Annotated in this window: 69 protein-coding genes; 30 read left to right on the forward strand and 39 right to left on the reverse strand. The window is 48.5% G+C overall.

The window, feature by feature from the left end:
* Positions 1-129: 129 nt before the first annotated feature.
* The 11 genes from EV202_RS15410 to EV202_RS09290 all read right to left on the reverse strand — a co-directional run bounded on the left by EV202_RS15410 (position 130) and on the right by EV202_RS09290 (position 13,083).
* Positions 130-255 (reverse strand): hypothetical protein, encoded by a 126-nt coding sequence (locus tag EV202_RS15410; protein ID WP_262709393.1) that lies wholly within the window; start codon positions 253-255, stop codon positions 130-132.
* A 311-nt stretch (positions 256-566) separates the two neighbouring features.
* A complete protein-coding gene (locus tag EV202_RS09245) occupies positions 567-1,664 on the reverse strand; it encodes a tyrosine-type recombinase/integrase (RefSeq protein ID WP_131926856.1) in 1,098 nt (365 codons plus the stop codon).
* Between the two features lie 392 nt (positions 1,665-2,056).
* The gene (locus EV202_RS09250) at positions 2,057-2,962 is read right to left on the reverse strand and encodes an Abi family protein (RefSeq protein ID WP_131926858.1); all 906 of its coding nucleotides are present in this window, start codon (positions 2,960-2,962) and stop codon (positions 2,057-2,059) included.
* Positions 2,963-3,474: 512 nt separating this feature from the next.
* Positions 3,475-4,509, reverse strand: a complete 1,035-nt coding sequence (locus tag EV202_RS09255; protein WP_131926860.1) for a DUF4857 domain-containing protein — start codon at positions 4,507-4,509, stop codon at positions 3,475-3,477.
* A gap of 36 nt (positions 4,510-4,545) precedes the next feature.
* A complete protein-coding gene (locus EV202_RS09260; protein WP_131926862.1) occupies positions 4,546-5,214 on the reverse strand; it encodes a hypothetical protein in 669 nt (222 codons plus the stop codon).
* A 7-nt stretch (positions 5,215-5,221) separates the two neighbouring features.
* Positions 5,222-6,109, reverse strand: coding sequence for an ABC transporter ATP-binding protein (locus tag EV202_RS09265; RefSeq protein WP_106069312.1), 888 nt, complete (start codon positions 6,107-6,109; stop codon positions 5,222-5,224).
* A gap of 59 nt (positions 6,110-6,168) precedes the next feature.
* Entirely contained in the window at positions 6,169-6,804 is a 636-nt protein-coding gene (locus EV202_RS09270) for a PepSY-associated TM helix domain-containing protein (RefSeq protein WP_131926864.1), read from the reverse strand.
* Positions 6,791-7,378: a hypothetical protein gene (locus EV202_RS09275; protein WP_106069313.1), complete on the reverse strand. Its 588-nt coding sequence runs from the start codon at positions 7,376-7,378 to the stop codon at positions 6,791-6,793. The genes EV202_RS09270 and EV202_RS09275 overlap by 14 nt, the downstream gene beginning before the upstream one ends.
* 55 nt (positions 7,379-7,433) lie before the next feature.
* Positions 7,434-8,864 (reverse strand): DUF6850 family outer membrane beta-barrel protein, encoded by a 1,431-nt coding sequence (locus EV202_RS09280; protein WP_234878271.1) that lies wholly within the window; start codon positions 8,862-8,864, stop codon positions 7,434-7,436.
* Between the two features lie 121 nt (positions 8,865-8,985).
* Positions 8,986-10,275, reverse strand: a complete 1,290-nt coding sequence (locus tag EV202_RS09285; RefSeq protein ID WP_234878272.1) for a DUF4876 domain-containing protein — start codon at positions 10,273-10,275, stop codon at positions 8,986-8,988.
* Between the two features lie 36 nt (positions 10,276-10,311).
* Complete coding sequence (locus tag EV202_RS09290; protein ID WP_131926868.1) at positions 10,312-13,083, reverse strand: TonB-dependent receptor; 2,772 nt, start codon at positions 13,081-13,083, stop codon at positions 10,312-10,314.
* A 120-nt stretch (positions 13,084-13,203) separates the two neighbouring features.
* On the opposite strand from EV202_RS09290, the gene EV202_RS15065 reads away from it, so the two are divergent.
* Positions 13,204-13,374: a hypothetical protein gene (locus tag EV202_RS15065; protein ID WP_164996227.1), complete on the forward strand. Its 171-nt coding sequence runs from the start codon at positions 13,204-13,206 to the stop codon at positions 13,372-13,374.
* A 631-nt stretch (positions 13,375-14,005) separates the two neighbouring features.
* On the opposite strand, the gene EV202_RS09295 is transcribed toward EV202_RS15065, so the two are convergent.
* The gene (locus EV202_RS09295) at positions 14,006-15,334 is read right to left on the reverse strand and encodes a sigma-54-dependent transcriptional regulator (protein ID WP_131926870.1); all 1,329 of its coding nucleotides are present in this window, start codon (positions 15,332-15,334) and stop codon (positions 14,006-14,008) included.
* Positions 15,335-15,428: 94 nt separating this feature from the next.
* On the opposite strand from EV202_RS09295, the gene EV202_RS09300 reads away from it, so the two are divergent.
* From EV202_RS09300 to EV202_RS09320, 5 genes are read left to right on the forward strand one after another with little or no spacing between them, the layout of a single operon-like run.
* Entirely contained in the window at positions 15,429-16,271 is an 843-nt protein-coding gene (locus EV202_RS09300; RefSeq protein ID WP_131926872.1) for a peptidylprolyl isomerase, read from the forward strand.
* Positions 16,261-17,520: a M16 family metallopeptidase gene (locus EV202_RS09305; RefSeq protein ID WP_131926874.1), complete on the forward strand. Its 1,260-nt coding sequence runs from the start codon at positions 16,261-16,263 to the stop codon at positions 17,518-17,520. Before EV202_RS09300 ends, EV202_RS09305 begins: the two co-directional genes overlap by 11 nt.
* A complete protein-coding gene (locus EV202_RS09310) occupies positions 17,517-17,738 on the forward strand; it encodes a hypothetical protein (protein WP_131926876.1) in 222 nt (73 codons plus the stop codon). The genes EV202_RS09305 and EV202_RS09310 overlap by 4 nt, the downstream gene beginning before the upstream one ends.
* 12 nt (positions 17,739-17,750) lie before the next feature.
* Positions 17,751-19,091, forward strand: a complete 1,341-nt coding sequence (locus EV202_RS09315) for an MATE family efflux transporter (RefSeq protein WP_106069320.1) — start codon at positions 17,751-17,753, stop codon at positions 19,089-19,091.
* Positions 19,088-21,400, forward strand: a complete 2,313-nt coding sequence (locus EV202_RS09320) for a hybrid sensor histidine kinase/response regulator (RefSeq protein WP_131926878.1) — start codon at positions 19,088-19,090, stop codon at positions 21,398-21,400. The genes EV202_RS09315 and EV202_RS09320 overlap by 4 nt, the downstream gene beginning before the upstream one ends.
* 207 nt (positions 21,401-21,607) lie before the next feature.
* On the opposite strand, the gene EV202_RS09325 is transcribed toward EV202_RS09320, so the two are convergent.
* The 7 genes from EV202_RS09325 to EV202_RS09355 all read right to left on the reverse strand — a co-directional run bounded on the left by EV202_RS09325 (position 21,608) and on the right by EV202_RS09355 (position 31,516).
* Complete coding sequence (locus tag EV202_RS09325; RefSeq protein WP_106069322.1) at positions 21,608-22,597, reverse strand: BT_3987 domain-containing protein; 990 nt, start codon at positions 22,595-22,597, stop codon at positions 21,608-21,610.
* Positions 22,598-22,623: 26 nt separating this feature from the next.
* The gene (locus tag EV202_RS09330) at positions 22,624-23,757 is read right to left on the reverse strand and encodes a DUF1735 and LamG domain-containing protein (RefSeq protein WP_106070510.1); all 1,134 of its coding nucleotides are present in this window, start codon (positions 23,755-23,757) and stop codon (positions 22,624-22,626) included.
* An 18-nt stretch (positions 23,758-23,775) separates the two neighbouring features.
* A complete protein-coding gene (locus EV202_RS09335; RefSeq protein ID WP_131926880.1) occupies positions 23,776-24,834 on the reverse strand; it encodes a glycoside hydrolase family 18 in 1,059 nt (352 codons plus the stop codon).
* Between the two features lie 28 nt (positions 24,835-24,862).
* Positions 24,863-26,410, reverse strand: a complete 1,548-nt coding sequence (locus tag EV202_RS09340) for a SusD/RagB family nutrient-binding outer membrane lipoprotein (protein ID WP_131926882.1) — start codon at positions 26,408-26,410, stop codon at positions 24,863-24,865.
* A 15-nt stretch (positions 26,411-26,425) separates the two neighbouring features.
* On the reverse strand, positions 26,426-29,755 hold the full coding sequence (locus tag EV202_RS09345; RefSeq protein WP_131926884.1) for a SusC/RagA family TonB-linked outer membrane protein: 3,330 nt from the start codon (positions 29,753-29,755) through the stop codon (positions 26,426-26,428).
* 157 nt (positions 29,756-29,912) lie between these two features.
* Positions 29,913-30,899 (reverse strand): FecR family protein, encoded by a 987-nt coding sequence (locus EV202_RS09350; RefSeq protein WP_131926886.1) that lies wholly within the window; start codon positions 30,897-30,899, stop codon positions 29,913-29,915.
* A 62-nt stretch (positions 30,900-30,961) separates the two neighbouring features.
* Complete coding sequence (locus EV202_RS09355) at positions 30,962-31,516, reverse strand: RNA polymerase sigma-70 factor (RefSeq protein WP_131926887.1); 555 nt, start codon at positions 31,514-31,516, stop codon at positions 30,962-30,964.
* Between the two features lie 718 nt (positions 31,517-32,234).
* Between EV202_RS09355 and EV202_RS09360 the strand changes: the two genes are divergently transcribed.
* From EV202_RS09360 to EV202_RS09415, 12 genes are all read left to right on the forward strand, one after another.
* Positions 32,235-36,806, forward strand: a complete 4,572-nt coding sequence (locus EV202_RS09360; RefSeq protein ID WP_131926888.1) for a translocation/assembly module TamB domain-containing protein — start codon at positions 32,235-32,237, stop codon at positions 36,804-36,806.
* Positions 36,807-36,888: 82 nt separating this feature from the next.
* Positions 36,889-39,234, forward strand: coding sequence for a translocation and assembly module lipoprotein TamL (tamL, locus tag EV202_RS09365; protein ID WP_131926889.1), 2,346 nt, complete (start codon positions 36,889-36,891; stop codon positions 39,232-39,234).
* A gap of 328 nt (positions 39,235-39,562) precedes the next feature.
* Positions 39,563-40,123 (forward strand): RNA polymerase sigma-70 factor, encoded by a 561-nt coding sequence (locus tag EV202_RS09370; protein ID WP_106069329.1) that lies wholly within the window; start codon positions 39,563-39,565, stop codon positions 40,121-40,123.
* A 46-nt stretch (positions 40,124-40,169) separates the two neighbouring features.
* Positions 40,170-41,198 (forward strand): FecR family protein, encoded by a 1,029-nt coding sequence (locus EV202_RS09375; RefSeq protein ID WP_106069330.1) that lies wholly within the window; start codon positions 40,170-40,172, stop codon positions 41,196-41,198.
* 99 nt (positions 41,199-41,297) lie between these two features.
* Positions 41,298-44,585, forward strand: a complete 3,288-nt coding sequence (locus EV202_RS09380) for a TonB-dependent receptor (protein WP_106069331.1) — start codon at positions 41,298-41,300, stop codon at positions 44,583-44,585.
* 6 nt (positions 44,586-44,591) lie between these two features.
* Positions 44,592-46,232, forward strand: coding sequence for a RagB/SusD family nutrient uptake outer membrane protein (locus EV202_RS09385; RefSeq protein ID WP_125238187.1), 1,641 nt, complete (start codon positions 44,592-44,594; stop codon positions 46,230-46,232).
* Positions 46,233-46,407: 175 nt separating this feature from the next.
* A complete protein-coding gene (locus tag EV202_RS09390) occupies positions 46,408-47,976 on the forward strand; it encodes a sulfatase-like hydrolase/transferase (protein WP_131926890.1) in 1,569 nt (522 codons plus the stop codon).
* 326 nt (positions 47,977-48,302) lie between these two features.
* Positions 48,303-48,776 (forward strand): arginine repressor, encoded by a 474-nt coding sequence (gene argR / locus EV202_RS09395; protein ID WP_125238189.1) that lies wholly within the window; start codon positions 48,303-48,305, stop codon positions 48,774-48,776.
* Positions 48,777-48,850: 74 nt separating this feature from the next.
* A complete protein-coding gene (locus tag EV202_RS09400) occupies positions 48,851-49,408 on the forward strand; it encodes a GNAT family N-acetyltransferase (protein ID WP_106069335.1) in 558 nt (185 codons plus the stop codon).
* A gap of 14 nt (positions 49,409-49,422) precedes the next feature.
* A complete protein-coding gene (locus EV202_RS09405) occupies positions 49,423-50,631 on the forward strand; it encodes an argininosuccinate synthase (RefSeq protein ID WP_131926891.1) in 1,209 nt (402 codons plus the stop codon).
* A 52-nt stretch (positions 50,632-50,683) separates the two neighbouring features.
* The gene (gene argC / locus EV202_RS09410) at positions 50,684-51,652 is read left to right on the forward strand and encodes an N-acetyl-gamma-glutamyl-phosphate reductase (protein ID WP_131926892.1); all 969 of its coding nucleotides are present in this window, start codon (positions 50,684-50,686) and stop codon (positions 51,650-51,652) included.
* A gap of 88 nt (positions 51,653-51,740) precedes the next feature.
* A complete protein-coding gene (locus EV202_RS09415) occupies positions 51,741-52,865 on the forward strand; it encodes an aspartate aminotransferase family protein (protein ID WP_131926893.1) in 1,125 nt (374 codons plus the stop codon).
* A gap of 134 nt (positions 52,866-52,999) precedes the next feature.
* Here the strand turns inward: EV202_RS09415 and EV202_RS09420 are convergent, their stop codons facing one another.
* A complete protein-coding gene (locus EV202_RS09420) occupies positions 53,000-53,278 on the reverse strand; it encodes a helix-turn-helix domain-containing protein (protein ID WP_234878277.1) in 279 nt (92 codons plus the stop codon).
* Between the two features lie 230 nt (positions 53,279-53,508).
* Complete coding sequence (locus EV202_RS09425) at positions 53,509-53,949, reverse strand: DUF6078 family protein (RefSeq protein WP_106069339.1); 441 nt, start codon at positions 53,947-53,949, stop codon at positions 53,509-53,511.
* A 209-nt stretch (positions 53,950-54,158) separates the two neighbouring features.
* On the opposite strand from EV202_RS09425, the gene proC reads away from it, so the two are divergent.
* The 11 genes from proC (at position 54,159) to EV202_RS09480 (ending at position 65,862) form a co-directional block, all read left to right on the forward strand.
* Positions 54,159-54,932 (forward strand): pyrroline-5-carboxylate reductase, encoded by a 774-nt coding sequence (gene proC, locus EV202_RS09430; protein ID WP_131926895.1) that lies wholly within the window; start codon positions 54,159-54,161, stop codon positions 54,930-54,932.
* A 58-nt stretch (positions 54,933-54,990) separates the two neighbouring features.
* Entirely contained in the window at positions 54,991-56,790 is a 1,800-nt protein-coding gene (locus tag EV202_RS09435; RefSeq protein ID WP_106069341.1) for a sensor histidine kinase, read from the forward strand.
* Positions 56,791-56,869: 79 nt separating this feature from the next.
* Positions 56,870-57,424: a helix-turn-helix domain-containing protein gene (locus tag EV202_RS09440; RefSeq protein WP_106069342.1), complete on the forward strand. Its 555-nt coding sequence runs from the start codon at positions 56,870-56,872 to the stop codon at positions 57,422-57,424.
* 63 nt (positions 57,425-57,487) lie between these two features.
* Positions 57,488-59,155: an AMP-binding protein gene (locus tag EV202_RS09445; protein WP_131926896.1), complete on the forward strand. Its 1,668-nt coding sequence runs from the start codon at positions 57,488-57,490 to the stop codon at positions 59,153-59,155.
* Between the two features lie 16 nt (positions 59,156-59,171).
* Positions 59,172-60,416, forward strand: a complete 1,245-nt coding sequence (locus EV202_RS09450; RefSeq protein WP_131926897.1) for an acyloxyacyl hydrolase — start codon at positions 59,172-59,174, stop codon at positions 60,414-60,416.
* Between the two features lie 432 nt (positions 60,417-60,848).
* The gene (locus EV202_RS09455) at positions 60,849-61,505 is read left to right on the forward strand and encodes a PASTA domain-containing protein (RefSeq protein ID WP_131926898.1); all 657 of its coding nucleotides are present in this window, start codon (positions 60,849-60,851) and stop codon (positions 61,503-61,505) included.
* Between the two features lie 57 nt (positions 61,506-61,562).
* Positions 61,563-62,630, forward strand: coding sequence for an RluA family pseudouridine synthase (locus EV202_RS09460; RefSeq protein WP_131926899.1), 1,068 nt, complete (start codon positions 61,563-61,565; stop codon positions 62,628-62,630).
* Complete coding sequence (locus tag EV202_RS09465) at positions 62,627-63,601, forward strand: D-alanine--D-alanine ligase (RefSeq protein WP_131926900.1); 975 nt, start codon at positions 62,627-62,629, stop codon at positions 63,599-63,601. Before EV202_RS09460 ends, EV202_RS09465 begins: the two co-directional genes overlap by 4 nt.
* Before the next feature lie 24 nt (positions 63,602-63,625).
* Positions 63,626-64,783: an acyltransferase gene (locus EV202_RS09470; protein ID WP_131926901.1), complete on the forward strand. Its 1,158-nt coding sequence runs from the start codon at positions 63,626-63,628 to the stop codon at positions 64,781-64,783.
* 1 nt (position 64,784) lies between these two features.
* Positions 64,785-65,468 (forward strand): NigD1/NigD2 family lipoprotein, encoded by a 684-nt coding sequence (locus tag EV202_RS09475; RefSeq protein ID WP_131926902.1) that lies wholly within the window; start codon positions 64,785-64,787, stop codon positions 65,466-65,468.
* 7 nt (positions 65,469-65,475) lie between these two features.
* Entirely contained in the window at positions 65,476-65,862 is a 387-nt protein-coding gene (locus tag EV202_RS09480; protein ID WP_131926903.1) for a rhodanese-like domain-containing protein, read from the forward strand.
* Between the two features lie 281 nt (positions 65,863-66,143).
* Here EV202_RS09480 and EV202_RS09485 read toward each other — a convergent pair whose 3' ends face one another.
* From EV202_RS09485 to EV202_RS09535, 11 genes are all read right to left on the reverse strand, one after another.
* Positions 66,144-67,097, reverse strand: coding sequence for an N-acetylornithine carbamoyltransferase (locus EV202_RS09485; protein WP_131926904.1), 954 nt, complete (start codon positions 67,095-67,097; stop codon positions 66,144-66,146).
* Positions 67,098-67,122: 25 nt separating this feature from the next.
* Positions 67,123-68,370: a glutamate-5-semialdehyde dehydrogenase gene (locus EV202_RS09490; protein ID WP_131926905.1), complete on the reverse strand. Its 1,248-nt coding sequence runs from the start codon at positions 68,368-68,370 to the stop codon at positions 67,123-67,125.
* A gap of 22 nt (positions 68,371-68,392) precedes the next feature.
* Positions 68,393-69,493, reverse strand: a complete 1,101-nt coding sequence (gene proB / locus EV202_RS09495) for a glutamate 5-kinase (RefSeq protein WP_131926906.1) — start codon at positions 69,491-69,493, stop codon at positions 68,393-68,395.
* Positions 69,483-69,722, reverse strand: a complete 240-nt coding sequence (locus EV202_RS09500; RefSeq protein ID WP_106069354.1) for a DUF2007-related protein — start codon at positions 69,720-69,722, stop codon at positions 69,483-69,485. Before EV202_RS09500 ends, proB begins: the two co-directional genes overlap by 11 nt.
* 74 nt (positions 69,723-69,796) lie before the next feature.
* Complete coding sequence (gene murI / locus EV202_RS09505) at positions 69,797-70,636, reverse strand: glutamate racemase (protein ID WP_131926907.1); 840 nt, start codon at positions 70,634-70,636, stop codon at positions 69,797-69,799.
* Positions 70,637-70,745: 109 nt separating this feature from the next.
* Complete coding sequence (locus tag EV202_RS09510; RefSeq protein WP_106069356.1) at positions 70,746-71,252, reverse strand: OmpH family outer membrane protein; 507 nt, start codon at positions 71,250-71,252, stop codon at positions 70,746-70,748.
* Positions 71,253-71,307: 55 nt separating this feature from the next.
* Positions 71,308-71,823 (reverse strand): OmpH family outer membrane protein, encoded by a 516-nt coding sequence (locus EV202_RS09515; RefSeq protein WP_106069357.1) that lies wholly within the window; start codon positions 71,821-71,823, stop codon positions 71,308-71,310.
* A 43-nt stretch (positions 71,824-71,866) separates the two neighbouring features.
* Complete coding sequence (gene bamA / locus EV202_RS09520) at positions 71,867-74,506, reverse strand: outer membrane protein assembly factor BamA (RefSeq protein ID WP_131926908.1); 2,640 nt, start codon at positions 74,504-74,506, stop codon at positions 71,867-71,869.
* A 27-nt stretch (positions 74,507-74,533) separates the two neighbouring features.
* Positions 74,534-75,268 carry an isoprenyl transferase gene (locus EV202_RS09525; RefSeq protein ID WP_106069359.1) on the reverse strand — a complete coding sequence of 245 codons (735 nt, stop codon included), beginning with the start codon at positions 75,266-75,268 and terminating at the stop codon, positions 74,534-74,536.
* Between the two features lie 5 nt (positions 75,269-75,273).
* Entirely contained in the window at positions 75,274-76,635 is a 1,362-nt protein-coding gene (locus EV202_RS09530; RefSeq protein WP_131926909.1) for a DUF6242 domain-containing protein, read from the reverse strand.
* A 210-nt stretch (positions 76,636-76,845) separates the two neighbouring features.
* Positions 76,846-77,367, reverse strand: a complete 522-nt coding sequence (locus EV202_RS09535; RefSeq protein WP_131926910.1) for an HU family DNA-binding protein — start codon at positions 77,365-77,367, stop codon at positions 76,846-76,848.
* 541 nt (positions 77,368-77,908) lie between these two features.
* Here EV202_RS09535 and EV202_RS15290 point away from each other — a divergent pair.
* A complete protein-coding gene (locus EV202_RS15290) occupies positions 77,909-78,823 on the forward strand; it encodes a hypothetical protein (RefSeq protein ID WP_234878273.1) in 915 nt (304 codons plus the stop codon).
* Positions 78,824-79,058: 235 nt separating this feature from the next.
* Here EV202_RS15290 and EV202_RS09550 read toward each other — a convergent pair whose 3' ends face one another.
* The 7 genes from EV202_RS09550 to EV202_RS09580 form a co-directional block, all read right to left on the reverse strand.
* Positions 79,059-79,784 carry an Abi family protein gene (locus EV202_RS09550; RefSeq protein ID WP_317127783.1) on the reverse strand — a complete coding sequence of 242 codons (726 nt, stop codon included), beginning with the start codon at positions 79,782-79,784 and terminating at the stop codon, positions 79,059-79,061.
* A 1,181-nt stretch (positions 79,785-80,965) separates the two neighbouring features.
* Positions 80,966-82,312: an MFS transporter gene (locus tag EV202_RS09555; RefSeq protein WP_106069367.1), complete on the reverse strand. Its 1,347-nt coding sequence runs from the start codon at positions 82,310-82,312 to the stop codon at positions 80,966-80,968.
* 16 nt (positions 82,313-82,328) lie between these two features.
* Entirely contained in the window at positions 82,329-83,225 is an 897-nt protein-coding gene (locus tag EV202_RS09560) for a glycerophosphodiester phosphodiesterase family protein (protein WP_131926912.1), read from the reverse strand.
* A gap of 25 nt (positions 83,226-83,250) precedes the next feature.
* Positions 83,251-84,621 carry a RagB/SusD family nutrient uptake outer membrane protein gene (locus EV202_RS09565; RefSeq protein WP_131926913.1) on the reverse strand — a complete coding sequence of 457 codons (1,371 nt, stop codon included), beginning with the start codon at positions 84,619-84,621 and terminating at the stop codon, positions 83,251-83,253.
* Between the two features lie 18 nt (positions 84,622-84,639).
* The gene (locus EV202_RS09570) at positions 84,640-88,149 is read right to left on the reverse strand and encodes a SusC/RagA family TonB-linked outer membrane protein (RefSeq protein WP_131926914.1); all 3,510 of its coding nucleotides are present in this window, start codon (positions 88,147-88,149) and stop codon (positions 84,640-84,642) included.
* A 104-nt stretch (positions 88,150-88,253) separates the two neighbouring features.
* Positions 88,254-89,258 carry a FecR family protein gene (locus EV202_RS09575; RefSeq protein ID WP_131926915.1) on the reverse strand — a complete coding sequence of 335 codons (1,005 nt, stop codon included), beginning with the start codon at positions 89,256-89,258 and terminating at the stop codon, positions 88,254-88,256.
* The gene (locus EV202_RS09580) at positions 89,240-89,803 is read right to left on the reverse strand and encodes an RNA polymerase sigma-70 factor (RefSeq protein WP_106069372.1); all 564 of its coding nucleotides are present in this window, start codon (positions 89,801-89,803) and stop codon (positions 89,240-89,242) included. The genes EV202_RS09575 and EV202_RS09580 overlap by 19 nt, the downstream gene beginning before the upstream one ends.
* Positions 89,804-90,678: the final 875 nt, after the last annotated feature.

A 90,678-nucleotide genomic window follows, 5' to 3' on the forward strand; every position in this document is an offset into this window, starting at 1 on the left:
CCCTGACGGAAATAGACGCGCACGGAGTCCGTGCCGCCGCGGAAGTCGGATTCCTGCCCCCGGGAATGCCCGAGGGAAAGCAGGAAAAGCAGGAGGAGGAAGGGTCTTTTCATTGCCTGTGAATAAGGGTTATACATCTTTTTCATCTCTCGGACGGATAACCGTACCGGCTGTCCGTCCGCCCGCCCGGCCGCTTGTCCGGGGACCTGTCATGGCCTTGTCGGAGCGGCTTCGGGCAGGTGTTCCGGGAGTCACACCTCTTGGCAAGAGGTGTGGGGGACGGGAAAAGGCATGAGGAAATTTCCACTCGGGGGAAAGGAAAGGAAAGGCGGGACGGCCGGCAGGTTCCGGCCTCTTGCGGCAGGAGGGCCGGACATGGGGTTGTAAACATCACGGTGCAGTCGTTTGCACGGGGCGGGGATGCATTTTTTCTTACAAATATTTGTATATATTAAATAAAAGCCTTTTATTTGCAGGCAGTTACGGGAGGGGGCACACCTCTTGCCAAGAGGTGTGGAAAGGGGGTTCTCTTTCATGGCGGATCCCCCGGGATATGGCAATTCCTTTCAGGACGGGAAAACCTCTTCCAGCAGTTTGCGGTTGGCCGACGCCGGCCGCGTGTCGTTTATCTCCCCGATGTATATGAGGGTCGTCTTGGTGTCGGTATGCCCCAATGCCTTGGAGATGACGGGCAGGTCGACGTTCCCCTCGTAGGCGATGCTCGCCCAGGAGTGGCGGGCGACGTAGGAGGTCAGGTTCACCGCTATTCCCGCCTCACGGGCAAGGGTCTTGAGCGCGCGGTTGTAGCGGTTCAGCGCCGAGGAGTAGGAGACTTCCGCAGGATTTCCGAGTTTCGTCCCGCCTCTCGTCCTGCCTTTACCGCCGTCTTTCCCCTTATCCTTTCCACCGCCTTTCGTCCGGTCTTTCTCACCGCCTTTCATCTTATATAATATGGGAAAGAGGTAGTCCGACTCCCGCGTCGCATACTTGTCCAGTATGTCGAGCATGCAGGGTTCCAGCGTCACCCTGACCTGCCGGCCGGTCTTGCGCCGCCGGTAGGTAAGCACCCCGTCCCTGACCTGTGGGCGCCGGAGGCCGGCCAGGTCCGCGAAGGGCATGCCCATGGCGTAGAACGAGAAGAGAAAGAAGTCTAAGGCCGCAGCCTCCACGGCTGCCCGCTTCCTCCCGGTTTCCCCGGCCTCTGCCCCGCCTCCTGCGGGGGAGAGGCTTTTGAGCCTGCGCAACTCCCCTGTGGTGATGCCGCGCTTCACCGTGGGAGAGTTGCCCGTGAACACGCCCTTGAAGGGCTTCCTGTCCTTCACGAGCCGCTTCGAGGCAGCTTTGTTGTGGATGGCGCGCAGCGAGCGCATGTAGCAGGAGGAGGTGTTGGGACATACGCCACGATCCTGCAGCCACCGCTCGTAGCGGCGCACATTGTCGGCGTTGAGCGCCGATACGGGGACATCTGTGTTGCCGCAGAAGCGGATGAAGGAGCGCACTGCCGTACGGTAATTTTCCGCCGTGGAACGACTTACGCCACGGGGTGCCTGCTCGGCACAAACGGAAAGCATCGGAACCGGCTTCCGTTTTTTCCCGGCAGGTTGCTCTATGCCGGGCTCAATTGTATGGCCCGCCTGCCTAAAACTTGGTAAAAAATAGATCATCTCTCGATTGGTTTAAGTGATTATGCAGACAAAAATAAACGTTTCCCTTACACGGGCGATATGCAACAGCGAAAGTGAGTGTGAGCTTTCGGAAACCGAGGCGGCGCGAGATTTCCTGAACAGTGGCGGCCGAATAGGCCGGTTCACGCTTCATACGCAGTGTGATTTCGCGCCCGATGTACCGGCTGGTGGAGAGGCCGACAGTGGCGGTCGAGCAATGACGTGAAACGCAGCAACACCTCCCGATGGCGGGGGTTGAGTTTCTCAGTCTCGTCGATAGGAAGGGGGCATCGAGAAAGCGAACCGCTGCATCGTCTGTCTCGGCGCGATCTGTTATTCTGTTGGCCGGTATCTGCATATCAACCAAAGTCTAACTTATCTGCTTCGTCTTGTCAAACAGCAGGTATATCCCACAAAGGTTCTGCCTCCCAACCATCAGGAAAGCCCATTGCGTTCATGTCTATGGATGGGTAAGCAGACAGCAAGGCATCAATCTTAGCCTTCATGTCGTTATTCGGTGAAATGATATTTAAAAAGTACTTGATGATACAAAGGCTGAAATAGGCTTTCTTCTGATTGACAGGAATCGTTATCCAGAGACGCGCCATACGCCGTTGAGTCAGAACCCTCAGAGCAAAGGTACGGTTCCAAACGCGAGCATGATGACCGCAATTATTTCTGGCAACAGTGATAATCGTCATCCATGAGTTAAAGACAGGCACTCCCAAGGCGAACTCTTGTGCTATCTTCTTTCGGATTTGGTTACTCTTGATATTGTCGTATATCTTAGTCAGAACGCCCAAGGGAAGTATCTCTACCAGCATCCAAGCCGGCGGATACGGGTCGGAATAAGCGTTGCGGAAATGCTCAATGAAATCCTCACGAGACTTGGTCAGTTCTACATCTATTAGCTGTTTTGTCTTGGCAAAAGTATTGGCATCATAAAAGCATGATGGGTCTGTCATCCAAAACGGGTTGCCCGTCTCACGACTTGTGATGTTGACAATGGCACTACGGACGGCAATCTCTATCTTTTCAATCTCATTGAACATCAGTAGTCGCAGATGCCTGTCAAAACGGTACATGTCCAACGCCTGATTAAACGCAGCACCGGGTTTGAACAAATGTTGCTCCTTCGGTGTGGCCAAAAGGGGGTAGAGGTATGCACTGAACCTGTAATAACCAATGTGGCGGAGATAGTTTTCCGCCCGTGCTATATTCTCAACGTGGAGACCACGCGATTGTAGCAATGCCACCAACCGGCTTGGCGATGAGTATGTCTTTGTATAATGTGCCATAATAAAATAAAACGACCCGCCGATTTAAGCATTGTAAAGAGGCTTGGCGGGTTCTCGTGCGACAAAAGTACTGCTTTTGTTTGAAACAGCCAAACATTGTGGCAGAAAAAGAATAAAAGCAACCAAGCATCATTTTTGCCTCAAAGCGCCACCACGCCCTACCCCTGTTTTGACAGCTGCAATCCTTTGTCTTGACAGAGGCAAGTGTTCAAGCCGACAGACACAAGTCTCCGACGTGACAGACACAAGTGTTTGAGCCGTCAGACTCAAGTGCCTGGCAAGGTAGTGGTAAACATCTGATAAACAATGAGATTTGACTTAGAAAACAAGCCGTCGGGTGAGGTTATCGACCTGCTTCTTATCCCGAACTCAAGTAAGTGATTATGCAGACAAAAATAAACGTTTCCCTTACACGGGCGATATGCAACAGCGAAAGTGAGTGTGAGCTTTCGGCATCCATCGCCCTTTCAGGGAAACGTTGTATCTTATGGAGAACAAGCAAGCAGTGCTTGTCAGAAGAAGTGCGGCTTGACGTACTTATCCGTGTACGAGGTGAAGTGCAGTCCAGGCATCGGGCCGTCGGAGGTCGGGATGCGCATCGAGTCGATGAGCGAGAAGTCGTCGGCAGACAGCGCATAGTATTCTTCCGCCTCGGGCGTCACGACGCAAACCGTCCAGTCGAACATATTGCCGAAGATGGTGAGCTTGTCCGTCTCCGGATTGTAGGAGGGCAGTCCGGTCTTTATCACTTCGTAGGTCTTGTTCATCAATACGTAGAAGGAATGGTCGGCATCGGTGAGGTATCCCAGTGTCTTGCGGTCGGAGAACTCCGTGATGAAAAGGTATTTGACGTGCAGTCCTTCGGGCAGAGGAATGGAGCGCACGTAGGGGCGACCCCGTACCTGCTTCAAGTGGAACAGCTTACCCTCATCATCCAGAATGAGGTAGCCTTCGTCATATTCCTTCCGAGGGTTGGGATTGCCGGCTATGCGAGAGGCGGGGAAGCGGAAACCTTTCTTCACGAGCGCCTCCGTAAACTTCGCGCTCTTCTCCCTGTCCAAACTGTTACTGTCCATCACTACGAACTCGATACCTTCCGAAGTGATACGGAATACGTCGTCAGGCATAGCCAAATCTACCCGCTTCGACATACTCTCTAATAACGGATACAATGGGATAACGGCAGTATTGACTTCCGACGCCGATACGCGGAAGTTGAAGTTAGTACGTTGCACCTCGCGCGGTGTGACGGGCACCCCCTTCAGAGTGTCGGGGAAGCGCTCGTCGGCCATCAGTTGCCGGACGTAGAACAGGGGCAGGATGCTGTCTGTCTGTTCCTGCGTATAATTGTTGCCCGAGCGATCGCGCCGTATCATGCCGGTGGCCTCGTCGTAACCTATGGAGAGAAAGTCGCCTATCACGCAGCTGTATAGAGCGAAAGGCGTACGCGAAGGCTTAGAGGCGAAGAAAGTATAGCACCACGGCAGTTGCCAGAGTAACAACATCACTACTGTGAAGCACAAGAATAATTGACTAAAACGTTTCATCTCTTTGTTATGCTTTAATGATTGAATGGGACGAGGTCAGTCTTGCCTGCCCGCCTTGAAGCGCAGGACGGAAATCCACGAGAGGCTGACGCACAGCAGGCTGTAGACGACAAGCCACGTCAGAAAGCCGTTGTATGCCTCGGGCTCGGAGGAGAGGAAGAAGATGCGTAGCAGCAACAGCGTCACCGCCAGATTGAACACCCGCCGTTTCCAGGTAGGCTCCAGGCACACCCATGCCGTGAGCGAATAGGCGCAGAGGCCGGCCACGTACCAAGTGGCGGCCGTCAACAGTATGCGCATGTACAGTTCGGGAGCCAGTATCCGTTGCAGATAGACGAACATCAGCAGGTAGTTCAGGAAGAAACAGGACGCCAATGCGGCCAATCCGTAAAGCAGCATGAGGTTCACCATCTTCAGTTGCGGATAGGGCAGGTGCAGTGTCAACTTCAGGCATTTGTGATACATTTCGGGGACGAACTGCACTAATGCCAGCAGTATGCCCGCCAACAGGGGGATGTATTGCAGCAAGTCCACGAAGATGGCATCACGCATCAGCATCACTTCCCATACGTGGGCGGCTCCTTTAAGTTCAGCCACACGGTTTATGCGCAGCATGGAATATCCGGCAAAGCCCGTGCTTACGGCAAAGGCCAGCAACAGATACCAGCGTGTTTTAATCCATTCTTTATAAAATATGGCGTTCATTTCTTTCTTAATATTTCCCGGTGAGGCCGATGAAGGCGTCTTCCAGATTTACGGTTTCACATTTCAGTTGATTATAGGGCACTTGCAGGGAGGAGAATCGGTCTTCCACCTCTTGCGGAGTGAGGAACGAATATGTCTCCAGCGTGTTGCGTATGACGGCCGGATGATAAAAGTCCGCGTCCTTCGGCAGGGTGTAGCCCTCGGGCACGGTGCAGGTGTAGCGGCGTATCGTGTCGAGCAGTTCCCTGACGGGTTGCTGAATCAAGATGCTGCCGTAGTCCATGATAATGCAGTCGTCTATCAGGCGTTCCATGTCTTGGATGATGTGCGAGGTCAGGAAGACGGTTTTGTTCTCCGAGCGGGCATAGTCGCGCAGGTAGTCCACGAAGAGGCGGCGATAGCCGGGATCGAGTCCCAGCGAGAAGTCGTCCAGTACCAGCAGCTCCGGATTCTGTGCCAAAATCAGACCCAGCGCCACTTGCGAGCGCTGTCCGCACGACATGCGCGAGATGCGCTGCTTGGGCGCCACTTTCAGCTTGTTCATCAGGTCGTAGTAGGCCTCCTTCCGCCACTGTCCCGGATAGAAGGCAGCGTAGAAGCGTTCTATCTCGCGGATGGTCATGAACTGGTATTGCACATGTCCCTCGATGAGCAATCCGATGTTTCGACGCAAGGCCGGCTCCAGCGTCCGAATGTCCTGTCCGAAGATGGAGCACCGGCCCGAACGGGGTGTCAGGTAACCGCTCAAGATGTTGATGGTGGTGGTTTTCCCTGTTCCGTTTTTCCCCAGCAGCCCCAATATGCGCCCTTGCGGGACGCTGAAGCTGAGATTCTCGTATATCAACCGTTTGCCGTAGTAGTGCGTCAGGTTATTGCATTCAATGATATTCCCCATTGATTTTTATAGTAAAGTTAGTGATGATGATCGGAGTCCGTCATCTTTTGTATACCCAATCAAAGGAAGAGAAACAGCAGCGGTATCAATATCCCCGCCGCCAACTCTATTCCTCCGCGTCCCCACAATCCTTTCGGGCCTTTCAGCATGATGAGGCCTGTCAGCGTGATGAGGATAAGTCCTCCCGCGAACAAGTCGGAGAAGTGTGTCCACCAGCTTCCGGGGTTGTAGTGCAGCTTGGTCAGGGCGCTCAGCAACGGACGGCGTGTCAACTTCTCATACACCGCCCGGCTGTCGGCGAGGTTCACCACCAGATTGGAGCCTCCCTTCAGAAACACTTTCATCTCTCCCTCTTTGGGGAAGTAGTGCTTGGTGTAGTTTCCGTCTTCGCCTATGGGTTTCAGCAGCTTCAGCACATCTTCCTTGCGGATGCCGGCTTGCGGAGGGAGAGGTTCGGTCAGCCTGTATTCCTGTAGTTCTATCGAGTAATGAGGATTGAAGCTGCTGCGGTGGTTCATCGCAATGCCCGAAATGGCGTATATCAGCACCATCCCCGAGAAGAAGAACGACACGTCGCGGTGCACAAGGCGGCACCACTTGCGCAGAAGCGTGCCGGCCTTACCTTGTGTGCCACGTTGCCGCTCGTTCTTGACGTTCGGTATGCCTTCTTCCGTCGGCGACTTACTGAATCTCATAGCCGGTGGCCTGTATGTAGTAGAAAGACAGATAGGCTTTCCCCTCTTTTGCCTGACGGTCGGCTATCTTGGCACGGAAGTCGGCGATGCGTGCTTCGGGCGTGTTGGCCGTTTCGTTGCGTGCTTTCTTCTCGGTGCTGCATCCGCCTTCACCCTCTTCGCCGTGCTTTTGGGCAGAAGCTTCTTTCAGTTGAGATTCCCATTTTTGCAGGTAGGCTTCGTCCACACGCTGTTCCATGAGCGTACCTTTCACACGCACGATGCTGTTGACGCATTTCGTGTCGAACGAACCCAGTTCGCCTGCTTCCACACGAATGGTCTGCGTGTCGTCGCTGCCCATCAGGAAAATCTTGGTGGCACCGTGCTTGCAGGCATGCGTGCATACGCCTTCGACGGTCACTTCCTGATTGGCCAATGCTTCGGCATCGGCCAGCAGGCTGTCTATTTCGAGTACGCCTGAAGTCTGTTCGGCGGTTGTAGAACTGTCCGCGTTCTTGGCTTGTTTGTTGCCGCATGCGGTGAATGTGAGTGCTGTTGCAGCAATGGCTGCGATGAGAATGTTCTTGGTTTTCATTGTTCTCTTGTTATTAGTTAGTATAAAAATGTTGTTTGCAGATGATTGAACAGGCCTACAGGTACACCCCGATGCCAGCTTGGAACGAACGGTTCTTCTCGTGGTTGGCGTACAGCGCATGTTGCCACCCGACTTCCGCGTAGCCTAAATTCTTTCCGATGTATCGAGACCATCGCAGAGAGATGCCGTATATCGTACGACTGCCGCTCATCATCTCGAGGTTCTGTTGCAAGATGGTCAGGGCATACGGGTGCGCCGTTTGTCCGTCGATGTTCAGTGCGGCGTCTATCTTTCCTTGGCAGATGCCGTAAAGGCGTGCGTACAGCAGGCTTTTGTTCCATTTATGGGTAGAAGCAAGGCCCAGCGAAGCACTCCACAGACTGTACTTCATACTCTTGGCAGGCGTCTTGTAGGTGTCTTTCTGTTGCAGATACCCGATGGCGGGTTGCAGGCTCCATCTCCACTTCTCCGTCTGTTCCTGCTCATAACTGCCGCTTACCGTTGCGTGCAGCGCCTTGCTGCCGAACTGCTCTGCGGCTGAAATCTGAGGATAGATATGGTTCATTGCATCTCCGTAGAGGTTTTCCGTGCCTCTGCGCTCGTTGTAGGCTATCGATGCCTTAAGACCGAAGAACCGGCGGGCATGCCGTAAGAAAGTCCGGGTAACCTCGCCTTGCAGGTTGTTTTCTTTCAGCTCGTTTAGCGTGAGGTCGTTGGACTCAGGCAGCATCTTCTCGTAAAAAGAATAACGATAGTGGAAGCTACCACTCCATCTGCCATCAGCCTGTACGGGCAGCAAGTCGACTCCGGCGCCGTAGCTGTGTCCTTGATAACGAACGTTCGTGCGGGTGCCGTCGAAGCGGGTGTAGCTGTTCCCCAATCCCGTAAGGTGGAACGTCTTCGACACCCCCAGTTCGTTGTAGTAGGCCAGAGAACCGTTCTGCTTGTATTTGCGCGCTTCGACGGATAGGGCCACCGCATACGAAGCCATGATGCCGTAAGCCGCGCCGGCTTTGGCTTGCAGGTCGGCCACCTTATTGTTGGGGCGGGGGTCTATATCGCGAAACTCTTGCACGGCCCGGTAGGAGAATTCCCCTCCGAACGTCCATCGTCCGGTTGCTGCGGCATATCCGCCTCTGAAGAAGTAGGTTTCCGACTTCATATCTCCGCCTATGGTGTCGGCGGCAATGTACGGGTAGAGCAGTTCATAGTCCGAACTTTCGTTCCACTGCACATTCCGGCGGATGCCGTTGCGGTAGTAGGCATCTCCCCATATACGCGATTTCTCGGACGTACATACATACGAGTCTCCCGCAAAGAGGAATCCTTTCCATCCGTCTCCCAGTTCTGCAGTTGTCGCCCGGCTTTGTCTGCTCCATTCGCCCGTTGCCCCGAGGGTGGAGAGCGAATAGGATTGGCGATAATAGTTTAAGGCCGGATTAAGGAAAGGACGTGTAAGGAACTCCCGTTTGGCCGCGGAGTGCATAAATGCCCTTTTCTGTATGAAAACCGTGTCCTCCCCTTGAGCCCAAGAGGAGGATACGGCCACCGATAGGAATAGAAGTGAAGATATGAGCCCTTTCTTCATTTTGCCTTCGGAGAATAATTTATTCGTGGAACTTGAAATAAGGATCCGCCTTCTGCTCGGGCAGGAAGTCCACAGACGAGTCGTTGGTATCTTGCAGGGTGATACCTGAAAGAACCTTGCGGCGAACGCTCTTTCCGTAGCGGGTCTTGTCGCTGTTTACTTTTCCGCAGTACGTCCAGCCTCTGTCCAAAGCAGGCGACGTCACGTTCCATTCGTATTCGCTCTCTACACAGAGGTTGACGGCATCCAACACCCATTTGTTAGGAATCTTGTAGCCTTTGGAAGGTCCCATTTCGTACACGTTTCCGTTGATAATCATGTTGTACTTATATTCGTAAACATAGTCTTTCAGATACTGTTCGGCAGAGAGCTGATTGTTCTCGTCGTCGCCCAGACGTGCCAGTACGAAGGCTTTGAAGCCGCGGTTGTGAGGTCCCCAGATGGTGGCCGTATAACAATAAATCTTCTCCATGTTGGGTACGGGCGTGTCGGTGTCGGTGAATTTCGGGTTGGAACTTTCGTCATACCACTCGAAGTCGGCTTTCGTCAGGTCGAAAGAGTTGGAGTTGACAGTCGTGTGGTTCTTACCGATGTCACACAGCAACAGAGACTTTCCCGGGGCAACCATGATTTTACCTCCCAGCGGGATGCGGTAAATAGCATTGGTAGTGAAGGCTTCGTTCATAATGTCCGGAGAATAGGTGTGCTTGCTTACTGTGAGGAATGCAGACTCGGCAATGGTGAGTCCGTCTGCGCAAAGCGTCTCACCCGAGTTATTGTAAATACGGAAGTATTTGTCTCCGTTGTATTGCTTATTCTCCGGAGTCTCTGTTCCGGTGAAGAAGATTTCGGCAATGACGAAGCTTCCTCCCTCTTTGCTGTCATTATATACATAGCCCGTAAGATTGAGCGGGGTAGCGGAAGAGGCTTCGGTCAGAGTTACCGATTCTTTATAGGCCCGTATCTTGGAATGAATGGTCTCTCCATTCAACCGGTAGGTTAGAGAACCTTCCATGCTGATGGTGTAGAGTCCTTCGGGCACGCTCACGGCGATGCTTACAGTAGAAGGAGAAAGAACATTGGCACGAGTAGCGGGTTTCACGACGGTGGTCTTCTCTCCTGTATTGATGTTCTTCAATACCAATTCCTGAATGCCGATAACAGGACTCTGATTCTGCAACTCGGCAGGCGCGTTGAACTGCATGGTCACATTGGCCATCTTTACACTGTTGTCATCGTCATTGCTGCAAGCAGTGAACGCTAAACCTGCAATCATTGTCATGCAGACTGCATAAAATACTCTTTTCATTTTCATCTTCTTTTAATTTTCTGTTTGATGGAATTATTATAGTTTAAGTTTCAGCTCCATCCCGAAATAGGGACTGGCTGCAGTTCTTCGTATGAGATATCCGTTTCGTGTGTAATCGGGCACATAGTCCAGAATACGGTTGGCAAAGAGTGCGATAGACATATTCTTGCCAAATTCTTTCGTGGCCTTGAAGTTGACGTACATATAGAAAGGCGTAGTCATCTTCTCAAGCAGGGCCGAGGTACGAGAGATAACCAAATGCTGCTTGTAAGTATCCTTTTTGTCTTCTTCGGTGTAAGGTAATATTTTCCCTGTGGAGGCATCCATGTAGGCAATGGGGGTACCGCTTGCTCTGGGACTCTGTCTGCTTTGGAACCACATGCACTCCGAAGTGGCAGAAAGGGTCAGACCCAATTCTTTCAGATAGGTATCTACGGTGAAATTGGTGTTGAACTGCCCAAGATGGAAACTATCATCTGTTTCGTAGATGCCTACGTACTTGTCGCTCAAAGCTATGCCATTTACTACCGCGGAAACGCTTTTAGCTATGGGCTGGCTGTTTTCGTAGATGGTGTACAGCCACGCCCCGTTCACGGTGAAACGGGTGTTGAGTGCTTTGAATCGTTCGGTGGAGAGTTGAAATTCCACTCCCTCTTTCTGTGTACGGCTGCCGTTTCCGGTATAGGAGTAGCCTCTTAAGATGGTTCTCATCGCATAAGGCATGCTTTCCAGAGCCGGCGGGCCGGTCAGAGTGGAACCATCTATCTTGCTGGAATCGTATACCTTGTATTCGTATGGAGAATAGGTCGGGATATGCCGGAAACCGGAACTCATCCGCTCGTGGAAGTAAGTAACGGAAAGCATGTTCTTGCCGTATTCCAGACTCAAACGCACCTCCTGCTTGAAGTTGCGGGCAGGCTTCAGGCCGTAGTTGGTAGGGTTCACGATGTAAGTACGCAAGTTGATGCGCTTGTATGCGGGGTTGGCATGCCAATAGTTCAACTGGGTAAAATCCATGTAGATATTGTTCGGATGGAGTTGCGAGAGGGTAGGCATCAACAGCAGCCGTCCCATTCCTCCGCCCAATCTTATTACCAGCCTTTTACATCCGAGGCTGATGCTCGGAAATCGCCATTGCACGTTGATACGCGGATCGAGGAACATCTTTCCGCCTAAGGCGTACTGCTTGTCGAGATTCAGCATCATGTTGCCGTTTATCCCGGCTTGCACTTCCAATGAATGGTTTCCTATGGGGATGTTGACATTGTCCTCTACGTACACATGCCACAGCTCGGAGGCAGGAATGTCGCTGTATTTGCGCGGACGCAGGAAGCTGCTTCCGGGGTCGAGCGGACGTGCCGGGTCGTAGATTTGTCCGCCTCCGAAGTTCTTGTCGTACCTGAAGGTGCTTCCGACCAACAGCTTGTGACCCGCCAAACCGGTCTGCATCCCGAACTCCGCAGCCAACTTGGCGTATAAGTTCAGCGGCTTGCCGTCCACTATGGTATAAGCAGTGTATTTGTAGGGCAGTATTTCCGCATCATGTTCACCCGCTTTCATGTGGGTGGGCACTGCCCAATCACGGTCCAGCTGGATGAATCGGGCGCGCTTTATTTCGTCCCACGACATGCCGGCAGAGAGGTCCAACTCCAATTTCCGGAAGGTTTTCCCTTTGGAGGCCATCCATTCCAGAAGGCTGTGCCATTTCCCACTATGGAAGCCGGAACGGTAGCTTTCTTCTTTCAGCCTCTCTATGTCGGGGTCGTTCTTCACATGGTCGATGTTTCCGGAATAGCTTACGCCGGTTTCCCACCTCAAGGCATTCCCGTCGTGCAATGTCCATTTCTTATGGAAGCGTGCGGAGGTAGTGATTCGCTTATACAAGTCGTAACGGTCACGCGGGTCGTTCTGCGCATTCAGAAAGTCTATATCGGCCGAAAGCCCCATGTCCTTGTTTTTCCATTCCATGCCTTTGTTGGCCGAAAAGAGTTTGCTGCTTTGGTCGGCCTTGAAGCGCACCTCCAGCGGGGTGGCTTTCTGCTTGCGTTTGATGATGACCACTCCGTTTGTCAGGTTGTTGTATTGCACGGAGGGAATGCCACGGACGATTTCCACACTTTCTATATTGTCGGTGGGGATGTTACGCATATCCACTCCGGTGTTCACGGCATTGTATCCGTCGAAAGCGGTGGTAATGTCCGATGCGACGCGCTGCATATTGGAGGTGGTGCTGACGGGTATGCCGTCTATCACGAATTGTGTACCCAAAGCCCCGGTGTTGTAGTCCGAATCGCCTATCCCCACTTCGCGCAGGCGAATGGTGTTGGCCCTCCCCATGTTCGGCGTACTTGTGCTTCCACCCGGCAGCAACGCCAGCAGGTCGGTGAAGCTGGAAGGTTGCAGATGCTCCATTGCCGTGCGGTCTATCTTCGAGGCGCTGGTAATGCCTTTCGACTCGGAGGCAGTGACTACAACCTCGTTCAGTGTGGTAGACGAGGGCAATAGGCGGAAGTCCCGATTGACGTCCCCATCTATTCGGATGCGTTTTTCCTGTGTTTCGTATCCTATATAAGAAATGACGAGCAGATAATCTCCCGCTCCCAGCCCACGAATGCTGAACTTCCCGTCCGCATCGCTGGTGGTTCCGTAGAACTTGCCTGCATCGGACTTCAGCCGTATCGTAGCAAAAGGCAATACATCCTTGCTTTGAGCATCGAAGACGCGACCGCTGAAACTATGGGGTGATTGTGCCGAACAGAGGAGGCAGATGAATAGTAAATGACTTATGAGGAACGACTTTTTTGGCATTATAAACTTATATACAGTTTAGGATTTGCAAAGATACGGTGATGACAAAAAAGACACAATCACTAAAAATAGGTATTTCTTGTCCGCAAGAGGTAGGCTTTCAACCAAGGACCGGGGAAGGTGATACCTATTTGTGGCTATATACCCGACGGAAGAAAAAAAGAGGCTTCTCACTCAGGACAGAGTTTCCTTGCACCGAACGACAGTCCGGTATCTGCACCTTATGTGTTGCCGCCCGAAGAGAAAAGTCTGCAAGATGCTGCAACTGCTTTGCAGAGCCACTGCAAATAGGCTTGCACCACCACTGCAAAAGGCTTGCAGAATCACTGCAACGGCTTTGCAGCTTCACTGCAACAAGCTTGCAGCGAAACTGCAACGAGTGTGCAGCAGAACAGATCGAGAAAGTGATGAAACATCATCCCTGTCGGCATTCCATGTATCTTGCAGCCCAAGCGCTGTAATATCCTTTCCGAACATAGATTGCGCTTGACAATACAAGAGATTCATCCCATAATCGGGAGCTATCCGAAATGACGAGGATAAGAAGAAGAAATACAATGAGAGGAGAAAGCAGGTTGCGATGGGAAACAAAAAAAACACCCCTACAGAATAGACAAGAAAGGGGCGTTTTTTTTGTAGTGTGCTTACTATTGTTCAGCCACTTCAGTTGTTTGTCGAAGTTTCACTTTTTTCCTACCCAGTTTCAATTTGCTTTTAGTTAATGTATAATAGTCGTTAAGTTTAGGTACTTTCTGTTGAAGCACACAATGTTTATGCCTAATACAGGCCAAATGGCGTGCCAGAAAAGAGCCGCAAACAGTAATCGTCTGAAAACTAATAAAGTGAACAAACTGCCGCCGTGCAGCGAAGTGTGGAAAAGTGTGGAATGTGTGGAACGGAAGTGTGGAATAATTCCACACTTTTAGTCGGAAAGGCCGTAAAGCTTCAGTTTGTTGTAAAGCGTCTTGCGGTCGATACCCAGCAGTTGGGCGGCACGGCTCTTGTTGTTTCCCATCTGCCGCAAGGCTTCCATGATTTGCTGTTTTTCCGTCTCCTCGTTGCGTAGATACATGCCGGCAGGTGCGGGAGCAGGTTCTTTCAAGTCGTCCAGCTCATCAATGGTGATGTATTTGCCTTGGGCCAACAACGTGGCGCGGCGCACGGTATTCCTCATCTGCCGCAGATTGCCCGGCCAGTGATATTCCAGCAAGGCACTGCAAGCCTTCTCGTCGAAGCCAACCAGCTGCTTGCCCATTTCTCGGTTGGCCTGATCCAGAAAGAAGTTGGCAAAGAGCAGGATGTCCTCGCGGCGGTCTTTCAGTTGCGGCATGTGCAGGGTGAACTCGTTGATGCGGTGAAACAAGTCTTCGCGGAAAGTGCCTTTCTCTATGGCCTGCTCCAGATTTTCGTTGGTGGCCGATATCAGCCGTACGTCTACACCGGCCTCCTTGGTCGAACCTATGGGGCGTATCTTGCGCTCCTGCAAGGCACGCAGCAATTGTATCTGCACCTCGTAGCTCAGGTTCCCTATCTCGTCCAGAAAGATGGTTCCGCCGTCGGCCTCTACAAATGCGCCCGTCTTGTCGGTCAGCGCACCGGTAAAAGCGCCTTTGATGTGGCCGAAAAACTCGGATGCGGCCAGCTCTTTGGGAATGGCTCCGCAGTCGATGGCAATAAACGGCCGGTCGGCCCGCTTGCTGAGGCGGTGGATGCGGTGGGCCACATATTCCTTGCCCGTTCCGCTGGCTCCGTTGATGAGCACGGCCATGTTGGTGGGGGCAACCAGATTCACATAATTATAAAGCAGTCTGGCGGCATCGCTTTCTCCTTCAAGGAAGTCGGAGAGAGCAGGTGTGTCCGCCGTGTTTTTCCGGGCAGGGGGAGTTCCGATGTCGGCCGTCAACGCCTCTTTCATTTTCTTCAGTAGCTCGTCGGGGTTCACAGGTTTGGCCACATAGTCGCAGGCGCCCAGCTTCATGGCCTGCACGGCCGACTGTATGTCGGCATATCCGGTCATCATGATAAGGGGTATTTGCAAACCTTGCTCGCCCAGCCATTTCAGCAAGTCGATGCCGTCTTTGTCGGGCAGCCGCAAGTCCGATAATATCAAATCTGCGCTTTCCGTCTCGATGTGTTTCTGTGCGCGGGCAATGCTGCTGACCGATGTCACCCGGAATCCTTTCTTCCCGAGCCATGTTTTCAGCATCATACCATAAGTTATATCATCTTCTACAATCAGTATAGACGTCATAGTCTTTGTGTTTTGTTTCTTTTTGCATTACAAAGGTAAGTGCTTTTATCTGAAAGTCGTATATTTGCAGACTTAAATTAAATGAAAAGCAAAAATGAAAAGAAATCTTATTGTATTATTAACCATACTGGTAGGCGGGCTGGCAGCCTGCAAGCCGGGACAAAAGAAAGATCCGAATATGGAAAAGGAAACGAAGTTGAAGATTGAAACAAGTGCGGGAGACATCGTCGTGAAACTCTATAACGAGACACCGAAACACCGTGACAACTTTATCAAGCTGGCCGAGGAAGGCACTTACGAAGGTACGCTGTTTCACCGTGTCATCAAGGACTTCATGATACAGGCCGGCGACCCCGAATCAAAAAAAGCTTCCAAAGGCAAGATGCTGGGTTCGGGCGATGTGGGCTATACCCTTCCTGCCGAATTCATCTATCCCCGCTACTTCCATAAGAAAGGAGCCTTGTCGGCCGCACGTCAGGGTGATGAGGTGAACCCGAAGAAGGAATCTTCCGGTTGCCAGTTCTATATCGTCACCGGTAAGGTCTATGGCGATTCCGCCTTGCTGAATATGGAGCAGCAGATGAACCAGATGCGCCTGAACAATGCCTTCAATGCACTGGCGCAAAAGCACATGAAAGAAATCTACAAGATGCGTAAGGACGGCAATCAGGAAGGATTGATGAATTTGCAGGACTCTCTGATTGCACAGGCCGAGGCACAAGTGGGCAAAGAACCGGAGTTCAAGTTCACGCCCGAACAGATAAAGGCTTATACCACAGTGGGCGGTACGCCCCATCTGGACGGCCAGTATACCGTGTTCGGCGAAGTGCTGGAGGGCATGGAAGTAGTGGACAAGATTCAGAAAGTGAAGACCGACCGTAGCGACCGCCCCGAAGAGGATGTCGTGATTAAGAAGGTGACTCTCCTTGAAGATTAATAAAAAAACATTGGACAACGGTCTGCGGCTGGTGCACCACGAAGATGCCGGCACGCAGATGGTTGCGCTGAACATCGTCTACGACGTAGGTGCCCGCGACGAGCATCCCGAACATACGGGCTTTGCCCACCTGTTCGAGCATCTGATGTTCGGCGGTTCGGTGCATATTCCCGATTACGACACGCCGTTGCAACTGGCCGGTGGCGAGAACAACGCGTGGACGAACAACGACATAACCAACTACTACCTGACCGTTCCCAAATCGAACGTAGAAACAGCCTTCTGGTTGGAGTCCGACCGCATGCTCGAACTGGCATTCAGCGAGCAAAGTCTCGACGTGCAACGCGGAGTGGTGATGGAGGAGTTCAAACAGCGTTGCCTGAATCAGCCATATGGCGACGTGGGGCATCTGCTCCGCCCTTTGGCCTATCGGGTGCATCCCTATCGTTGGCCTACCATCGGCAAGGAACTGTCTCATATAGCCGGCGCCACGCTGGATGAGGTGAAATCTTTCTTCTATCGTTTCTATGCCCCCAACAATGCTGTTCTGGCTGTCACCGGAAACATCTCGTGGGCGGAAACGCTCAGACTGGCCGACAAGTGGTTTGCCCCCATTCCCCGCAGGAATGTCCCTGCAAGGCAATTGCCGCAGGAACCTCCGCAGACAGAAGAGCGTCGCCGGACGGTGGAGCGCAATGTTCCCCTCGACGCGTTGTTTATGGCCTATCCTATGTGTGGTCGCGAAGGAGCCGATTACTATGCATTCGACATTTTGTCCGATATACTCAGCAACGGGCGTTCCAGTCGCCTGAACCGCAAGCTGGTGCAGGAACAAAAGCTGTTTTCCGCACTCGATGCCTATATTTCGGGTACGCGCGATGCGGGACTGCTGCATATCAGCGGCAAGCCCTCTGCCGGCATCACACTGGAACAGGCCGAGGCGGCTGTCCGCAAGGAGCTTGAGGTACTGAAACGGGAACTTGTGGGCGAGCAGGAACTGGAAAAAGTAAAGAACAAGTTCGAATCTTCCCACATATTCGGCAATATCAATTATCTGAATGTAGCCACGAACCTTGCTTGGTTTGAGCTGACCGGACAGGCGGAAGACATAGACCGTGAAGTAGACAACTATCGTTCTGTCACGGCCGAACACATTCATGCCGTGGCGCAGAATACATTCCGCGACGCCAATACCGTTGTGCTATATTATAAGAAAGCGTCCGGCTCTTACCTGCCTGAGAAGGAATGATGAAGCGGCAAAAAGTTATCATTCAGATACAGACGGTATCGGATAATACGGATTTGAAGAGAAAAGACGTTGTCTCCTCCGTACCAAGTTCGTACCATCTTCTTATCAAGTTCGCTTCTATAGATACGAACATGATAAGGAGAAAGTACGGCCCTGACACGGTTCTGACACGGCACGGATATGGTGCGGATATGGTGCGGATGTGGTTCGGACTTTAACAAACTTGCATTATGGGAAGATTTTTTGATACATATAAGTGCCATTACAAAGCCCTGATTGCGTTGGGACTGCCCATCGTGATAGGCCAGTTGGGCGTCATTGTTCTCGGCTTTGCCGATACACTGATGATAGGACACCACAGCACGGCCGAGTTGGGTGCGGCTTCTTTCGTGAACAACATGTTCGCCCTTTGCATCGTTTTCAGCATGGGGTTCAGCTATGGGCTTACGCCGGTAGTGGGCGGTTATTATGGAAACCGCCGCTTTGCCGAGGCGGGGCAGGCTTTGCGGTGCAGCTTGACGGCCAATGTACTGGTGGCCCTGTTGCTGACCTGCATCATGACCGTCCTATATTTCAATATAGAACGTTTGGGACAACCCGTTGAGCTGCTGCCGTTGATTAAGCCTTACTACCTGACGCAGCTTGCTTCGCTGGTATTCGTCATGCTGTTCTACGGTTTCAAGCAGTTCACCGACGGCATTACAGACACAAAAACCGCCATGTGGATTCTGCTGGGCGGCAATGCGCTCAACATCGCAGGGAATTACATACTCATCAACGGCAAACTGGGATTCGCCGAAATGGGGTTGCTGGGGGCAGGCATCAGTACCCTGTTCTCACGCATCGTGATGGTAGTGGTCTTTGCAATGATTGTGTTTCGCAGCCGTCGTTTCATTCGTTATAAAATAGGCTTTGTACGTCTGGGCTGGTCTGTCCCGATGTTCCGGCGGCTCAATGCACTGGGTTGGCCCGTCGGGCTGCAAATGGGGATGGAGACGGCCTCTTTCAATCTCAGCACCATCATGGTGGGATGGCTGGGCACGTATGCACTGGCTTCGCACCAGATTATGCTGACGATTTCGCAGTTCACCTTTATGATGTACTACGGCATGGGGGCTGCCGTCGCCGTGCGTGTCAGCAACTTCAAGGGGCAGGGTGATGCGCCGAACGTGCGGCATGCGACGTATGCCGGGTTTCATCTCACCCTTTGTATGGCGGTGGTGTTGCTGAGCATCGTTTTTGCTTTGCGCGGTCAGTTGGGCGGATGGTTTACGGATAATGCCGAAGTATCGGTCATGGTTGCCTCTTTGTTCCTCCCGTTCCTGATTTATCAGTTCGGCGACGGATTGCAGATTAATTTTGCCAATGCCTTGCGTGGCATTTCGGATGTAAAACCCATGATGGTCATTGCTTTTATAGCTTATTTTGTTATATCTTTGCCCGTAGGATACCTCTGCGGCTTTGTGCTCGACTGGGGGTTGGTCGGAGTGTGGATGGCTTTCCCGTTCGGACTGACCAGTGCCGGCGTCATGTTGTGGCTGCGGTTCAGGCAGAAAACGCGTCTATTATGAAAGGAGTCTCCAAAGTCAAGATTGCCGTAGGATATAGCTTGCTGTTGGCGGTGCTATTCTTTTCCCTCTTCTTTGTGCACAGGGAAATGGAAAGTCTCGTGCTTTCCGATAGTCTTGACGTACAGTGGACCGACAGTGTGCTGACCCTCATACACGAGAAGGATGCCAACACGCTAAGTATGCTGCGCACACTGAGCGAAGCAAACGGAAACGCAGTCTCTGCCGACGAAATAGAAGATGTCATAACACGACACGATACGGAAATGACACGACAACGGGTGCAACACCGCATCATCACTCATCGTGACACAACAGTGGTGCGTCCTCGAAAAAAAGGTTTCTTCCGCCGCTTGGGAGAAGTGTTCGTTCCATCCAAGAAAGATACTGCGATTCAAGTAAGAACCTCTCTTGAATTTGCCACCGATACGTTGATAGATCCTTATAATCCGGCAGACTCCCTGCACAAGAAGTTGCGTGCCGTGGCCCGGCAGCGCAGACAAGTAGCTAACCTCGTGCAGCAACGCAAGCGCAACCTGCAACAACTGGATCACATGCTGACCGAGCGCATTGACAGCCTGCTGAAAAACTATGAGCAAGAGACCTTGCAACGCGGACGTGCCGAGGCCGAATACCGGCAGGCCGTCCGTCATCGGTCCGCCCGCACCCTGGCCGGTATTGCCGCCGGCGCTGTCCTGCTTGCGATTGTCTTCCTTTTCCTCATCGGACGCGACGTGACCCGCAGCAACCGCTATCGCCGCAAACTGGAAGAAGCTCGCCGCCGTGCCGAAGACCTGCTTGCCACACGCGAAAAACTGATGCTTGCCATTACCCACGACTTCAAGGCACCGCTTGGTTCCATCATGGGATATGCCGACTTGCTTGCCCGTCTCACGGTGGACGAACGTCAGCGTTTCTATCTGGACAACATGAAAACCTCGTCCGAACATTTGTTGAAGTTGATTGTGGATTTGCTCGACTTTCATCGCCTCGACTTGCATAAAGTGGAGGTCAGCCGTGTCACTTTCCAACCTTCCCGACTACTGGAAGAGGTGCGCGTCAGTTTTGAACCGTTGGCTGCCGCCAAAGGGCTTGCCTTGCGTTGCAACGTCGCTCCTGAATTAGAGGGTTCTTTCGTTTGCGACCCCTTGCGTCTGCGTCAGATAATCAATAATCTGCTTTCCAATGCCGTGAAGTTTACCGACCGGGGCAGTGTCACCTTGACCGCCGGCTACGAAGACGGAAAACTCGTTGTCGCCATCACCGATACCGGAAAGGGAATGGAACCTGCCGACCGTGAACGTATCTTCCGGGAGTTTACCCGTCTGCCCGGAGCGCAGGGAAAGGAAGGATTCGGTCTGGGACTCAGTATTGTTCGCATGCTGGTGCAATTGCTCGAAGGTACTATCGAGGTGGAGAGCTCTCCGGGTAAGGGAAGCACTTTTACGGTACGTGTGCCCATTTATCGTGTAAGTCCACACAAAGAACCAAGCGCAGAACATGAAAAGCCTTTGCACGGGATAGAAGAGCCTTCCGATTCTTCCGCCTTTCCATCTCCTCCCCCATTGAAGAAACTTCTTCTCATCGACGACGACCGCATTCAGCTTACCCTGACCGAGGCCATCCTCAACAGTAATGGCATTTGTTCCGTATCTTGCCTGCAACCGGATGAACTATTCGACGCTTTACGTACCGACACTTTCGACCTTCTGCTCACCGATGTACAGATGCCTGCCGTCAGTGGCTTCGACTTGTTGCGGCTACTACGCGCTTCGAACATTCCACAAGCTAAAACCATTCCGATGGTTGCAGTCACTGCCCGTAGCGACATGAAGCGTGAAGAATTCATATCGCAAGGGTTTACCGGCTGCCTGCACAAGCCATTCACCATGCAGGAACTTTTGTGCGAACTGCGTGGAGAACAATCCGCAGTATCCGTACCGGCAAATGCAAACGAAACGGACAATCGTTCCGCCTCATCCTCCGCTTACAACTTTTCGGCACTTACGGCCTTTGCCGAAGATGACCCGGAGGCTGCAAAAGCCATTATCGCAAGCTTCGTTACCGAGACTCGTACCAATGCCGAACGCCTTCGCAAAGCCTCCGAAATGCAGAATATGGAAGAGGTTGCAGCGGTATCTCATAAGATGATTCCCGTATTCACCCTGATTGGGGCTGTGGAGCTTGTCCCTTTGTTGAAAGAAATGGAAATGTCTCGTAACCTGCCGTTCTCTAAAGAAGCCGGAAAGAAAATACAGAAGGCTCTTTCACTGATAGAGGCTGTGGCAGAAGAAATTGCGTGTACTTCATAAGTTTCTTGCCCCAAACCTTTTGCATAGGCAGCAACACCATCTCCCTCCAAAGCAACGCCCACCTTTTTCCTATATGAAAAAACTCTGTTCCAAGCCTGCGAACAGACATCCGCAGACCTTGAACAGAGTATCTCTGAAAACAGGATAATCTTCTGAAAAGAAAGCCATAAAGGCTTTTTGATACAGCTTTCTTCTAAAATCTCCTTCTTATTTTTTCTTAAACAGATTCAATTCGCCTATGCCGGTATAATCGCCTACCCCCGGTTCGAGAACGTTCAGTTTAAACGCCACGATATCTTCAAGCACTGAACCAAACATAGTATATTGAGGAGCATAGAGGTGAGTTTCGTTCAGCATGACATTGCCTTCAAGGCTTCTCCATTCCACATCTCCTTTTTTCTTATATTCCACGGAAAAACTAACCAGATTATATCTATGGTGATAAGCGTTCTGCCTTTGAATAGAGATGCCCACTACGGTGGCGGGCTCTGTCCACTCGGCAGCCCACCAGCCCGGGCTGTCCATTCCCAAGAACCAACATGAGGCACCATCCCCGTCGACGGCTTTTGCCGGGCTATAATATTCGCCGTAGTCGTCCGAGGCAGTAACCGTCCAGTCACCGCGTTCCAACTCTATCCACGAAGCAGGTTTCTTGGTGCTGATTCGGGTTTCCTCTTTGGAGAACACGAAACAGATCGTATTCCGGTTGGCGCTGACCGCACCGCCATCACTGCTCTTCAGCGCGATGGGAAGCACATATGTCTTGGACGCTTCCAACTTTGATAAATCCGAAGCCGAAATCCGAAGCGTATCCGAAGAAAAGTTGTCGCCCGCCTTGATGGTAAGTTCCCGGGTAGAGAAAGAAAAAGCTCCTTCAGGCACCGTTTCATGTTTTGTCTTATGTTTGGCATTGTAGCTTTCTGCCAACGAATTGTCTTGTACTACGTGCAGCTTCACATCTTTGGCGGCACGCATGGTCGATTTTCCCACCACATAATATCCGGTTCGTTCGCCTACCAGCGTGTTGTCGAGCAGCGACAGTTCGAATTGGGATGGCTTTAAGGTGGCCGCAGGCTCTGACGAGAGGTAGTAGAGTTGCTTAACTTCTACCTCGTCGTCATCACTGCAAGATTGTATAAAGATAGCCCCCGATACTATTAATACCGTGCGCAGGGCTGTTTTTAAGTATGTTTTCATTGCATTCTATGTTTAAAATCCGTTTTTTATTTAAAATTCACATCCGTTTCCCACTTCAGAGTACCTTCGGCAGCCATGTCGAATCCGTTCGGAGTGGCATCTTTAAACACATTGCCTTTTCCTTCGTCCAGACGCCAGTAGCCCATCAAATCAGGATTCTTGGGGTTGATGCCCAGATACATGTTCGACTTGATTTGAGAAGGTGTGATGGCTTTCTTCCAAAGGCGTAATTGTCCCATCTTGCAGGTATTCCTGAACCAAGAGCCGCTCGTCACCAATTCCATGCGGTCGAAGTTCACCACGCCTCCCTTGGTTTGGAGCGTCACGTCTTTCTCGCCGTTCACATAAATCGTCACTAATCCGCCCGCATCGTAGGTGATGGCTAAGTGATACCATTTCTCTTTCTCGAACAGCGTGACGGTGTTCACTTGCGACCCCATTGTTTTAATTTGCAAGGAGTTATATGGAATGGGGGCATCGCCGAAACGGATATAGATTTCGTTGGCCCGGCCGGCCTTTCCGCTACCGGAGTTGATGATGGCCTGATTATTGATAACAAATCCGTCCATCCATACCCATGTCTCGATGGTCCATTCGGCGGTAGTGAGATTCATGTCTTTGGCGGTAGAAGCCTTGTTGCTTTGATTCATCACGGGTACCGGTTGTTTCAGGGCCTTGTCTAACAAGATGATATACGATTGAGAGTCTCCTATGGTGGATATGTTTCCACTATTCACTTTCAAGCGGACAGGAATGGCGTAAAGTTCACCGTTGTCGGTAGAGTAAGTTTTGATGGAGAACTCCGTTTTCTCCGCCAACGTCTCTCCCTTGCTTATCTTGAAATTCTTTTCATACGACAGATACTCCGAGGGAAGTACTTCGTAGCTCGTAGAGAAAGCCTGGTTGTAGGCTTCAAGCAGTGAAGCGTCCAGCTCCAGCGTACCTGCCACATCTTCATTCAACGGTTGTCCTACACGAACCGTCAAATCGGTATGTGTAACGTCACCTTCCACGGTCACTTTTCCATAGGTAGAAGCCGTATTCGAGGCTTCTTGAAGATAGATGGCGTTGTCTATCACACTATAATCTGCATCGTCGCAACTTACAGCCACGCAGAGCCAGGCGGCGCAAGCTATGATATGGTATTTATTCAGTTTCATGACATTCATTTTTTTTAATTAGTTAACTGCCGGGTTCATTATGCGAATGGCTTCGCGCAAGTATTTATACTCCACCGGAGTGGTAGGATAGTCATACTCCATGTGGTAGGTTCCTATACCGCCTTTCCGCACCGCCTTTCCGTTCACAAAAGGTGTCCAGCAGGCCATGCCTGCCAAAGACTGCATTTTGTTGCCGTAACGATCCGTATAGTCCACTCCGCCCGTCGAAGCATACGACTCGAAATTCTCGGTAACGATGTATTTCTTAGCCACTTCTTCGGGAGACAAGAATCCTTGGAAGTTTTCGATAGTGGAGGAGAGCCGTCCGTCAAGGTTAGAGTCCGAGGTTGCTTGATAGGCTTGCACAATGAAGTAGTCGAAGTACGGGCCGCTTTCGGCCACGATGCTTTGAGGTTCTCCGTCAATTACCAGCAAACGGTTTGTGCCCGATTTCGGCCCCATGTGTTTGCTCAGTGTCTTGATGAAATGCAACATGTAAGCATCATTGCCCGACATGTTGCCGCGATGCCCGAAGTTTGGTTCATAATCAATGTCGAAACCATCATAATCATATTTGATAATGGTGTCGCAAATCGCCAAAGCATATTTCTCGACAGCCGCCAGATTTCGGGCATTGTCCGCCGCCGTGTTTTCCGGGTCGAATCCCCAATACTCGTTGAGCTTATCCTTATACTCCACCGGTGTAATCTGCGCGCCGATGTCCTGAATGATGAAGCAAATCAGAGCACGTGTGCCTTTCTGCTCCTTCACCTGTTTCTTGTCGGCCATGCGATGTTCGTCCAGCGTATGCCAGTTGCCCCAGACAGAAACGAAGTCCACGCTGTCGGGCAGACCCATCAGGCTGTTCACCATCGAGGCTCCCCGGCCGGTCCAGTTACCGAACCAGCCGAATGCCACCTGATGATCGGTTTTCTTATAATCGCGCAAAGAGGCATAGTAATCTTTTGCAGGATACTCGAAATAATCCTCGCTTTCTACTTCCGTCCAATCGCTGCAACTCCAGAAAGCGACGGCCAACAATCCCCAAAGGGTTGAATATAGTATCTTTTTATTCATGATTTTGCTGTTTTTCTGTTTTGGATGTTTATTTCTTTTTAGCCCACCACAAATCCGTGGCACCGGTATCCGGACCTCCAAGCATATTCACGGCGGCTCTCACATTCTCGCTGTTTCCCTGTTTTTCCTTCAGTGGGAAAGGCAGGCGACGTTGCTGGCGTTCGGTGCTGATTACACCGTTGCTCAGGTTGTCCACCACCGGGAAGATTTCGGGATAACCCGTACGGCGATAGTCTGCCCACGCTTCCAGTCCGAGCGGGAAATTGGCAATCCATTTCTGGGTGATGATGCGTTCCAGGTTGGTTTCAAAAGCAGCCTCCTCATCCCAGGCGATGGTGATTTTCGTTTTAATCGAATAACTCATCTTTGCCGCTTCTATCGGCGAAACGTATGATTTCGGCGTGGAAGTCTTGTCTGCCACATAAGCCGCGGCACCATTCACTTTCCGTTCGGCAAACGACAGTGCAATGCCCTGTTCGTAGAGTTCCTTTGCCCGGCCTCCCATATTCCAGTTGCGCAGTGCGCCTTCGGCACGTAGGAAAGCCGTTTCGGAAGAGAGGAACATCGGCATGTCGTCTTTCTGTCCGTAAGCGGGCTTGGAAAATTTGGAACCCATAACGGTAGTCATTCCCTTTACACCGGAGCGAAGCCCTACGTAGGTATCGGTTCCTTCCGTTTCCACTGTGGCAGCCGTGAAGTATGTCGCCATACGCGGGTCGTTATACCCGTTCATGTAGGTGGTCAGCGTGGCATTGGCGCGAATCTCTCCCCAGCTATTGGCAACCAGCCAGAAAGGGTTGGGTTCAGCACCTACCGGAACCATTGCGTTGCAGGAAGCGTCATCAATCAATCCGCCGTCATCGCTGACAGCCTCTTCGGCCGCCTTGCGAGCCAGTTCGGGGTTGGCATTCACGATGCGCATGGCCAAACGGAGTTTCAATGAATTGGCAAAGCGAATCCATTTGGAGTAATCGCCGTTATATACCACATCGCTCTCGCTCAAAGGACGCAAAGAGGTTACGGAGATATAGTCTTTCAGTACGGCTATGGCAGAGGTCAGGTCCTCCAGCATATTTTTATACAAATCGGCTTCGCTGTCGTAGGGAGACTGTGATTCGCCTTTCGACACTTTGCTGTAAGGAATCGGTCCGTAGCAAAGCGCCACACGTGACATGGTATTGACCCGCAGAATCTGAGCCATTGCAAAGAAGTGTCCTTTCTTCTGGGTGGCCTCGGCTATCTTATAATAGTTGGGATAGAACTTCTCGAACGGCGTATTGAAAGGAATCTGATTCCATCCGTCCGTTTGGTTATATGTATTGAAGTTTGAGCCTCCCCATGAAGTAGACATCGTGAGATAACCGCCATAAGGCCCTCCCACCATCTGATCAATCATCTGGTTATCGTTCTGCTGCACGTTGATACCGGTGGTTATCAGTTGGCTGAATAATACGGGTACGGGCAATGTGTAGGGAACATAAGGCTCGGTGTTATATTTCTCGAAATTATCCGTACATCCCGTAAAGAAAGGAAGCAAGGCTGCAGTTAATGCTATATGTAGAATGTTTCTTTTCATAATAATTCGACGTTTTTAAAATTGGAATTTCAGGTTGAAGCCAAGATTGCGTGTACTTGGTGTCATGAAATAATCTACTCCCTGATAGAAATTGCTGGTAGTGGAAGGAGTTAATTCGGGGTCGAACGGAGCCTTGCAATAAATCATCCACAGGTTCTTGGCCACGAAACCGGCAGTGATGCCTACCGCGTTGCCAAACCATTTGCGGGGGAACGTATAACTGAAGTTCAGTTCGGACAGGCGGACGTTGGTGGCGCTGTACGTGTAATATTGGCCTAAACCTCCATTGGCTCCGCCCACGGTCTGATAGTACTTTTTGGCATCTACATAACCGTTGTTGACCCATACGCCGCCAGCATCGCGTGCATCGGCCGTGGCCTGAGACACGCCGTAATAGTCGAGAACACCTTGTGTGTTGGATATCACAAGACCGCCCAAACGTGCCGAAAGCATAACGCCCAGGTTGAACCCTTTGTAAGAGAAATTGTTGTAGAAGCCCATGTTGGCTTTCGGAGCCATGCTACCTATTTTCTTAGGTTCTTTATAGGTAGTTACACCTAAGTTGCCCGACTGTGAGTCTACCCAGATGCGACCATTGCCGTCTTTCTTCAGCTCTTTGTCTACGTAAAGGTCACTCATGGAACCTCCTTCGCGCAAGATCACACGAGGACCATATCCTTCGGCTCCCAGCGTGGCCACGCGCAGTTCTTTCATTTCAATGGGTTCGCCGGTGGCCGGATTGATGGCTCCTCCCGCCAGGCGTTTCACTTTCGAGCGGTTCATGGTCAGCGTATAAGAGCTGTTCCACTCGAAATCGCGTTTCTTGTATGTGTAACCCAGCGCAAGCTCGATTCCCTGGTTCTGGATGTTACCGGTTTGTACAATTCCTTTGGAGAAACCACTGGAAGAAGGCTCATCGATGGAGAATGTCTGATGATAGGTGTTGGAGCGATAGTAAGTAAAGTCCACGCTCAGGTTGCGCCACAACTTCATGTTCAGACCGATTTCCCAAGAACGGGTGTCTTCCGGCTTCAGGTTTGCCGCCGGACGGGTGGTAGAAGTAGCCCAGCCATGCGACTGTTCGTTGAAAGCGAATCCCGGATTGGAAAGATAGCGGGCAAACGACGAACCTACGTGGCTATAAGAACCGCGCACTTTGGCATACGAAATGAATTCCGGCAGGCGGAACATTTCGGAAAGTACGACAGACACACCCACCGAAGGATAGAAGAAGCAAGGGGTATCAGTAAAGGCAAGCATGGATTCCCAGTCGGTACGGCCGGTCAATGTAAGGTAGAGACGGCTCTTCCAACCCAGTTCCACGTTGGCAAAGATGCTTTGTGTCTGGTCGTGATAGCCTTGCTGTTTCGGCTTGAAGTTAGAGTTGTAGTTGATGTTACGGATGGTGAACAGATTGGCAAGCCCTGCCAAATCGCCTTCCATGCCTTTGAGCTCGTGCACAAGGTCTTTGATAGAAGCGCCGAGGTTGGCGTTCAGCGTGAAGTCTTCGAAACGCTTGTCTGCGGTCAGCATGGCATCGGCATAGATGCTGCGGTCTGTACGGTCGATGTCGGAGTAGAAACCGTTCTGTCCGGCAAAAGTGCCCAGCGTGGTGGCATGACGTTCTTGCGTGAAGCGGAAGTTGGAATTATCCAGTTTCACACGGCCTGAAACGTTCAGCCAGTCCAGTATCTTGTAGCTCAGGCTTCCGTTCACCATGAAACGGTGCTTTTCCGACTCGCGGTTCATGCGTTTGGCAATCCAGTAGGGATTCTGAAGGCTCATGCCTTGCGCCTCGTAGGGCCAGTATTGTACCATCAGGTCACGTCCCACGTTGTAGCGCTCGAACATCCGTATCTCGTCGAAGTTGCCGTTGCGGGGGAACAGATACAAAGCCGGAATGGGGTTGAAATATTCGCCTTGCGAGGTCATGTTCTTATCGTTCTGAACGATGTAGCCGGCACCGATGTCGAGTGTCAGTTTGTCTTTCAGGAAGGTAGCGGTGTTTCGGATGGAGAAATTGTAACGGCTATACGAATTGTTGGGGATAACTCCGGTTGAATGGGTGGTAGAAGCCGAGGCATAGGTCTGGTTCTTGTTTGTACCCGTAGAGAACGAGATGGTGTTGATGACATTCGTTCCGGTGTTGTAGAAGTTTCTCGGGTCATATCGTTTGTCGGTCTTGTTTCCCCAGCTCTCGAAAGCACCGTCCAGATTACCGTATGTATTCTGCATCTCCGGCATCATGTACACGTTGGAGAATGTGGTGTTGTTCGTAACGGTCAATGAAGTGCGTTCCGCGCTTCCTTTCTTGGTGTTGATCAATACCACACCGTTAGCGGCATCATTACCGTAGAGGGCTGCGGCCGAGGGACCCGTAAGCATGTTAATGCTTTCGATGTCATCCGGATTCAGGTCGGCTATAGCATCCGTTCCTCCTTGTGTGGCAAGACGGCTATCGCTTGACCCTCCGGCAGAAACGTTGAACATAGGAATACCGTCAATGACATATAGCGCATTGTTATCTTTAGTGATGGATTTTGAACCGCGCATTACCACACGCGCTGCTCCTCCGGCACCTGTCGATGAGCTGTTGATGGTGACACCGGCCACCTTTCCGGCCAGCGAACTCATGAAGTTGGCATCTTTCACAGTATTGAAGGCATCGTTCTTCACCTGCTGCACATTATAGCTCAATGCTTTTTGTTCGCGCTTGATACCCAATGCGGTCACCACGACTTCTTCCAGCATTTCCGCGTCCTGTTTCATTATCACTTGATAGAAATCTGTTTTTGAAACAGGGATGAGTTGAGTGGCATAACCTACATAAGAAACGACGATTTTAGATGTTGTCGGCACGTTTATGGAAAAATTACCGTCAATATCGGTAATCGTACCCGTAGAACTGCCATCCACGGCTATGTTTACTCCGATCAGTGGTTCCCCGTCCTCATCAACCACTTTTCCTTTGATATCTTTGGAAGCCTGCGTGGCGGTTTTTGTTTTCTTTCCTGTAATGATAATATAATTGTCTTGGATTTGATAGATAAAACCGGTATCTTTCAGGATAGCATCAAGAGCGGCCGGCAGTGATACGTTTTGCAAGTCAAGGTCGATAAAATCTTTTCCCATCAGCTCGGAATCACTATAATTTATGGACATCTTAGATTGCTTTTCCACCGCTTTCAGAGCCTGAATGACAGTAATTTTTTCTTGTTTGATCGTTATTTTTCTTTCATTCTGAGCCGATACAAGTGTAGGTATCAGTAATAATAGACTAAGAAAAGTTAGAAAGACCCATTTATGGGTTATTCGTTCTGCTATTTTTTTATAAATTTGTAGCATCTTTAGTATTAGTTAATTGGTTATTATTCTAGAATCTTCGGAATAGCGTCAATATGCGCTAATATTAAGGGACATTGATTTCACATCCGGAAGGAACGGGCACTCCTTCCGGATACTTTTTTTGCATAGTACTTTTTTTATAGGTTCTACAACTGGTTCATTTTTTATGCCTTACGTAACATTTATTTCCTTTGATTACATAATTTATATCTCCCACCACCTGTGATATAATCTTCATCACTTCGTCCAGATTCGCTTGCTTTCGGAAGCGGAAGCTATATGTGCTCTTGTTCATGCTATGAAGGCTATATACGAAAGCATAAGGGAATTTACGTTCAAGGCTTGTGAAAATATCCTCCAAGGGCATATTGCTGAAAAACAACTCTCCGCGTTGCCATGCTGTCACATCATCGATTTCCGGCAATCGAAGGTCATGTCTTTTAGTTTGTTTGTTATATATCAGTTGCTCATTGGGCTTTAAAACGACATTGGATATCAAGTTGTTGAATTCCACCTTTACACTACCTTCCAGCAAAGTGGCAATCAATTCGTTATTTTCGGGATAAGCGTTTACGTTGAACTCTGTTCCCAAAGCCGTAACCTGACAGTCATTGGCTTTCACGATAAAAGGATGTTTTTTATCCGGTTTCACTTTAAAATTGGCTTCACCTATCAAATACACGCTTCTGGTATCTCCGGTAAACTGTTCCGGATACAACAGCGTACTTTTTGAGTTCAACATTACATGTGTGCCGTCGGGCAATGTCAGTTCTTGAATTTCTGCTGTCGGTATATAGCATTCGACCAAATCCACCTCCGGCCTGTTTTTCTCCAATATCAGATAAACAGAAACAGACGACACGGCCAATAAAAGAATCGCTGCGGCTCTCCACACCAACAGCTGATATTTCTTGTGAGGGATGGAAGGAATCACACCTATGTTTTGTTGCATCCGGCGTATTGATTGTTCCATTCCGCCAGGAACCTTTTGTTCTCCGGCTTGTTTCCAGAGTCCGCGAAGTGCTTCGTTTTTCTCATCGGCATGCTCCTCATCGGCCAGCCATTGCTGCACTTTCTTTTGCGTATCGGCCGAATAGTCATTCTGCCCGAACAAGTCGATGAGTTGTTTAATATAGTTCTTCATGAATCTTTTCTTTCTTTTAATTCCGGGGGCTTTATATACTAAATACAACTACGTTTGGCACACTACTTAAAAATATTTGCCAAAATGATAAAAAAGAGTAGCGCTTTCTTTAATTCGATCAATGCCAAGTAAACTTGATGTTCTACGGAACGTATGGAAATATCGAGTTTTCCGGCTATTTCCTTGTGACTTAATCCGCTGAAACGACTCAACTCGAAAATTTCCCTCCTGCGTTTGGGCATCTTCTCCAGAGTGAGCCGGATAATCAGCAACATCTCCTTATAATATACGTCATTCAGGATTCCTTCTTTTTCTGTCAGTTCATAAAGAAATGTTTTTTCGGCCTGTTCCATTTGGTAGTCTTGTTCTATCTGCCGGTGTTTAAAGATGTTGAGCACCATATTCTTGGTCATGGTGAAGAGGTAGCTGTCCGGTTCGCGGTCGTTGTCCAGCCACAGTTCGGGTTTGGTCCAAAGTTTGCAAAAGACGTCCTGTGCCACATCCTCCGCATCGTCCTCGGACTTGAGTAGCATTCGGGCGAAGTTTTTTACAGTTGGGAAATATGCAGTAAAAAAACTCTGAAACTGTATTTCAATCCGCCTATCATTATTTTCCATCTTTTTTATAGTATTTTCGGCATTAACAGTCAAGGGTATGATTCGTTTCTTCAAAACGCTTATCATGCGAAAGCCAGAAAAACACGGCAGTGTGCTATGCGTCACAAAAAAAGAAAGCAGGCTTTGTGGATTCGTGACTGGAGAAACTGTTTTCTGCACCAATTTTTCGATTCCGCAAAGATAAGCAGTTTACGCTCAATTCCAAAAGTCCGTGGGAACTTTTGGAATTGAGCCTTTTTTTAGTGTTTTGTTCAATCGCGATGTTTTTTGTTGAGAATTAGTACTAAGTGTTTATCGAGAGGCTTCCCTTGCGAGAGATATCTGTATGACGGCTTTGATGGATATATATATCCACCTCGCTGCAAATATATGCCGAGCGTGCTGCATATATATTTCCAGCCAAGGGCATCTATATAGCGAGCCGAGGTGAAGAGGAGAGACATCTAAGATGTAAATGTTTTTCTCTTCCATTAATTCCGCAGTCATTTTTCTCACAAGAAAAAGGACTGCGAAATTAAGGTTCATTATATGAAGACCGCTTATATCGAATATCGCAAGATTTTATTTACTTTGCAGAACTTTAGTTCCTGCCGGCATCTTGCAGATGTTTCTTCGGACACTTTTATAAGAAAAAGAAAAGAACCAATGAAGAAGCCGATAGAAACAGAAAAGGAAAATCCGCAGGTTCTTGATATATCACGCCCTAATGATGTCCGCGATGAAAAAAAAATGGTTGAAGGCGGTACTTTGGTTATTGCTTACTCCTATACTGCTGTTTGTATTGCTGATGATATTGCTTTATGTGCCTCCCGTGCAGAACTTCATACGAAAACAGGCCACAGCAATCGCATCGCATGCCACGGGTATGGACATTTCCGTGGAACGAATCGACCTGCGCTTTCCTTTGAACTTGCTGGTACACGGTGTGTTGGTGGTGCAACCCGAAGACAGTGTCCGCCATGTACAACATCCTGATACGTTGCTAAGCCTCGGAAGTTTAAACGTGCGCATACAAGCATGGCCGTTGCTGGAAGGAAAGATAAAGGTGGACGGCGTCACCCTGAAACAAGCAACAGTAAACTCTTCGAACTTACTGGAGGGTATCCGGATAAAAGGTGCGCTGGGGCACTTTTTCCTTGCAACTCACGGCATAGACCTGAATACGGAAGAAGCCGTGCTGGGTGACGTACAGCTGAGTGACACCCACATGCAAGTGATACTGGCCGATACTTCCCAAACCCCGAAAGATACTGCCGAAACAGCCTTGAATTGGCGAATTTCCCTTCATGCCCTGAAGCTGAAAAACGTCTCCGTTGATTTGCGCATGCCTCTCGACTCCATGTACTTGACCACACACATTGCCAATGCCGAGCTGAACAATGCCGATGCCGATTTGAAACGGCATTTTTATGGCTGGCGCCGTTTCCTGTTGTCAGGGGCTTCCGTGAGCTATGACACCGGCCATATAACTTTCCATACCGCAATGCCGGCAGACAGTACGAATGTGAAACCAACCGAAGGTTTCGACCCTTCGCACATTGCTCTTCACGACATCCGCCTTTCCATCGACTCAATGCTGTATGGGAGCAAAGAAATGAATGCCGTTATTCGCGAATGCTCCATGTACGAACGTTCCGGACTGAGTATCACTTCCCTTACCGGACATTTCTTTGCCGATTCCACCCGCATCCGCATCCCTTCACTGAAGCTGCTCACGCCGCATAGCGAGATGAGCCTTGCTGCGCATGCACACCGTGAAGCGCTTACTTTGTCCGCTACCGGAGACCTATTTGCCCGCCTGCATGCCCGCATCGGCAAGCAGGACATGCTGCTGTTTGCTGGCGGATTGCCCCGAAGCTTCAAAGAAGCCTATCCTTTCCGTCCTTTAGTGATTCATGCCGGTGTGGAAGGAAGCCCGAAACAATTACGATTATCCCGCCTCACCGCCGACCTGCCCGGTGCGTTTTCCCTGAACGGAAGCGGTGAATTCCGGAATTTGGCAGACAGCCTGAGGCGCAACGGAAGCATTGACCTCGAAATGCAGACGCAAGACCTGAACTTCCTGACAAGACTTGCCGGACATACTCCCGATGGTTCCGTTGCGGTGCCCGACAGCATGGGCCTGACAGCCCGCTTTGCATTGGACGGTTCGCAATGCACGACCGCCTTTAAACTGCAAGAGCAGGAAGGGGTTCTTAACCTTGATGCCTCTTATGATCTTTCCACCGAGGCCTATCATGCCGATTTGGTGGCCGATGCTTTACAAATCCATCACTTCCTGCCCAAAGACTCCATCTATACCTTGTCGGCAAATGTATCAGCCAAAGGAAAAGGCATAGACTTCACATCCCGCAAGGCCGTTGCCGAATTGGATGCCTCGCTGGAAAAATTGCAATACGGATATTGGAATATCTCCGATGTAGGCCTACGTGCATCTCTCCGTTCATCCGTAGCCACCGTACACTTGGCCGGCAACAACGTTTTGCTGAAGATGCGTGGAAATATAAAAATGCGCCTCGACCGGAAGTATCCGGACGGCACACTACAGATTGATGTGGAGGATGTGGACCTGCATAAATTAGGCTTTGCCCCCCGCCCCTTGAAGTATCCGTTCGCTTTCCGGCTGGGAGCAGAAACCGGACGTGACTCCGTCAACCTCAAACTCGATGCCGGCGACTTGAATTTGCGATTCAAGGCACACTGCCCTTTGAAAAAATTCTTGGCACAGTCCGATGAATTCTCTACAATGCTGATGAAGCAGTTACAAGCAAGGAAGCTGAATCATGCCGACCTCCGCCATGTACTTCCATCGGCCGACATGCAACTCTCAGCAGGAAACAGGAATCCGGTCAGCTATTATTTGGCAACGCAGGATGTCTCGTTCGATGACATGAGTTTGGGATTCAATTTCACTCCCGAACTCGGCATCAACGGACGCACGGCCATCCATAAACTGCGTGTGGACTCCCTGCAACTTGACACCATTTTCTTCGACGTGAAACAAGATACTGCTTGCATGAAGTTACAGGGCGGTGTCATCAACGGCCCCAAGAACCCTCAGTTCGTCTTTCGCAGTACGCTGACGGGAGAGATTCGCAATGAAGATGCGGAACTGACCATGAATTATACCGATAAGCAAGGGAAAACCGGTGTGTTGCTTGGCCTCAACGCACGGTCGTTGACCGAAGGGCATGGCAAGGGAGACGGACTCCTGCTGCGTGTGACGCCTGCCGAGCCCATCATCGCTTTCCGCAAGTTCCGTTTTGTGGATGAGAGCAATTGGATTTACCTGCATAAGAACATGCGCGTCTATGCCAATGTAGATATGGACAGTGACGACGGCCTATGCTTCCGCATGCAGTCCGACAGGAGCGACACCCTTTCGTTGCAGAACATCAACCTCGAATTGATTCGTCTACGCCTGAACGAACTTACAGACGTGCTTCCTTATATGCCGCGACTGACCGGGTTATTCTCTACCGAAGTCAGCTATGTGCAAACCGCCACTTCCCTGCAAATATCTGCCGAAGCCAATATAGAGAAACTGACATACGAACGGCAACCTGTGGGCGACTTGGGACTGGGTATCACTTGGCTGCCCGGTGATAAGAACAAACATTACCTGAATACCTATTTCACTTGCGACAACCGGCAGGTAATGACGGCCGACGGCGTCCTGACCCGGAAGGGCGGTAAGGACTCATTGGAAATCACTACCGACTTTGAACATTTCCCGTTGAAGATGGCGAATGCTTTTATCCCCGACCGCATGGTGGCATTCACCGGAGGTGTGGGTGGAGGATTACAGATCAGCGGAACGCTTGATAAGCCCAAGGTCAACGGTGACATATTATTGGACAGCGTATCTGTTTATGCCCGTCAGGCAGGAGCACGCTATCGGTTGGATAACCGTCCCTTGCAGATAAGAGACAACCGTCTGGCGTTTGATAAGTTTGCCATTTACACAACGAGCCAGAATCCGTTCACCATCGATGGGAACATCAATTTCCGAAACCCGGAACACCCTACTGCCAACCTCAACCTAAGGGCTGAGAACTATACGCTGCTGGATGCACGACGCACCCGCGAGAGTTTAATCTACGGAAAAGTGTTCGTTGACCTGCGTGCCACAGTAAGAGGGCCGCTCGATGGGTTGACCATGCGTGGCAACATGAATCTGCTTGGCAATACGAACGTCACGTATGTCCTGACCGATTCTCCGCTTACGGTGGAAGATCGTCTTGACGGACTGGTGACCTTTACTTCCTTTGCCGATACCGCTTCGGTGAAGGGGACAGACACTCCGACCATGTCCTTAGGAGGATTGAATATGTTGATGTCCGTCCACATAGACGACGCCGTACGCCTGCGCGCCGACTTGAGTCCTGACCGCAGCAAGTATGTTGAATTAGAAGGAGGAGGCGACCTGAATTTGCAGTACACCCCGCAGGGAGACATGACCCTCACGGGACGCTATACGCTTTCGGGCGGTTCGATGAAATACTCGCTGCCTGTCATCCCGTTGAAGACATTCCGGTTCATCCCGGGCAGTTACGTAGACTGGAGAGGCAATGTCACGAATCCCACTTTGAACCTCAAAGCCACAGAACGCGTGCGTGCTTCCGTATCGGACGGTGCGGACGGTAATGCCTCGCGCATGGTGAACTTTGATGTATCCATATCCATCAAGAATCGTTTGGATTCGCCCGAACTCGTTTTCGACATTTCCGCACCCGAAGATGCCACGGTAGAGAACGAGTTGCAAAGCATGGGCGCCGAAGAACGCAGTAAACAGGCCATTGCCATGCTTGCCACGGGCATCTACCTGAACAGCGGTGCCAAAGGAGGAGGCCTGACGATGGGTGCTGCACTGAACAGCGTGCTTCAAAGCCAGATAAACTCTCTTGCCGGAGGGCTGAAGAATGCCAATATCAGCGTGGGAGTGGAAGACCACAAGTCAGCCGAGACCGGTGATATACAGAAAGACTTCAGCTTCCGCTATTCACAGCGTTTCTTCAACGACCGTGTGCAAATCATCATCGGTGGCAAGGTATCTACCGGAGCCAATGCGACGAATAGTGGAGAATCGTTCATCGATAATATTTCGTTGGAATATCGCCTCGATATGTCGGGTACCCGCTATGTGCGCATCTTTTATGATAAGAACTATGAAAGTGTGCTCGACGGTGAGATAACCGAAACGGGCGTCGGCCTTGTACTCCGCAAGAAGATGGAGCGTTTGGGCGAGCTTTTCATCTTCAGAAGGAGGAAGAAAGCTTTGACGGAGTGAGTGTCCTTACCGGCTTATGCGATGCCTTCATAATTCACGGAAAGAATACCTGCATCTTTATAACGACAAGAACAGAAAAAGAATGAGACGACTGATAATACACATAATAAGCATAATGCTCCTCGTAGCTTGCTCTACTACGAAGCATCTGCCTGAGGGAGAAGTGCTGTACACCGGGCAGAAATCCACGATATTCCTGAATCCGGGCAAGACATCGGTTGGAGAAACGGCGATGGTGGAGGTAGAAGCTGCTCTTTACAAAGCTCCCAACAACTCAATCTTCGGCATACGCTATCCTTTTCCTTTGGGCTTATGGGTGTACAACAGCTTTCAGAAATATGAGAAAGGACCGGGCAAATGGATTTTTGATAAGTTTGCCGCCACTCCGGTATTGCTCTCTACCGTCAATCCGGATATTCGCCGGAAAGCTGCCGCCAACTTGCTGCGCGATTATGGCTATTTCAATGGGAAAGTAAGTTATAAGACTTTCGTAAACCCGAAAGATTCACTGAAAGTGAAGCTGCAATATACGGTAGATATGCGTAATCCCTATTTTATAGATACGGTATGTTATCGGGGATTCAGCCAACGTTCTACCCGTATCATGGAGATGGGACGCCGCTATTCGCTGATCAGCCGGGGAGAGCAGTTCAATGTTGTCGATTTGGACGGAGAGCGCACCCGCATCAGTACTTTGCTACGCAATGTGGGCTGTTATTACTTCCGTCCGGACTACCTGACATTCCAGGCAGATACGACAATGGTGCCCGGAGGACATGTGCAGATGCGCATGACACCGGTGCCCGGCATGCCCAAGGTAGCTGAGAAGCCCTTCTACGTGGGCGAGACATCGGTGCATCTGCTTGGAAAGGAAGGAGAAGAACCCAATGACAGCATAACATACAAAGATTTGACTATCCACTATCACGACAAGCTACGGGTGCGTCCCAACATGCTTTACCGATGGCTGAACTATCAGGGTTATCGCCGTAAACGCCAGTTGCAAGACAGTGCAGGCATTGCCCGCCGACGGTCCATGCAAAATATGTATAGCTTGTATCGGCAGACCCGTGTGCAGGAACGTCTTGCAAATGTAGGCATATTCCGCTATGCAGAGATGCTATATACACCACGCGACACGACATTCGCCTCCGACACATTGGATATGAAAATCGTTGCCGCTTTCGACAAGCCATACGATGCCGAATTGGACTTTAATGTCGTGATGAAGAGTAACAGCCAGACCGGCCCCGGTGCCTCTTTTACGGTAACGAAGAATAACGTTTTCGGCGGTGGTGAGAGCTGGAATGTAAAGTTGAATGGTTCGTATGAGTGGCAGACGGGGAAGGACCGTTCTTCTCTGATGAACAGTTACGAGATGGGTATCTCCTCTTCGCTTATCTTCCCGCGCGTGGTCTTTCCGCGTATGGGTGACCGCGAATATGATTTTCCTGCCACAACCACTTTCCGTCTGTATGCGAACCAAATGAACCGGGCCAAATATTACAAACTGCTGGCTTTTGGAGGGAATGTCACTTATGATTTCCAGCCCAAACCTACCACCAAGCACAGTATTATCCCCTTCAGACTGACATTCAATGTATTGCAGAACCCCACAGCAGAATTCGATGCACTACGTGCCAAAAATCCGGCACTCTACGTCAGTCTGCGCGACCAGTTCATCCCAGCAATGGAGTATACTTATACATACGATAATGCCTCGGTGCGCGGAAAGCGTAACCCCATCTGGTGGCAGACGTCCATCGTGTCGGCCGGCAATCTCACGTCAGCAGTTTACCGTCTGTTCGGACAATCCTTCAAAAAGGAGGGGAAAGAGCTCTTCGGTGTGCCTTTCGCCCAATTCCTGAAACTGAATTCAGAGTTTCGCTATCATTATCGGATAGACCGTAATAACAAGATAGCTTCGCGCATTGCAGCCGGGATAATCCGCTCTTACGGAAATGCAATGACTGCTCCCTACACGGAACAATTCTACATCGGAGGTGCCAACAGCGTAAGAGCGTTCTCGGTGCGCAGCGTAGGTCCCGGAGGCTATCCGCCCGAAGATACTCAAAAGTACACTTACATCAATCACGTAGGCGATATCCGCATGGAAGCCAATCTGGAGTATCGCTTTCGCATCATCAGCGATTTGCACGGAGCCATCTTTCTGGATGCCGGCAACGTGTGGCTGATACGCAAGGATGAAAACCGTCCGAACGGCGAACTAACTTGGAAAAACTTTCCCAAACAGATAGCTTTGGGAACGGGCGCCGGCCTGCGCTATGACATGGATTTTCTGGTCTTCCGTCTGGACCTGGGCATCGGACTGCACAATCCGTATGACACCGGAAAGTCGGGCTACTACAATATCCCCCGTTTTAAGGATAGCATGGCATTGCATTTTGCCATCGGTTATCCTTTTTAAGGAAACTTGAAAACAAAAGATAATCATTTCTTTTTTTTGATACCTTACCTTTATAAAGCGGAAGCCGGCAAAACGGCCTTATCCATATTTGACATAACAAGCACATTGCACACATTCTATCTTGATGCCCTCTGCTGGAAGTATAGATGCAGCACGCCCGGCATATACTTGCTGCACGGTGGAGATATATCTAACGTCTGATATCTATCCTATACTAACTTCAGTACCTCAGTATTGAGAAAAGTACATAAAGGAAGAGTTTCTTTTATTGGATTTTAACAATAAATTCTTTACTTTTACACCCGTTTCATTTGAATTAATCCCGACAATGATTCCAGAGCCAGAAGTTGTAGAGGAATTTGCCTCCGGCAGCCATGAAGCCTTCCACCGGATATTCAAGCTGTTTTATCCTAAAGTATATGCTTTTATACGAGGATTTATAAAGGATGCGTACGAATCGGAGGATTTAACCCAAATTGTATTCATCAAGCTATGGGAAAAGAGAGAGGCTTTTCTCAAGGTTCATCATTTTGACTCTTATCTGTTTACGCTAACCAAATATACGGTCTACAATTATATTTCAGCTAAAAAGACTGATGTGTCATGGAATGAAAACAACATTCCGGAAACATCCGACGAATATACGCCCCATGACGAACTGATAGCGAAAGACCTGCAATTACTGATGGATATGGTGGTGAGCAAGATGCCGCCCAAAAGAAAACTGATTTATGAATTAAGCAGAAAGAAAGGGCTATCCAACGAACAAATAGCAGAAAAGCTGGGAATACAGAAAAAGACAGTGGAAAATCATCTGAACATTGCTCTGAACGAACTTAGAGAAACCCTTTCGCTCTCCGTTTTACTTTATTTAATATTGTCGGCTTAGGTGTGACGCAGCATCCGGATGTCTTCTATAATATATAATACGAAAAATGAATAACTACATACATAAGATAATAGACTTCTTCTTTCATCATGATGTCTCCGACGAAATGGCAACCCGGGTATATAGACGCATGGTTTCTCCTACAGAAGATAAAATGAGGGAAGAAGCCGTTGCACGTATCTGGAACAAATTGAACAATGCCTCCTGCCCCGAAGAGAAAATAGAGAAGGCTTTTCATCAGTTAGAGTCTTCTATCAAAGATGAAAAGCGAACAGAATCCGTGGCAGCACCCAAACGCAAGCAGATTCTGAGAAGGATCAGTCCGGTCAGGGTGGCTGCCTTTTGGACCATCCCCCTAATCATGGCATGCCTTTCTGCCTACTACTATTACTCTACCCAAAGCTATGTGGCACAAAAGCTGTCCGAAGTGACTTACGTGCAACATTATGCCGCCATAGGAACACGCAACGAAGTGCTTTTGCCCGACGGAAGTAAAGTGTGCCTCAATGCGGGAACATTATTGATTTATCCCTCCACATTCGCTTCTGAAGCCCGGAGTGTCTATCTCTCGGGAGAAGCATTTTTTGAGGTCGCAAAAGACAAAGAGCATCCTTTCACCGTCACGACCAATCATTTGACCCTGAAGGTGCTCGGCACCACATTCAACGTTTCTGCCTACCCTGACAACAATCAGGTAATGGCCACTTTAGAGACCGGAAAATTGCAGGTGAAAGTGAATGAACAACCGGCAGAATATTTTTTAGAGCCTAACGACCAATTAATCTATACACCCGCCACCGGAAAGATACAACGGCATAAGATCAACACCGCATTGTACTCCAATTGGAAGACGGGTGGACTCTTCTTCGGCAACACACCGTTCAGCGATGTATTGCATACACTGGAGCGTGTCTACGGAGTAAAATTCCAACTACACACGTCTGCTTACCAAAATCAAAGCCTGAGAGTTCATTTCAACAAGGACGAATCGTTAGAGCATGTACTTCAAATCATAAAGATATTGATTCCGGGCATAGAATATGAGATTGCGGACAAAAACATATACGTAAAGTGAGCCGTTAGCGTTTATTAACAAAATACTCTTAGGTGTAGTTTCTTCTCATGCGGTCTTTATAATGTACGTACACCTTTTTTGTTACTAAATCTAATTAAAATGAAGAAGAAATTAGTCAGAGTATTATGGACTATGGCATTGGCCTTAGTCGGCAGTTTCCCGGTCAATGCACAGAAAGTTTCCTTCAATGGAGAACGTCTGTCTTTAAAGCAAGCGTTTGAGAAAATCGAATCGGTTTCGAAGTATAAGATTGCTTATAACACCTCCCAATTAGACATCAACAGGCAGGTTGTTCTGAATCAAAAAGAGCAAGACGTATTACAGGTCTTATCTGATTTGCTGAAAGGGACCGATTATTCATATCAAGTGACGGACAACTATATCGTCATCACCCAGAAAGAGAAAAACCGAAAAATCAGAGGCAGCATTAAAGATTCGGCCGGAGAGCCCATCATCGGCGCCAACGTGATTCTGAAAGGAGATGCCACCATCGGAACCATCACAAACATAGATGGGAATTTCGATTTGTCTGTTCCGGCCGATGCCGTTCTGCAAATATCTTATGTCGGATACAATACGCTGGACGTTGCCGTGGGCAACCAATCCTCTCTTAACATTGTTCTGAAAGAAGATGCGGCAACGCTGGACGAAGTAGTGATTGTGGGATATGGTTCGCAAAAGAAAGTCAACGTAATCGGTTCCATTGCAGCGGTAGACAGCAAAGCACTGGAATCGCGTGCCGTGGCAGACGTCTCCAATATGCTGACCGGACAGATGTCGGGCGTAACCATTACGCAGGCCAACGGTAATCCGGGACAAGATGCCGGCACCATCCGCATCCGCGGTGTCGGCTCATTCGGAGCAACGCCCAACCCTTTAATCTTGGTGGATGGGCTTCCCGGCTCTTTAAGCGATTTGACACCGGCCGACATTGACAACATTTCGGTTTTGAAAGATGCCTCTTCTGCTGCCATTTATGGTTCACGCGCTGCAAACGGCGTCATTTTAGTCACAACCAAGAAAGGAAAGGAAGGTAAGGCTCACATTACCTACAATGGTTCGGTAGGTATGAGTCAGGCTACGGAGTTGCCCGAACTGGCCCATTCATATGAATACGCGGAATTTTATAATATGGCCACGCAAACCAATTCGTACACCCCCGAAATGATTCAAAAATATCGCGACGGGGCAGACCCTGACAACTATGCAGACGAAAGGTATCTCGAAGACCTATTGGGAGGGCATGCACTGCAAACCAAGCACGAATTGAGCGTCAGCGGCGGTACGGAAAAAGTACAATACATGGCATCGCTGGGCTACTTGCGCCAAAACGGTTTGCTGGCTCGCAACTATTATAACCGCTATAACGGGCGTGTCAACCTAAGCGCAGAATTGACAAAGAACTTAAGACTGCAAATCCACTTGAGCGGAATGGCTTCCGACCGTCACGAGCCGTCTACTCCGGGCATCTTGGACAACGGAGGATTTAAAGGTATCATATCCAATGCTGTCCGTTTTCCGGGCTTAACCCCGACTTATCTACAGAATGGCGAAATAGGCTTAGGCCCTAAACTGCAAGGAACACCTGTGGCATGGATGAATTGCGCATCGACATACAGTGAAGATTATGATAAGTTTACAAACAACATCGAACTGTCGTATCAACCGATAAGCGGCCTGAGACTGAAAGTAATCGGAGGTTATAACTATACGTTGGGACATGTCCGCCATTATCGTTGCGACATGGTTCTCACCGGTGGAAAGAGCACTGGCCCTTCGACATTGAACGATGAAATGGCACGCACGGTCTATAAGACCTTTCAGGCCGTGGCCGATTATGAAAAGACCTTAGGCAAGCACAACGTTGCCGCATTGGTGGGATATACATGGGAAGACGAGGGACAGCGTAACTTGTCGGGAACCCGTAACAATTTCCCTTCTGATGACGTGCCTTTCTTAAATGCCGGTGGAGCAGACGGACAGACCAATCAGGGTGGAGGTTATGATTGGGCTTTGCAATCCATATTCGGCCGTTTGACTTACAACTACGACCAACGTTATTTATTTGAAACCACCATGCGCTATGACGGCTCTTCCCGTTTCCCGACAAACAGCAAGTACGGTTTCTTCCCTTCTGTGGCTGCCGGATGGCGCATTTCAGAAGAACAATTCTGGAAAGAGAACGAGCACTTGGCTTTTATCAACAACCTGAAGCTGAAAGCCTCTTATGGCGTATTGGGTAATAACAACATCGGAAACTATCCCTATCAGTCTGTCTACGCATTAAGTCAGGCACAGAACTATGTATTTGGCGGTGTCTATACACAAGGAGCAGCCGTCACCACTTACGTTGACCCTACTCTGAAATGGGAGCGTACCCGCACGGCCGACATCGGCATTGAAACATCTTTCTTCAACAACAAACTGACATTCAATGCATCGTATTTCTACCGAAAAACCACAGATGTATTATACAAACCAGCCGCAAGCTACTCTTCCATTTTCGGCTTGAGTGTTTCTCAAGTGAATACCGGTGAGCTGGAGAATAAAGGTTGGGAGTTTGAAATTGGACATCAAAACACAATTGGTAAGTTCCGTTATCATATCAACGGCAATTTCTCCATCATCAAGAATAAAGTGCTGACATTGGGAATGGGAAATGTTACCCAGAACAATGGCATGATAGGTAATGGCAACGACTTGTTCATCGGCTATCCGATGCAGATGTTTTATGGTTACAAGACAGACGGCGTTTTCCTCACGAATGATGAAGTAAAAGACTGGCACGACCAAAGCGCGATAGCCAAAGGCTCTAAAGCCGGAGACATCCGCTACGTTGACACCACCGGAGACGGTAAGGTTACGCCGGACGATAAAGTATTCTTAGGTTCCCGTATTCCTAAATACACTTTCGGCCTGAACTTTGGCGGAGAGTATAAGGGCTTCGACCTTAGCGTATTGCTTCAAGGAGTTGCCAAAGTACAAGGCATGCTGTCTGTCTATGCAGGCCACGCTTTCTATCAGGAAGGAAATATCCAGAAATGGCAAATGGAGAATTGTTGGAATGTGCAGCAAGACAACCGTTACCCTGAATATCCCCGATTGGAAGTCATGTCTAATGCCGGCAGCAACAATACTTTGACTTCGGACTTTTGGGTATTGGATGCTTCCTACTTAAAAGTACGCAATGTTTCGTTAGGCTATACATTGCCCATCCAAACAGCAAAAAAGCTGAGAACAAACGGCATACGTTTCTATCTGTCGATGGACAATCCTTTCACTTTCAAGAGCTATCGTAAAGGATGGGATCCTGAAAATACGGACAACGACGGGCAATACTATCCTACTATGTCGACTTATACCATGGGATTAATATTAAAATTCTAATGCTTTATGAAAAGATTTATATATATAGTTCTTACAGTTTTCTCTGCTTCATTTTCATTTCAGGCATGTGATTTGGAGCGCTATCCTTTAACAGATTTGTCGGAAGATAAATTCTGGAATGATGATAAAAATGCCGAATTGGCGTTGACGTCCTTATACAGAGGCAGTATTACAAACGGAGTGGAATTTAATGTCTCCGATTTCTGGTCATATCACGGCTTGCTGTTTATGGAGCACTTGACGGACAATGCCTACGACCGTCGCGGCGAGAACAATCCGTTCTTCAGCATATCCAGCGGCAAGTTACTGAACAATAACGCTTTTATCAAGAACTATTGGTCCTCGGCCTACAAGCGCATAGGCTTGTGCAATCGCTTCCTCGAAGGTATTGCCACCGCTCCCGACTCGGAACGAAAAACACGGATGATTGCCGAAGCCCGCTTCCTGCGTGCCACTCAATATCATTATTTGGCAAGCTATTTCAAAGATGTACCATTAGTAACCAGGACATTGAGCGGTGAGGAAGCGAATACGGTTACGAAAGAAACACAGGCCAATATTTTGTCTTGGTGTATGACCGAATTCAAGGAAGCAGCTGCAAATCTTCCACGCTTTAAAGACATTCCCAACAGTCAAACAGGCCGTGCCTGCAAACAAGCCGCTTTGGCTTTTCTGGGCAGAACCTGCATGCTCAAGCAAAATTGGGCAGAGGGTGCTGCCGCATATAAAGAAATAATCAGTTATGGCGACAACTCGATCCATCCGACCTACAAGGAACTTTTCATGCCAGAAACCGGAGTAGGCAATCAAGAAAACATCTTCTATATCTCTTATCTGGAAAACTACTTTGGTTGCGGCGTCCCCCAACATATCTTGTCTGCCAAAGATGGCGGATGGAGTTTGTCCAACCCATCGGCGGGGCTATTCGAGTCTTATGAGTTCAAAGACGGAACTCCGTTCAGCTATGACGACCCGCGCTACGACCCCAAAAGTTTAGGTAAAGACCGTGACCCACGCTTGGACTATACTATTTATTACAACGGAGCAACTTTCATGGGAACGGAATATCGCATGCATCCGGACTATGAAGCGTCAAAAAAAGAACGGTTGGATTATTCTTCCGAAGCATCCAGAACAGGCTTTATGTGGCGCAAATATTTCGATGGGAATCCTATCAACGATTTAAAGAGCTATAGTGCCGTGACTCCCGTCATCAGATATGCAGAAGTATTGCTAAGCTATCTGGAATGTATGATCGAAAGCGGACAGGCCATCGAACAGTCTTTATTGAATGCAACCATTAATCTTGTGCGCGGACGTGCCGACGTAAAGATGCCGCCAATTACAGAAACGAACCCGGATAAATTGCGTGAGTTGGTTCGTCGGGAACGTCGTATCGAATTGGCCTACGAAGGTATAAGATATTGGGATTTGCTACGCTGGAATATAGCTCACGAGGTGCTTCTCGGCGAGGTATGGGGTGCTCCTTATCCTAATTCTAAAACCTATGCGTCCTCCAGTAAGTTTATAGACCCGACAGGCCATTTCCGTTGGTATGTAGGAAGGCGGGATTTTCGCAATCCTCAAGATTACAGATGGCCCGTTCCATTGTCTGAACAAAATATAAATCCTAACTTGCGCGAATAATTCCAATCATCAAGGAGGTGCGTCAAAAAAAAGACGCCTGCAACATAATAAGGAGCAGAATTGCCCGGTATTCATACGATTCTGTAAATGAATATAGTGAGTGCTGTGTGATTCTGCACCTGAAAAAAGGATTATAAAGATGTATTGTAAAACCTATCCGACAAAAACAGAGCTTATGAGAAACCGACATTTAGCATTCATCGTTCTTACGCCGATATTATGTTCTGCCTTGCCTACAGAGGGGAAAAACATAAAAAGGAACAAGACAACCAATCGGGAAAAGCCCAATGTAATCATTATTTTGGCCGATGACTTAGGCTACGGAGATTTGGAATGTTATGGCGCAAAAAATGTGCAAACTCCTAATGTCAATCGTTTGGCCGGCCGGGGCATTCGCTTCATCAATGCACATGCCATAGCTGCCACCAGCACCCCTTCACGTTATTCCATATTGACGGGCGAATACGCCTGGCGCCGTCCCGACACGGACGTAGCCGCCGGAAATGCCGGAATGATTATCCGCCCCGAACAATATACGATGGCAGATATGTTCAAGAATGCCGGATATACCACTTGCGCCATCGGCAAATGGCATTTAGGGCTGGGCGACAAAACGGCCCAGCAAGACTGGAATGCTCCGCTCCCTGCCGCCTTAGGAGATTTGGGATTCGATTACCACTACATCATGGCAGCAACTGCCGACCGCGTCCCATGCGTATTTATAGAGAACGGGAAAGTAGCAAACCATGACCCTTCTGCCCCTATTGAGGTGAGCTACACACAAAACTTCGCGGGAGAGCCTACGGGAGCCCGAAATCCGGAGTTGCTTTATAATCTGAAACCGAGCCACGGACATGATATGGCCATTGTAAACGGCATCAGCCGCATCGGTTTCATGAAAGGTGGCGGCAAAGCTCTTTGGAAAGATGAAAACATAGCAGACTCCATCACGAGCCATGCCATAGAGTTCATAAGGAAACATCAAAACGAACCGTTCTTTATGTACTTTGCCACCAACGACATTCATGTCCCCCGCTTTCCGCACGAGCGATTCCGAGGCAAAAGCCCGATGGGGCTGCGTGGAGATGCCATCGTTCAGTTCGACTGGTCTGTGGGGCAACTAATGAACACGCTGGACAAACTCGGTTTGACAGAAAACACACTAATCATCCTGTCGAGCGATAACGGTCCTGTAGTAGACGATGGTTATGACGATAAAGCGGAAGAGTTATTGAACGGGCATACACCTTCCGGTCCGTGGAGAGGGAATAAGTACAGCGCATTTGAAGGAGGCACTGCTGTTCCCACCATTGTGCATTGGCCTAAAAAAATAAAAGAAAGCAGTGAATCGGATGTACTGATGTCACAGATCGACTGGATGGCCTCTTTAGGCGCTTTGGTAAATGCCGTTTTTCCCCAAGGCAGCGCATCCGACAGCCATAACCGCATCGGCAACCTGCTGGGAACAGACAACACCGACCGTCCCTGGATAGTGGAGCTTGCCGCCAATCATGTATTGTCCGTTCGCACCAAAGAGTGGAAATACATCGAACCAAACGATGGTCCTGCCATGATACAGTGGGGGCCGAAGATTGAAACCGGCAATGCAAGCATTCCGCAACTTTACGATATGAGAAAGGACATGAATGAGCGTGTCAATGTGGCATCACAATATCCGGACGTTGTGTATGACATGCAGAATATTCTTCGAAGAGTACGCAATAAGACAATAAAGATAAAATAGTCGAGATTAAAGCAAAAGACTGCCCGTTATTGTGAAATTTTGCCTAATGACGGGCAGTCTTCCCCATCCCATCTATTCCCACTCTTTTTATATTCCTTTCTTTAGCCCCCTCTTCCTCCAATAGAAAAAACCGCAATAGCTTCCTGACCGGATAAAACAGGCAACGTTGCGTACCGGATTAATCGGCCAAATGCGGGCGACATAAAGAAACCTTTTTCTACGAACAAGCATAAAGAATAAAAATACCACAAATTTTAGTCGTTTTTGTATATTATATCTCAAAAAATCGCTACTTTTGCGGCATTCTCAGAATAATTATACAAAACATGAAGAAAAAAGCAAGTAGGTTAGAGGCCATCAAAATGATTATTTCAAGCAAAGAACTCAGTTCACAAGAAGAATTGTTGTCTGCTTTGGAAAAGGAAGGTTTTGAGTTGACGCAAGCCACCTTGTCACGCGATTTGAAGCAGCTGAAAGTTGCAAAAGCAGCAAACATGAACGGGAAGTATGTATATGTATTGCCCAACAACATCATGTATAAACGCCTCAATGAGCAAAGTACCAGTGAGATGCTTATGACGAGCGGTTTCATCTCGCTTCAGTTCTCCGGCAATATCGCCGTCATCCGCACCCGCCCCGGATATGCCAGCAGCATGGCCTACGACATCGACAACCGCGAATGCCCCGCCATCTTGGGAACCATTGCCGGAGACGATACTATTATGCTGGTGCTACACGAAGCAGCATCGCACGACGAGGTGCTCGGCTTTCTGTCTCAAATCATTCCGAACATCCAATAACATATATAATGAAAAAGCAAAATGAAAGGATAAGAGGTGTTCTCTTGTTCTTCATCTCTAATCAATGAATAGAAATGGATTCGAAACAAATCGATGTAATGGTGGCAGATGCCTCACATGAAATTTACGTGGACAAGATACTGGAGACCATCCGCGAAGCAGCCAAGGTGCGCGGAACAGGCATCGCAGAGCGTACACACGAATACGTAGCCACCAAGATGAGGGAAGGAAAAGCCATCATTGCTTTGTGTGGCGAGGAGTTCGCCGGCTTCACCTATATAGAAAGTTGGGGAAACAAACAATACGTGGCAACCTCGGGTTTGATAGTGCATCCCGATTACCGGGGATTAGGACTGGCCAAACGCATCAAGACGGCCTCTTTCCGTCTGGCACGCCTGCGATGGCCCAATGCCAAGGTATTCAGCCTCACCAGCGGGGCGGCCGTGATGAAGATGAATACCGAACTGGGCTACGTTCCCGTCACCTTCAACGAGCTGACGGATGACGACGCCTTTTGGAAAGGTTGCGAAGGTTGCATCAACCACGATATATTAATGGCTAAGGAGCGTAAATTCTGCATCTGCACGGCAATGCTTTACGACCCGAAGCAACACGAAGACGATAAAATCTAAAAAACGCCAAAGATATGGAAGCAAAAAAGAAGAAAGTAGTAGTGGCGTTCAGCGGCGGTCTGGACACCTCGTTCACGGTGATGTATCTTGCCAAAGAGAAAGGGTACGAGGTTTACGCGGCTTGCGCCGACACCGGAGGTTTCAGTACCGAACAACTGAAGACCAACGAAGAGAATGCCTATAAGCTGGGGGCAAAAGCATACGTCACCCTCGACGTGACGCGGGAGTATTACGACAAGAGCCTGAAGTACATGGTATTCGGCAACGTGCTGCGCAACGGCACATATCCCATCTCCGTAAGTTCCGAACGCATCTTCCAGGCACTTGCCATTGCCCGCTATGCCAACGAGATAGGAGCAGATGCCATTGCCCACGGCTCTACGGGGGCAGGCAACGACCAGATTCGTTTCGACATGACCTTTCTGGTTATGGCGCCGGGCGTGGAAATCATCACACTGACGCGTGACATGGCCCTGAGCCGTCAGGAAGAGATTGATTACCTGAACAAGCATGGCTTTGAAGCCGACTTCGCCAAACTGAAATACTCGTATAACGTAGGGCTGTGGGGCACAAGCATCTGTGGTGGCGAGATTCTGGATTCCGCCCAAGGATTGCCCGAAAGCGCCTACCTGAAGCACTGCCGGAAAGAAGGCAGCGAACAGTTGCGCCTCACCTTTAAGAAAGGAGAGTTGAAGGCCGTGAACGGCGAGACCTTCGACGACCCCATCCAAGCCATCCGGAAAGTAGAAGAGACAGGTGCCGCTTACGGCATCGGGCGAGACATGCACGTGGGCGACACGATTATAGGCATCAAGGGACGTGTGGGCTTCGAGGCTGCCGCCGCTATACTGATTATCGGCGCTCACCGTTTCCTCGAAAAATATACATTGAGCAAATGGCAGCAGTACTGGAAAGACCAAGTGGCCAACTGGTACGGCATGTTCCTGCACGAAAGCCAGTATCTGGAGCCGGTGATGCGCGACATCGAGGCCCTGCTGGAGTCTTCGCAACGCAACGTGAACGGTACGGCCATTCTGGAGCTGCGCCCGTTGAGTTTCTCGACCGTAGGCGTGGAAAGCAAGGACGACCTTGTGAAGACCAAATTCGGAGAATACGGAGAGATGCAGAAAGGCTGGACGGCGGAAGACGCCAAGGGCTTTATTAAAGTAACCTCTACCCCGCTGCGTGTTTATTATGCCAACCACAAGGACGAAGAAATTTAGTCGGCAGGAGATTGGATAAAATATATAACCTAAAAGCAATGATATTGACAATATGATTAAAGTAGGAATTATCGGCGGAGCAGGATATACGGCAGGCGAACTGATACGCCTGCTCATCAACCACCCGGAAGCGGAAATCGTCTTCGTCAACAGTTCGAGCAACGCCGGAAACAAAATCACCGACGTGCACGAAGGCCTGTACGGTGAAACGGATTTGGAGTTTACCGACCGCCTTCCGCTGGACGAAATCGACGTGCTCTTCTTTTGTACCGCACACGGCGACACAAAGAAATTTCTGGAGAGCCACAACCTTCCGGAAGAGCTGAAGATTATCGACCTCTCCATGGACTACCGCATCGCTTCGCCCGAACACGACTTCATCTATGGTCTGCCTGAATTGAACCGACGTGCCACCTGCACGGCAAAGCACGTTGCCAATCCTGGCTGTTTTGCCACTTGCATCCAGTTGGGACTGCTGCCTCTGGCAAAGCACCTGATGCTGAACGACGACATTACGGTGAATGCCATCACCGGAAGCACGGGGGCAGGCGTAAAGCCGGGCGCAACGAGCCACTTCAGTTGGCGCAACAACAACCTGAGTGTATACAAGGCCTTTGAGCATCAGCACATGCCCGAAATCAAGCAGTCGCTCAAGCAGTTGCAAAACAGCTTCAACTCGGAAATCGACTTCATCCCCTATCGCGGCGACTTCCCTCGCGGCATCTTCGCCACCATCGTAGTGAAGACCAAAGTGGCGTTGGAAGAAATCGTACGCATGTACGAGGAGTATTATGCCAAAGACTCTTTCACGCACATCGTGGAGAAGAACATCGACCTGAAGCAGGTGGTGAACACCAACAAGTGCCTCATCCACTTGGAGAAGCACGGAAACAAGCTGCTCATCATCTCTTGCATAGACAACCTGCTGAAAGGTGCCAGCGGACAGGCTGTGCACAATATGAACCTGATGTTCAATCTGGAAGAGACGGTGGGACTTAAGCTGAAGCCGAGTGCATTTTAAAAAGCCTCTCTTCCCGCAGGAAAGGGAAGGAGGGTAAGGAAAACTATATTTAATCACATAAAACGATGGTAACTTACCTCTTTAGCTTATGAATTTATTCGATGTATATCCCCTTTTTGACATCCATATCGTCAAAGGAAAAGGTTGCTGTGTATGGGACGAGAATGGAACGGAATATCTCGACCTCTATGGCGGCCATGCTGTCATTTCCATCGGCCACGCCCACCCGCATTATGTAGAGATGATAAGCAGGCAAGTGGCGACACTGGGATTTTATTCCAATTCCGTCGTCAACAAATTGCAGCAACAGGTGGCCGAACGGTTAGGAAAGGCCTGCGGCTACGACGACTATTCCTTATTCCTCATCAACAGCGGCGCCGAGGCCAACGAGAATGCCCTGAAGCTTTCTTCTTTCCACAACGGACGGACGCGCGTGGTTTCCTTCAAGAAGGCTTTCCACGGGCGCACCTCGCTGGCGGTGGAGGCCACCGACAATCCTAAAATCATTGCCCCCATCAACGAGTGCGGACACGTGACCTACCTGCCTTTGAACGACATCGAAGCCATGAAGGCGGAACTGGCGAAAGGCGATGTCTGTGCCGTCATCATCGAAGGCATTCAGGGAGTGGGCGGCATACAACTGCCCACCGGCGAGTTTATGCGTGCCCTGCGCAGGGCTTGCACCGAGCACAACACGGTGCTGATTCTCGATGAGATACAGAGTGGATACGGACGTAGCGGCAAGTTCTTCGCCCACCAACATCACGGCATCAAGGCCGACATCATCACCGTGGCCAAAGGCATCGGCAACGGTTTCCCGATGGCAGGCGTACTCATCAGCCCCATGTTCGCTCCTATCCACGGACAGCTTGGCACGACTTTCGGCGGCAACCATCTGGCTTGCAGCGCCGCACTTGCCGTACTGGACGTGATGGAGCAGGAAAGCCTTGTGGAGAATGCCGCCAAGGTAGGCGCTTATTTGCAGCAAGAGCTGAAGAAGATGCCGCAAATCAAGGACGTGCGCGGCTTGGGCCTGATGATTGGGCTGGAATTCGAAACTCCCATCAAGGAGTTGCGGCTGAGACTCTTGAAAGAGCAACACGTGTTTACCGGTGTCAGCGGCACGAACGTGATTCGCCTGCTTCCGCCCCTCTGCCTCAGCCTGAAAGAGGCGGATATATTCCTCGAACGTCTCAGGAGAGTGTTGGAATAAAAGAGAGTAGCGACAAATACAACATACAAAGAGAAGGAGATGTGAATGTTTTGAACACATCTCCTTTTTTCAGGCATAAAGTATCTTCATAACTTCTTTCAGGCACGGAAGTATACGGAATTCTTCGGCTTCATTCATAATGTCGGCTTAAGTTCTACGTTCAAGCCTAAGGCATTTACTATCCTGTAAAAAGTCGCCACACTCGGAACTGTAATCCCTTTTTCTATTCGTGAGATGTATGATTTGTCAGTTCCGATACGTTTAGCCAACTCTTCTTGTGTCAAACGTGCATTTTTACGAGCGTCAAGCAGTATCTGACCGGTATAGAAAGCGTATGCTTCTTCATCGAATTCAGCACATTTTCCGAGATGGAACAAAAAAAGGAAACGATGGGCTGTTGTTGCTTCATAAATGCAAACCAAAACAAAGCCGCATTATAAGGTTTTATATGCCGATTCGGAATAAAAAACGCCCCATTTCATACCCCCTATCTTTCCCCTTATATAGTGAAGCCACTTCCCAATACGACTGAAGCCACCTCACTCGTATTGGGAAGTGGCTTCAGTCGTATTGGGAAGTATAGTCTCACAGTAACGAAGAGGGGTGAAACTTTTGGTCAAGCCCTCGTGGAAAGCATGAAACTTCAATCTTTCCAATCGTATTCCTCCGTATAACGGTCGTATACGGGTTTCCCGTCCGTACCGCTGCGGGCAAAGAGGTCGGCTATCATCTTCTGCTCTTCAACGTATAGAGGGCGTTCCTGATGCAAGATGCGATAGTAAGTGGGTTTGGAGAAAGATTGGCGAATTTTGCTTAACAAACCGGTGGCAATGCCGTAGGGAACCTCGTTGCACAAAGCAGAAATGCCCCATGCCAAGCGCACCTTATCCGCCGAGCGCAAATGAGGACACATGCCCGCCGGCTTCGGATAGGCCACGGGGTTGACACAACGGAGCACGACGGGCTCTTTCGGGGCATGGAGAGCCGCAAGGCGATGCAGGCAGTTGTCACCGTGCCGGCAGTCGGCGTTGAAGCAGTGAACATAGTTTTCGGGAACAAGGCTGTAATCAAAATCAGTATTCATAAGTGCTTTATTTCAAAAAAACATTCCAATGACAGGACAAAGATAGGCATTATTCCTTTAACAGCTTACTTTTTTCACTCTCATCCACTGCTCCGCAATGTATAAATCACTATATTTGCTGTCAAAACAACGCACTTAGAGTCTGTTTTGAGAGCCTTAAATAAGTTTCCCCAATAAAGCCTAAACAGATTCTCAGAAAAGAAACGAATATGAAAGTAGCGATTATCGGAGCCGGAAACATGGGCGGAGCCATCGCCCGAGGCATGGCAAAGGGCAGCATCGTCCCTGCCGGAAACATCACCGTGGCAGACCCCTCGCAAGAGAAATTAGACAAATTGCAGGTGGAGCACGCTTCCCTGCACGTGACAACCGGCAACCGTGAAGCCGCGGACAAGGCCGACATGATAATTCTTGCCGTGAAGCCGTGGCTGGCGGAGCCCGTGATAAAGGAACTGCAAATAGCATCGGACGCCCTTTTCGTATCCGTGGCGGCAGGCATCACGTGCGAACAGCTGGCAGAATACATCGGGAACGACCGGCAGACACTGTTCCGCCTCATCCCCAACACCGCCATCAGCGAGATGCAGAGCATGACGCTCATCAGCAGCCATAACGCCTCCGCCGAACAAGAACAGTTGATGCTGGACATCTTCAACGAGATGGGGCTGGCCATGCTGCTGCCCGAAGAGAAGATGGCCGCCGCCACCGCCATGACTTCCTGCGGCATCGCCTACGTGCTGAAATATATTCAGGCAGCCATGCAGGCAGGCATCGAGCTGGGCATCTATCCCAAAGACGGCATGAAGATGGTGGCACAGTCGGTGAAAGGCGCGGCAGAGCTGATACTGAACAACGACACGCACCCCGGCGCGGAAATAGACAAAGTGTGCACGCCCGGCGGCATCACCATACGGGGCCTCAACGAGCTGGAGCACGAAGGGTTCGCATCGGCCGTGATAAAAGCAATCAAGAAGAGTAGCTGACAAAGCCTGTTCAAAACAATATTCCTCACAACTTATAACAGTTTAAATATCAACTCAAATGGATTTGAATCTTGCGGATATAAAAGAAGAGGTGCTCGAATTTATCATTGAAGGGGCACAAACCGAGGTTCGCATTCTGACTGTGGCTGATAACCGATTATACATTTACAAAGAAAAAACATTCGTCCCCGACGAATTGGATTTTCAAACAACTATCACGCTTATACATCCGGAAGATGCCCCCGGCTATGTGCAAATGTTCAACGATATTTCAACGGGCAAGATACATAAAAACCGGAAAGATTTCAGAATAAGAAGCGGTGATGGAAGTTTTCGCCTCCACCGCATTCACTGCATGCGCCACGCAGACCATCTGGGTAAAACGGACTACATCCTCTGCACCCAACGCGATATAACCGCCCATGCAAGGAAGGCTGAGAGGAATACGGAATTGGCCAATTATACCAATCATGCCCACCTGATAAACCAAAGCTGCGGCATCACCCTCTGGCGCTACAATCCATATACGCGCATCTTCCACAACATCGACCCCTATCTCGATGAATACGAGCCGGACATGACAGCCGAACAGCTATTGCAATTCACCCACCCCGACGACAAAGAGACAGTGAGCAAATACCTTGAACGCAGCGAAGCCCTTTGCACACAGATGCAGCAGTTTCATTGCAGCTGTGCATGGGAAAACGGCATGGATTATCACTACTACAAATTCATCCAGATTCCTCTCTTCGACGAAGAAGGCAAACTGAAGGAATACGGCATTGCCCGCATAGACGAAACAGAGAAGGCACAGACCGAACAAATGCTCCGCATCTCGCAAAAAGTGGGCAGAGTAGGCTCATGGAGCATAGACTATCACACAGGCAAATGTGTGTATTCCGAAGAGCTGAAACGACTATTGGAAGTAAATGAATACACCCCGGACTTCAGTATCCACAACCACGTACACGCAGACGACAAAGCCGAATTTGAGCGCATCATAGCCGAAAACAAGGTGCAGGGAACCGATTACTCCTTCATCATGCGATTCAACACGACAACCGGGCAGGTGAAATGGATGGAGTTCCGAGGCACAGCCATCAAAAACATAGAAGACAAGGTAGTGGGCTACTACGGCACACTGACCGACGTGACCGACATCTATCTGGCCCGACTGAAAGCCGAGGAGAGCGACCGGCTGAAGACGGCTTTCCTTGCCAACATGAGCCATGAGATACGCACACCGCTCAATGCCATTGTGGGATTCAGCGACATACTGGCCACGGAAGAGGTAAGCCCGGAAGATAAAAAATCGTTTGGAAATATAATCCGGTCGAACAACGAACAATTACTCATGCTGATCAATGATATTCTCGACCTCAGCAATCTGGAATCAGGCAGTGTCAAGTTCGTAAAGACCTCTTTCGATGTGGAAGAACTGATGAACGAAATCTATGCCTCCTACCATCCCAAGTTTAAAGAACTGCCCATCAAGCTCGTCTACACACCGAGAGGCAAACAAATCACGATGTACCAAGACCGCCAACGCCTGACGGCCGTATTGACCAACTTCGTGAACAACGCCATCAAATACACCGACGAAGGCACCATCACCATCGGCTATCAGGAAGAAGCCGAAGGAGTGAAGTTTACAGTAACCGACACCGGAACGGGCATACCGAACGAGTTGTTGGACAAGATTTTCGACCGATTCGAGAAGTTGGGCTCTTTGGTGAAAGGCACGGGCTTGGGGTTGAGCATCTGCAAGACACTTGCCGACTGTATGCATGGAAAGATAGGCGTAGAATCTGCCCCCGGCAAAGGCAGTACCTTCTGGTTCTGGCTGGGACTGAAATAAAATCTACCGCCACAAAGGTTATATAAACGGCAAAATGGTTACCTTTGCCGATATACAGTAAAGAAAATACATCTACATAATGGACGAACAGATTAAACAAATAGCCGAACGTCTGCGCGGACTGCGCGACGTACTGGAGTTGACCATCGAAGACATTGCCCGCGACTGCGACATCTCCGCCGAAGAATACAGCCTTGCCGAAACCGGCGACCATGACATCTCCGTCAGCATGCTGCAAAAGATTGCCCGCCGCTACGGTGTGGCATTGGACGCCTTGATGTTTGGCGAAGAGCCCAAGATGACCTCCTACTTCCTGACACGTGCCGGAAAAGGAACCAGCATCGAACGCACCAAAGCCTATAAGTATCAATCGCTGGCCGCCGGCTTCATCAATCGCAATGCCGACCCGTTCATCGTCACTGTGGAGCCGAAGCCCGACGACGTGCCGATGCACTTCAACAGCCATCCCGGTCAGGAGTTCAACCTTGTGCTCGAAGGACGCATGATGCTCTGCATCGACGGCAAAGAACTGATACTGAACGAGGGGGACAGCCTGTACTTCAACTCCAAGCTGCCCCACGGCATGAAAGCGCTGGACGGGAAAACCGTGCGCTTCCTTGCAGTCATCATGTAGAAATACAATCCTATGTAACCGGCACATCTGCCATACATTAATATACGTTAGCACATCAGCAACATGTTAGAAAGATTTTTATCGCAAACCTCTTTTTCTTCGCAAGAAGATTTCATCAAGAACTTAAAAATAAATGTGCCGGAGAACTTCAACTTCGGCTACGACATAGTAGACGCCTGGGCTGCCGAAGAGCCCTGCAAGAAGGCCCTGCTCTGGACCAATGACCAAGGCGAACACCGACAATACACCTACGCCGACCTCAAGACGGAAACCGACCGCACCGCCGCTTACTTCCAAAGCCTCGGCATAGGCCACGGCGACATGGTGATGCTCATACTGAAACGGCGCGTGGAGTTCTGGTTCAGCATCATCGCCTTGCACAAACTGGGTGCGGTGGCCATCCCCGCCACTCACCTGCTGACGAAGAAAGACATCGTCTACCGATGCAATGCCGCCGACATCAAAATGATAGTTTGTGCCGGCGAAGAGGTTATCATCAAGCACATTGCAGATGCCATGCCGCAATCGCCCAGTCTGAAGACACTGATAAGCATTGGCCCCGACATGCCCTCAGGCTTCGAAGACTTCCACAAAGGGGTGGAAGCCGCTCCCGCATTCATCCGCCCGGCGCATGCCAACAGCAACGAGGACACCTCACTGATGTACTTCACCAGCGGAACAACAGGTAATCCGAAGATGGTGGCACACGATTTCACTTATCCGTTAGGGCACATCGTCACCGCCGGATTCTGGCACAACCTGCACCGCGACAGCCTGCACCTCACCATTGCCGATACCGGCTGGGGAAAAGCCGTCTGGGGAAAACTGTACGGACAGATGATTGCCGGTGCCAACATTTTTGTCTACGACCACGAGAAATTCACGCCTGCCGACATACTGGGCAAGATACACGACTACCGCATCACCTCGCTCTGCGCACCGCCCACCATCTATCGCTTCCTCATCAAAGAAGACATCACCCGATATGACCTCTCGTCCTTGGAATACTGCACCACCGCCGGCGAGGCGCTCAACTATTCGGTCTACGAAACGCTCAAGAAGGTCACCGGCATACGCCTGATGGAGGGATTCGGACAGACAGAAACCACGCTTACCCTCGGCACTTTCCCGTGGATGGAGCCGAAGCCGGGCAGCATGGGCGTGCCCAATCCGCAATACGACATCGACCTGTTGACTCCTGACGGCCGCCCGGCCGAAGACGGCGAACAGGGTCAGATTGTTATCCGTACCGACAAAGGGAAGCCCATAGGACTGTTCAAAGAGTATTACCGCGCCCCCGAACTGACGGAAGAGGCATGGCACGACGGCATCTACTACACGGGCGACGTGGCATGGCGCGACGAAGACGGTTACTACTGGTTTGTGGGGCGTGCCGACGATGTCATCAAGAGCAGTGGCTACCGCATCGGCCCGTTCGAGGTGGAGAGTGCACTGATGACCCACCCCGCCGTGGTGGAATGTGCCATCACCGGAGTGCCCGACGAGATACGCGGACAGGTGGTGAAAGCAACCGTCGTATTGTCCAAAGAGTATAAGAAGCAGGCGAGCGAAGCGCTCGTCAAAGAGTTGCAAGACCATGTGAAGAGAGTGACTGCTCCGTATAAATATCCGCGCGTCATCGAGTTTGTAGACGAACTGCCCAAGACCATCAGCGGCAAAATCCGTCGCGTGGAAATCAGGAAGAACGATGAAAAACAACCTCTCCCTTAAAACGACAGCCCGATATATGGAAAAAGATAAACGAACATGGAAGCTGCTGCCCCTTATCATAGGGGCGACGCTCCTCTGGTTCGGCACGCTATATGCACAGACAAAGGCTGCCGATGATTATCCGCACAACGTCTCGGACACGACTTCGTTTGCAAAACGATTCATCCACAGACTGGAAGTGGAAGGGCGGGCAGGCTATATCTTCCCGACCAACGCTTTCTTGAAGGGAGAAAACAGCCTGATGAGGAGAATGGAAACAGCTTATGCCGGTCATCTGAAGTATGCCTTTCAGCTTCGTCCTCACACCACTGCCTCGAAAGCTTATATCGATGCCTACCAAGGCATCGGCTTAGGCTACTTCAACTTCGGCAACCGTCAAGAATTGGGCAATCCGCTTGCCCTCTACCTGTTTCAAGGCGGAAGCATCGCCCGGTTCTCTCGCCGCCTGTCGCTCAACTACGAGTGGAACTTCGGCGCATCGTGGGGCTGGAAACCTTACGACGAGACAAGCAACCCTTATAATAAGATAATGGGTTCTCCCGCCAACGCCTACCTCAATGTGAACCTCTATCTGAACTGGGCGCTCTCTCCCCTGTTGGACTTCACGCTGGGAGCTGCCGGAAACCACTTTTCCAACGGAAACACCCGATACCCCAATTCCGGTTTGAACACGATAGACTGCAAGATAGGCCTGATATATAATTTCAATCGCAAGGCCGATGAAACGGCAGGTTTACGGACACATCCGGCTGTGCCCCCTTTCCCCCGCCATGTCAGCTACGACCTGACTCTGTTCGGCTCGTGGAGGAAGAAAGCCGTGAATGTCCCCGGCGGACAAGTGCCTGCTCCCGACACCTATCCCGTGTTTGGCTTCGGCCTTGCACCGATGTACAACTTCGGCTACAAGTTCCGTGCGGGCGTTTCGTTGGACGGCGTATATGACGGCAGTGCCAACATCCGGGCCAATGAAAACTCCCAGGAATTTCTCACTCCGACGGTTGACAAACGATTGGCCTTGGGTTTGTCTGCACGCGGCGAGTTTGTGATGCCTTATTTCACCGTGGGCATCGGTCTCGGCGCCAATGTGCTGCATGGCGGCGGCGACATGAATACCTTCTACCAGATACTGGCCCTGAAGATAGACGTATGGCGCAACTCCTACCTGCACATAGGCTACAGCCTCAGCGAATTTCACGACCCGAACTACCTGATGCTGGGTATCGGCTATCGCTTCAATAACAAACGTCCGAAGCTGTTCTGACCCAACCCGCCCGCTCCTGCCGCAAGCAGGAACCGGTCGCAGCCATCCACCGGCACATCGGGCAACAGCGCTGAGAAGCTTCGAGTCAGGAATCCCAAACTGCATACGGGCTGTTTCCTGCCGTTACCGGACAGCCCTCAAACAGAGCTGAAACAAGTTCTTTGCACCTTGTTTGCCAGACACCGGTCTCTGTCGTGACAGACACTTGTGCCTGACATGACAAAGACTTGTGCCTGTCGTCTTGAACACTTGTGCCTGTCACGTCAAACACAGGCGTTTGACAAACACGCCTTTTCCCGCCCTCAGACACTTCTCTTCATCCTGCTTCGGAAGCGGGAGAAAGACGACTGAAAAAACAAAAACTTACAGTTTCTCCGTGTAGTATGTGTCTAAAGTTGTATCTTTGCCCCGGATAATGTACAACAATAGCTTATGACTATCAAAGAATTTTTCTCTTTCCGGCAAAACAAAAACTTTTGGGTGAATATCATCGCAATGGTTGTTGCCATAATTGTCGTGCTGTTCGGAGTTCTGAAAGGACTGGATATATATACGCATCATGGCGATGCCGTGGTTGTGCCCAATGTGAAAGGCATGGGAGTGGCAGAAGCGGAAAAGATGTTCCGCAACCGGGGACTGAACTGTGTTGTCTCTGATTCCAACTATGTGAAGACAATGCCTGCCGGGTGTATCCTCGACTACAATCCGGCCGCCGGACACAAGGTAAAGGAAGGCCGCATCATTTATCTCACCATCAACTCCTTGAACATACCCCTGCAAAGCGTTCCGGACGTGGCGGACAACAGCTCGCTGCGACAGGCGGAGGCACGCTTGCTGGCTGTGGGCTTCAAACTGGCCGAGATACAGTATGTGCCCGGAGAGAAGGATTGGGTATATGGCGTGAAGTACAAAGACCGCCAACTGGCAACCGGAGAGAAAGTTCCTGTGGGTGCCGCCTTGACGCTGATGGTAGGCGGAGGCGAAGAACTTCCGCAAGAAACGGATTCGCTGGAAACAGAGTCGACCGGAACCGACGCCAAGCCTGTGACATCATCCGATAAGTCGGCAACAGACGAATCTTGGTTCTGACGAAGATGGACACCCCTGAAGCGCCAATTGCAAACAGTCGATATAGCAAATGCACAGATGATAGAACTGCCTGACGACATAGAGAATGATGAGTTGGACGATATAGAACCCGTGGGCGACGAGGCGCAACTCTACGAACACTTCCGCGTAGTGGTGGATAGGGGACAAGAGATGATGCGTGTGGACAAGTACCTTTTCGACCGACTGACCAATGCCTCGCGCAACCGCATACAGAAAGCCGCCGATGCCGGTTTCGTGATGGCCAACGGCAGACCCGTGAAGAGCAGCTACAAAGTGAAGCCGCAGGACGTAATCACCGTGGTGATGGACCGCCCGCGCTACGAAAACGAAGTCATCCCCGAAGACATCCCCCTCGACATCGTCTACGAAGACAAATACCTCATGGTGGTGAACAAGCCCGCCGGACTGGTGGTACACCCCGGACACGGCAACTATCGCGGCACCCTTGTCAATGCCATTGCCTGGCACATGAAAGATACCCCCGATTATGACGCCAACGACCCGCACGTGGGGCTGGTGCACCGCATCGACAAGGACACCTCCGGACTGCTGGTGATAGCCAAGACGCCGGACACGAAGACCGACCTCGGCAATCAGTTCTTCCACAAGACCACCAAGCGTCGCTATCGTGCACTGGTATGGGGGAATGTGGAACAAGACGAAGGTACCATCGAAGGAAACATAGGACGAAATCCCAAAGACCGCATGCAGATGGCCGTCCTTCCCGACGACCAAGGCAAACACGCTGTGACTCACTACAGAGTATTGGAGCGTCTGGGCTACGTCACTCTGCTGGAGTGCATCCTTGAAACGGGGCGCACCCATCAAATCCGTGTGCACATGAAGCACATCGGCCACATCCTCTTCAATGACGAACGCTACGGCGGTCATGAAATCCTGCGAGGAACTCATTTTGCCAAATACAAACAATTTGTAAATAATTGCTTCGACACTTGTCCGCGGCAGGCGTTGCACGCCATGACATTAGGTTTTGTACATCCCGCCACCGGAGAAGAGATGAACTTCAGCTCCGAACTGCCCGACGACATGGTCCGGCTGATAGATAAATGGAGAAGCTACATCAGTAACAGAGATTTAGAATGAAACGTACCATTGCTATTGTAGCAGGAGGTGATACCTCCGAATTTCAGGTGTCCCTGCGCAGTGCGCAAGGAATTTATTCCTTCATCGACAAGGAGAAATATATACTTTACATCGTGCAGATGCACGGCCGCGACTGGCATGTCCGGCTGCCCGACGGTACAACAGCGCCCATAGACCGTAATGACTTCAGTTTCCTGCTGAACGGCAAGAAGGTGGTGTTCGATTTCGCCTATATCACCATTCACGGCACTCCGGGCGAGGACGGACGTTTGCAAGGCTATTTCGACATGCTGCGCATCCCCTACTCCTGCTGCGGCGTGCTGGCGGCCTCCCTCACTTACGATAAGTTTGCCTGCAACCAGTATCTCAAGTCGTTTGGGGTGCGCATTGCCGAATCGTTGCTGCTGCGCAAGGGGCAGACGATTTCCGACGAAGACGTCATCGAGAAAATAGGCCTGCCTTGTTTCATCAAGCCCGGCTTGGGAGGCAGCAGTTTCGGCGTAACCAAAGTAAAGACCCGCGAGCAGATACAACCGGCCATTGCCAAAGCATTTGAAGAGGCGCAGGAAGTGTTGGTGGAGGCCTTCATGGAGGGGATGGAGCTGACCTGCGGTTGCTACAAAACGAAAGAAAAGAGCGTGGTATTCCCCCTGACGGAAGTGGTGTCGCACAACGAGTACTTCGATTATGAAGCCAAATACAACGGCGAATCCGATGAGATTACCCCCGCCCGCGTCTCGGACGAATTGCGCGACCGCGTGCAGCAACTCACCTCCGCCATATACGATATACTGAATGCCCAAGGAATCATCCGCGTGGACTACATCATCACGGCCGGCGAGAAGATAAACCTGCTGGAAGTGAACACCACACCCGGCATGACAGCTACCAGCTTCATCCCGCAACAAGTGCGTGCCGCCGGACTGGATATAAAGGATGTAATGACAGATATTATAGAAAATGCATTTTAGCGGTAACACTAATCCCCGATTATTATGAACGCGAACGTAGAATTTGATGAAATCCGTCCTTATCACGACGAAGAGCTTCCGCAGATTTATGAGGAGCTGATTGCCGATGCGGCATTCCGCGAAGCTGTTTCAATGGTTATGCCCGGCGTCCCTTTCGAACTGCTTGCCCGGCAGATGCGTGCCTGCAAAACAAAACTGGAGTTTCAGAAGACCTTCTGCTATCCCCTTCTACAGAAATTAATCAAGGAGGCCACGGACGGAGTGACGCTCGACCACACCTCATTGCCGGACGAGGGAAAGAATTTCACCTACATCTCCAATCACCGCGACATTATACTCGACTCCGGCTTCCTCTCCGTTTTGCTGATAGACTGGGGACTGGACACTCCCGAAATAGCCATCGGGGATAATCTGCTCATCTATCCGTGGATAAAGAAGCTGGTACGCGTCAATAAGTCGTTCATCGTGCAGCGCGGGCTGCCCATGCGCCAGATGTTGGAATCATCCATGCGCCTGTCGGCCTACATGCATTTTGCCATCAACCGGAAGAAACAGTCCATCTGGATTGCCCAGCGCGAAGGACGGGCCAAGGATTCTGACGACCGCACGCAAGACAGCGTACTGAAGATGCTCGCCATGAGCGGCGAAGGCTCCGTCGTCGACCGATTGATGGAGATGAATATTGCACCGATTGCCCTCTCCTACGAATATGACCCGTGCGACTACCTGAAAGCATGGGAGTTTCAACTGAAGCGCGACAATCCGGAATACAAGAAGTCTACCGCCGACGACCTGCTGAACATGAAGACCGGTCTCTTCGGCTATAAAGGACACGTACACTTCCAAACCGGAACCTGCATCAACGACGAGCTGTGCAAGATGGACGGCACGCTGCCCAAGACGGAACTCTTCGCCCGCATATCGGCATTGATAGACAAGCGCATCCATTCCAATTACAAGATTTATCCGAACAACTACGTGGCGCACGACCTTCTTGAAGGCAACGACAACTTCACATCGCACTATACGCCGGAAGACCGCCAACGTTTCCTCACCTATCTGGAGCAACAGTTGGCACGAATCGAGATAGAGGGCAAAGACGAGAACTTCCTGCGCGAAAAGATGTTGTCGATGTATGCCAATCCGTTGAAGAACCATTTGGCGGCAACAAAAGAGCAGTGATATGAAGAAGCTTTATTATGTATGGCTCCTATCCGTACTGGCCTGCCTGCCGGTGGCTTGCGGCAGTGAAGAGGAGCACTGCTACCCGTCTGTAAAATCAGAGTTCCTGACCGGATTTTCGGGAGCCGATGGTACTTTGCAGTCCGTGGTGACGGACGAAGGAAAGACTTATCAGATAGTGGAAAACGCAACAAAGACCACCATCCCTGCCGATTCACTCGTTCGTATGGTAGGCAGCTATGCCGAAACGAAAGGCATTGATGGCACTGCCGGAGTGAAGCTGTATAGCTGGATCACTGCCGTATCTCCACTTCCGGTGCCACCCCACCGATTCAAGGAGGGAGTAAAGACAGATCCTGCCAATGTGCAAAGCATATGGTCGGGTCTCGGCTACATCAATATCGTATTGACCGTCAAGATGCAGAAGGCTCTCCACCTTTTCCACTTTATTGAAGATAAAGTACACATAGATACAGAAACCGGTCGATGTGATGTTTTCTTGAGGCTCTATCACGATGCAAAGAACGATGTGCAGGCTTTCACGAAACGCGCCTATCTCTCCGTACCTCTGCATCGCTATGCCGCAACAAAAGGCGTGAAGCAAGTAACCGTACATTTTACTCTGAACACAACCTCCGGAGAATTAAAGACCTACAACCTTGATTATATCCCATCTAACATATAATACACCAATGAAAATTCTATTTACAAGCCTTTGCTTGTTCTTTTCCACCCTCTTCTCTTGTCAGCAAAAGGGAAACGGTTTCAAGAGTCTTTCCGTAGACGAGTTTGCCGCATTGATAGCCGACCCGGAGGTGCAACGGCTGGACGTGCGCACGGTCGTCGAATATTCCGAAGAGCATATCCCCGGCAGTATCAACATCAACGTGCTGGACAAGAATTTCGAGACAGTGACAGATTCTGTTTTGCAAAAGGATAAACCGGTCGCTCTATATTGCCGCAGCGGCAAACGCAGCAAGAAAGCCGCATCCATATTGAGTGAAAAAGGATATACCGTCTATGAGCTGAACGGAGGCTTCATGAGCTGGAAGGCGGCAGGAAAGCAGACGGAGAAGTAGAAGCTAAAAGGCAGAAAATCCTGTCGCCCGCGAAAGAAATCCGGCACTGCCCTATCTAAAGCAGGAAGAGATCAGGGAGAAATCTCCATCGCAAGGCTTGCGTTATACATCGCAGGCGCTAAGATGTATATCGCAAGGCGCAAGATGTACATCGCAAGCCTTGCGATAGAAAACACTTCCGTCAGAAGCAAATGTTTTCATGCGGGAGCCATCGACTTTCGGAAGGCATCCCGCAAACTTCGTTTCTTACTGTCGAACCCGCACAGCCCCTTATTGCGTTGTCACAGCCCCTCAATCAGTCTTTTCAGCACCACCGTGGCAGAAATCTCACGGTTGGCCGCTTGGGGGATGACGATGGATTGCGGACTCTCGATAACGTCGTCCGTCACAATCATATTCCGACGAACCGGAAGGCAGTGCATGAAGCAGGCATTGTTGGTCACAGCCATCTGCCGTTCGCTCACTGTCCAGTCACGGTCTTTGCTCAATATTTGGCCGTAGTTATCACCCGTATAGGCTGCCCAGTTCTTGGCATAGATAAAATCAGCTCCTTCAAAGGCTTTCATTTGGTCGTATTCCACGCGGGCACGGCCCACAAACGCCGGATCAAGCTCATACCCTTCGGGGTGTGTAATGACAAAATCATAGTCCGTGGCATTCATCCACTCGGCAAAAGAGTTGGGAACAGCCTGAGGCAACGGGCGCGGATGCGGTGCCCAAGTCATAACCACTTTGGGGCGGGCCGTCTTTTTATATTCCTCGATGGTGATGAGGTCGGCAAAGCTCTGCAAAGGGTGGCGCGTGGCAGCCTCCATGGAGAATACCGGCCGGCCGGAATGGCGTATGAACTGATTCAATATCATTTCATTGTAATCCTCCTCTTTGTCCTCGAAGCGGGCAAAGGAGCGCACGCCTATCACATCGCAGTAACAGCCCATCACGGGGATGGCCTCCAGCAGGTGTTCCGGTTTCTCGCCGTCCATGATGACGCCCCGTTCGGTTTCGAGCTTCCATGCGCCTTGGTTGATGTCCAACACAATGACGTTCATACCCAGATTCATGGCAGCCTTCTGCGTACTGAGGCGGGTGCGCAGGCTGGAATTGAAGAATATCATCATCAGCGTTTTGTTTCGCCCCAACTCCACATATTTGAAACGGTCTTTCTTAATCTCGAATGCTTCGTCCAATGCAGACTTCAGATTACCGATGTCTTGCACGCAAGTAAAGTTCCTCATCTCTCTCTCTTTTTATATATGATTATTAGTCTCTGATTTGTCCGTCTCCTTCGACAATCCATTTGTATGTGGTCATCTCTTCCAATCCCATCGGTCCGCGGGCATGGAGCTTCTGAGTACTGATACCGATTTCGGTGCCTAACCCGAACTGGGCACCGTCTGTGAAAGAGGTCGGTGCATTGACGTAGACGCAGGCCGCATCTACTTCGCGACAGAATCGTTCGCCATGCAGGCGGTCTTCCGTAACGATGCATTCGCTGTGTTTGGAGCTATACTTCCGGATATGCACCAAGGCATCGTGCAGGGAGTCCGCAGTCTTAACGGCCATTTTATAGTCCAGAAACTCTTTGCCATAACAACCTTCGTCGGCAGGCTGCAGCAATTCCGCGGGATATTTGCCTTGCAATGCCTTGTATGCAGGCCGGTCGGCATAAAGAGTAACATTGCTATCGCTCAAGGAGGCACAAAGTGCAGGAAGGTCGGACAGGCGGTTTGCATCAATAATCAGGCAATCCAACGCATTGCAGACACTGACACGGCGTGTTTTGGCATTACGGATAACAGGCGCACCTTTCCGGACATCGCCGTAACGGTCGAAAAAGGTATGGCATACGCCTGCTCCTGTTTCGATGACCGGTATGGTGGCATTTTGCCGCACATAATCAATCAGCCCGCTACTGCCGCGAGGGATAATGACGTCCACATAACCATTGGCATGCAACAGCTCGGCAGTTGCTGCACGGTCGGCAGGCAAGAGCTCCACCACGTGCCTGTCTACCTGAAAACGCCTCAACACCTCGTGTATCACACGAACAATGGCACGGTTGGAACAATCGGCATCGCTACCTCCTTTCAGGATACAGGCATTACCGCTCTTCAAGCAAAGCGAAAACACATCGAAACTGACGTTGGGACGGGCTTCGTAAATGATGCCGATTACTCCGAAAGGCACACTCACCCTTTTTATCTTCAGCCCGTTAGGACGAACATCTTCTTTCAGTATCCGTCCCAATGGCGAGGGCAGAGAAGCCACATTCCGAATATCCGAGGCAATAGCCTGCAAACGTTCTTCGGTCAGTTGCAGACGATCGTATTTAGGGTCGGCAGGATTCATGCGCTCCAAGTCCTTCCGGTTTTCACCAAGTATGAAACCGGCTTGTTCCACAGCCGCATCTGCAACGGCCGATAATATTTCATTGATATCCTTATCGCTCAAGCCCGGCAGTTTGCAGGCTGCCTCTTGCACAGCGACAAAGGTTCTGTTTAAGTCCATATTTGTAAGTGGTTTTAGCTGGTTATTCCAAATATAAATAGTCGTAATGTACGATTGGCTTCTTACCGTGCTTCCCCATAGCCTCACGTGCTTGGGCCGAATTGCAATTAGCTTTTCCCACACCTATGGGATTGCCTTCAAAGTCGATGATTCGCACAATGTCGTCCTTTTCGAACTCCCCTTGCACAGAGACGATTCCTATCGGCAGAATACTGACGGCTTTGTCGGAAGTCAGCACTTTTGTTGCACAATCATTGATGTGCAGCTCTCCTTTGGCAAAGCCTTCGCTGTGGGCAATCCATTTCTTGACGCTGGAAACCGGCTCCGGCGAAGGGATGAAACGCGTATATTCCGGTTCGTCATTTCGCGTCTTTAATTTCTCATTCCCGATAATGTCCACCAAGATGTTATCCCTCTTGCCATTGGCTATGATAACGGTGATACCCTCGTCTGCCACTTTGCGGGCTATGCTCGTTTTCGTCAGCATGCCGCCGCGTCCGAAGCCGGATTTCGTAGTCTGGATGTAAGAAGACAAATCTTCTCCTTGCCCTATCTCACGGATGACCCGCGATGTCGGATCGGCAGGCGAACCATTGTAGATACCGTTGATGTTGCTGAGAATAATCAGTGCCTGCGCATCCATCATGGAGGCTATCAATCCAGAAAGTTCATCGTTATCGGTAAACATCAACTCGCTCACGGAAACGGTATCGTTCTCATTCACAATGGGAATGACACCGTTCTCCAGCATCACGGTCATGCAATTCTTCTGGTTGAGATAATGACGGCGGGTGGAAAAGCTCTCCTTCATCGTGAGAACCTGCCCTACAGGGATGCCGTGTTCACGGAATAATTCATAATAGCGGTTGATGAGCTTGGCCTGCCCCACGGCAGAGAAAAGTTGTCGCTGGTCTACGCTGTCCAACTTTCTATTAGGATGTACCTCACTACGTCCCGAAGCCACCGCCCCGGAAGAAATAAGGATGATTTCCATACCCGCTTTATACAATTCTGCTATCTGGTCTACAAGCGCAGACATGCGCGTAATGTCGAGCGTACCGTCGCGACGTGCCAAAACATTGCTGCCTATCTTGACAGCAATTCTACTAAAGTCAATTCTCATTTCTTTTCTTCTCGTATTCGCGAACCACCTCCATTGCTGCTTCATAGTCTTTTTCGTTGACGAGAACAGAAACATCCACTGCGGTGTCCGGTAATACAACGTTTACTACCATTCCGTCTTTTGTCGCGGCTTCAATGCTGTTATTTTCCAACAAGCTTTTCACAAGTTCCGCTTCCCACGGCGAGCCGGCAAACACCTCGACTATCTTACTTTTATCTTCTTCCTTCATAACGGTATAAAATTAGAGGTTTCTGTCGCACAAATATAACAAATGTTTTTGTTATAACGCGTAGAAGCAGGAAATTATAACTCAATCCTTTCCACCTTAATCGACTCATTGAGAAAAACAGAGGCCGATTCCGTAAACTTATCTTCCGATTCTGTGGTCCGATAGACACACCTTCCGCCTTTGGTACATTTCTTATCTATCTCCGGATGACGGGAAAGGTAATCTTTCAAGCTGTCCGCCACCAGTTCTCCTTGAGTAACGGTAGTGATGCCCGCCGGCATGTATTGTTGAATCTTGGGCAATAAAAGGGGAAAATGCGTACATCCTAAAATAACCGTGTCTATCAGCCGGTCTTTGGCAAGAAGTTCATTGATATATTTACGCACAAAGTAGTCCGTTCCATCTCCTTGCGCCTCGTTGTTTTCTACCAACGGCACCCATAGCGGACAGGCTTCTCCACTTACTTTAATGTCTGGAAACAGTTTGTGTACTTCCAACGGATAGGACTCGGACTTAATAGTTCCTGTCGTGGCAAGCACACCGACATGACGGCTACGAGTGATACTGCCGATACACTCTACCGTAGGACGGATTACTCCCAACACACGTCGTGTCGGGTCAAGACGGGGCAAGTCGTTCATCTGTATGCTGCGCAAAGCCTTTGCCGAAGCAGTGTTGCAAGCCAGAATAACCAGCTGGCACCCCATTCCGAAGAGTTTGACGACAGCCTGCAAAGTAAACTCATAGACAACCTCAAACGAACGAGTCCCGTAAGGAGCACGTGCGTTGTCACCCCAATAAATATAATCATATTGCGGAAGCGTCTCTCGTATTTTGCTTAAAATGGTCAGTCCGCCATATCCGGAATCAAATACACCGATAGGACCCGGTGTGGAAGGTAATATCTGTTTCATGCCGTTTCTTCACTTTCTCGCAAAGATAGCATATTTGGATATAATAAAAAATAAGCGCGAATAAAACTATCCGCGCTTGCATATCAAAAAAAGATGTTTCTCGGCATTATTATTTAATACCCAGCTGTGTCTTTACTTTAGCAGTTACATCTGTACTTTGCGCTCCTACGAACGGTATCGGAGTACGAGCCAAGTCGAAAATATAAACCACGCCTTCTGCTTTGCCCACTGCCTGAATGGCCTCGTCCAGCTTCTTATAAATAGGAGCCATAGCCTCTTGCTGTGCCTTTTGCATGGACTGATAAACTTCCTGCTGGAATTGCTCCTGACGTTGAGCCATATCCTGCAATTCCTTTTGACGTCTTTCGGCTATATTTTTGGGAAGAGAGTCGGCTTGTGCCAAAAACTCCTGATACTTCTTCTGAAATTCCTCATTGGTACGCGTCATTTCTTCCTGATACTTCTTAGACATGTTGTCCAAATCAGCCTGTGCTTTCGTAAATTCGGGCATAACGGCAATTACTTCCTGAGAATTCATGTGAGCAAATTTTGCTTGCGCCATGGCTCCCAACGGGAGAATGAACATGACAACGAATAGTGCGATTTTTTTAAGCATAATGTTTATTGTTTATTTGATTAATCATTTATTGAACGGATGCAAATGTATGAAATTAATTCGAATATCCTAACCTTGCAAGTACTTCATTGCTGATGTCGATATTAGGCGAAGCAAAAATAATGCTCGATGCAGAAGCGCGATCCAACACTACGGCATATCCTCTCTGCGTTGCAATTTCCTTGACCGCATTGTATATCTTGTCCTGAATAGGCTGCAACAAACTTTCACGTTTCTTGTTCAGTTCGCCTTCCGGCCCGAAATATTTACGACGCAAGTCGGCCGCAGATTTTTCTTTGGCTACAATTTCTTCTTCCTTCTTGCCCCTCTGCACCTCAGAGAGAGAGGCTGTCTGCGACTGATAATTCTTGTACATCGCTTTAGCTTCTTCAGCAATCTTTTCTATCTCACCTTGCCACTGCTTGGAGACTTGTTCCAGTTGTTCGTTGGCACGCTCATAAGCCGGTATATTTCCCAAAATATATTCCATGTCAATCAGAGCGAACTTCTGCGCATTAGCTGATGCACCTACGACAAACAGCATCAAAAGGATGAATAAACTCTTCTTCATAACATTACGTTTTTAAAAATTGTCATTTATAATTGTTCATCGCTTAGAATTCCTGTCCCAAGATAAAGTGGAACTGACTGCCGCCATAATTGGAGTATCCGTTTATCTTATCGAAGCCATAAGCCCAGTCAATACCCATCATACCAATCATCGGGAGGAAGATACGTACACCCACACCGGCCGAACGCTTAAGTTCGAAAGGATTGAACTTGCTCACGTCGTGCCAAGCATTACCGGCTTCGACAAACGTCAGCGCATAGATACTTGTACTGGTTTCCAGCATCAAGGGATATCTTAATTCCAAGCCAAGACGGGTATAAGCATAACCTGCACTACCATAAGGTGTCAAAGAGCTGTTCTCATATCCGCGCAGGGCAACATTTTCCGTCGCATAGCTGGAATAGCCGGTCATACCGTCACCCCCCACATCGAATGTTTCGAAAGGAGATTTCTTGTATTTGTTGTAATGTCCCAGCAAACCGAACTCTACACGCCCCATCACTACCGGAGTGCGTTTCACTGAAATCGGGTCCATCAACGGGATATAGATCTTGGATTTGAATTTCCATTTATGATATTCAATCCATCTGTGCATGTTGTTCATATCCTCCTGACTGCCGGTGTTGTACTTGCTGTAATCCTTACCGTCCAACAAAGAATAGGGCGGTGTGATTTGGGCAGAAAGCGAGAACTCGGAACCTTGACGCGGATAAATAGGATTGTCTGTGGAGCTACGAGACAAGGTTAGGTTGATGCTCAGGTTATTGCATTTACCGTTTGTAACGGGGAAGTATTGCCAGTCGCTCAAGATATAACGCTGATAAGACAACTCGGCTGTGAACTGGAAGTAGTCGTCCGGCCACTTCAGACGCTTGCCGAACATCACTGCAAGACCGTACATCTGGATGGACTTGTCCGGATCGTAGTAATTTTCGTAGCTACTGTAATTGCCATAATTGTACATACCATAGCCATACATGCCGCTATAATAACTATTGTAATAGTTGTTCCTGTAGGCCGAGTTGTAATACTGGCTGCTGATATCCGTCTGGCGAGAGTAGAATGCCGACACAGAGAATGCGTTGGGACGCTTGCCGCCAAACCAAGGATCGTAGAACGAGATGCTGTAAGACTGATAGTATTTGGCATTGGTCTGGCCACTGATGGTCAAAGTCTGTCCATCGCCTTGCGGCAGAATACCACGGTAATTCTCGCCCGGATGCAACAGGTTGGCAAGCGAGAAGTTGGTGAACTTCAAACTCAGCTTACCAATGACACCCGTCTGTCCCCATCCGGCAGAGAACTCCACCTGGTCGTTGGCTTTAGACACAAGGTCATAACCGATATCTACCGTACCATCTTCCGGTTTAGGCTGAATATCCGGCTTGATCTGTTCGGGGTCGAAGTGTCCCATCTGCTGAATCTCACGCATAGAACGCATCAAGTCTTCACGGCTGAACAGCTCACCCGGACGGGTACGCAATTCGCGACGGACAACGTTCTCGTACAGACGGTCGTTTCCTTTGATGCTTATCTTATTAATAGTGGCCTGACGCCCTTCGAAAATACGCATCTCCAAATCAATGGAGTCGCCTACGACATTCACTTCTACCGGTTCGAGATTATAGAACAAATAACCGTTATTATAGTAAAGATTGCCGATAGCGTCATCGTCCGAAGTGGTACGTTCTTCCAACAGCTTCTGGTTATATACATCTCCTTTCTTCATGCGAAGCAGGAAATTCAACTGTTCGGAAGGATATAAGGTGTTTCCCACCCACGTCACATTTCGCAGGTAGTACTTCTGCCCTTCATCAATCTGCATGAAAATGTCTACCGTACGATCGTCATAGGCTTTGATACTGTCTTTCACAATGGCAGCATCACGATAACCCAACTCGTTGTATTTGTCGATAATCAGTTGCTTGTCCGCCTCGTAATTATCCTCGATAAACTTCTTGGTGCGGAATATATTGACCAGTTTATTCTTTTCATTGGTTTTCTTCATCACACGCTTCAGCTTTTTGGTCTTGACGGCCTTGTTGCCTACAATGGTGATTTCATGAACCTTTACCTTCTCTTTCTTGTCGATATCGATATTGACGATGACTTCGTTTTTCTTCTCCGGATCATCTCTCTGCGTAATGATTACATCGGCATTCTTGAAACCCTTGTCGTCAAAGTAACGTTTAATCAGAGTCTTGGCTCTATCCACCAAGTTCGGCGTTATCTGTCCGCCTTTTATCATGCCGATTCTGCTCTCCAAGTCTTCACGTTCCGACTTCTTCACGCCATTATAGCGAATATCGGATACGCGCGGCCGCATAGTCAGGTGGATAGTCAGCCATATACGGCTATCTTCCAACTTATCTGCCGTGATTTCCACATCGGAAAATAATCCATGACGCCAATAGCGTTTACAAGCCTGCGTAATTTCGTCGCCCGGAACGGTAATAGTCTGTCCTTTGGATAATCCGGACAATCCGATGATTACATAGTCCTCATAATTGGGAGCTCCTTCCACCTTTATATCTGCTATTTCATATTTCTTGGGCGTTCCCGAATAGAGTATAACCGGTTTCTCGGTTTCATCGGTACTATTTACGTTTTGTGCGGCAGTTGTCAATACACCGCCGAAAAGACAGATAAACGTCACGAGTATGAAGAAAATACGATAATGCATTTATGTTATGATTAAATATGTTTTGGATTAACTGATTTGTTCACTTGTTTTTCCGAACCTGCGTTCGCGTTTCTGGAAGTCGCATATAGCTTTGTAAAGTTCTTCTTCACGAAAGTCCGGCCAATAGGTTTCACAGAAATATAGTTCGGAGTATGCACACTGCCAAAGCAGGTAGTTGCTGAGCCGTATTTCGCCTCCGGTACGTATCAACAGGTCGGGATCGGGCATAAAGTTAGTGGTCAGATGGCCGGATATCAGTTCACTGTCTATTTGCTCCGGCTTCAGCTTTCCTCTTTGAGCCAGAACAGCTATTTGCCGGACAGCTTCCGTTATTTCCCATCGGGAGGAATAGCTCAACGCCAGCACCAAACACATCCCTGTGTTACGTGACGTATCCTCCACACAAGCATTGAGCCGTTGTTGTACGTTGACAGGCAGTTTCTCAATATCGCCTATCACCCGAAAACGTATATTATTCTTCATAAACGTCTCTTCCTCAATGGAGTCCAATAGGAGCGACATCAAAGCCGCTACTTCGTCCGACGGACGGTTCCAGTTTTCGGTAGAAAACGTATATAAAGTAAGGTATCCGATTCCCAGTCTGGCAGCCGTTTCCGCAATGACATGCACAGTCTCCGCACCGGCCTGATGTCCATAGCTGCGTTCGTGTCCGCGCTGCTTGGCCCACCGCCCGTTGCCGTCCATGATGATTGCCACGTGCCGAGGTATCCGGTTTAAATCGATTTCTTCTTTATATAACATCTTTTTTATTGTATTTCGAAGCCCAATCTGTTAAGACGTCCGCGCCACACCTCGTTCTTAGCACCGTTTCCGCCAAACACCACCCAAATGAAATCTCGTTTGTCGGCCGATGCCACCGTTTTGTCCCTTGTCGGTTCCACTACAACGGAGTAAGCTCCTTTACCTTTGAACTCCCGGGGTAACAAGATTTTTGATTTCGTCTTATACCATGCAAGTCCTTCGACGGAGCGATAGATAGCATCCATTTCTCCACCGAAACAATAGAACATATCGCCATAATGCATAATAACAGGGTGTGATATTCCGGGACAATAAGCATTATAGGAAGCGCCGGTCAAAGCTGCCCAACCTCGGCCATCCAATGAAAACCAAGGTGTCGTCATTTTATTATCTGCCAACGGCATGCCTGCCAGGAGTACCTTTTCCACACCGTTACCGGTTTGGGTTAAAGTTGAAATAATATTTTCAGTAGGAAATCCGAGGGGTACTTCTTCCAACGTGCTTGCTGTGCCGGCAGCAGCAACTTCCCAATTCTTCCCGTCTTTGCTGATATTAAAATATTTTTTTCCGTCTATTTCCAAGATACCGGACAAGCGATCGGAGAAGCCGCCGATGAGAGCAATCACATTGTTTCCCAATGTAGCGTTTTCTGCCCAGGCAGCCCCATCTTCGGAAATATATACTTTTTTACTCGCAGTCAGCATGTAGAGCATGCCGTTGTATTCAACAACGGATGTCAACTTTGCATCCGATGGCAAGCCGGACACATGCAGCTTGTTCCAGGCATATTTGTCAGGGGAGGTCGAAGTCTTGTATGCACCGGTAGCGGAAGTGTAAACAAACAAATTTCCTTCTAAGACGACAGCTTTTTGCTCACCCTCGTTCACCATGTCGGAGAATATGCCGCCTTTGGTTTGCATATCTGTCCATACCAAAGAGTCCGGGTCTTGCAAATGAACATTGATTTTCAGGGTATATTCACGGTTCGTAACTCCGTCGGCCGCATATACTTTGAATTTCATGCCGCCACTGTTATTCATGGCCGGCCTCAAGTCCACAGAGTCTCTTCTGACAAACAATGTGTCGGGCGAACCGGAAGTTATCCATCCGGTCACGGTCATCGTATCAATCAATATCCGGTCGATGATGGTATCCGAGCCTACCGGCAATGAATCTCTGTTGTAGATTACCCTGTTGATCTGGTCAATCGTGAATTTATAATATTTGCCATGTATGGTGTCAATACCGAAAGCATGTATCGTAGCATCAGAGCTTAATTCATAGTTGTCTTCAGACTTGAGGCACGAACTTAGCGCCACAGACACCACAAGAAAGCTCACAATTACTGATAGAAACTTTATTCTCATCTTTTTTAAAATCTGTGTTTATTTACAACCTGCAAAAATAGGAACATTTTTTTCTATATATAGCTTTGCGGGGAAGTTTTATATTAAATTATAGATAATATGACTGTTTTTCCCGATTCAAAAGCCCTGAGATATAGAAAAACAATGCCGGCAAAAGAGCTTCATACTCTTCTGCCGGCATTCTATTCAGCCCCGTTGCCGGGCCGGAAATCAGCCAAGCGGATTTTCGCCTTGATTGCCTTCGCCGCTACCCTGACCATCGGTTTCACCGCTGCCTGAGGGGGTTGTGCCAGCGGTATTACCACTTGGAGTTTTACCACTCGGGGTAGCAACCTTACCCCATTCTTCCCACACAATCTTGGTATCTACCATGCTGCGGGTAGTTACTCTGCCTCCAACGGTACGCCCTATTTCGGGAAGAAAGCGGACACGCACACTATTTATCTGCGAAGCATTCACTTCTTCAGCCGTCTTCACTCCTTTCTTGGAGGCACAAGCCGTATAATAAAAGGTTCCTACACCGTCCAGTTTCACGGTACGTCCTTGTGCCATATAGTTGCTCAACACCCGTCCCAGATTCTCTACCACCGCAAAGGTGTCACCGCGAGTCACGGTAGAAATGGCGGAGAGTTCGTTAGCCACCTCACGAGTAGTCACCGGCTTGCCCCAAGTTACGGATTGAGGATACCACAAATTGTTTACTTTCTTCAGAGTTCTTTTAAAAAATGCCATAATAATAATGTTTTAAGTAATTAATAATGTGTTTTATTTTTCTTATCTCACCCGAGAGAAGCGGAAGTTTTCATCGTGAGGCCTCAACGATTAAGGCATTCGCTTTTCTCAAATTCGATGTTGCAAAGTTAGGGCGAGATGCAAGAGAAAGCAAGAAAACGGCATCTACAATTGGCTTAGTTAAAACATTAATAATCAACACTCTCTAAAATCACTATCTCTACAAGAGAAAACAAGACATAAAACAGAAAAAAGAAGATTTTGATGACAATCTCTACAACTGAAGGAGGTAAACCTCTGATAATGAATATAGACTATTGGGGCAATCTCTACAATGTGAGAACATTCCTCTTAATTCCAGTTTCGGATATATTAGAATTTATATTGAATCAGATTTTAGGGCAATAAACGCAACTATTAACATATAGTCTATTCTTCGTTCAAAAACTTCAGTTTTCACAATTCCACATTTTTATTTATTTGCATTCAAACAGAATGTATTATAAAGAATATATATCTTTGCCCACATAAGATTAATATTATGAATAAAGTTAATATGGGCACTCAACCCATTGGCCCTGAAGAGAATGCTTTGCTAAAGAGAAACAAACAAGCTCCCGGCTTTACCACTTCAATAGTAAGAAGCAGAATCCAACTCTTAATAGAGAGGTACATTCAGTTTTTTAATTATGATCTTCAAGATTATATTCGTCATCAGCAAGTCTTAAAAATTGATGTTCCACCCGAGGTCTTGTGCTCATGGTATCCTACTCCAAATTGGAAGAAAGACATTAATAAGACGCTCAAAAACCTTATGAAAATAAAAAGGACACTTGACGCTGATAGCAATTCTGATAATATGAGCCTTGTTTCCTATGCCAATTTGGATAATCTGGGGTTGCATCTTAACGTAGCCCCCGAAGTCCTGCAGATATATATCATCACCAATGGAACGCCTTATACCTCCCTTGACTATAATCTGACAAAAAAAATCAAACATTCGTACACTTACGAAATGTATTGGGAAATGACGAAGCATGATGAACCACGAGATAATTACATTTTCTTCTTAACCCCTGATGATTTTAAGAAGAAATTTTCCGTCAACTATAACGTAACAAACATCCTTGAAAAAATAATAATTCCCACTCAAAAAGAGATAGAACAGTTTTTCCGAGAAGGATTATCCCCACGTTTCTTTACATATCAGGAGAGAAGAATAATAGTAGGGAAATGTAAAAAGATTGAAGGGTGGGAATTCACTATACACAATGAGAGCCGTTCTAAACGCCAAGGCATAGAAGCGCAAGAAGCAACTTTGAAAAAACAAGTCACATTCAGACTTGACAGCAATCTGTTGGATGCTTTAAAAAATGCAGCAAAGCGTGAGCATAGAAGCCTTAATAACTTTGTAGAAACCCATCTAATGGAAATTATGTACAAATGGCCGAATTAGGAAACCAAGGATGCCATTGCAGAAGCTCGCAATGAAAGAAAGGGAGAAGTAGAAGTATATGACAGTACGCCAGTTCGGAATAAGTCGGTAAATTAATTCATCGTGCAAAAACGGGACTGTCCTTTATTTTGTGTAAACGATAATTCGAGTCGAGATTTAGTCGAGCGCTAAATCTCAATTCTATTTACACAACTTTTTGGATGGTGTCGGCTGCGTAATAAAAACGTAGAGTTTGCTATTTTTCTCGCCAAACAGGAAGTGATTGCCAATATTTTGGGAACCCCATATCTTTAAGATCGAGCAGACAGCAATCGAATTTGAGCAATTCCTTGATATTCTTTTTGAAGTCACTTCCGGGACTGATAATATCAAGGATATACGCGATACAAGAAAGTGCAGCAAACAATTTATTTGTGCGTATTTGTCCGATTGTTGTTCTATCCATGAATGGATAAAGAGCGTTGTATGGCAATGTTACGCTAACCATAAAACGGCGATTCCAAATGCGGCTATGATGTGCGCAACAATTGCGGAGATTAGAAATAGCGTGTAGCCAGTTCTCCAATATAGCCACTTTCTTCAAACCGAATTGTTCGGTAATGTATGCTTTGCGGTTGTCTAACTTTAAGGATTGGAACAATCGACTCAATGTGGCAAACGACACTACTTCAAGTGCCATCCAACTTGGCGGCATCGGAGGATTATTGTATTTTGATTTGTAATGCTTGATAAAATCTTCGTTGCTTCGGTTTACATCAGCATCAATATGATCCATCAAATCATCGTAACCGAAACGATATAAACTTTCATCATCGTACCAATGGCTATCACCTGTGCTTTCGGCATATACCTGTACGATTTTTGTGCGTACTGCCACTTCTATTTTTTCAATAGCTTTGAAAATAAGTGAACGCAGTCTGCGGTCAAAACAATAAAGATCTATTATGTCTTTGAAGTGAATATCTTTGCGAGTAAAGTTGTGTTCAGAATCTTCACCGTTCTCTTAGAATGGATAAGTGTATGCACGAAGTCGATAGTAACTGATATTGAACAAATAAGCGAATGCCTTGCTTTCATCATCGAAAACAAGTCCCGTTGTTTTAGCCGCGCAACTTGATCGGCGATGGGCAACGGCTTCTTTGTATAATCTGTTTTATCAGTCAATTTTATCAGAAGCTACTATATAAAAACTCGAAGACCTCCCCGGGTGCGCTGTTCTACGGGAAGCGTGGGAGGTCATATCGAATGCAAAGGTAATACTTTTATTTAATTCTGCAATAGACGCGGCAAAAATATTTTCGATATTGTGAGATCCTGCTTTCAATCAGCAATTGCAAAATTTCTACAATCTTCAAATATGCAGTATGCTTAGTATAATATTGGTGATTAAATGAGCTTCATCCTGTTGCTGGATTTTATCTATATTTCTGTAACTGAAGGTCCTAGGAAAACCTAAACGCACGAATATATGGACAGCAGCCCACGCTGAAACCAGCGTAGGAAACAGCTATGCCATTCTGTGCGCTTTTGAAAATGTCCTAGGTTTTCAGTCACGAGAATATACAACGCTTCTTACAATTTTATCTCTAAAAATCTTAAAAGCACATTGCTATGCACTTTAGTCGCAAAGCTATACTTTTTCTTTCAAATAAACAATAGCTACACCTCTTTTTGTTGAATAATCTGTAATATTGCGATTTTCAGCACGATTACATGCTTTATGATTCTATGAAAAGCCTTAAACTACAACAATAGCCAAAAGAGGGATATTGTAACAAAATTTCCAAACCAATCCGTTTCTCTCAGCCAACCATCAGAATACAATCTCCTACCCCTGCCAGAACACCTTCTGGCGAGGGGATAGATCAGTATACGACTGATGCCACATCAGTATACGACAGAGGGTACATCAGTCGTATACTGATCTACCCTCTGTATAGGAGTGAGAAAAGACAACTCCGTTTTCTTTTTCAAAAGGGAAAGAATAAAGGCATATTTTGTAAAGATATTATCCTACTCCTTTATCAACACATCATCAGCAATCAGGTCAATCAGTTTGTGCAATTGCTTCATTCTTCGAGATTGGCTGATAATAATTTCATGAAGAGATCGGGTATGCGTTATAATTATTCCGCCAACGGATTACGATTTATTCCGAGCATTCCAAACAAACAAAGCCAACAATACTGACAACAAGGCAGAACCTATCCAAAACCAATTGATATAAGTAAAGTCGTAAACTTCCACTCCGTCTATCATGGATTTGTTTCCTTCTATCAACACACCACTCATCACATCCTGAAGCCCTGCACCAATATAACTGGCAATGCCGACCACTCCCAATGCAGCCCCCGAAGCATTACGAGAAGCTATATCAACGGCCATCAATCCACCGAGAAAACAAATCAGCACACCGATACCAAGACCGAACAACACCATTGCCACAGCATCCAACCCAAAATGAACTCCCGGCACAAGCAAAAAAAGGCAGAGGGCTGCAACATTCAGCAAACCGAAAATCAAGGCAGGAACATTGCGACGCCCTCCGAACAGTTTGTCAGAGATAACACCGGAAAACACGGTGCCCACAATGCCGCAAACCGAACTGATGGAGATGATGAAGCTGGCATCCAGCGTCGAGTAGCCTTTCTGCGCCTCCAAATAAAAAACGCCCCAACTGTTCACCGCATAACGGCTGATATACATGAAAGCACTGCTGAGGGCCAATATCCAGATGGCAGGATTGCGAAGCACCTCTTTTTGAGCACGGTTGAACTCCTCGCTCTGCGATGCACTCATCTCTTTCTCTTTCTTAGGCTCATTAACGGCAGGAAGCCCTTTGCTTTGCGGAGTATCGTGAAAAAAACGCCAGACAATCAAGGCACCGGCCAGTCCGACAAGTCCTGCCCCCAGAAAGCCATACCGCCAACCGAAAGCACTGACAATGGAAGCAACAACAATAAAAGTCATGGCTTCACCGATGTTATGGCTCGCACTCCAGAATCCATAGAAAGAGCCGCGCTGCTTATCCGTGAACCAACGTGACAATCCCACCACACAGGAAGCCGCACCGATTGACTGAAACCAACCGCTGATTCCCCAAAGGACAGCAAACAGGATGAATGAATTGACAAAGCCGAGGCAAAGGTTGACCAATGCCGTCACCAACAGTCCGGTGCTCATGAAGCGGTTTATATTGCTACGATCGGCCAGAAAGCCATTGGTGAACTTGCCGACAGCATAGGTAAAGAACAACACCGAACCGATGATGCCCAATTCTGTTTCAGAAAAAACACCCTCCTCCACTATCGGCTTCTTCACTACGTTCAAACTGAGACGGCAGACGTAATATATGCCATACCCCAGCGTCGCGGCAAGAAAAGTGGACCATTGCAGATGTTTCAAGCGACGTTTCTGTTCCGGCAAAGTCTCTCCATTACAAGGCCTCGCTTGCGAGACCTTGTAAAAATTGGCAATAAACTTCCACATGAGTTCTCAGCCCCCCCTATTCGTGCAGATTCTTTGCTTTCAGATATTCCAGCAGGTAAGCAGGTCTGTCCGTCTGTATTATGCGACATCCCAATGTATCAATCAGATATCCATAACCGGCATCCGGACTCTGCAAAGACATGTCATCGTCATGTCCGCCTGCCATCGTGTCCCACAAAGTATTATACCAAATAAGAGAACGGCCGCTCAAAGCTGTCGCCAGTTTCTTAGGAAGCGGATTGGTGTCTTTTACATACAGCAACTCGAAAGCAACAGGAGCCATGTCCTTAATGAACTTTTCTATTTGCTCCTCAGCCCCCGGCGCATCGAGGTCTATAATGGGCATATAGATTACATCGTTCAAATAATCGCCGAATTGCTTCTTGACTTCCTCCACTGTCTTCCGCCCTTTCATTATGATTTGCTTGGTGGTTCCCGTCTTCTGCATCAGTTCATAAATCCGGTCAAAATAAGCGTCTGCTTTATCCAGATTTATCATAATCTTACCTTTGGCGTGAAGCAAAGCCTCCTCCAAAGTAGGGACTTTGTGAATGGTACGGATATTACAGCCATTCTTTAACTTCAATTGCCGTATCTCATCAAGCGTGTTTTCTGAAACCAAGCCTTTTCCGGTAGTGGTACGATCCAATGACTTATCATGCATCAATATCAGTTCACCGTCTTTTGTCTCCATTACATCCAGCTCCACAATGTCCACACCCATCTTAATGGCGTTGTCTATCGCCTCCATTGAGTTCTCAGGGAAATTACGCCAGTCGCCACGATGAGCTACCACAAGCACCGAGCTTTGGTCGCGATTCATCAGTTTTTCACGAATCTGCGCAACGCGGTCTTGAGCTGAAAGCTGCAATACAGCAAAAAGTGCAAACAGCAATAAATATATCTTTCTCATAATTTCACGGATTTCAAAACAACTTTTATTCTATAATATATCCCTCGTTCTGCCAACCTGTTTTATCATTGACATTCTCTATTTCGGTCAAAGGAACCGGATAAAGTTGGCGATAGTTGGCAATTCCGGGAAATATGGAAGACATTTGACCTGTGCGCACAATGTCAAACCATCGGTCGCACTCTAAAGCAAGTTCCAAACGCCGCTCCTTATATACCGCCCGGCGGAAGAGTTCTTTTGTGGACAATTCGTCTAATGTCTTACCGGTAAGTCCTGCGTTTATGCGTACGGCATTCAGGGCATCCAAAGCCTCTTGTGTAGGAGTGGCGGCAAGCTCATTAGCCGCTTCGGCATACATCAACATTACTTCAGCGCAACGCAACACAGGAAAATCGGCACTGGTTTCGTTGTTTGTAGCAGGCGCATCAAATTTGCCCGGACGCTTTCCACTCCCGGTAGGAGCGACCAATGCCTTACGATTGTCCGCATTGCTTTCAAATTCCGACTGTTCCAAAGAAATGACATTGCCATTATCATTGTTGCGATAGCGATTATTCTGGTGAACAGACTCGCCAATTCCGCCCTTAAGATATTGAACGGCGAAAATGATATCCTTGCTTGTTTTCAGATTATTAGGGAAAGTTTGCGGCATAGGTACCAACATCAAATCCTTCTCTGCCTTGATGGCTACCATTACCGGGGCAAGCTCATTGACAACCCCCTGATAGTTTTTTCTATACAAGTGGACCTTTGCCAGCAACGCATGAGCAGCATACGAAGTGACACGACCTCTTTCCGCCTCTGCCCAAACAGCAGGCAAGCTCTGGGCTACGGTTAGGTCTTTGACTATCCGGTCATAAACCTCACTGACGGCAGCACGCTTATTATTACGTGCTTCTGCCACAGTCTGAGTCTTAGTGACGACGGGCACTTCACCCCACAAGCGAACCAGATTAAAATAACACAATGCACGTATAAACGAGGCTTGTCCGACTATACGAGTTCGTTGTTCTTCAGACATTGATACCTGTTCCATATTTTGAAGTACCAAGTTGCAACGATAAATCGTTTTGTAGAGCGAAAGCCAAGCGCCTGACAAATTGGAGTTTGCCGGGGTCTCAGTAAACACTTCTATCTGGTATCTGATACCGCCACTGGCACCGGAATTATCATCTTTCACATTGTCGCCACGCACTTCCATCAAAGTCATGAACGTTGCTCCATACTGACCACTGGACTGCAACTCATCATAAAGGCCTATAACGGCTCCTTCCAACCCTTTTACATCTTTATAAAACGTCTCTTCCGTAGGAAAATCAATAGGCTTCAGATCTATAAAATCATTACAGCTTGAAAGAATTATTGCTGTAAAAACCAATATTATTATTTTTTTCATATCACTGTTTTTTTAAGATTAAAACGTAAGATTAACGCCTATCGAGGTCGTTCTTGCCAATGGATACACACCGTAATCTTCTCCATTGGTCGTTGCGGCAGTGCGATTTGATACCTCCGGATTATATCCCTCATAACTTGTAAAGGTAAATGGATTTTGGACGGAACAATATATACGGGCAGACTTCAAATACACCTTCCGAAGCCAGCTTTCCGGCAACGTATAGCCCAAAGATATGTTCTTGATGCGCAGATAAGAGCCGTCTTCCACATGCCATGTAGAGGTTATTCCGTTCTGTCCTTTGCTGACACGATTGGCACGTACATTCATTCCACTACCGGGATTATCCTCCGACTTCCAGCGATTAACAGCCCCTTTGTAGTTATTCATATTTCCTTCATGGTTATAAAAATATCGCCGTGACAGGTTCAGAATCTCATTACCTTGCACTCCTTGGAAAACAATACCGAAGTCGACACCCTTCCAAGCCAGTGTAGCACCGAAACCATAAGTAAAATCGGGCATATAATTACCCACAATGGCACGATCCGTATCCGAAATATCCAATATCTTGTCTCCATTGACATCCTTAAATTTAAAATCACCCGGTTTTGTGTCAGCCAATCCATAATTGGTGGGAGAATCCTTATAGTGCAAAGCAGCATCCACCTCAGCCTGATTCTTATAAACGCCTTCTACGATAGGAAGATAATAGCTTCCGATTGCTTCACCCACGCGAGTTATAAAATAGGCATTGCTCACTGAACCGGAAGATATAATATCCGCATTGCCCGGTCCGAGTTCTTTCACTTCGTTGATATTCTTTGAGATATTGAAATAAAGACTCCAGTTGAGGTCGCCCGTCTTTTGGTTGGTTGCAATATTAAACTCCACTCCCTTATTGTTCACTTTACCGATATTTTCCAAACGAGTACTATAACCCGTCATCATTGGCACAGGCACATTCAAAAGCAAGTCATACGTGTTACTGTTATATACATCCAAGCCCAAAGTCAAGCGGTTCTTGAATAGCGATGCATCGAACCCCACATTCACCTGTGCAGTCTTTTCCCAACGCAATTCGGGATTAGGCATACTCTTGGGCGCCGCTCCCTTGACAGCCTCCGCACTGCCTCCACCCAGCACATAGCTAAGATAGGCAACTTCACCTTGCGCACCATAGTTGGGTATACGGAAATTACCTGTCAGGCCATAGCTGGCACGCAACTTCAAATCGTCGATGAAAGACAAAGACTTCATGAATTTTTCTTCAGTCATACGCCATCCAGCAGATATTGACGGAAACCATCCCCAGCGGTTGTGCTTTCCAAAACGGGAAGCACCATCTGCACGAATAGCCCCGGTAAGCATATATTTGCCTTTATAATTATACTGGAGACGGGCAAGTCCCGAAAGTAAAGCCCACTCAGAAGCCTGCGTATTACCACGGGTAACAGTACCCGCATTCAACGTCGGTACAGTATTTGTGATGAATCCATTGGCAAAGGCATAGGTGCTTTCATCTCTTTGGTATTGCATGGTCCAGCCGGCCAATGCAGAAAACGAGTGCCCACCTACTTCCTTATTATAGTTCATGGTTTGTTCAAACAGCCAGTTATACATCTTGCCAGTTCGCGCAGTTGCTTCGGGAACCGACTCCGGATTACCTTCCGTATTAGAAATTGGGATGGTGGACGGACGAAAAGTATCCCTTGAACTGCTGTATATATCCACACCGAAATTGGCACGATATTTCAACTCTGGCATAAAAGCAATCTCTCCATAAGCATTACCAAAAATACGGGATGCTTTCGTTTCATCTTTCTGCAACATAGCCAATGCTACGGGATTCCAGACTTGTGTCTGACTATTACCTTTCTTGACAGTACCATTCGGGAGTATCGTTTGCGTATTCGAACTCCAAGCGTTTTGGATGAAAGAAAAAGAACCGTCGGGATTATATACCGGGAATATAGGAGCACAGTGCAAGGCAGAAGCTATGATGCCACCGCCATTGGAATTATAAGCACCGTCCGAATTGACAGCATTTTCTATTGTCACAGATGGACTTAACGATAATCCGAACTTAAAAATACCTTCGGTTACATCAAGGTTGAAGCGTGAACTATAACGGGTAAAATCACTGTTGACAATGACACCTTCTTGTGATAAATAATCGACAGATGCATAATACCTTATCTTCTGACTGCCTCCGGAAACGGAAACAGAGTGGCTCTGCATGCCTGCCATACGGAAAATCTCATCTTGCCAATCTGTGTCAATCAGCCCCTTCTCTCCTCTCAGATATGGCAAAATCTCCATGGGAACAATTGTATTATAATCATTATTGGTGTTCTGCAGACGAGTAGCATTATCATCCGATATATTATAAGGCAAAGGACTCTTATTTTGCGCTATGAGTTTTCGATTGACCGACTCCATTTTATCCTTATACGTGTTATTACGGGCATCATTCACCAAGTCGGCATACTCATAAGCATTGAGCATATCTATCTTTTGGGAAACCGCCTGCCAACCATAAAATCCGTTATAAGAGACTGTGGCACGTCCCTCCTGTCCTTTCTTGGTAGTTATCAATACCACACCGTTTGAACCGCGCGAACCGTAAATTGCGGCTGAAGAAGCGTCTTTCAGCACCTCGATGGATTCCACGTCATTCAGATTAAACGTATTCAGTTGCTCTTGGGCAAGCGGCACACCGTCTACAACATACAACGGAGAAGTTCCTGCCGTAATGGTTCCCGTTCCACGTACTTTAATCTGCAAAGAAGACCCCGGAGCACCCGTCGCCTGCGATACTTGCACTCCCGGCATCCTGCCTACCATAGCTTCTGCCATAGAGGCCACCGGTTGTCCTTTCATGTCGCTGGCACGAAGACTGGCAATAGCCGTCGTTACATCGCGCTTCTTCTGTACTCCATAACCCACAACTACCACTTCTTCCAGCAACTCGCTGTCCTCTTTCAACGTAACCTTTGCCAAAGCCTTGTTATCAGCTCTCAGCTCCACCGTCTGATAGCCGATATATGAGATGGAAATGACAGCATCTTCCGGAACGTCAGTCAACGTATAGTTTCCATCCATATCGGTAATCAAGCCATTGGTGGTACCTTTCACAAGTACACTGGCTCCAATCACCGGCTCTCCATTTTGATCAATGACAGTGCCGGAAATATTCTTTTTCTTACCGCTTTGTTTGGTAGCATCTGGAGAGGCCTTTGCTTTCAGGTAGATTTTTGTCTCGCCAATCTCAAAATCCACATTCATGTCTGCAAGCAATCGGTGAAGTAGTTTGGAAAGTTCTTCTTTATCCGCCTGAATGGAAACAATCTTTTCGGGATTTACCGTAGGCCTGCTATAGGCCACTGTGAGCCCGGTTTGTTGCGTAATAGTATCAAAAACCTTCTCCAACTTCACTTGCCGGAGATTCATTGACACCTCTTGGGCTGAAACTGCAAAGCAAACAGCAAAGCAGAAAAGCAGCACAAATAAATTTCTGTGTTTCATAACTTTTTCTTTTAGATTAACACTTAGTATAAAATCACTTTATACAGAATAGACACACAGAACTTAAAAACGGGTGAGACAAAAAGAGACTTTTTTTGAGCTTTTTATTTGGAGGTGACTATTACTTCTTTCTTTATCTCATTATATCTAAATTGAAGCGGTGCAATTTTCTCCAAATCCCGTAGAATTCTTTCAAGAGGAATATTTTCTGATGTAAGGGTGAAATATACGCTCCAAGCATTCTTGCTCTCTATCTTAAAATCGACGTCATACCAACGGCTCAACACGCTGACAACTTCGGTCAACGAGGCGTTTTTGAAAGCGATCACATTCGCTTTCCACAGGGAAGCTATGTTATCAACATTCCGAGAAATTGCGCAGTGTTTGCTTCCGCGATTGTAGACCAGTCGTTCACCGGGTTGCAATGGATATTCCTTGTCCGAAGTAAGAGCCAATTTAATACGTCCTTCATCAAGGCACACCGTAATATTCTCACTTTCAGGATAAGCCTGCACATTGAACGATGTGCCCAAAACATGAAGAGCCGAGCCTTCGAGATTAACAATAAAAGGGCGGTGGGAATTTCTGGATACAACAAAATATGCTTCCCCGTCCAAATAAATCTCACGGCTGAACAATGCAAACTTTTTGGGATATTTCAGCCGAGTATCCGAATTGACATATACGCATGTTCCATCCTGAAACATCATTTGCAAGCGTTCGCCCTTTGGCACATAAACTTCCTCATAGCCGGAATTGCCGAACAAGTCTACACGCATATTTACTTGAACAAACAGCCCTGCCAGCAGAATGAATGGAATAACCACAGCCGCTACACGGAAAGAGAGTCGGCGAATCCGTCTCCGCCGGATGTTTTGACGAATACGGCCAAACATCTCCTCCGACGGAATAGCATGATCCACATAAAGTTCTTCGTAATCGGCCTTTATTTGTTCCGCATCCCGTTCCATACTACGTGACAGGTAGGCAGTGCCCTCATCAGTCGCAAACCATTTTGCAACCAATTGCGCAACTTCAGGAGTAGATGTTCCGCCCAACACCTCCTGTATCTGTTTCTCGGTAGGTTTACCTATGATTTTATTATCCATACAACCAAATAGACACTCAAACTCTTCAACAAGGTGAGATATGTAACAATTATTAGCATTTTACGCAAATAAATACGCAGTAACTTCAAAGCTTCCGAATAGTGGGTTTTAATGGTGTTGATAGAGAGTTGCAACCGATCGGCTATTTCTTGATTGCTTAATTCTTCCTGCACTTTCATCAAGCAAATATCACGTTTTTGAGGTGGAAGCATTTCCAAAGCTTTGTAGAATAAAGACATCAACTCTTTTTTCTCCAAGCTTTCCACTAAAATATCTTCATATTCGGGGGCGTCCTGTGCCATCCCATAGTTTTTGGCAACGGCATTATTTTCATTACGAATCACATTCAAAATATGGTTCCTGGTCATTGTCACCAAGTAGTTTTTCAGGCTGACCCCCACACGGAGTTCCGTGCGATATTCCCAAAAGCGAGTAAAAACATGTTGCACTGCATCTTTCGCCATTTCCGTATCCATCAAATAACGATACGACATGACGTAAAGTAGCTTATGGTATCTATGATAAATTTCTGTAAATGCAGTCATATCTCCTCGCTCCACTTTAGCAAAGAGAATTTCATCATTATCTACTATGGGAATATCAGGATAGAATTGCACGTTTCAGGTTGTTTTTCCACATCATCGTAGCGAAGATAACGCAACTTTATCAAAAGAACAAAAGATTCATAAAAAAACCGTATATCTGACAAATGAGAATTCCATCTTATAGAAAAAAAGAGAAACATACAGGCACTTAATGATACAAAGAGGTTACTACACAGAGCCAAACAGACTTTATTTCCACATGAAAATATGTTTTTAAAGAATATCCCAATAAGACCTTTCACGTCGGGCTGAAAAACCACTCCCTTTTATCCCCGGAAGCTAATTGTTTAAAATTCTCACAGCAAAAAGAGAGTTCACAACCACTGCCGGACACCCCATCTCGACACCCCCGCCAGAACACCTTCTGACGAAGGGGTATTTAAGTATAAATTAGGTAGCCTCGATATAAGACCGAGTCCGCATTGCTCGTAAAAAAGGCCTGAAAAAGATGTTCCACCACTTGTTTTTTTGTTGAGATAAATAAACTATAGTTCTCCGATAAACCTTTTTTTGAATATTATGAATTAGGGCTGCCCCCTCTTTTTTAATAAGCTTTGATTCTAAATTGCAATTACATATTAACTATTTATCAAGAGAATACGTTCCGAATAAATTCTTCCTTTCAAACATCTCGATTGCCGACTGTTCCAAAGGAGTACGCTTGATAATGGCTTTATCTTTCCAAAAAGTAGGATCATAGTTTTGATTTGCTATTTTATTTCACTACTGTCCCGTAAAAGTGGATAAATAGTTCTTTGAAATTATTGAAATATAGTCAATTACACGTTTTTTGAAATGAAACGGACTTGATTTTG

Source organism: Prevotella heparinolytica (genome assembly GCF_004342845.1).
Taxonomy (GTDB): domain Bacteria; phylum Bacteroidota; class Bacteroidia; order Bacteroidales; family Bacteroidaceae; genus Bacteroides; species Bacteroides heparinolyticus.

Excerpts from the sequence above, each read along its gene's own strand:
- EV202_RS09245 (WP_131926856.1), bottom strand. The coding sequence starts at position 1,664 with ATGATCTATTTTTTACCAAGTTTTAGGCAGGCGGGCCATACAATTGAG.
- EV202_RS09250 (WP_131926858.1), bottom strand. The coding sequence starts at position 2,962 with ATGGCACATTATACAAAGACATACTCATCGCCAAGCCGGTTGGTGGCA.
- EV202_RS09255 (WP_131926860.1), bottom strand. The coding sequence starts at position 4,509 with ATGAAACGTTTTAGTCAATTATTCTTGTGCTTCACAGTAGTGATGTTG.
- EV202_RS09260 (WP_131926862.1), bottom strand. The coding sequence starts at position 5,214 with ATGAACGCCATATTTTATAAAGAATGGATTAAAACACGCTGGTATCTG.
- EV202_RS09265 (WP_106069312.1), bottom strand. The coding sequence starts at position 6,109 with ATGGGGAATATCATTGAATGCAATAACCTGACGCACTACTACGGCAAA.
- EV202_RS09270 (WP_131926864.1), bottom strand. The coding sequence starts at position 6,804 with ATGAGATTCAGTAAGTCGCCGACGGAAGAAGGCATACCGAACGTCAAG.
- EV202_RS09275 (WP_106069313.1), bottom strand. The coding sequence starts at position 7,378 with ATGAAAACCAAGAACATTCTCATCGCAGCCATTGCTGCAACAGCACTC.
- EV202_RS09280 (WP_234878271.1), bottom strand. The coding sequence starts at position 8,864 with ATGCACTCCGCGGCCAAACGGGAGTTCCTTACACGTCCTTTCCTTAAT.
- EV202_RS09285 (WP_234878272.1), bottom strand. The coding sequence starts at position 10,275 with ATGAAAAGAGTATTTTATGCAGTCTGCATGACAATGATTGCAGGTTTA.
- EV202_RS09290 (WP_131926868.1), bottom strand. The coding sequence starts at position 13,083 with ATGCCAAAAAAGTCGTTCCTCATAAGTCATTTACTATTCATCTGCCTC.
- EV202_RS09295 (WP_131926870.1), bottom strand. The coding sequence starts at position 15,334 with ATGACGTCTATACTGATTGTAGAAGATGATATAACTTATGGTATGATG.
- EV202_RS09300 (WP_131926872.1), top strand. The coding sequence starts at position 15,429 with ATGAAAAGAAATCTTATTGTATTATTAACCATACTGGTAGGCGGGCTG.
- EV202_RS09310 (WP_131926876.1), top strand. The coding sequence starts at position 17,517 with ATGATGAAGCGGCAAAAAGTTATCATTCAGATACAGACGGTATCGGAT.
- EV202_RS09315 (WP_106069320.1), top strand. The coding sequence starts at position 17,751 with ATGGGAAGATTTTTTGATACATATAAGTGCCATTACAAAGCCCTGATT.
- EV202_RS09320 (WP_131926878.1), top strand. The coding sequence starts at position 19,088 with ATGAAAGGAGTCTCCAAAGTCAAGATTGCCGTAGGATATAGCTTGCTG.
- EV202_RS09325 (WP_106069322.1), bottom strand. The coding sequence starts at position 22,597 with ATGAAAACATACTTAAAAACAGCCCTGCGCACGGTATTAATAGTATCG.
- EV202_RS09330 (WP_106070510.1), bottom strand. The coding sequence starts at position 23,757 with ATGAAACTGAATAAATACCATATCATAGCTTGCGCCGCCTGGCTCTGC.
- EV202_RS09335 (WP_131926880.1), bottom strand. The coding sequence starts at position 24,834 with ATGAATAAAAAGATACTATATTCAACCCTTTGGGGATTGTTGGCCGTC.
- EV202_RS09340 (WP_131926882.1), bottom strand. The coding sequence starts at position 26,410 with ATGAAAAGAAACATTCTACATATAGCATTAACTGCAGCCTTGCTTCCT.
- EV202_RS09345 (WP_131926884.1), bottom strand. The coding sequence starts at position 29,755 with ATGCTACAAATTTATAAAAAAATAGCAGAACGAATAACCCATAAATGG.
- EV202_RS09350 (WP_131926886.1), bottom strand. The coding sequence starts at position 30,899 with ATGAAGAACTATATTAAACAACTCATCGACTTGTTCGGGCAGAATGAC.
- EV202_RS09355 (WP_131926887.1), bottom strand. The coding sequence starts at position 31,516 with ATGGAAAATAATGATAGGCGGATTGAAATACAGTTTCAGAGTTTTTTT.
- EV202_RS09360 (WP_131926888.1), top strand. The coding sequence starts at position 32,235 with ATGAAAAAAAAATGGTTGAAGGCGGTACTTTGGTTATTGCTTACTCCT.
- tamL (WP_131926889.1), top strand. The coding sequence starts at position 36,889 with ATGAGACGACTGATAATACACATAATAAGCATAATGCTCCTCGTAGCT.
- EV202_RS09370 (WP_106069329.1), top strand. The coding sequence starts at position 39,563 with ATGATTCCAGAGCCAGAAGTTGTAGAGGAATTTGCCTCCGGCAGCCAT.
- EV202_RS09375 (WP_106069330.1), top strand. The coding sequence starts at position 40,170 with ATGAATAACTACATACATAAGATAATAGACTTCTTCTTTCATCATGAT.
- EV202_RS09380 (WP_106069331.1), top strand. The coding sequence starts at position 41,298 with ATGAAGAAGAAATTAGTCAGAGTATTATGGACTATGGCATTGGCCTTA.
- EV202_RS09385 (WP_125238187.1), top strand. The coding sequence starts at position 44,592 with ATGAAAAGATTTATATATATAGTTCTTACAGTTTTCTCTGCTTCATTT.
- EV202_RS09390 (WP_131926890.1), top strand. The coding sequence starts at position 46,408 with ATGAGAAACCGACATTTAGCATTCATCGTTCTTACGCCGATATTATGT.
- argR (WP_125238189.1), top strand. The coding sequence starts at position 48,303 with ATGAAGAAAAAAGCAAGTAGGTTAGAGGCCATCAAAATGATTATTTCA.
- EV202_RS09400 (WP_106069335.1), top strand. The coding sequence starts at position 48,851 with ATGGATTCGAAACAAATCGATGTAATGGTGGCAGATGCCTCACATGAA.
- EV202_RS09405 (WP_131926891.1), top strand. The coding sequence starts at position 49,423 with ATGGAAGCAAAAAAGAAGAAAGTAGTAGTGGCGTTCAGCGGCGGTCTG.
- argC (WP_131926892.1), top strand. The coding sequence starts at position 50,684 with ATGATTAAAGTAGGAATTATCGGCGGAGCAGGATATACGGCAGGCGAA.
- EV202_RS09415 (WP_131926893.1), top strand. The coding sequence starts at position 51,741 with ATGAATTTATTCGATGTATATCCCCTTTTTGACATCCATATCGTCAAA.
- EV202_RS09425 (WP_106069339.1), bottom strand. The coding sequence starts at position 53,949 with ATGAATACTGATTTTGATTACAGCCTTGTTCCCGAAAACTATGTTCAC.
- proC (WP_131926895.1), top strand. The coding sequence starts at position 54,159 with ATGAAAGTAGCGATTATCGGAGCCGGAAACATGGGCGGAGCCATCGCC.
- EV202_RS09435 (WP_106069341.1), top strand. The coding sequence starts at position 54,991 with ATGGATTTGAATCTTGCGGATATAAAAGAAGAGGTGCTCGAATTTATC.
- EV202_RS09440 (WP_106069342.1), top strand. The coding sequence starts at position 56,870 with ATGGACGAACAGATTAAACAAATAGCCGAACGTCTGCGCGGACTGCGC.
- EV202_RS09445 (WP_131926896.1), top strand. The coding sequence starts at position 57,488 with ATGTTAGAAAGATTTTTATCGCAAACCTCTTTTTCTTCGCAAGAAGAT.
- EV202_RS09450 (WP_131926897.1), top strand. The coding sequence starts at position 59,172 with ATGGAAAAAGATAAACGAACATGGAAGCTGCTGCCCCTTATCATAGGG.
- EV202_RS09455 (WP_131926898.1), top strand. The coding sequence starts at position 60,849 with ATGACTATCAAAGAATTTTTCTCTTTCCGGCAAAACAAAAACTTTTGG.
- EV202_RS09460 (WP_131926899.1), top strand. The coding sequence starts at position 61,563 with ATGATAGAACTGCCTGACGACATAGAGAATGATGAGTTGGACGATATA.
- EV202_RS09465 (WP_131926900.1), top strand. The coding sequence starts at position 62,627 with ATGAAACGTACCATTGCTATTGTAGCAGGAGGTGATACCTCCGAATTT.
- EV202_RS09470 (WP_131926901.1), top strand. The coding sequence starts at position 63,626 with ATGAACGCGAACGTAGAATTTGATGAAATCCGTCCTTATCACGACGAA.
- EV202_RS09475 (WP_131926902.1), top strand. The coding sequence starts at position 64,785 with ATGAAGAAGCTTTATTATGTATGGCTCCTATCCGTACTGGCCTGCCTG.
- EV202_RS09480 (WP_131926903.1), top strand. The coding sequence starts at position 65,476 with ATGAAAATTCTATTTACAAGCCTTTGCTTGTTCTTTTCCACCCTCTTC.
- EV202_RS09485 (WP_131926904.1), bottom strand. The coding sequence starts at position 67,097 with ATGAGGAACTTTACTTGCGTGCAAGACATCGGTAATCTGAAGTCTGCA.
- EV202_RS09490 (WP_131926905.1), bottom strand. The coding sequence starts at position 68,370 with ATGGACTTAAACAGAACCTTTGTCGCTGTGCAAGAGGCAGCCTGCAAA.
- proB (WP_131926906.1), bottom strand. The coding sequence starts at position 69,493 with ATGAGAATTGACTTTAGTAGAATTGCTGTCAAGATAGGCAGCAATGTT.
- EV202_RS09500 (WP_106069354.1), bottom strand. The coding sequence starts at position 69,722 with ATGAAGGAAGAAGATAAAAGTAAGATAGTCGAGGTGTTTGCCGGCTCG.
- murI (WP_131926907.1), bottom strand. The coding sequence starts at position 70,636 with ATGAAACAGATATTACCTTCCACACCGGGTCCTATCGGTGTATTTGAT.
- EV202_RS09510 (WP_106069356.1), bottom strand. The coding sequence starts at position 71,252 with ATGCTTAAAAAAATCGCACTATTCGTTGTCATGTTCATTCTCCCGTTG.
- EV202_RS09515 (WP_106069357.1), bottom strand. The coding sequence starts at position 71,823 with ATGAAGAAGAGTTTATTCATCCTTTTGATGCTGTTTGTCGTAGGTGCA.
- bamA (WP_131926908.1), bottom strand. The coding sequence starts at position 74,506 with ATGCATTATCGTATTTTCTTCATACTCGTGACGTTTATCTGTCTTTTC.
- EV202_RS09525 (WP_106069359.1), bottom strand. The coding sequence starts at position 75,268 with ATGTTATATAAAGAAGAAATCGATTTAAACCGGATACCTCGGCACGTG.
- EV202_RS09530 (WP_131926909.1), bottom strand. The coding sequence starts at position 76,635 with ATGAGAATAAAGTTTCTATCAGTAATTGTGAGCTTTCTTGTGGTGTCT.
- EV202_RS09535 (WP_131926910.1), bottom strand. The coding sequence starts at position 77,367 with ATGGCATTTTTTAAAAGAACTCTGAAGAAAGTAAACAATTTGTGGTAT.
- EV202_RS15290 (WP_234878273.1), top strand. The coding sequence starts at position 77,909 with ATGAATAAAGTTAATATGGGCACTCAACCCATTGGCCCTGAAGAGAAT.
- EV202_RS09555 (WP_106069367.1), bottom strand. The coding sequence starts at position 82,312 with ATGTGGAAGTTTATTGCCAATTTTTACAAGGTCTCGCAAGCGAGGCCT.
- EV202_RS09560 (WP_131926912.1), bottom strand. The coding sequence starts at position 83,225 with ATGAGAAAGATATATTTATTGCTGTTTGCACTTTTTGCTGTATTGCAG.
- EV202_RS09565 (WP_131926913.1), bottom strand. The coding sequence starts at position 84,621 with ATGAAAAAAATAATAATATTGGTTTTTACAGCAATAATTCTTTCAAGC.
- EV202_RS09570 (WP_131926914.1), bottom strand. The coding sequence starts at position 88,149 with ATGAAACACAGAAATTTATTTGTGCTGCTTTTCTGCTTTGCTGTTTGC.
- EV202_RS09575 (WP_131926915.1), bottom strand. The coding sequence starts at position 89,258 with ATGGATAATAAAATCATAGGTAAACCTACCGAGAAACAGATACAGGAG.
- EV202_RS09580 (WP_106069372.1), bottom strand. The coding sequence starts at position 89,803 with ATGACTGCATTTACAGAAATTTATCATAGATACCATAAGCTACTTTAC.